Consider the following 115343-nt stretch of genomic DNA (forward strand, 5'->3'; position numbering starts at 1 on the left):
TTCAGCCAGCCGCGCGCGCGATCTGCCGAGGTGGCTCATGTGGTACAATCGCAATCGCCAACACGCCGCGCTCGCCGGCCTATCTCCCGAGACTGCGCTGAACAACCTCGCGAGAAATCACAGCTAGAGCGTCTCGTAGCCCCGGCTGCGCTTCGAGCGGGCGATGTCGTGCAGCGCGTCGAGCGCCTTGCCGACGCTCGGATAGAGGTCGCGGCGGATCCGGCCGCTGACCCCGATCCGCCCCCATTCGCGCACGAGCTCCCACTCGTCGAACAGCGTGCGCTGGATCGACATCGCATAGTAGCGGCGCTTGTTCGCCTCGATGTCGATACACCGCAGGTGCAGGTCCGTCGGGAAGAGGTCGAGTTGCATGGAGGGCTCCCGCGCGGCGCCACGAGGGCCGCCGCACGGATCACTCTAGTCTCTCGCGCACCCGGCGTTGAGGCGGCAAACGCCGCCCTCCACCGCAATTTCGCCATGGCACGCGCCGTGCCGGGGCCTCAGGCCGAGATGCGCGGCGTCTCGCCGGGGGCGGGCGTGTAGGGGAAGCTCCCCGCGTTCAGCACGGTCTCGACGCCGCCGAGTTCCGCGATCCGCGCCTCCTGGTCGGCGAAGGCGCGCGCGTTCACCGCTTCGGGATCGCAGATCGCCCGCAGCCGCCGCTCCCCTTCCGTGATCGCCGCCTCGTGGCCGCCCTCCAGCGCGAGATCGCGCGTCTCGTAGGGATCGGCCGCGAGGTCGAAGAGCTGGGGTCGGTGGCCGGCATAGTGGATGTATTTGTAGCGCCCGAAGCGGACCATGAAGATCCCGGTGATCGAGGCGACGGCGTGATACTCGCTGAGCACCGTCCGGTCCTCGTCGGCCCCCTCCATGATGGCGTGGAGCGAGCGGCCCGGCAGGTCGCTGTCGTCCGGATGCGGCGCGACGCCGACCGTCTCGAGGATCGTCGGATGCGCGTCGACGAGGGAGACGGGCGTCGCGATCCGCCGGCCCGCCGCGACGCCGGGGCCCGACAGGATCAGCGGGATCCCCGCCGACTCCTCGTACATGTTGGATTTGCCCCAGAAGGTGCGCGTGCCGAGATTGTCGCCGTGGTCGGAGGTGTAGACGACGAGCGTGTCCTCGGCGAGGCCGGTCTCCTTCAGCGTCTTCAGGATGCGGCCGATATTGTCGTCGAGGAAGGAGACCATCCCGTAATAGGCCGCGATCGCGGTGCGCACGTGGGCCTCGTCGCGGAAATGGTCCTCGTAGCTCTGGACCTCGCGCAGCTTCTTGAGGACCGGGTGGTCGGGAAAGTCGCCGGGGCCGCGCAGGCGCGGCATCGGCAGCGTATCGAGCGGGTAGAGGTCGAAGAATTCCTGCGGCGCGACCAGCGGGAAATGCGGGCAGACGAATGAGACGAAGAGCGTCCAGTCCTTCTCGTCCGGCGCGCGCGCGGCCTCGCGCAGCCAGTCGCAGGCGGCGTCGCGGATCTTGCGGTCGTAGCCGGTGTAGCTCGATTCCCCCGGCCCCGCGTCGGCGGCAAGCTGCGCCGTCGAGGTGCGCGGCGGCGGCGGGCGGCGCACCATCCCCTGGATATCCCCCTGCCCGTTGAGGACGTGGAGCGCCAGGATCTCGTCGTCGAAGCCGGCCGAATCCTCGACCGAGCGGTAGTGCAGCTTGCCGATGGAATCGCACCGGTGCCCGGCCTCCTGCAGGCGGTGCCCCCAGGACGGCGGCGTGCCGTCATAGGGGAAGGCGTTGTCCCAGTTGCCGATCTCGTGGACGTGGCGGCCCGTCGCGAACGAGGCGCGCGCCGGCACGCAGATCGGGCAGTTCGTGTAGGCGGCGTCGAAGACGGTGCCGGAGGCGGCGAGCGCGTCAAGATTCGGCGTCTTGATCACGTCGTTTCCGTGAAAGCCGGCGACGCGCTTGGAATGCTCGTCCGACATGATGAAGAGGACGTTCGTCACGAAGTGGTCTCCTTGGCGCGACGTTTGCGGGCGAGGGCCGTCTGGGCGAACGGCCAGATCAGCGTGAGGGCGGACACGGCGAGGAAGCCGAGCGCGATCGGCCGGTCGAGGATGCCCCAGAAGCCGGCGGCGGTGAGCTGCATGCCGGAGCGGAGTTCCTCCTCGAGGATGCCGGCGAGCACGAAGCCGATGACGAACGGTCCGAGCGGGACGCGGCACCGGGCCATGCCGAAGCCGATGAGGCCGAAGAAGAGCATGACCCACACGTCGAACATGCGGTTGTGGAGCGCGTAGCAGCCGACGACGCAGGCGACGAAGATCGCGGGCAGGAGCAGCGCGCGGTTGACGAGCATCAGCCGGGCGATCCACCGCACCGAGTAGGTCATGATGACGAACATCAGGACGTTCGCGACGAGATAGGCCGCGATCAGCGCCCACACGAAGTCGGCATTGTTCACGAAGAGGAGCGGGCCCGGCTGGATGTTGTGCAGGATCAGCGCACCGAGAAGGATGGCGTCGATCGGGCTGCCGGGAATGCCCATCGTGATGAGCGGGATCAGCGCACCACCGACATTGGCGTTGTTCGCCGCCTCCGAGGCGACGATCCCTTCCTCCGAGCCGGTGCCGAAGGCGTCCGGGTCCTTGGAGACGCTGCGCGCCGTCGCGTAGGCGACCATCGAGGAGATGGAGGCGCCGACGCCGGGGAGGATCCCGATCCAGGTGCCGATGACGGAGGAGCGCAGGAGGTTCACCCCGTGCCGGCGCCAGGTCGAGAGCGCCAGGAGCAGCGAGCCGCCCCCCACCTTGATCGGGCTCGCCTTCTTCTCGATCTCGAACGCGTCGGTGATGATCTGGCTCATCACGAAGACGCCGAGGAGGACCGGGAGCAGCGCGAAGCCGCCATCGAGCTCGTGCCAGCCGAAGGTGAGGCGGAGCTGTCCGTCGGAGGGGTTGAGGCCGGGGAGCGCGAAGGCGATGCCGAGCGCGCCGGCGAGGAGCCCCTTCACCATCGAGCCCTGGCTGATCGAGGCGATGAGGACGAGCGCCATCAGCACCATCGCGAAATATTCGAACGGGCCGAAGGTGGTCGCCCAGCGCGAGAGCGGCACGGAGAGGACCACGAGGAACACGCCGGCGATGAGGCCGCCGACGAGGGAGGCGCCGATCGAGAGGCTGAGCGCCCGCTCCGCCTCGCCGCGCGCGGCCATCGGGTAGCCGTCGAAGGTCGTCATGACCGAGGACGGGGTGCCCGGCATCCTCAGCAGCGTCGCGCTGATGAGGCCGCCCGAGACCGAGCCCACATACATCGCCACCATCAGGACGAGGGCGTGGGTCGAGTTCATCGTGAAAGTCAGCGGGATCGACAGGGCGATCAGCATCCCGCCCGTCAGGCCGGGCACCGCGCCGACGAAGATGCCGAGCGTCGTGCCGAGCAGAACCCAGAGGAACGGCACCGGGCTGAAGATGTAGCCGAAGGCGCCCAGAAGGTCAGCGAGCATCTCTCACCGCGGAAGGTCGATGTAGAAGAACTGGGTGAACAGGAGCGTCCCGCCGACGCCGAGGATGACCGCCAGGACGAGGCCGGTCACGATCGAGCGCAGGTGGAAGATCGACAGGAGCGCCGTGCCCGCGGCGAGGAAGAGGATCGTCGCGGTCTGGAAGCCGAGGACCCCGGCCGCCATCACCCCCACATAGGCGAGGGCGAGGACGTAGATGCCGACGGCGATGTCGGGCCGCGTCCTGTAGTCCCGCTCCCGCACGATGGCGGGCCAGGGCCGGGCGGCAATCGCGCGCAGGAGCACGACCGCGCCGAGCAGCGTGAGGACGAGGGCGACGCCGCGCGGCACGGCGGCCGAGCCGAGCGGGTCGAAGAAGGGTGGCGGGATCTTCGAGGCCTGCCACCACATGAGCCCCGCGAGAAGGGCGACGCCGGCGGCGAGGCCGACATCGCTGCGGGGCGTCCGGCTCGCCCCGAAGATCCGGGCGAGACGCGCGGTCGTGCTCACATCGTGCTCCGATGCCGGCCGCGCTTTACTGGACGGCCTTGCGCGCGGCCGGGACGAGCGGCAGCGTCTCGGCGAGCGCCTCTTCGAGCTGCGCGCGCACGACGTCGGGCTCGAGGAATTTCGGGTTGAGGCCGAAACCGCGCAGCTGGGCCGCCACCTCTTCCTGGTTCATCGCCTCGCGGAAGGCGTCGCGCAGGATCTTCAAGCGGTCCTCCGGCGTCCCCTTCGGGGCGAGCCAGATGCGCTGCGACGGGACCACGACGTCGAGGCCGAGCTCCTTCGCGGTCGGCACGTCCGGGAGTTCCGCGACGCGCTCGTCGGTCAGCATCAGCGCCGGCTTGAGGCCCGATTCCTGGAACTGCACGAGCTCCTGCGTCGAGAAGAGCGCGGTGTCGGTGTGGCCGCCGAGCAGCGACTGGTAGCGCTTGGCGCCGCCGCCGACCTGCACATAGCGCAGCTCGACCCCCGCCTCCGTCGCGACGCGCATCGGCACGAAATGGACCGGCAGGCCGATATTGGCCGCGACCGTCACCGTGTCGGGGTTCTCCTTGGCGAAGGCGAGCAGCTCCTCGAAGGTGCCGAAGCGGCCTTCCTTGGACAGGGCGAGGCCCATGTCGGCAAAGCCCGTCGCGCCGATGATCTCGAAATCGGACTGGTCGAAATCGACGACGCCCATCGCCTTCGACGTGACGATGCCGTCGTGCCAGAGGCCGATCGTGTGACCGTCGGGCTCGGCGTCCTTGATGGCGCGCGTGCCGATCGTGCCGCCCGCGCCCGCCATGTTGATGACGACGACGCTCTCGTTCAGCACGTTGCCGGTCTCGAACGCCTTCTGGAAGATGCGCGATAGACCGTCGATGGCGCCGCCCGGATCGGTCGGCACGATGATCTTGATCGGTTGATCGGGAAAGGCGAACGCCGAAGCGGGTACCGCCAAGGCGAGCGCGCACGCGAGCGCCACGCGGCGCGTGAACGAACGGGCCATGTAGTCCTCCCTAGGCCGAAGGCCTTTTTGTTTTTGTCCGGCCAGTTGACACCAGCCCCAAGGTCGGGACAAGCACAGTTTGTTAGACATGCAATAACCCCAGGTTATCAGTCAGACATGGAAGATCGGCTCGCGGACTATCTCGTCGCGATCGAGGAATGCGGGAGCTTCCGCGCGGCGGCGGACCGGCTCGGCATCAGCCAGCCGGCGTTGACGAAGGCGGTGCACCGCCTGGAGGACGAGGTCGGCGCGGCGCTGTTCGACCGGCGCTCGCGGGGGGTGACGTTCACCGTCTATGGCCGGGTGATCCTGCGCCACGCGCTCACCGTACGCGCCAGCGTGCGCGAGACGCTGGAGGAGATCGCAGCGCTGAAGCAGGGCCTTCTCGGCCGCGTGCGTGTGGGGGCCGGACCGTCCTGGCAGCGCTCGGTCCTGCCGTCCGCGATCGCGACCTTCCGGGAGGATTGGCCGCTCGTCCATCTGGAGCTCTTCGGGGGGATGGACGATCAGCTGAAGGCGCGCCTCAGGGCCGGCGAGCTCGACTTCGTGCTCGCCGCGATGGCGGCGCCGACGCCGATCGAGCCCGACCTCACCGGCCGCCCCCTCATCGACGACGAGTACCGGATCATCGCCCGCGCGAACCATCCGCTGACACGCCGCGCCGGGCCGATCGCACTCGCCGAGACGCTGGACTTTCCCTGGATCCTGCCGGGCCGCGCCTCGCACATGGTGCTGCGGCTGGAGGCGATCTTCCAGGCGCATGGCCTCCCCGCCCCGGACGCGATCATCGAGACCGACATCGCCGCGCTGAAGCTCACCCTGATGCAGCACGCGGACTATCTGAGCTTCCACGCGGTCGGACAGCTGCGCGAGACCGACCCCGGCCCGATCGTCGCCCTCGATGCCCCGGAGGCGCGCTGGCGCCGCACGGCCGGCATCATCATGCGCCGCGGCACCGCCCCCAACCCCGCGGCCGAGGCGCTGATCGCGGAGATCGAGCGGATCTGCCGGGGCGATCCGGCGCCGGAGGTCCGCGTCCCGGCCCTCAGCGCGGCGCGAGAACATTGATCGCGGGGTCGAACACCCACACGTGCTGGCTCGCCGGGCGGATCGTGCGCGCCCAGTCCGCGAGGATGTCCTTGTCGCGCCGCAGCGTCTGCATCCGGCGCGCGATGTCGCCCGGCTCCCAGCCTTCCAGGATGCGCGCCGTGAGACGGCGCAGCACCGCCGCGTGCGCCGGATCGCCGGCGAGATTGCGCGTCTCGTGCGGATCCTCGGCGAGGTCGAAGAGGAGCGGCGGTTCGCTGTCGAAGAGGCACAGCTTGTAGCGCCCCGCGCGGATCATGCGCTGCTGCACGGCGCGTCCGCCCGTCCAATAGGGCACGCTGTCGGTGCAATATTCGCAGAAGGTCTCGTCGCGCCAGGGCGTCCCGGCGGACTTCGCGAGCGGCCAGAAGCTGACCCCGTCCGCGTTCGGAAGCTGCGGCGCGCCGAGCGCCTCCAGCATCGTCTGCGACAGGTCCGTGAGGTTCACGATCTCGCCGCGCCGCTCGCCCGCCGGCAGCACCCCCGGCAGGCGCATCATCATGGGAACCGCGGCCGATTCCTCGAAGAAGGTGTGCTTCCAGTAGAGGCCGCGCTCGCCGATATGGTCGCCATGGTCGGAGGCGTAGACGATGAGCGTCTCGTCGAGGACGCCGAGTTCGTCGAGCGTGTCGAGGAGCCGGCCGATCATCTCGTCCATCCGGTGGACGAGCCCGTAATAGGCCGTGCGGGCGCGGCGCGCGTCGTCGGGGTCCGGGTCCGCGATGCCGCGATCGGTACGCCACCAGCGATAGAAGGCGTGCTCGTTCTCGGGCACCGGACGCACCGGGTCGGGCACGCGGCCCTCATAGCGCGCATAGGCCTCGGGGTCGGCGACATAGGGCGGGTGCGGCAGCATCAGCCCGACCGTCAGGCAGAAGGGCTCGCTCGCCCGGCGCCGCAGCCAGTCGACCGCCGCCTCCACCACCGCCTCGTCCTTCGCCTGGTAGGCGCTGAGGCCGGGGCCGCTGGCGCTCAGCGCACGCGGGTCGGGGTCGTTCGCGCCCGCGAGAGGGCCAAGCCCGTGGCGCGGCGGTCCGGGGAAATTCGGCGAGTGCTCGCCCACTTCGCGCTCGGCATAGCCGTGGAGCTGGTCCGGCCCCAGCGCGTGGAGGCGGCCGATGAGGGTCGGCCGGTGCCCCCCCGCCCCCATCGCGTGCAGCCATGTCGGGATCCCGGACGACAGGACGTCGTCGTTCGTCCAGCAATCCTGCCTGTGCGGCCAGCGCCCCGTCAGCATCGACATGCGGCTCGGCACGCAGATCGGGGACGGGCAGTAGGCGTTGTCGAAGGTGACGCCCTCGGCGGCGATGCGGTCGAGATTGGGCGTCTCGATCACGCCGTCCCCGTAGGCGCCCGTCACGTGGCGGGCGTGCTGATCGGAGAAGATGAACAACAGATTCGGAGCGTCAGCCACACTTCGCCTCCCCCTGCGCGCGACGGCTTCGGACATTGTGCTCGTGGACATGGTCGCCCGGCGCGATGGCGGCGGTCGCGAGCCCGATCACCGCGCCATATTTGCGGACCGGCTCCCCCACCGCGACGGCGCGCACCGCGATCTTGTGGCAGCGCGGGATCGCCGCGTTGGCCGTAAGGCGGCCCGCCCCCTCCCCCGCCCCGTCGAGGCCGACACTGTCGCCCTTGGCGAGCGCGACGAGCACGGTCGCGACATTGTCGGCCGCGTCGAGGACGATCGCGCGGGCCTCGCCCGGCGCGGCGCTCACAGCGCGGCCCCGTAGCGGCTGATCACCTCGTCCCCCTCGCCGAAGATCTCGGCGAAGGTGAGCGCGCCGCCCGACGTCTCGAGGGTGGCGCGGAACAGGCGGTCGGCAGCCGCCTCCATCGTCTCGTCCCCGTTGAAGGCGGGCGAGAGGTCGACGTCGATCTGCTCGGTGAGGCGGGCGGCGGAGTCCGGATTGCCCGTCACCTTCACGGTCGGGGCGATGAGCGAGCCATAGGAGTTGCCCACCCCCGTCGCGAAGAGGAGGAGGTTCGCCCCCGCCGCCACGAACCCGGTGAGGGATTCGGGCGCATAGGCCGGCGCGTCCATGACGTGGAGCCCGGCGCAGGGCGGCGCCTCGCCATAGTCGAGAAGGCCCGCGACGGGGCTCGTCCCGGACTTCGCGACCGCGCCGAGCGATTTCTCCTCGATGGTGGTGAGGCCGGCATCGATGTTCGTCCGGCTCGGATTGTTGCCGGTGAGGTCGATGCCCGCCGCCACCGCCGCCGCCTCGCGCCGCAGCACCGCGCCTTCGATGGCGCGGGCGAGCGCGGGATCGGCGGCGCGCGCGGCGAGCCGGTCCTCCGCGCCGAGCCACTCGATCGTCTCGCCGATGATCGCGACTCCGCCGGCGGCGACCACGCGGTCCGCGACGCGCCCGATCACCGGATTGGCGACAAGCCCGGAGGACGGGTCGGAGCGACCGCATTCGAGCCCGAGGACGAGTCCGGAAAGGGGGATCGCCTCGCGCCGCTCACGCGAAAGATGCTTCATGAGGCGCGCGCCGCGGCGGATGCCGCGATCGATGAGGGTATGGGCGTCGTGGTTGCAGTGGTCGAAGGTGAGCGCGACCGTCGGCTTGCCGGAGGCGGTGGCGGCCTCCGCGATCTCGTCGACGAGCAGCCCGTCCGCCCCCACCACGATGACGCCGCCGGCGTTCGGGTGGGTGGCGAGGCCGGCGAGCGCGCGCCGGTGGGTCGCCCGGTCCTCCCCCATCAGGCCGCTGCCATAGGGGGAGCCGGCATAGACGGCCTTCAGCGTCGCCGCGATGCGGCGGCTCGCCGGCCCCGTCAGCCCCGTCACCGAGAGGACGAGGAGGTGGTTGCGCGTGCCGAACCGGCCGTCCTTGCGGGCAAAGCCCAGAAATGCGTCCTCCCTCATGGCGCGTCGGCCCCGGCCGGAAGACGGCGCGAACGGCTCTCCATCCAGGCCCGGAAGAACGGCCAGACGAGGAGGATGATGGAGATGATGAGGAAGATCAGCGGCAGCGGGCGGGTGAAGATCGGCTCGATGGAGCCGGCCGTCATCATCAGCCCGGAGCGCAGCTTCTCCTCCATCAGCGGCGCGAGGACGAAGCCGATCACGAAGGGCCCGAGCGGGAAGCCGCCCTTCTCCATCGCGAAGCCGACGACGCCGAAGGCGAGCATCACCCACACGTCGAACATCGTGTTGTCGAGCGCGAAGGTGCCGATCACGCAGAAGACGAGGATCACCGGCAGGAGATAGTGGCGCGGCACGTACATGATCCGCGCGACGACCCGCACCGAGCCCATCATGACGACGTACATCAGGATGTTGGCGACGAGGCAGGCCGCGATCATCGCCCAGACGATGTCGCCGTTGGTGATGAAGAGGGTCGGCCCCGGCGTGATCGAGTGGATCATCAGCGCGCCGATGAGGATCGCGTCGATGACCGAGCCCGGAATGCCCATCGCGATCAGCGGGATCAGCGCGCCGCCGATGGTGGCGTTGTTCGCCGATTCGGAAGCGACGATCCCCTCCTCCGAGCCGCGCCCGAACTCCTCGGGATGGCGGGACATGTTGCGGGCGGTCGTGTAGGCCATGATCGAGCCGATCGAGGCGCCGATGCCCGGCAGGATGCCGACCCAGGTGCCGATGATCGACGAGCGGAACATGTTCCAGGCCTGGTCGCGCCAGTCCTTCAGCGACATGAGCATTCCCGAGACGCGCGTCTCGACCCGCTCCATGCGCTTGCCGATCGTCACGATGTCGCCGATCACCTGGCTGACGGCGAAGATGCCGATGAGCACGGGGAGAAGCTTCAGCCCGCCATTGAGGACGTACCAGTCCCAGGTGAGGCGCGGCTGGCCGGCCGACGGATCGACGCCCGGCATCGAGACGAGCATCCCGAGGAAGCCCGAGACGAGCCCCTTGATCATCGAGCCCTGGCTCACCGACGCGATGAGGACCATCGCCATCAGGATGAGGGTGAAATATTCGAACGGCCCGAAGCGCGTCGCCCAGATCGACAGGGGCTTGGCGAGGAAGAGGAGCACGACCCAGGAGACCATGCCGCCGACGAACGAGGCGGCGATGCCGAGCCCCAGCGCGCGGCCGGGCTTGCCGGCCATCGCCATCGGGTGGCCGTCGAAGGTCGTGACGACGTTGGACGGGGTGCCGGGCATGCGCAGGAGCGTCGCCGTGATCAGCCCGCCGGTGATCGACCCGACATACATGCCGATGAGCAGCACGATCGCGTTGACGGGCTGCATGTAGAATGTCAGCGGCAAGGTCAGCGCGATCAGCATCGCGCCGGACAGGCCGGGGATCGCGCCGACGACGATGCCCGCGACCGTTCCGATGAGGACGTAGAGGAACGGCAGCGGTGTCATCAGGTGCAACAGAGCGCCGGTGAGGCCCTCGATCATCACTATCTCCAGGAAATGGCTAGAGGCCGGGCAGGTCGACCACGAAGAGGCGCGTGAACACGAGCGCGGAGCCCCAGCCCATGACGGCCGAGATGAGCGCCGCCACGATCAGCGGGCGGGGACGGAAGCGCACGAGGAAGCCGATGGTGACGAAGAGGTAGATCGCCGTCAGCGGCGCGAAATTCACGACGCGCGCATCGAGGAGCGCGACGTAGAGGATGGTGAGGAGCCCGGTCGCGAACGCGTCGAGCGTGTGGGGCCGCTCGGCGGACGTCTCCCCGATCGCCATGTCCGCGCCCGAGCGCCAGGCCATGAAGGCGATGAAGAGGCTGAGGAGCATCACGATCAGCGCCGTCGCCTGCGGCACCGGGGCCGAGCCGAGCGGCTCGAAGGTGCCGGGCGGGATGTCCCGCGTCTCCCACAGGACCGCGAGACAGACGAGGACGAAGAACAGGCTGACGCCGAACGCCCAACGCGCCGCGCCCGCCATCATCGCCCCGTCCCGCTGGCGCGGGCGAATGAATCGCCCGGCCGGTCAAGGTTCGTCATGGTGGGTCCTATTTCTGCGCGGCCTGCTTGGCGACCGGCTCGATGCGCTGCCACGTCGCGTCGAGGGAGGCCTGCATCGCGTCGCCCTTCAGGAAGGTCGGGCTGAACATCTTCTCTTCGTAGAATTTCTGGATCCGCTCGGTCTTGGAGGCCTCCTCGAGCGCGTTCGCGAGCCCGTCGATCGCCTCCTGCGGCGTACCCTTCGGCGCGAACCACCAGCTCTCGACGCAGTAGTTCAGGTCGTAGCCGAGCTCCTTCATGGTCGGGATCTCCTTCAGCACCCCGACCCGCTCCGCGCCGGTGTAGGCGAGCGGCTTGATCTGGGTGTCGGCGATCTCGGTCCCGTCCGGGTTGCGCGTGAAGTTCGCGACCTCGGCCGCCGAGAGGACGGACACGTTGGTCTGCCCGCCGGTGAGCGCGGTGAAGTTCGCGGTGCCGCCGCCGATCTGCACGAAGCGGAATTTCGCCCCGTCGACGAGGTTCTGCAGGAGGATGCCGCCCATATGGTTGATCGCGCCGAGATTGGCGCCGAAGAGGAGCGTGTCGGGCTCGTCCGCCGCCTTCTGGAGAAGCTGCTCGACCGAATCGATGCCCGAATCCTTGCGCACCACCGGCAGGACGCAGAACTCGCCGGTCGTCGCCACGGGCTCATAGTCGCGATAGCCGAAGTCGAAGACGCCGCCGCCCTCGCCGCCCATCAGCGCGATGTGGAGGGTGAGGAAGGTGTAGCCGTCGGGCTCGGCCTCCATCACCTGGCGCGCGCCGATCGAGAAGTGGCCGCCGACATTCACGACGGTGAGCGGCTCGGGCAGGATCTCGTTTTCCTGGAGCGCCACCTGGTAGGCGCGGGTCACCTGATCGGAGGTGCCGCCCGCCTGGAACGGGACGATCACCTTGATCGGCTTCTCCGGCCATTCGGCCATCGCACCCGTCGCCATGCCGAGCGACAGGACGCTCGCCAAACCGGCCACCACACATGTCTTCATCATCGCAACTTTCCTCCTCTCAGGCGTGTTGTTCGTCATCGGTTGGGATCACCCAAGATCCCCCCAGCCATCATTGCCGTCAGAAGACCGACATCGTCGGACGACGAGTCCAGATCTTCATCGAGACGTCGGCGACCGGCATCGGCCGGCCGGCGGAATTCGTTGTCCGACTGCATTCCGAGCGGCGAAAGCTTCGAGAGACGCAGGAACATCAACCGCATATTTCGGACCATGGGTCACCTCACACGCTCGGCGATCCGACCGGCGAACGCCTTTGAGCGGTCCGATACTCCACCGGAAGAGGCTTGTATGTCAACTATTCCTACCTGATAGATAGGATATCAGGAAATTGGAGTGGCCAGCGTGTTGAAACCCGGACGTCCTCGGTGCGCCGACGCGGTCGTGCATCCCCGAAGCCCCTTGGAAATCGACAATTCAGGAAATCGTTTATCGGCCCGGCGCGGCGACCGCGCAGGCGACGAAACACATCGGGTGCCCTGTACAGGCGATGTCCTGCTGTCGTGTCGTGAGGCTTCGACTAGGTCAGCACAGCTCGCGCGGCGAACGCGATCGGTCTTCGCTCCGGCAATACTGCGGAATGCTTGGTCATGAGCGTCTCTTCCCAACACGTCTCTCCCGCAATGCGGTGGACGCGTTTGTTTTCGTTGGTTAGACCTTGCCACAATAAGTGCATTGCGCGGCGATGGACAAGCCCCGATCCAACGGGGCGGCGGGCCGACCGCAGCAGGGGGGAAATTGGATGAATACCAATTCGGCGCGGCCGAATGTGCTCCTCATCGCGGTCGATCAATGGCCCGGCCGGCTTTTCGGCCACCGTGGCCACCCCGTTGTCGAAACACCCACCATCGACCAGATGGCGCGCAACGGCATCAGCTTCCCCCGCGCCTACTCGGAGTGCCCGATTTGCATTCCGGCACGGCGGACGATGATGACGGGCACCACCCCGCGCACCCACGGGGACCGCGTCTTCCAGCCCGCACTCACCATGCCGGACCTGCCGACGCTCGCCGGCACCTTCACCGCCGCCGGCTACCAGAGCGCGGCCGTCGGCAAGCTCCACGTCTACCCGCAGCGCAACCGGATCGGGTTCGAGGAGGCGCTGATCGCCGAGGAGGGCCGGCCGCAGCTCGGCGCCGTCGACGACCACGACCTCTACCTCTCCGATCGCGGCTTTCCCGGCCGCCAGTTCTTCCACGGCATGTCGAACAACGACTATGGCTGGCGGACCTGGCATCTGCCGGAAGACTGCCACGTCACCAACTGGACGACCTTCGCGATGTGCCGCACGATCAAGCGGCGCGACCCGACGCGGCCGGGCTTCTGGCACCTCTCCTACACCCAGCCCCATCCCCCGCTCGTCCCCCTCGCGGCCTATTTCGAGCGCTATGCGCGGCGCGAGATGCCGGCGGCGCTGGAGGCGGACTGGGGGAAGGATGTCCCCTTCGCGCTCCAGGCGGTGCGCGGCTTCTGGGAACAGCTCGGGCCGGAGCGGCTTGCCGACGTGCGGCGCGCCTTCTACGCGCTCTGCACCCACATCGACGCCCAGCTCCGCATCGTGATCGGCACGCTGCGCGAGGAGAATATCCTCGACGACACGGCTATCCTCCTGTGCGGCGACCACGGCGACATGCTCGGCGATTTCGGCCTCTACGCGAAGCGGCTGATGTATGAGGGGTCGGCCAACATCCCGATGATCCTGATCCCGCCCGCCGGCCACCGCACCACCGCGCCCGGCAGCGTCGACGACCGCCTCGTCGGCCTCCAGGACATCATGCCGACGCTGCTCGACCTTGCCGGCATCCCCGTGCCCGACACCTGCGACGGCCTCTCGATGACGGGCGAGGCGCGGCGCGAGACGCTCTATTGCGAATCCCTCGAAGGGGCGAAGGCGACGCGCATGATCCATGACGGGCGCCACAAGCTCATCTGGTATCCGGCCGGCAATGTCGTGCAGCTCTTCGACATCGAGGCCGACCCCGACGAGTGCGCCGACCGCGCGGCCGACCCCGCCTTCGCCGAGATCCGCGCCCACCTGGAGGCGCGCCTCGCGGCCGAGCTCTATGGCGCCGACCTCGATTTCGTGGAGGACGGCCGCCTCGTCGGGAGCCCGGCGCTCACCTTCGCGCCCGGCGCCAATCGCGGCCTCTCCGGCCAGCGCGGGCTCCACTACCCGCCGCCGCCGCTCGACGATCCGACCAACGTGGTGGGAGCGGGCTGATGCTCTTCGGCGTGACGGTCCTGCCCGAATGGGCGCAGGCCGAAGGCATCGAGCGCGTGCTCGACAATCTGGAAGCGGCGGGCGCCACTGCGCTCGCGACGAGCCCCTATGTGATGGAGCCCGTCGCCGACGGCACCGGCTCGCGCGAGCCGCCGGCCGATGGCGGCGCCGGCAAGGTGCGCCTTCTCGACCGGCTCCTGTGGGGCCGGCGGGATCTGTGGGTGCGCACCGCGCCGAGCTTCGCGCCCGACCCCAGCCTCTATGAGGGGCTCGCCTACCAGCCGCCCGAGCCCGACGCCCTCACCGCCCGCGAAGGCGAGATCGTCGCCCGCTTCATCGGTGCCGCGAAGGCGCGCGGCCTCACCGTCCACATGCAGGTCCAGTCCGCGATCCCGCCCGGCTACCGCGTGCAGTTCGGCGGACCACGGCCGGAAGATGCGCCGCTCGGCCCGGACGACCGGCCGGTGGAGGGACGCGTCGACCTCAACGCGAGCCTCGCCGCGCCCGAAATCCTCGCCTACGCGAAGGCGCTCGCGACCGACCTTGCCCGCGCCTATCCCGACATCGACGCACTGCGGATCGATTGGCCGGAATATCCGCCCTACCATTTCGGCGCGCTCTTCTTCGACTTCTCCCCCCACGTGCTCGCCCGCGCGGAGGCGATGGGGATCGACACCGGCCGGATGCGCCGCGACACGCTCGCGCTGCGCGACTATCTCACCAAGGGGCTGACGGATGCCGGCCTCTCCGCCGCGATCGCCGCGCCATCCGCCGCCGAATGGCTCGACCGTCTCGCCTCCGACTATCCGGGAGTCGCGGACCTTCTCGCCCTGAAGCGCGCCCTCTCGGTCGGGCTGATCGCGGCGTGGCGGGAGGCGCTGCCGGCCTCGATCGCGCTCGTCCCGCAGGCCTTCCCGCCGCCCTTCCATCGCCTCTCAGGGTTCGACTTCGCCGCGGCCGGGGCGATCGCGGACGAGATCGGCGTCAAGCTCTACACGATGCACTGGCCGATGATCCTGCGGAACTGGGGGGATGCGATGGCGGGGAGCGGCGTCGCGCCCGATGCACTCGGCGCCGCCCTCGTCGCGCTCGCCGACACCGGAGGGCCGGCGGCGGCCCTCTCCGCCCTCCTCTATCCCGAACCCGACATGGCGCACCCGGCGGGGGACGCGGCGATGGCGGCGAAGATCCGGGACGCGCGCGAGGCGGTCGGCGGGGCCTGCCCCGTCTCCGCCTTCGGCCACGGCTACGGGCCGATCGAGGACGTGACGCGCCGCGCGCGCGTCGCCTTCGAGGCAGCGGACGGGCGGCTCTGGATGAACCGGTACGGCTATCTCTCGGATGAGAAGCTCGCCGCGCTCGCGACCATCGTGAGGGGATGATGGATCTTTCCGCAAACACCGCCGACATCACCCTTGCGCGGATCTCGACGCTCGCGCTGCGCATCCCGCTCGAGCGGCCGATGCCGACCGCCTTCGGGCTGATGGACGCGCGCGCGACCCTCCTCGTGCGGCTGGAGGACGATGAGGGCGCCGTCGGGTGGGGCGAGATCTGGTGCAACTTCCCGACCTTCGGGGCCGAGCACCGGGCGCTGCTCCTCGAACGCATCGTCGCGCCCATGATCCTCGGCCGTGCGATCCGCGCCGGTGCGACGCCCGTGGCGCTGGAAGCCAAGCTCGCCACCCTCGCGCTCCAGACCGGCGAGTTCGGCCCGCTCGCGCAGGTTCTCGGCGGGCTCGACATGGCGCTCTGGGACCTGGCCGCCCGGCGCGCGGGCGAGCCCCTCCACCGCCTCCTCGGGTCGACGGTCTCGGCGGTCCCGGCCTATGCGAGCGGCATCAACCCGACCGACCCCGGCGAGACGGTGCGGCGCGCGCAGGCGGCGGGCTTCCGCGCCTTCAAGCTGAAGCTCGGCTTCGGCCGGGATCGCGACCTCGCGAACGCCGCCGAAGTCGCCGATGCGCTGGGTGTGGGCGACATTTTCATGGTCGACGCCAACCAGGGGTGGGGGCGCGAGGAGGCCGTCGCGATGGCGGAGGCGCTCGCCCCGCTCGGCCCGAAATGGCTGGAGGAGCCGCTCCCGGCCGACGCCACCGAGGCGGACTGGAAGGCGGTCGCCGCCGTCGGCCTGCCGATCGCGGCGGGGGAGAACATGCGCGGCCTTCCCGCCTTCGAGGTCGCGCTCGCGGCAGGCTGGCTCGCCGTCGCCCAGCCGGACGCGGGCAAATGGGGCGGGCTCTCGGGCGGCCTCGCGGTCGCCCGGCGCGCGCTCGGGGCCGGCCGGCGCTTCTGCCCGCATCACCTGGCGGGTGCGGTCGGCCTCGTCGCGGCCGCCCACCTCCTCGCCGCGGCCGGCGGCGACGGCCTCCTCGAGACCGATGTCAACGACAACCCGCTCCGCACCCTCCTCGTCGGCGACCTGCCGCCGCTCGTCGACGGCGCGTGGACGCTACCGGAGGGGCCGGGCCTCGGCGTCGCGCCCGACCGCGCTTCGGTCTCCCGCTTGATCGCGCGCGAGGGCGAGGTCACGGCGTGAGCGGCGATGCGTTGCGCCTCGCGCGCCTTCGCGCCCACACCGTCCCGGTCTCGGCGAAGACGGCGTGGATCTTCGTAGAGGCGTGCCTCTCGGACGGGACGGTCGGCTTCGGCGAGGCGTCCCTCTTCGGGGAGGAGCACGCGGTCAACGCAGAGATCGCGGCGCTCGACGCCCGGCTCGGTGCGGAGGGGCTCGCCGTCACCGGCCCGGCGCTCGCCGCGCTCGACCAGATGCAGATGCCCGCGCCGCGCAAGATCCTGCGCACGGCCCTCGAAGGCGCGCTCCTCGACGCCCTCGCCCGCCGCGCGGACCTTCCCGTCGCGACGCTCCTCGGCGGCCCTTTCCGCGACCCGATCCCCTGCTACGCCAACATCAATCGCGGCATCGCCGACCGCTCGCCGGAGGGGTTCGCCGCCCGCGCCGCGGAGATCGTCGGCACAGGCTATCGCGCGATCAAGATCGCCCCTTTCGACGGGGTGCGCTGGTCGGCTATGGGGCCGCGCACCGCGAACGGCGCGCTCGACACCGGGCTCGCCCGCATCGCGGCGGTCCGGGCGCGGATCGGGCCGGCCGTGAAACTCCTCGTCGACTGCCACGGCCGCTTCAACCGCGCGCTCGCGACGACGGTCCTCGCCGAACTCGCCCCGGTCGGTCTCTACTGGATCGAGGACCCGCTCGACGAGCGCTTCGCCCACGCGGACGACCACCGCGCCGTGCGCGAGGCCGCACACCGGACGGGCGCGATGGTGGCGGGCGGCGAGGCGCTCACCAATCTCGCCGAGACGGTGCGGTTCCTGGCGCTCGCCGGGCACGACGTCATCCTGCCGGACCTGCGTGAAACCGGGATCCTCGAAGGGATGGCGATGCTGCGCCTCGGCGTGGAATCGGGCGTGCTTGCGAGCCTCCACAACCCCGCCGGCCCGGTGCTCGACGCGCTCTCGCGCGAGGTCGCGGCGGCGCTGCCGTCCTTCCTGATCCTGGAGCGGCAGGTGGGTGAGAGCGCGCTCTATGATGCGGTGCGCGGCCGACCCGCCGCCGCCCTCTGCGACGGCGCCGTCGCGCGCGATCCGGGGCCGGGGATCGGCTTCACGCCGGACCGTGCGGCGCTCGATGCCGCCGCCGCCACCCCGCTTGGCGTGGCGCGCAGCTTCGCCGGGATCGGCGGCGCCGGCCCCGACGCCTGAACCGCTATTTCGGCTTGTTGAAGCGCTCCATCAGCGCGTCGAACGTCTCGTAGGAGGTCGGGTTGTCCGGGCAGAGGCCCGAGCCGCACTCGGCGACGGTGGAGAGGCCGTTGCCGAAGGCGACGAGGAAGAAGAGCACCGTCGCGAGCGTGCCGAAGGCGGAGCGGAAGCGCGTCCCCCACCCCTCCGGCGGCTGGAAGACGAGCATCACGCCCGCCCCGAGGACCACCACCCCGAACACCACGAAGGCCCACGAATAGAAGTGGAGGCCGAAAAAGGGGTCGCCATAGCTCCCGGTGCCGGGCACGACGTGGAGCGCCACCTGGCGAAGCGCCACCGCCCCGCCCGCGAACGCGCCGAGGATCATCAGCCCATAGTGCCGCCCGGACGAGCCGAAGATGACGTTCAGCGCGAGGCCCAGCCCGACGATGCAGAAGCCGGCGCGCTGCAGAATGCAGAGCGGGCACGGCAATTCACCCTTGGCGAACTGGTCGTAGAAGGCGAACAGGAGGACGCCGGAGATGCCGAAGAGGGCGAGGATGTTGAGATTGTAGGCAAGACGCTCTGACATCGTGACCTCTCAGAGCGCGATGTTGATGGCGTCGGTCGCGTGGAAGCGGAAGAGCACCAGCAGCGCCACCACGGTGATCACCCCGGCCCCGATCGCCCCCATGCGCAGGCCGCACCAGGCCAGAATCAGCGCCAGCGCGCTGGTGAAAAACGGGACGCTCATCATCGGGCCGATCTCCCATCTGGTCTGCCGTCGTCCGGCGCGGTGGGAGGCCGGAGATCGGGGCGAACCTACGGACCGCGATCTTCTGCCGCAAGGCATCGACCGGCCTCTCTCCACCGCTGACGCGACGGGGCGAGGCGGGGTGCGCTCACACGGCCACGCTATGGCGCCCGGCCCCGCCCGCGCGATAGGCGTCGAAGGCCGCCGCGACCACGCGCGCCAGCGGACGGCCGGCCTCGGTGAGCGCGATTCGCCCGCCCTCGATGGTGACGAGCCCGTCGTCCGCCAAGGGGGCGAGGGCCGCGAGCGCATCGTCCGCCCATCCGGGAGCCGCGCCGAAGCGGGCGGTCGCGGCGTCGAGGTCGGCGGCGCCGAAGCACATCAGCGCCTCGATGATGTCGCCGCGCAGCCGGTCCTCGCCGGTGAGGGCGACGCCCTTTGCGACCGGAAGGCGCCTCTCGCCCACCGCTCGCGCCCACGCGCCCGTCTCCGCGATGTTCTGGACATAGCCGCCGGGCGTGCGCCCGATCGAGGTCGCGCCGACGCCGAGGAGCGTCGTCGCCCGGTCGCTCGTATAGCCCTGGAAATTGCGGCGCAGCGTCCCCTCGCGCGCGGCGCGCGCCAGCCCATCGTCCGGCGCCGCGAAATGGTCGATCCCGATCGGCACCATCCCGCCCGCCACGATCGCGCGCGCAGCCGCCTCCGCCTGCTCGAGCCGGGCCGCCGCGCCCGGCAGCGCCTCGGCCGGGATGAGGCGCTGCTTCTTCGCCATCCACGGAACGTGCGCGTAGCCGAAGAGGGCGATCCGCTTCGGCCCGATCGCGAGCGCACGGGCGACCGTGTCGACGAGCATCGCACTCGTCTGGTGCGGCAGGCCGTAGATGAGGTCGAAATTCACGTTGCTGATGCCCGCCTCGCCGAGCGCCGCGACGGCCGCCTCCACCATCTCGGGCGGCTGGATCCGGTTGATCGCCGCCTGGACCTTCGGGTCGAACTCCTGGACGCCGAAGCTCGCCCGGTTGAAGCCGAGCCGGCCGAGCCATGCCGCCTTCTCGCGGTCGAAGGTGCGCGGGTCGCACTCGATCGCGATCTCCGCGTCCGCCTCGACCGTGAAGCGCGCGCGCACGCGCTCCATCACCCGCGCAAGCTCGGCGCCGGCAAGGACCGTCGGCGTGCCGCCGCCCCAATGGATGTGGGCGACCCGCATCCGCGCTGGGAGCGCGGCGGCGAGGCTGTCGACCTCGGCGATGAGCGTGTCGACATAGTCCTCGACCGGGGCGCGGCGCGTCCCGACGAGCTTCATGTTGCAGCCGCAATACCAGCAGATCTCGCGGCAGAAGGGGACGTGGAGATAGAGCGAGACCGCATCCGCCGGGTCGAGCGCGCCGAGCCACCCGCGATAGGCCGCCTCGTCGATGCCGGGATGGAAGTGCGGCGCGGTCGGATAGCTCGTGTAGCGCGGCACGGTGGTCATCGAGTGGCGGGCGATCACATCGGTCATGGCGAAACCCCTCGTGGAACGGCGGCGATCGGTCGCCTCGCTTGTCATGCGGCGCGGAGCGGCACCTTGATCCGGATCAACCGCGCCGCGCGCGGGGGTCGGGGCGGCCCCTCGCGCTCGCATGGCGGCCGGCTGTCCACGATCCGCGATTTCTTGATCGCCCGATCGATTCCCATCGAGCGCAAAGCGCGCTAGGAGGCAGGGGGGAAGCGTGGTTGCCTGAATGCGGTCCCGCGCGGCGCAGAAGCCGCTGCACCGTCGCGCCACGCCGGAACATCAGAACGACGCGTGGGAGCGTGCGGCGCCGGCCCGCCCTCCCGAGCGCCGACACGACAAGGAGATCGCCATGCCATTCACCGCCATTGAAGCCGGTTCCGTCGCCGTGATCACCGGGGGCGCGCAGGGGATCGGCCTCGCCGCCGCGAAGCGCTTCGCCGAGCGCGGGCTGAAGGTCTGCATCGCCGACCTCGACGAAGCCGCGCTCGCCGCCGGCGCCGAAGCCCTAGCAGCGATCGCGCCGGACGGGGCCGACAGCGTCATGGCGGAGCGGGTCGATGTCAGCAAGGTCGAATCCGTGAGGGCGCTGGAGGCCGCCGTCAACGCGCGCTTCGGCGGGACGGACGTCCTCATGAACAATGCAGGCATCCAGCCCGGCAGCGGCATCTTCGGCCCGGCCGAGGCGTGGGAGCGCGTCCTCGCGGTGAATTTGTGGGGCATCATCCACGGCTCGCAGGTCTTCGTGCCGGGGATGATCACGCGCGGCCGGCCCGGCCTTGTCATCAACACCGGCTCCAAGCAGGGCATCACCACCCCGCCCGGCGACCCGGCCTACAATGTCGCGAAATCGGGCGTGAAGACCTTCACCGAGGCGCTGGAGCACGAGCTGCGCAACACGGCGAACGGCCGGGTGAGCGCGCATCTCCTGATCCCCGGCTTCGTCTATACCGGCCTCACCGCGCGCGGCCGTACCGAGAAGCCGGAAGGCGCGTGGACGGCCGACGAGACGGTCGACTTCATGCTGAAGAGCCTCGAAGCCGGCGACTTCTACATCCTGTGCCCGGACAATGACGTGCCGCGCCCGGTCGACGAGCGGCGCATCCTTTGGGCGGCGGGCGATATCGTGGAGAACCGCCCGCCTCTGTCGCGCTGGCATCCGGACTATCAGGACGCGTTCGCCGCCTTCCTGAAGGGGTGAGCGAAGGGCGGCGCGCCGCCCTCCCCCTCGACTATTGCGCGCCGGAGAAGACGCTCTTGTTGAGGACGCCGTGGACGCCCCAGTTGCCGTCCACGACCTGCGTCACGCCGAAATCCGTCGCGACCGACATCAGCGAGATCGCCTCGTCCTCGGTGAGCCCGTAGGTGCCCATCAGGAACTTGCGCATCTTGCGGAAGGCGTCGCGCATCGCGTTGTCGATCGAGGACTTCGAATAGATGTCGGCCTGCGCGCTGTCCCCGAGCTCGGCGAGATAGTTCGGATAGCTGAAGCCGTGGACGACCCACTCGTCCTGCGTTTCGAGAAGCGGGAAGTCGAGACCCTCGATCGGCGTGCCGGCGAGGGCGTCGGCCTTGTGGAGGACGACCTGGATCACGCCGGTGAGCGAGGTCTCGATCGCGGTGCCGGCGAGCTCCGAATCGCCCTGCGCGGCGTGCGGATCCCCGGCGGAGAGGAGAGCGCCCTCGACGGCAATCGGGTAGTACATCGTCCCGCCCTTGCCGATGCGCCAGTTGTCGATGTTGCCGCCGAAATAGGAGGGCGGGATGGAATCGACATAGTCCGCCTCACGCGGGGCGACGCCCATCGTGCCGAAATGCGGGCGGATCGGCACGCGCACGTCCGCGAGCACGCCCGACTTTTCCTCCACGGTCGAATGGTCGACCGGCACGCCCGGATAGTCGATCTGCTCGTGGACGACGCCGCTCGGGTCCGTCTGCGGCGTCCAGCGGAAGCTGTAGACGGCCTTCGCCCAGTTCTTCTTCCCCGACGGATCGATCTCGTAGATCGTGATGACTTCGCGCCCTTTCGGCTCCTCGAGCAGGTCGTTGAAGTGGAAGCCCCACCAGGCGGCCGCGTTGCTGCCGAAGGTCTTGCCTTCATAGTCCGGGTTGCCGGACGGACGCGGGGCGAGGTCGAGGATGCGGACCTCCAGCACGTCGCCGGGCTCGGCCCCGCAGACATAGATCGGGCCGGTGAGGATGTGGACGCCGAAGCCCTCGCCCGCGCCGCGCCCGTGGATCGAGGCGTCGACCGGACCCGCGCCGCGGCGGTCGACCCCCTTCTCGCCGGGCTCCCACTTGAACACGCTCTCCGCGCCCGGATCGCCGGTCACCATGCGCGCCGCGTCGTCGTTCGCGTGATGGGTGAGGGTCTCGATCGTGACGAAGTCGCCGGACTGGATCACCGCCTGCGGCTCCAGATCCTTCGAGAAATAGCCCCAGTGGACGCTGTCGGCGCTGGCCTTGATGGTGTGATGGGCCGCGCCTTCCGGGGCCGCCGCGCAATCCACCTGCGCCATCGCGGTGGACACGCCGCCCGCGGCGCACAGTGCAAGAATTCCGGCTGAGGCCGTTAGTTTCTCGATCAACGACATCGCTGCTTCTCCCTTGTCGACATCACGAACAACTCGTGCGTTGCCGGAAGCAGCAATTGTTGTGCCGTTTCTTCCCGTAAATTGTTTACTTGTGACGATTGGGGGCAAGGAATACGTGGCGCGAGGCCCGCGAGGACCGATCACCCGCCGCCGGGGCGGGTGATCGGCATCGGATCAGGGGACGAGCGCCGCGCCGCCCGCGATGAGCGCCTCGATTTCGGCGGCGGGATAGCCCGCCTCGGCGAGGACTTCGCGGGTGTGTTCGCCCAGAAGCGGCGCGTGGCGCGTCACGCTGCCCGGCGTCGCGCCGAACTTCACCGGAAGGCCGAGCGCCTTCGTCATGCCCGCGACCGGATGGTCGAGCTCCACGATCATCTCGCGCGCGTTCACGTGCGGATCCTCGTGCATCTCCATGATGGAGAGGACGGGGCCGGCCGGGACGCCGGCCTCCTCGAGCTTCTCCAGCCATTCCTCGGTCGAGCGGGTGACGAAGTGGGCGGTCAGCGCCTCGGTCAGCTCGTCGAGATGGTCCATCCGCCCGGCATTCTCGGCAAAGCGCGGGTCGGTGCCGAGCTCGGGCGCGCCGATGACGCCGAGGAGGCGCACCCAGTTGTTCTGGTTGGCCGCGCCGATATTGATCCAGCCGTCCTTCGTCTGGAACGCCTGGTAGGGCGCGTTGAGCGGATGGGCCGAGCCCATCGGCCCCGGCGACACGCCGGTCGCGAACGCGATCGCCGACTGCCAGTAGGTGTGGGTGATCGCCGCCTCGAGGAGCGAGGTGTCGACCATCTGCCCCTCCCCCGTCTGCAGCTTGTGGGCATAGGCGGCCGAGACGCCCATCGCGGCGAGGATGCCCGCCGTGATGTCGGAGACGGGCGCGCCGACCTTCACCGGCGGACGGCCCGGCCCCTCGCCGGTGATCGACATGAGGCCCGACATCCCCTGCGCGACGAGGTCGAAGCCGCCGCGCGAGGCGTAGGGGCCCGTGCGCCCGAAGCCGGAGACGGCGCAGTAGATGAGGCCCGGATTGTCGGCCTTCAGCGTCTCGTAGCCGAGGCCGAGCTTCTGCATCGTGTCCTGGCGGTAGTTCTCGATGACGACGTCGGCGTCGGCGAGAAGGCGGCGCAGAACGGCGCGCGCCTCCTCCTTCTTCAGGTCGAGCGCGACGCCCCGCTTGTTGCGGTTCATCATCATGAAGGCGGCGCTCACGCCGTTGACGTGCGGGGTGTTGCGCCGCGTGTCGTCGCCGGTCGGCTTCTCGACCTTCACGACGTCGGCCCCCATGTCGGCGAGCATCATGCCCGCCACGGGGCCAGCCATGATATGCGCGAGCTCGATGACGCGCATTCCGGCGAGGGGTCCCTTGCCGCTCACCGCCCCTTGAACTCCGGCTTGCGCTTCCCGAGGAAGGCTTCCATGCCCTCGCGGAAATCCTCGCTCATGTAGGTCATCAGGATGAGGTCGTCGTCGCGCGCCTCCGGCCCTTCGGTGCGCAGGCGCCGCAGCCCCTCCTTCGTCGCCCGCAGCGTCAGCGGCGCGAGCTTCGCGATGTTGGACGCGATCTCGTTGGCGCGCGCCATCAGGGTGTCGTGATCGGGCAGCACCTCGGAGACGAGGCCGAGGGCGAGCGCCTCTTCCGCGCCGACGAGGCGGGCGGTGAAGATCACGTCCTTCACCCGCGCCGGGCCGATGATGGCCGAGAGGCGCGACAGGTTCGCGATCGACAGGCAGTTGCCGAGCGTGCGCGCGATCGGGAAGCCGAACTTCAGGTTCGCGTTGGTGATGCGCAGGTCGCACGCCGCCGCGATGCCCGCCCCGCCCCCGGTGCAGGCGCCGGAGATGGCGGCGATGGTCGGCACCTTGCAGCGCTCCACCGCCGTGTAGACGGTCCCCATATTGTGCTCGTAATCGAGCGCATCCTGCTCGGTCTTGAAGCCGCGGAACTGGGTCATGTCCGTCCCGGCGGCGAACGCCTTCTCGCCCGCCCCGGTGATGATGATCGCCTTCACCGAGCCGTCGGTCGGCACGGTCTCGCAGATCGATTCGAGGCTCCGGTACATCGCGAAGGTGAGCGCGTTGCGCGCCTCCGGCCGGTTCAGCGTGACGGTGACGATGCCGTCACGCTCCTCGTGGATCAGTTCGTTGTCGCTCACACTCTCACCTGTAGAAGAGTTCAACCAGGAACATCGGGATGGCCGGCACGTAGGTGCAGATCAGGAGCACCGCGAGGAGCACCCCGACGAAGGGTAGGTTTACCTTCGACACCTCCCAGATGTTAGCCTTCGCGATCGAACACGCGGTGATGAGCACGCTTGCGACCGGCGGCGTCTGCTGGCCGATGGCAAGGTTGAGCGTCACGACGAGGCCGAAATGGACCGGATCGATGCCGGCCTGGCTGATCAGCGGCACGATGATGGGGATCACGAGGATGATCGCCGCCGCCGAGTGCAGGAAGAACCCGATGATCAGGAAGAAGACGTTGAGGATCAGGAGGATCAGGAACGTCTGCGTCGTGATGTCGAGGATCGCCGCGGCGAGCTGCTGCGGGATGCGGGCCGCGGTGAGGTAGCCGCCCATCAGCACCGAGGCGGCGACGAGGAGCATCACGACCGCCGTCTGGATGCCGCCCTCCAGCATCGCCTGCTTCAAGGCGCGCCAGTTGATCTCGCGGTACCAGAAGCCGACGAAGATCGCCGCGACCACGGCAAGGCCCGCGCCCTCGGTGGCGGTGACGAAGCCGCCGAAGATGCCGCCGAGGATGATGACGGGGAGCGAGAAGGCCGGCAGCGCCTCCACAAAGGTCTGGCGCAGGCGCTTCACCTCGAAACGGCCCTCGGTCGGCAGGTTGTAGCGCCGGGCGAGGAAGTAGGCGACGCCCATGAGGCCCGCCGCGCCGAGGAGGCCCGGCACGATGCCGGCGACGAAGAGCTCCTCGACGCTGGTGCCCGCGGACACGGCGTAGAGGATCATCGGGATCGAGGGCGGGATGATGATGGCGAGCGAGGCGGAGGACGACGTCACCGCCGCCGCGAACGGGCCGCCATAGCCGCGCTTCTTCATCTCCGGAATCAGCACCGAGCCGATCGCCGCGACGTCGGCGACGGCCGAGCCCGAGATCTCGGCGAAGAAGAGCGAGACGCCGATCGTCACCATCGAGAGGCCGCCGCGCACGAAGCCGATCATCGCCGAGACGAAGGCGATGAGGCGGCGCGTGATGCCGGTCGCGTTCATGATCGCGCCGGCGAGGACGAACATCGGAATGGCGATGAGCGAGAAGGATTTCGCGCCGCCATACATGTCGAGGCCGACGGTGACGAGCGCCTCCATGCCGTCGGTGACGGCGATGCCGACCACGGCGGCAAGCGCGAGCGCGATCGCGATGGGCACGTTGATGCACACCATCGCGACCAGCGCGATGAACATGAGCGCGATGGTCATCGTGCGCCCTCCGGACCCGGATTTGCGGGATCGTGCGAAGGCGTCTCGCCGTGGGCGAGGGGCGCGTGCTCGGTGGAATGGCCGCTCATGACGTCACGCCAATAATAGGGAAAGGACAGAAGCTCGGCGATGATGAAGAGGATCGCGCCGATCGGGATGACCGACTGCGTCACCGACACCGGGACGAAGGTCAGGCTGACGAGCGTCTCCCCCTCGAGGATCTCGAGGATGGTGAGGCCGGCCCAGGCGAGAAGCCCGAAGAAGAAGAGCACGAGGCACTCGGCAAGGATGACGGCGACCTTGCGCGCCCCGAGAGGCAGGGCGAGGAGCACGTCGTCGAAGCCGATATGGCTGCGCTTCAGCGCCGCGAGCGCTGCGCCATAATAGGTGATCCACGCAAGGAGCACCGAGGCGACTTCATCGTACCAGGACAACGAAGCGCCAGCCTTGCGATAGATGACGGCGACCACGACGACCGTGGTCAGCGCGACCATCAAGGTGATGACGATCCAGGTGAGGGTCTCACCAAGAATCCGGGCGAGCACACGCACGAACGCGTCTCCTTCCGAGCCGGAACTGAGGGGGACGTGATGGGATGCGGCAGCGCGGATGGCCCGCGCCGCCGCCCGAGCGGAACGCTACGAGGAGGCGCCGAGAGACTGGATCTTCTCGATCAGCTCCTTGCCGCCGTCCACTTCCTGCCCGAACTCCGCGTAGATCTCGGAGGAGGCGTCGATGAAGGCCTGCTTGTCGGCGTCGTTCACCTCGACCCCGGCCTTCTTGATCTCGTCGACGAGCGCGGCGTCGAGCTCGGCCGACTTGTCATAGGCGAAGTCGCTCGCCTTGAGGGCGCAGTCGGAGACGGCGGTCTTCACCGCGTCCGGCCACTTGTCCCAGTTGCGCGAGGAGGTCGCGAGGTAGGCCGGCGAGTAGACGTGGCCGGTCATCGACAGGTACTTCTGCACTTCCTGGAACTTGCCCGAGTAGATCTGGGCGAGCGGGTTTTCCTGGCCGTCGATCACGCCCGTCTTCAGCGCGGTGAACACTTCGGAAAAGGCCATCGGCGTCGGGTTCGCGCCATAGGCCTGGAACATCTTCACGCGCCACTGGCCCTTCGGGGTGCGCAGCTTGATGCCTTCGAGGTCGGCCGGCACGTTCACCGGGTGAACGTTGTTGGTGACGTTGCGGAAGCCGTTTTCCCAGAAGCCGACGATCTCGTAGCCCTTGGCGCGCGCGGCGTCGCGGAACATGTCGCCCGCCTCGTCGCGCACACGCTTCATGTGATCGCGATTCTTGATGATGTACGGCATCTCGAAGACGCCGAAGGTCGGGGACACCGAGCTCATGATCGATGACGGGATCGAGAAGGAGAGCTGGCCGAGCTTCAGCTTCTGCAGCATCTCCTCGTCGTTGCCGAGCTGCGACGACCCGAAGACCTGCACCTCGGCGGCGCCAGTGGCGGCGACGCATTCGGCGAAGGTTGCCGCGGTCGATTCATAGAGCGAGCCCGGATCCCCGACATGACCGAGCTTCAGCACCGGCCCTGCGGCCATCGTCGGAGCGGCCATCAGCGCGAGTGCGGCACCGGCCATCCATAGCGTCTTCATGCGTTTTCTCCCTGTTCATGTTTTTCGTTCTCGATCGTGCCGCCGTGTTGGCGGTTACGCGCCCTTGGCGGTCTTCGCCGCCTTCGTGAGCACGTCCATCGCAGCCTCGGTCCCGCCCTTGCGGTGCGGGACATTGGCAAGCTCCAACCCCATCTCCACGCCGGCCAGCGTTCCCATCAGCATCAGGTCGTTGAAGTCGCCGAGATGACCGATGCGGAACACCTTGCCGTTCAGCTTGGACAAGCCGTTGCCGAGCGACATGTTGAAGTTCTCCAACACCACCTTGCGGAAGTCATCCGCATTTTCGCCGTCCGGCATCATGACCGCGGTCAGAGAGCCGGAAAAATGGCGCGGATTCTGGCACAAAACCTCGACCCCGCCATTGCCGCCCCAATGGCCGACGGCTGCGCGGGTCGCGGCGGCGTGGCGCTGGTGGCGGGCGAACACGTTGTCGAGCCCCTCCTCGTTCAACATGTCGATCGCCTCGGCGAGGCCGTAGATGAGGTTCGTCGCCGGCGTGAACGGGAACACGCCCTTGCCGTTCGCCTCCAGCATCTCATCCCACGCCCAGTAGGAGCGCGGCAGGCCCGCGCCCTTCTGCGCCGCGATCGCCTTGTCGGACACCGCGTTGAAGGAGAGGCCGGGGGGCAGCATCAGCCCCTTCTGCGAGCCGCCGACGGTGACGTCGACGCCCCACTCGTCGTGCCGATAGTCGATCGACCCGAGCGAGGAGATCGTGTCGACGAGGAAGAGGGCGGGATGGCCGGCCGCGTCGATCGCGGCGCGCACCTCGTCGATCCGCGTGGTGCAGCCGGTCGAGGTCTCGTTGTGGACGACGCACACGGCCTTGATCTCGTGGCCGGTGTCGGCGCGCAGCCGCTCCTCGATCTTCGCCGGGTCGACGCCGGAGCGCCAGTCGCCCTCGATGAACTCGGGCTGGAGGCCGAGCCGGGTCGCGAGGCGCTTCCAGAGCGAGGCGAAGTGCCCCGTCTCGTACATCAGCACCTTGTCGCCGGCCGACAGCGTGTTGACGAGCGCGGCTTCCCACGCCCCCGTCCCCGAGCCGGGGAAGATGATCACCGGATTGGTGGTGCCGAAGATCCCGCGAATCCCCGCGAGGACGCGCTCGGCGAGCGCCTGAAATTGCGGGCCGCGATGGTCGATCGTCGGCATGTCCATGGCGCGCAGGATTCGATCCGGCACGTTCGTCGGCCCTGGGATTTGTAGAAAGTGCCGACCCGGCATGGTGTTCATCCGCACGCTCCCTCGGTGTCCCGTCATGTCGAACCGCGGTCTTGCTGGCGCCGCGATTTCAATCTTGCGGGTGCATCCACAACGGAGCAAAGTGGATTATGAATTCATAATTTCGTCAAGGGGCCCCGATGACGGAACTTCTGCGACCGGGATTGAAGCGCCGGCTGGAGAGCGAACTCCAGGGCACGGTGCATTTCGATTCCTTCACGCGGGGACGCTACGCGACCGACGCCTCGATCTACCAGGTGATGCCGACCGCCGTGGTCGTCCCGAAGAGCATGGACGATGTCGCCCTCGCGCTCGACGCGGCGCGCGAGGAAGGCGTGCCGCTGACCGCGCGCGGCGGCGGTTCCTCCCAGTGCGGGCAGACGGTGAATGCGGGACTGATCCTCGACTTCTCGCGCCACCTCAACGGCATCATCGAGCTCGACGTCGAAGGCCGCCGCGCGCTCGTGGAGCCCGGCATCGTGCTCGACGAGTTGAACCGGGCGCTGAAGCCGCATGGCCTGTGGTACCCGATCGACGTGTCGACCGCCTCGCGCGCCACGATCGGCGGCATGACGGCGAACAATTCGTGCGGCGCGCGCTCGCTGCGCTACGGCATCATGCGTGACAATGTCCTCGCCATCGACGCGCTGATGGCGGACGGAACGAAGGCCCATTTCGGCCCGCTCGACCCCGGCTCGAACGATGCGCTCGCCCGCGACATGCTCGCCCTCGGCCGGCGCGAGGCGGACGAGATCGCCGCCCGCTTCCCGCACGTGTCGCGCCGCGTCGGCGGCTACAATATCGACGCGCTCGTCCCGAATGGCGGGACGCCGATCAACCTTGCCCACCTCCTCGTCGGCTCGGAGGGCACGCTCGCCCTCTCCACCGCGATCGAGATCAAGCTCTGGCCGCTGCCGCCGAAATCGGCCGCGCTCGCGGCCTGCCATTTCCCCACCTTTCGCGCCGCGATGGAGGCCCCGCAGCACATCGTGCCGCTCGGCCCCACCTCGGTCGAGCTCGTCGACGCGACGATGATCGGCCTCGGCCGCGACATCCCGATCTACCGCCAGACGCTGGAGCGCTTCGTGCGCGGCAACCCGGCCGCCCTCCTCCTCGTGGAGTTCGCCGAGGAGGATCCGGCCGAGAACGCCCGCCGCATCGCGAGCCTCAGCGACGTGATGAGCGATCTCGGCCTCACCTTCGGCGCGGGCGGCGACCATGAGGGCGGCGTCGTCGAGATCGCCGATGCGGGCCTCAAGGCCGACATCGCCGAGTTCCGCCGCGCGGGCCTCAACATCATGATGAGCATGAAGGAGGCCGGAAAGCCGGTCTCGTTCGTGGAGGATTGCGCCGTCCCGCTGGAGCATCTCGCCGACTATACCGAGCGCCTCACCGGCGTCTTCGAGAAGCACGGCACGCGCGGCACCTGGTATGCGCACGCCTCGGTCGGCTGCCTCCACGTGCGCCCCGTCCTCAACATGAAGCTCGAGAAGGACGCCAAGACCATGCGCGCGATCGCCGAGGAGGCGTTCGCGATGGTGCGCGAGTACAAGGGCTCGCACTCGGGCGAGCACGGCGACGGGATCGTGCGCTCCGAGTTCCACACCGAGATGTTCGGGCCCGAGATCGTCGCCGCGTTCGAGAGCGTGAAGGACCGCTTCGACCCGGCCGGCGTCCTCAATCCGGGCCGCGTCGTGCGCCCGCCGAAGATGAACGACCGCACCCTCTTCCGCTACCCGCCCGGCTACCACGCCGAGCCGCGCGAGGTCGCGCTCGACTGGTCGGCATGGCCGGGCGCGCTCGGCGGTTTCCAGGGCGCGGTCGAGATGTGCAACAACAACGGCGAATGCCGGAAGCTCTCCGGCGGCGCGATGTGCCCGAGCTACCGCGTCACCCGCAACGAGCGGGACGTGACGCGCGGGCGGGCGAACACGCTGCGCCTCGCCCTCTCGGGCCAGCTCGGCAAGGGCGCCCTCACCTCCGACGAGATGATGGAGACGCTCTCCCTCTGCGTCTCGTGCAAGGCCTGCAAGCGCGAGTGCCCGACGGGCGTCGACATGGCGCGCATGAAGATCGAGGTCCTGGCCGCGCGGGTGAAGGAGAAGGGCCTCTCCGCCAAGGACAGGCTGATCGCCTACCTCCCCCACTACGCGCCGATGGCCGCGCGCGCAGGCGGCCTCCTGGCGCTGCGGGAGCGCATTCCGGGCCTTGCCGGCCTCTCCCAGTCCCTCCTCGGCTTCGCGAAGGAGCGCTCCCTCCCCCGCTTCCGGCGCGACGCCTTCCGCGATGCCGAGGCGGCGGCGGGCCCGGCGGGCGGGCCGGAGGTCGTCCTCCTCGCCGACACCTTCAACCGCTGGTTCGAGCCCGACAATCTGCGCGCCGCCGTGAAGGTGCTCGCCGCGTCCGGCGCGCGGGTGATGCCGCTGGAGGTGCCCGGCGAGCGGCCGCTCTGCTGCGGGCGCACCTTCCTGTCGGCAGGCCTCGTCGACGAGGCGCGCCGCGAGGCGCGGCGGATGGTGGAGGCGCTCGCCCCCCACATCGCGGCGGGGCGGACCATCGTCGGCCTCGAACCCTCGTGCCTTTTCACGCTGCGCGACGAATTCGGCGCTATGCTGCCCGGAGAGACCGACGAGATCGCCCGGAGCGCGAAGCTCTTCGAGGAGTTCCTCGTCGCCGGGATCAAGAACGGGAGCCTTTCGATGCCCTTCGAGGCGGTTCCGAAAAAGGCCTATCTCCACGGCCACTGCCACCAGAAGGCGTTCGGCGCCTTCTCCGTGTCCGAACAGGCGCTGCGGCTCGTGCCCGAGCTCGAGGTCTCGACCATCGAATCGAGCTGCTGCGGCATGGCCGGCGCGTTCGGCTACGACGCCAAGACCGCCGACATCTCCCGCGCGATGGGGGAAGCGGCGCTGCTGCCGGCCGTGCGCGCCGCCGAGCCCGATGCGATCATCGTGGCAGACGGCACCTCATGCCGCCACCAGATCGCCGACGGCGGCGGGCGCGAGGCCGTCCATGTCGCAGCGCTCCTGGCGCGCGCCCTGCAAGGGGGATCGCATGAACGTGCATGACGCCTCCCTCGCCCGCCCGCCTCTCTCGGTCGAACTCGCCGACAGGATCCGCGCGATGATCATCGCCGGGGAGCTCGGCGGCGACGAGAAGGTTCCGGAAAAGGCGCTGACCGAGCGCTTCGGCGTTTCCCGCACGCCGCTGCGCGAAGCGCTGAAGATGCTTTCGGCGGAAGGGTTCGTGCAGCTCGTGCCCAATCGCGGGGCGCGGGTCTGCCGCGTCACCGTCACCGAGGTGGAGGAGGCCTTCCCGGTCCTCGGCGCGCTGGAGGCACTCGCGGGCGAGGCCGCGGCGGCGCGCATCACCGACGACGCGGTGGCCGGGATTGCCGAAATGAACGCCGCTATGCGCGAGGCGTTCGAGGCGACCGACATGCCGCGTTATTTCGAGCTGAACCAGTCGATCCACCGGGCGATCCTCGCCGCGGCGGGCAACCCGACCCTCACCCAGCATCACCAGATGCTGTCCCAGCGGGTGCGGCGCGCGCGCTATGTGGCGAACATGACCCCCGACCGTTGGCGCCAGGCGATGGACGAGCACGACGAGATCCTCGCCGCCCTCACCGAGCGGGACGGCCCGCGCCTCGCCGCGCTCCTGAAGCGACACCTCGCCAACAAGATGAGGACGGTCGTCCGCGCCCTCACCGAATGAGGCGTGCGGCGCGCGGTGGAAAGATGCTAGGACGGGGCACCGCGGGAGACGATTGACCATCAGGCGATCTTGCCCGACGGTCGAGATCCTCCGCACCGCAACACGAGCGCCCGATGAAGCCCCACACGTTCCTCTGCGTCGACGCACACACGTGCGGCAATCCCGTGCGCGTCGTCGCGGGCGGCGGCCCGATCCTGCCGAACGTGTCGATGGCCGAGAAGCGCCAGATCTTCCTGCGCGAGCACGACTGGGTGCGCGAATCGCTGATGTTCGAGCCGCGCGGGCATGACGTCATGTCCGGCTCCATCCTCTACCCGCCCTCGCGCGAGGATTGCGATCTCGGCGTCCTCTTCATCGAGACGTCGGGCTGCCTGCCGATGTGTGGCCACGGCACCATCGGCACCGTCACCGTCGCGCTTGAGGAGGGGTTCGTCACCCCGAAGGAGGAGGGCCGCCTGGCGCTGGAGGTGCCGGCGGGACGTGTCAACGTCACCTACACAAGGCCCGACCGCTATGTGGACGAGGTCCGCCTCTACAACATCGCGAGCTATCTTCACGCCGCCGACGTCGCGGTCGACGTGCCCGGCCTCGGCGAGATCGTGGTCGACGTCTCCTATGGCGGCAATTTCTACGCGATCATCGAGCCGCAGAAGAATTTCGGCGGCCTCGACGCGATGAGCGTCGACGCCCTCATCCACTGGAGCCCGATCGTGCGCGAGGCGGTGGAGGCGGCGGTGCGGCCGGTCCACCCGGAGGACGACCGGATTTCCGGCGTCTCGCACGTGATGTGGGCCGACGACGCGCCGCGCAACGCGGAAGCGACCGCGCGCAATGCCGTCTTCTATGGCCGCAAGGCGATCGACCGCTCCCCGTGCGGCACCGGCTCCTCCTCGCGCATGGCCCAGCGCGTCGCCAAGGGGCGCCTCGCCGTCGGCGACCGCTTCGTCCACGAGAGCGTCATCGGCACGATGTTCGACTGCCGCGTCGAGGCGGCGGCCGAGGTCGCGGGACGACCCGCCATCATGCCCTCGATCGGCGGCTGGGCGCGCGTCTACGGCCACAACACCATCACCGTCGACCCGCGCGACCCGCTCTGGCGTGGCTTCCAGCTCGTCTGAGGCCGCCGTGTCGTCGGTCGAGGATGCGCCCCGCCCCGCGCGCGCGTTCCGCGGCGACGTGCGCTATCTCGTCTGCGCGATCCTCGTCGGCACCATCGCAGGGCTGATCGGCTCGGCCTTCCACCTGTCGATCGACGCGCTCGCCGCCTGGCCGCAATGGCTCGCGGACGTGCTCCATGGTCGCGACCTCATCCTCGCGGGCGGCGCGATCACCATGGCCGCGACGGTGCTGTGCGTGATGCTCGTGCGCCTCATCGCGCCGGAGGCGGGCGGCAGCGGCGTGCAGGAGATCGAGGGCGCGCTCGAAGGGATGCGCCCCGTCCGCTGGCTGCGCGTCCTGCCGCTGAAATTCGTGACCGGCATCCTCGCCATCTCCTCCGGTCTCGTCCTCGGGCGCGAGGGGCCGACGATCCATATCGGCGCCTCGGTCGCGCAGGGCGTCTCCGTCTTCGGCCACCTCACGGACCTCGAGCGGCGGGGGCTTCTCGCGGCGGGCGCGGCGGCGGGCCTTGCCTGCGCCTTCAACGCCCCGCTCGCCGCCGTCCTCTTCGTCATCGAGGAGACGCGCAAGCAATTCCCCTACACGCTGCGCACCTACATGGGCGTGATCATCGCCTCGGTGATCTCGGCCGCGCTGACCGAATATATTGCCGGCGTCGGGCCGGACTTCCGCATCCTCGTTCCCGAGGTCTCGCTCGGCCTCCTGCCGACCTTCCTGCCGCTCGGCATCGCGATCGGCATCCTCGGCGTGCTCCTCAACCGCGCGATCCTGCGCGCTCTCGACATCTGCGCCGCCTGGCACCGCCGGGTGCCCTACTCCTATCCCGCGCTCGTCGGGTTCCTGAGCGGCGCGGCGCTGATCGCGATGCCCGCGGCCGTCACCGGCGGGGAGCGCGTGATCATGATTCTTGCCGTCGAGAATTACAGTATCGCCGCCCTCCTCTTCCTCGCCGCGCTGCGCTTCTTCTCGATGGTGGGCGGCTACTCCACGGGAGTGCCGGGCGGCATCTTCGCGCCGATCCTGACGCTCGCCATCTGCGTCGGCCTCGCCTTCGGCACCGGGGTCGAGACGATCATGCCGGGCTTCGACGCCACCCCGACCGCGTTCGGCATCGCGGCAATGGGGGCGCTCTTCACCGCCTCGGTGCGCGCGCCGATCGTCGGCGTCGCGCTCGCGCTGGAGCTCACCGGCTCATACACGCTGGTGATGCCGCTCCTCATCACCTGCTTCGCCGCCAACATCGTCGCCGAATGGTGCGGCGGGCGGCCGATCTACGAGCAGCTTCTGGAGCGCACGATGCGCAATGCGGGGATCCGCCCGACCCCCGCGCGCGAGCCGACGGGCCTCGCATGAGGACGATCGCGCGCAAGCGGAAGGACATCCTTCGCTTGCCGATTCGCTTATTTTAGATTTTATTTAGTCACCGTTTTTCACGGAGCGCGCCACCGGGAAAAACCAGGACGCTCGAGACAACTCTACTTCGCTCTTCCCTGCCGACCACGCGACCCGCGTCGACCAAGACATCGCCGCCGATTGAGACCTATGGCTCTTGATTATCTAACACTATACATAATTATAGCGATAGATTTTCTGGCAGTCTCGATTCTCTGGGGCGCGATCGCGCTCGCCTATCGTACCCTGATCGCCGCGCGATACTGGTTCTTCGGCAGCATCACCCTCACGATTACCGGCGCCGTGCTGATGCTGCAGGGCGGCGGAAGCTGGCTCCCGGCCGATATCGGGGGGAATCTTCTGTCGATCGTCGCCTTCACGGCGACGCTGTGCGGCCTGCGCCGCTTCTTCGACATGCCTGCGCATCCGGCCGCCATCGTGCTCGTCGCCGCCGCGTCCATCGCAATCGCGGTCGTCATCCCGGCGGACGCGGTGGCACTGCGCGACCTCATCTTCTCGCTCGTGCGCGCCGGGCTGATGGCCTATTGCGTCGCCTTCCTCCTTGCCCGCAATCGCCACCGGGTGGGCCGTCAGATCGCGATCGGCGGCTTCGCGATCGGCCTCGTCGGCCATCTCGGCCTCGTCGGCAGCGACGGGCTGTCGATCACCGGCTCGGTCGACGTCATGCAATATTACCTGTTGTCGTCCTACGGCCTCCTCGCCGCGATCTTCGGGGCGGTGGTGTGGAGCCTCGGTTTCGCGGTGATGACGATCGAGCGCCTGCGCGACGATGTCGCCGAATATGCCGAGCGCGACGACCTCACGGGCCTGCCGACCCGCCGCCGCCTCGCGGCCCGGTTCGACCGCCTTGTGGCGGATGGCCGGCCGGTGAGCCTCCTCCTCTTCGACCTCGACCATTTCAAGGCGATCAACGACACGCACGGCCACTCAGCGGGGGACGCTGCGCTCTGCCATTTCGTGGAGCTCGCGCGGCTCGCGCTGCGGCGGGAGGATTTCCTCGCCCGCATCGGCGGGGACGAGTTCTGCGCCCTCCTTCCCGGCGCGACGCGGCGCGAGGCGGACTTGGCCGCCGATCGCCTGCGCACCGACCTCGCGACAAAGATCCTCGTGTGGAACACGCAGCCGATCGTGATCCGCGTCAGCGCCGGGAGCGCGGAGCGGAAGGCCGATGACAAGGGCGACCTCACCGCACTCCTCAACGCGGCCGACCGCGCCCTCTACGAGGCGAAGATCAGCCGCGACCGCAAGCCGGGCGAGACGAGCGCAGCGGAACGGCCCTTCCTGAAGGCGATCCAATAGGCGCGAGCGGCCGCGTCAGGCCTTGCTGCGGTGGCGGACCACCGCGAGCGCGATCGCGGCGATCACGAGCGCGACGAGCGTCAGAAGCAGCGCCGACTGGTCGATCCACGCGATCGCCGGGACGCTGAGCGCCATGATCACCCCGTTTGCCGCCATGCGCCAGGACGGGATGTGGACGCCGGCGACGAAGGTGCCGAGCGCGAGGAGCATCAGGAGGACGAGGCCCGTCCCATCGATGTCCACGTCGGCCTGGACGCTCGGCAGGAAGACGAGGTTCATCGCGAGGAGGAAGGCGGCCCAGTGGAGGATCTGAGTCCAGATGAGTCGCCGCTTGGACTTGCCGCCGTCCGCCCGCTTCCAGCCGACAAAGATGCAGACCGCGGCGATGAACACCGCCACGAAATCCCAATAATAAAGGAGCGGTCGGTCGGTCGTGCTGACATAGGCGACACCGCCGACGGTCAGGAGGAGGGTCGCCAGATGCGGGCTCTCCCGCAGCCAAAACCCCGCCCCAAGGTGTCCCTTGCCCTTATGAGCGGCGTTCACGTCGACGTCCTGCATGATCCATTCCTTCTTGGTGCGGACCTTGAGCCTGACGCGCCGTCCGCCGCCAAGCAATAAGACAATCCGTTTCGCGACGCACCCCGTCCGCCGCCGCCTTCTCCGATGCGCCCGGCGCAAAGCCGCCCCTCTGGCCAAATCGCCCGCGCTTCGTCATGAGTGGCGCTTCATCGCGACGGAGCCTCCCTATCGTGGCCCTTTCAGAGACCGCCGGATCCGGCCGATGGCGCGACGCCCTCGCCGTCTATGCGACCCGGCGCCAGCTCGTGATCTTCCTGATGGGATTTTCGAGCGGGCTCCCTCTCCTTCTCGGCTTCTCCACCCTCTCCTTCTGGCTGCGCGAGGCCGATGTCGGGCTCGCCGCGATCGGCGGGCTCCTCACCGTCTCCACACCCTACAGCCTGAAATTCCTGTGGGCGCCCCTCCTCGACCATGTCCGCCTGCCTGTGCTGACGCGGCGCTTCGGGCTGAGGCGCGGCTGGCTCCTCGCGATCCAGATCCTCCTCGCCGGGTCCATCGTCCTCGTCGGCCAGGCTGACCCGGCGCAGTCGCTGGGCGCGCTGGCGCTCGCCGCCTTCCTGATGGCCACCCTCTCGGCGACGCAGGACATCGTCATCGACGCCTACCGGATCGAGATCCTCGACGAGCGCGAGCAGGGCGCGGGCGCGGCGATGACGCAGGCCGGCTACCGCATCGGCATGCTCGTCTCGGGCGCGGGGGCGCTGGCGCTCGCCGACTTCATCTCATGGTCCACGGTCTACGCCATCATGGCGGCGTTCGTGGTGGTCGGGATCATCGCGACCCTCATCGCGGACGAACCGGTGGACCGCAGGCCGCCGCCGCCGAAGGAGGCGCGCGCCTGGCTCACCCACGCGGCGCTCGATCCACTGCGCGACCTTGCCGGGCGGAAGGGCTGGCTTCTCATCCTCGCCTTCGTGCTCCTCTATAAATATGGCGACGCGGTCGCGGGTGCGATGGCGAACCCGTTCTTCGTCGATCTCGGCTTCAGCGGGGTGGAGATCGCGAGCGTCACCAACGTGTTCGGCGTGCTGATGACGATGGCGGGCGTCTTCGCGGGCGGGCTCATCGTCGCGCGGATCGGCATCCTCCCGGCGCTCGCGGTCGGCGGCATCCTGCAAGCGGGGACGAACCTCACCTTCGCCTGGCTCGCGACGCGCGGCTACGATATCGGCGCACTCACCATCGCGGTGGGGACGGACAGCTTCGCCGGCGGGCTCGGCTCGGCCGCCTTCGTCGCCTACCTCTCCTCGCTCTGCAATCTCGCCTTCACCGCCACCCAGTACGCGCTCCTCACCTCGCTGATGGCGCTCGGGCGCACCGTGCTCGCCGCCTCCTCCGGCTGGATCGCGGAGCAACTCGGGTGGGCGGGCTTCTTCATCGCGACGACCCTCTTCGCGATCCCCGCCCTGGTGCTCCTGTGGTTCCTCGCCCGGCACTATCCCGAAGCCGGCCGCCCCGCCCCCGCCGACCGCGCCGAAGGCCACGCGCCACCCGACTAGACGCTGCTGTCCGGGCGCGGTTTGCCCGGCGCCGGCAATATTCGCGACGCATTCAGCCGCCTTCCGGCGATGAAATGCGCGCCATCACCGGATGCGGCACGAAGAGCGCGGCGGCTGCCGAGTGCTGGTGTCGCGTCTATTCTGAGCGAATTTTCATTCGACATCGCGGCGTGAAGGCGCACAATTTCCTGCCACGTTCACGCGACATCGAAATTCCATGACGACGCTCGCCCTATCGCTCAGCCCCACCCTCACGACGACGCTCAGCCAGCCGGGGGTCTGGGCCTATGCCGTCTATTTCGATGCGAGCGGCACGCCGCAATGGACGGAGCTCGTCATCGACGGCGCGCCGCAGGGGTCGAGCCCGTTCCAGATCGCGCTTCCGAACCCCTACAAGAGCGGCAAGATCTACATCCTGATCCAGAGCCAGGACACGGACACCTACGATCTCAAGACGCTCATCGACGGTGAGAACAAGATCAACTGGCCCAACGCGTCGGCCTGGAGCTTCCGCTACGACAGCATCGAGGTGAACCTCGAGAATTCCATCAACGACCAGGGCAACCTCACCTCGGTGAACGGGTTCGGCCTGCCGATGGACCTCTCGGTCACCTACGCCGACGGCTCGACCGAGACGCGGGGCTACGCTGTCTCCGGCAGCACCATCTTCGACGATGTGAAGGCCGCGAGCGGCGCGACGACCGTCTTCCCCTTCACCGACGGGCCGCTTGCGGGGACGAACCCCGTCACCGACCGCGCGGGCCTCTCCCCGTCCGAATCCGTCGCGATCGGGAGCGACGCCTTCGCCCCGTCCGACTGGAACGCGACGATCGACGCGCTGAAGACGAGCGGCGAGACGATCGCCTTCGCCGGCTTCTTCAACGGCGCGGCCGACGCCAACAATGTCTGGCACAATGCGGGCTTCTACGCCTACGCGCTCGAGTGGGACGCGGCGAAGGGCGTCTTCTGGCTGAGCCCGACCGAGAGCAGCCAGATCCAGGGTCATATCCAGATCACCCCGGCGGATCTTGCCAACAGCATCTACTCCCAGCTCGGCGATGTCGGCATCTACACGAACAAGACCGACGCCGAGCCCTACGCGATCTACAACCACGCCGCCTACGCCAACGGCAACTACTCGATGAATTCGGGCGAGAACAACCAGTGGGGCGAGGTTCTCACGCAGTTCTTCACCGGGTTCACCGCCGGCTTCTACGGAGCGACGGGGAAGTCTCCGAACACGCTGGTCAGCGAGAGGATCGACCTCGACACGAACTGGAACTGGGACCCGACCTACGCCTTCGGCGCGAACCTTGCGACCGGCGCCGACAATTTCTCCGACCCCTATTCGAAGATCTTCTTCAACAACTCGAACTCCTACGGTTCGCCCTACGCCGACAATCTGATGCGCCAGTTCGATGTGGGCGGGCCGCTCATCCCGCTGTCGAACGCGGACGGCACGAACGTCTCGACGATCAACCTCACGATCTACGGCGACGGCGACACGCCGAGCGGCTATGTCACGCCGTCCATCAACAACTACATCGCGTACGACGGCGCCGGCTACGAGGTGCCGAGCACGACCTCGGCGAACACCATCACGCTGAATTTCAAGAACAGCGAGATGATCCTGCGCGAGGACGCGGCGCTCTCGCTCGACATCTTCGCCGGGCTCGACCAGAGCGGGAAGCCGACCTGGACGACGATCGATCTCGCGCCGCCCGGCGGCGGTTCGCCCTGGCTCGTCTGGACGATCTCCGGCACGGCCGGCAACTTCACCGCAACGCCGGCCGGGGGGACGCCGCCCGACGCCGGCAACCTCATCCTCGCCAACATCCCGGTCGGTGATGCGGGGGTCCACTGGTACCGGATCAATGTCGGCACCGGCGACGATCTGAAGACCTTCAACGTCTACGCCGATCTGGAGGAGACGAACGGGCAGCTCCAGTTCGTCAACCCGGCCGTCGGCAATCCGCCGAAGAGCCTCGCGGTCGACGGGCTCGCGACGCTCGCCCCGCAGGCGAGCAGTGCGGCGACGATCGAGACCTTCACGATCAACTTCCTCTATCAGTCGACGATCGCGGTGGATCCCGACCTCGTGACGCGGAACACGGCGGTGTCGACGCACGGGCAGCCGGCCGCGCCCGTCGCGGGGACGCTGGCGTCCGGCACGGATTTCACCGCGATCGCCGGTCAGACGAACCTTGCGACCAACGCTGTGTCGGCGGGGCAGCCGGACGTCGCCTTCGGCTGGACGGGGCTGAATGACGGTTCGCCGAACACCCCGTCCTGGGTCTCGAACTACACGAACAAGATCGGCGCATTGAACTACGCCGAGATCACCTTCACCGGCGGTCCGTCGATCGCCCCGCTCGTGACCCAGGCCGACATCGACGGGGCGTGGCAGACGGCGGCGCGCAATCTCGGCACCGGCACCTACACGGTGACGATGCAGGAATATCTCACCGACACCGGCGGCAATCCGGCCGATCCGGTGGGCGGGGTGTCCTCGCCCCTCACCCTCACCGTCGCGGTCACCGAGGTCGGCCTCACGCGGGCCGGCGCGAACGCGCTCACGCTGGCCGACGCCGGGGAGAGCGAGGTTCCGGGCAACTGGGTGCAGTTCGACGTGGTGCGCTCAACGCTCCCGACGGGAACGACCCTCATCATCTATGCCGTGAACGAGGCGGGCGAGCGGGTGAGCGAGGACGGCACACGCGCCGGCCCCTCGGTCAGCCTGGAGGAGGCGACGCGCGCCTCGGTCGGCTCGGTCCACGCGGACGGTCGCGCGGTGCTCATCCACGGCGAGCAGGCGGTGTATCTCGAAACCGGCAACGCGCTGCGCTTCGCGCTCCTGTCGGGCGACGAGGTCATCGACATCGACCCCGACATCGACATCACCCCCCGGCGCGACGGGTCGGTGAGGATCGTGGTGGACGACGTGATCCTGCGCGCCGAGACGGACAATTCGCTCACCGCCGGGTCGAACCTTGCCGAGACGCAGCGCGAGACCAACGAGGCGCTCCTCTATGTCGAGCATGGCGACATCCTCGACCTCGAGATCGCGGGGAGCACCGCGCACACGAACACGGTCGCCTTCGTCGAGATCGACATCAACCCGACGACCGGGGCCTGGAGTGTCGCGGGCGTGCCCTATGGCGACACCGACGCCTTCCGCGAGGCGGTGCGCGCCCATCTCGACGGGGCGTTCGCGTTCGAGGGCGGCGGCGACTTCACCGGCAACGCGACCTGGACCGTCGCGGGCGATGACGGCTACTACGCGCCGGTCCTCCTCACCCAGACCGGCAACCTCTTCGTCGTCGGCGAGGCGAACCCGTTCGGCAACGAGCAGATCCGCATCTTCGGCGAGAACACATTCGGCTTCGAGGACCTCGCCGAGGACGAGAATTCCGACTTCGATTACAACGACATGGTTCTCCACATCGTACCACGCGAGATGGCGGGGGATTTCGACCTCGTGTAGCGGCGGCGGGGGTCTCCCGCCCCTCGCGGCGGACGACGTTCGACGCATCGCAATGGACCTGCGCGCCGCCCGCGCCTCTGCGGGACGGCCTTGCGACCGGCAGGCTATGCGCGGGTCGTTCCGCGAGCACCGCCCCGGCCCGCGGCCCACCTGGTCTCGCGGCCCAGCCCAATATCGCGGCCCGTCTCAGCCCCGCAGACAACCCCGGCGGCGCTCTCCGCCCGCCCTACTCCGCCGCCTCGCGCTGGGTCGGCTCCTCCTCGCAGACCGTGCCCATGAAGCTCAGGATGTCGATGTTGTCGGCCGGGTCTTCCAAGGCGAGGGCCTCGCGCGCTTCGACCACGAGGTCGAGGACGGCGTTGTAGACCGGGGGCGTGAGGGACGGCTCGTACGCGTCCGCGCAATAGTGGCCGACGCGGAAGGCGAAATCCTGCACCAGCGTCGGCTTCAGGAACATGTGGAAGTCCGGCGCCCAAAGGAACGGAAGGTAGGTCGCAAGGCTCCAGGTGGCGCCGCCCTCCTCCGTCAGGATCGCGGCGAGGGTCTCCAGCGTCGCGACGCCGGGGTCGACCGTGAACTGGGCCGCGGCGCGGACGAAGGCGTCGGCGCTCTCGCCCGTCAGCAGGAGGCCGACCGCCATCAGCTCCTCGCGCGAGAGGAGGTCCGTCGCCGTGAAGGCGGGAAGGACGGACGCGCCGATCCCCTGCCCCTCCACCGCCCGGCGGAGCGGGGCGACGGCCTCCAGCTTCGCCTTCGCCTTCAGCGTGACGTCGCGCGTGAGGCCGACATGGTAGGGGTCCCCGAAGCCGCCCGGCATCCGACGACGGAAGGTCGCCCGCGCCGCCTCCCAGCCGAACTCACCCGTGCTGTGGCGCGACGCCTCGTCGAGAAGGCGGCCCCACAACAGTTCGCGATCCGCATGATAGAGGCGCGAGACCTCCTGCCCGCCATGCAGGACGAGCCCCGTGAAGGACGACCCGTCGGTCAACAAGCGAAGCGAGCGGGTCTCGTCGAGATCCCGCTGACAGACGTTGCGCCACATTCCCAACCTCTGCGATCCATAGCTGGAATATCTATCTTAGGTATAAGATACACGCCTAGATTGATGGGCGCAACCGGGTTCGATCATGCGGCGGCGCGCATGGAGCGCACCGCCGGAAGCCCGGCGACAGGTAGAGGCAAGGCTCCGATCAGGCGGGAAGCGGCGCGTCCTCGCGGATGAGGCCTTCCTTGCGCAGCGCGTGCCAGAGCTCGGGCGGAACCTCGGTGTGGAGCTGGGCAAGGTTGTCCCGCGCCTCCTCCGGCGTTCGCGCGCCGGGGATCACGCACGCGACCGAGGGGTGGGCGAGCGGGAATTGCAGCGCCGCCGCGCGCAGCGGCACGCCATGATCGCGGCAGATCGCGTCCAGCCTGTCGCGCCGGGCAAGGAGCGCGTCGGGCGCGCGCGCATAGTTCCAGGTGTCGCCACCCGCCAGCAGACCCGAATTGTACGGCCCGCCGCAGATGATCGAGGTGCCGCGCGCCGCGCAGGTCGGCAGGAGCGCGTCGAGCGAGTCCTGCTCCAGGAGCGTGTAGCGCCCCGCGAGGAGGAAGCAGTCCCACTCCCCCGCGTCGAGCGCGTCCATCAGCACCTCCGTCTCGTTGACGCCGATGCCGTAGGCGCCGATCAGCCCCTCGGCCTTCATGTCCCGCAGCGCCCGCAGCCCGCCGCTCATCGCGTCCGAAAAATGGCGGCGGTGATCCTCGCCGTGGGTGAAGGCGCCGATATCGTGGAGAAGGAGGATGTCGACGCGTTCAAGGCCGAGGCGCTGGAGGCTGTCCTCGTGCGAGCGGCGCACCGCGTCGTAGCCATAATCGTAGACCGGGCGGAAGGGGAGCGGGGCGACCCACCCATTCTCGGCGCCGGGCGGGTTGGGGTCCGGCGCGAGGAGGCGGCCGACCTTCGTCGACAGCCTGTATTCATCGCGCGGGTGGACGCGCAGCGCGTCCCCGGTCGCCCGCTCCGAGCGGCCGAAGCCGTAGAAGGGGGCGGTGTCGACGAAGCGGACGCCGGCCTCCCAGGCCGCATCGAGCGCGCCGAGGGCGGCCTCGTCCGCGACATCGCTAAGGAGGCCGCCGAGCGGGGCGGTGCCGAGCCCGAGGACGGTGACATCGACCCCGGTTCGTCCGAGTTCGCGGGTGGGAAGGCTGGTCATCGCGCGTCCTTCATCATCGGTTGGAGGGGGCTGCGGCCCGGAAAGGCGGAGGCTGACGGCGCCTCGCACAGATCGTCGGAGACCGCGAATTCGGGCGGCTCGACATGGTCGGCGACGCCGGCCGGAAGCTCGGCCGAGAGGTCGCGCGCGGCGGCGGCGAGGACCTCGCGCGCGCGCTCGATGCTCGGCGCCTCGGGCAGATCGAGGCGGCGAATATAAGGGATCGCGAGGACGGCGACTGCGTCTCCGGTGCGTCCCAGGATCGGGAAGGCGAGGTCCTCGACGCCGAAGATCTGCCCACTTTTCTTGCGAGCATGGCCACGCTTGCGCGTCGCCGCGACGAGGCGATCCACCGCCTCGCCATCGGCCTCCTCGCCCATGAGGGCGGCGTGGGCGGCGAGCATCCGCTCCCGCCGCGCCGCGCTCTGGAAGGAGAGCATGACCTGGCCGGAGCCGGTGGTGAGGAGGTCGAGCGAGGCGCCGACGCGCAGGCCAAGCCCCATGCGGCCGGGGCTGTCGGTCTGCACGGCGACGACGAGATTGCCGTCGCGATAGAGGGTGAGGTGGCAGGACTGGAGCGTCTCTTCGGCGACCGCCGCGCTCACCTCGGCCGCGACCTGGAGGAGGCGGCGCATCGGAGGGTGATGGGTGGCGAGCGCGAAGAGCTTCACGCCGAGCATGAGGCGGTCGTCGCGCAAGGAGCGGCGCACGTAGCCGCGGCGCACGAGCGTGTCGAGCATCCGGTAGAGCTCGCTCGGCGAACGGCCGAGGGCCTTGGCGATGTCGGCCTGGGTCAGGCCGGCCGCGTGTTCGGCCAGAAGCTCAAGAATATCGAGCCCTTTGTCGAGCGCCGGGGCCCGGTAGCGGCCCGCCTCCTCGCCCATGCATTTCCCCAATCTGTCCCTTGACGGCACAAGTCTTCGTTGCTTTCATTAGTGGATAAGTCATTCAAAAATGAACCGTCAAGCATCGAACATTGGCGGTCAGAGGAAACGGGAAGGCAGACCATGACCATCGCGATGGGACTATGCCGCGCGGGCATTCTCGCGCTTCCGCTGGCGTTTGCGGGCGTCGCGCACGCGGGCGACACGCGCGCCGCCCTCGTTCCGGGCGGCCCCCACCCCTACTTCGCCGCCTGGGCGGACGCCGCCGCCGCGGCCTCGAAGGACTTCGGCGTCGAGGCCGAATACAAAGTCCCGCCCGCGTGGGAGATGAGCCAGCAAAACGAAATGATCGAAAGTCTTGTCGCCCAGGGCTTCAATGCTTTCCTCGTCTTCCCGGGTGACGCCTCGGGCACGAACGCCACGCTCGGCGAGCTTGCCGATTTCGACATCCCTTCCGCCGCGCTCGCCGGCTGCACGAAGGCGCCGACCCCGGCCCTCTTCTGCCTCGGCACCGACGTTTACAACTCGGCCTATCTCGGCACGAAGGAGCTCATCAAGGCGCTCGGCGGAAAGGGCAAGATCGCCCACTTCACCGGCTTCCTCGTCGACCCCAACACGCAGCTTCGCATTGACGCGGTGCAGAAGGCGGCGGACGAGGCCGACGGCGTGGAGGTGATCCAGGTCATCGCCGACATCGACGCCCCCGAGCCCGCGGACCAGAAGATCAACGCCTTCCTCGCCGCCCAGGGCGCGAGCGTCGACGGGATCGTGACCACCGCCTGGGTGCCCGCCGTCGTCGCCGCGACCTCGCTGCGCAATCTCGGCGACAAGCGGATCAAGATGGTCGGCATCGACCATGACGAGGTCGTCCTCCAGGCGATCAAGGACGGCTTCGTGCACGGCACGATGCTCCAGAACCCCTACGGCCAGGGCTATATCGGCGTATACGCGATGGACCTCGTGCGCTCGGGCTGCACGATGAAGGACGACGCGCCCTGGCAGACGACGGCGCAGACCGACCGCTTCATCGATTCCGGCACCGCCTTCGTCGACGCCAGCACCGTCGCCTCCTACCAGGACGAGATGGTCCGCGTGACCGACGGCATCATGAAGACCTTCAAGGATGCCTATCTGAACTGCCCGAACTGACGCCCCCTTCATGTCGACCGAGACCGTTCGGACCGAGGCTCGCCCACGGGTGAGCCTCGGCTGGCTCGCCTCCAACGAGGTGGGCCTCGTGCTCGTCACCGCCGCCTTCGTCGCGTTCTTCTGGAACGCGACGCCCGGCTTCAGCTCGCCCTTCAACATCTACGCCCTCACCCGCGTCCTCGCGATCGACGCGATGATCGGCTTCTCGATGATGGTCGTCCTCGTGACCGGCGGCCTCAACCTCGCGGCCGGCGCGATCGGCGTCTCGGCCGCGATGCTCGGCGGATGGGCGATGCAGGTGGCGGGGCTGCCGATCCCGATCGCGGCGGTGATCGCGATCCTCGCCGGCGCCCTCCTCGGCGGCGCCAACGGCGTCGCGACGGTGCTGATGCGCGTCCACTCCTTCGTCGTCACGCTCGCGACGATGAGCCTCTTCTTCGGCGCGATGATCGTGATGACCAAGGCCGACGCCTTCAACGCGCTGCCGGCATCGTTCGTCAGTCTTGCGAAGCTGCGCTCCTTCGGCTCGGTCTCCGGCCTCGTCTATTTCACCCTCTTCATCGGCGTGCTCCTGTGGTGGCTCTTCCACCACACGATCCTCGGCCGCCAGATCCTCACCGCCGGGGCGAACCCGCAAGCCGCGCGCCTCTCGGGCGTGCCGGTGGAGAGGACGATCATCGTCTGCCACGCCCTCTCCGGCGCGCTCGCCGCGCTCGCGGGGCTGATGCTGTCGGCCCGCAACGGCGCGGCGATCCCCTCGATGGCCGGCCAGCTCGGCATGGACTGGCTGCTGCCGGCCTTCCTCGCCCCCGTCCTCGGCGGCACGCTCCTCACCGGCGGGACCATCTCGGTCGCGGGCACCTTCCTCGGCGCGACGCTCGTGACGGTCCTCTCCAACGGCCTCCTGCAGCTTCGCGTCGGCGAGTTCTGGGTGCAGGCCTTCCTCGGGATCATCCTCCTCCTCGCCGTCGGGCTCGACCGGCTGCGGGCGCACCTCATCGAAAAGCGGCGCATCCGATGACGACGACCATGCGTCTCCTCAAGACCGACTGGTTCGGCCTCCTCGTCGCCTTCGTCTGCGGCGTCCTCGCCCTCGCGGCGACGCAGCCGACCTTCCTGTCGACCTTCAACATCTACGTGATGCTGACGGCCTTCTCCCTCTCGGTGCTCGTCGCGCTGTCGCAGATGGTCATCCTCGCGATCGGGCAGCTCAACCTCTCGGTCGGGGCGATCGGCGGGCTCGCGGCGATCACCTTCGCCGGCGTGATGGAGGTGTGGGGGCTGCCGGTGCCGCTCGCGATCCTCGTCGGCCTCCTCGTCGGGCTCGTGTGCGGGGCGATCAACGGGGCGGTGACCTTCTGGTCCGGCCTCAACGCCTTCGTCGTCACCCTCGCGACGCTCTCGATCTACAAGGGCATCAATATCGGCATCACCGAGGCGCAGCCCTTCTACGAGATTCCGGACATCGTGAAGTCGTTCGGCAATGCCCGCTTCGGCGCCTTCCCCTATCTCCTCATCGTCGCCGGGCTCGTCCTCATCGCGATGCTCGTCTTCATGCGGCGCGGCGTCCTCGGCCGCCAGCTCCTCGCTGTCGGCGGCAACCGCAACGCGGCCGAGCTCTCCGGCATCCATGTCGGGCGCGTCATCATCGCGGCCCATGTCATCTCCGGCCTCCTCGCGGCGGTCGCCGGGATGCTCGCCGTCGCGCGCCTCCAGCTCGGCCAGCCGACCATCGGCGACGACTGGCTGATCATCTCCTTCGCCGCGCCCGTCATCGGCGGCGCGGTGCTCGCGGGCGGGCATGTCTCGGTCGTCGGGACCGTCCTCGGCGTCGCGATCGTCACCCTCATCAACAACGCGCTCGTCCTCCTCAACGTGGACCCGTTCGCCGTGCAACTCCTCCTCGGCGCGCTGATCCTCGCGGCCGTCGCGCTCAGCCGCTTCAGGGATCCCGCATGACGACGCCCAAGCTCGAGATCAGCGGGGCGAGCAAGGCCTTCCCCGGCGTGAAGGCGCTCTCCGATGTCGGCCTCGTGGTGGAGGCGGGGTCGATCCACGCCCTTCTCGGCGAAAACGGGGCGGGCAAGTCGACGCTCATCAAGATCATCACCGGCGTCCATCGCCCCGATGCCGGGACGATGCGGATCGACGGGGAGGAGGTGCAATTCTTCTCCCCGCGCGACGCGATCGCGCGCGGCATCTCCGCCGTCCACCAGGAGCGCAACCTCATCCCGCGCTTCTCGGTCGCCGAGAACATCATGCTGGAGCGGCTGCCGGCGAAGAGCGGCCTCGTCGACTATCGCGCGGTCGAGGCGGAGGCGCGGCGCCACCTCGCCCCGCTCGGCCTCGACATCGACCCGCGCGCCCCGGTCCGCTCCCTCTCCGTCGCCCACATGCAGCTCGTCGAGATCGCGAAGGCGCTCTCCCTCGACGCGCGCCTCCTCCTCCTCGACGAGCCCACCGCCTCGCTGACCCCGCACGAGACCGAGACGCTCTTCAAGCTCCTGAAGGCGCTGCGCGACAAGGGCGTCGCGATCCTCTTCGTCAGCCACAAGCTCGAGGAGGTGTTCGAGATCTGCGACACCGTCACGGTGCTGCGCGACGGGCGCAACGCCTGCCCCTCCCAGCCGCTCGCCGGGCTCGACCGCAACGCCGTCGTGAAGCTGATGATCGGGCGCGAGGTCGCCGATGTCGCCCGCCGCACCGGCAAGGCCTCTGGCGCGCCGGCGCTGACGCTCGAAGGGGTCGCGACCGAGCTCGGCCATGAAGGGATCGACCTCGCGGTCCGCAAGGGCGAGATCGTCGGCCTCTATGGCCTCGTCGGCGCCGGGCGGACGGAGCTCGCGAAGGCGATCATCGGCGTCGCGCGAGTGACGGCGGGGACCGTGCGCGTCGGCGGCGAGGCCGCCCATATCGACAGCGTCGCGACCGCCCTCAACCGCTACCGGATCGGCTATGTGAGCGAGGACCGCAAGCACGAGGGGCTCGTCCTCATGCATTCGGTCCGCCGCAACGTCGCGGTGACCTTGTGGCGCCGGCTCGCAAAGGCGCTCGGCTGGCTGCCGTCTGCCTCCGAGCGCAAGGCGGTGCTCCCCTTCATCGAGCGCCTCAAGGTGCGCACGCCCTCGCTCGCCCAGCCCGTCGCCCTCCTCTCCGGCGGCAACCAGCAGAAGGTGAGCGTCGCGAAGTGGCTCGCCGCCGGGGTCGAGATCCTGATCATCGACGAGCCGACGGTCGGCATCGACATCCAGACCAAGGGCTACCTGCACGAGCTGATCCAGGAGCTCGCAGACCAGGGGACGGCCGTGATCCTCATCTCCTCCGACATGCCCGAGATGATCGCCCTCGCCGACCGCATCGTCGTCATGAACGACTTCCGCATCCTCGGCGAAATCCAGAACGACCACGACGCCGCGCGCATGGGCCACGCGATCATGGCGACGATCCACAGCGTCGACACGGAGGCCGCGTGATGGCGAAGATCCGCTCCATCGAGATCCGCTTCGTCGACCTGCAGCCGACGGTGAAGCGAACCGACGCGATCCAGTCCTTCGTGAGCCAGGAGACCCCGATCGTCACCATCATTGACGAGGACGGGGCGAGCGGCACCGGCTACACCTACACGATCGGCACCGGCGGCACGGCCGTGATGCGCCTCCTCGTCGACAATCTCGCCCCGGTCCTGATCGGGACGGATGCGGCGATGGTCGAGGCGCGCTGGCGCCAGCTCAAGATGTTCACCCATGCGACGACGCCGGGGGCGATCACCGCGCTGGCGCTCGCCGCGATCGACACGGCCCTGTGGGACCTCCGCTGCAGGAAGGCCGGCCTGCCGCTCCACGTGATGGCCGGCGGCGCGCAGGAGCGCGTCCCCGTCTACACCACCGAGGGCGGCTGGCTGCACATCGCGACCGAGGCCATGATCGAGGACACGCTCGCCGCGAAGGCGCGCGGCTTTCGCGGCGCGAAGGTGAAGATCGGCAAGCCGGACCCGAAGGAGGATGTCGCGCGCCTGGAAGCCGTGCGCGCCGCCGTCGGCGACGGGTTCGAGATCTTCACCGACGCCAACCAGGCCTTCCGCGTCGACGAGGCGATCCGGCGCGCGCGCCTTCTCGAGCCGCTCGATATCGGCTGGCTGGAGGAGCCGCTGGTGTCGGACGATATCGAGGGGCACGTGCGCCTCTCGAACGCGACGACGCTGCCCGTCGCGGTCGGCGAATCCATCTACAGCGCCGCCACCTTCCGCGAGTATCTGGCGCGCGGGGCCTGCTCGATCGTCCAGGTCGACGTTGCCCGGATCGGCGGCATCACGCCGTGGCTGAAGGTCGCCCACCTCGCCGAGACCTTCAACATCGCGGTCTGCCCCCACTTCCTGATGGAGCTCCACGTCTCGCTCTGCGCCGCGGTCCCGAACGCGCGCTGGGTGGAGTACATCCCCCAGCTCGACCCGATCACGCGCGAAGGGATGCGGATCGAGGCGGGGGCGGCGATCCCCTCCCCCGCGCCCGGCCTCGGCATCGACTGGGATTGGGACGCGATCGCCCGCGTCGCGGTCGCCGACCCGGTCACGATCCAATAGGTCACCATCCAATGGGAGAGACGATGCAGCGCATGGGAATGGTGATCGGCATCGCGCCGGACAAGATCGCCGAATACAAGGCCCTTCACGCGAACGCCTGGCCCGCGATCCTCGACGAGATCCACGCCTGCAACATCCGCAACTTCACGATCTTCCTGCGCGAGCCGGAAAACCTCCTCTTCGGCACCTGGGAGTATCACGGCACCGACTTCGAGGCGGACATGGCGCGGATGCGCGCGCACGAGCCGACGCAGCGCTGGTGGGAACTCTGCGGTCCCTGCCAGGTCCCGCTCGAAAGCCGCGCCCCCGGCGAGTGGTGGGCCATGATGGAAGAGGTCTTCCACCACGATTGAGCCGCCGAAGGGGCCGTGCCCCTCCCGCCGACGACAGAGGATCGCCCGGCAAGGTTCGAGCCTCAACCCACGCTTCGCTCTTCGGGGTTGACCCTCGAACCTTGCCGGGCGTGCGCGGAATCAGTCGGCTCCGAGGGAAGGTCGGTCTCGTCTCTCCAAGGGAAGGGGCGAAGGAAGAGGGTGCGTGCGGGGTCCGCCGGGATCAGGCCGGCGTTCCCGCGACGGCGAGGATCGCGGCGAGGCCGGCCGTGAGGCCGCGCACGCTCTCCGTCTCCTCCACGTCGATCCACTCCTCCACGGTGTGGGCGCGGCCGCCGCGGCCGCCGGTGCCGAGGCGGACGGCCTGGATGCCGAGGCTCATCGGGATGTTCGCATCGGTGGAGGAGGAGCCGGGGCGCACCTCGTAGCCGAAGGCGGTGAGCGCGGCCTTTGCCGCCACCACGATCGGGGCGTCCATCGGCGTGTTGCCGGCGGGCCGGTCGCCGATGAGGTGGGTGACGGCGCGGATCGTCCCGGTCTCGGTCGATCCGCGCGCATTCTCCGCCGCGACCGCGGTCTCGACGAGCTCCATCAGCGTCGCGTCGAGGCGGGCGAGCTCGTCGGGCGCGGTGGAGCGCAGGTCCACGTCGACCCACACCTCCTCGGGGATCGCGTTGATCGACGAGCCGCCGCCGAAGACGCTCGCGCAATAGGCCGTGCGCGGCTCCTTCGGGACCACGATCGCCGACATGCCGGCGACGACGGCGGCCATCGCATAGGCGGGATTCACGGTGCCGAAGGCCATCAGGCTGTGCCCGCCCGGCCCGTGAAAGACGATGTGGTAGCGCTTGGAGCCGACGGCGGTGACGACGAGCTCCTCCATGTCGGGGCTGTCCATCGTGAAGAAGGCCTTGATCCGCTCCCTGTAGGCGCCCTCGGCGAAGAGGTGGCGCACGCCGCGCAGATCCCCCTTCCCCTCCTCCCCGACATCGGCGACGAAGAGGAGGTCGTCGACGGTCTCGATGTCGGCGGCGTCGAGCGCGCGCACGAAGGCCAGCAGCGTCGCAAGGCCCCGCGTGTCGTCGCCGACGCCGGGGGCGAAGAGCTTCGTGCCCTCGCGCCGCACCGTGACGTCGGTGCCCTCGGGGAAGACGGTGTCGAGGTGGGCGGCGACGACGACGATGCCGCCATTGCCCCGTCCGCGCCGGAGGCCCGTGACGTTGCCGATCCCGTCGAGCCCGACCTCCTCGAGCCCCGCCTCTTCCATCATCGCCCGCACCGCCTCGGCCCGCCGCGCCTCCTTGAAGGGGGGCGCGGGGATTTCGGTGAGGCGGATGATGTCGGCGACGAAGCGGTCGTGATGGGCCGAGAGGTCCGCGGCGGCCGCCTGGAAGGGGGCGGAGGCGATCAGGGCGCTGATGTCCGCCATCGGCTCAGCCGTTCGCCGGGCGCGGCTGGATCGGCGGGTTCACCTCGGCCGGGATCGGGCAGACATAGGGCGTCTTCGTCACGCGCTTCTGGTGGTCGGCCTTCGCCTTGTCGAGGAGGGCGGGGTCGGCGAGGAGGTCGACCGCCGTGCCGGCCATCGTCTTCGCGGCCCAGACGAGGCCCTTGTGGGCGGGACCGGACTTGCCCTGCGCGGTGATCTGCCAGGAGTGGCCGGGCGTGCCGATCGCGTGGGTCGCGACGCGCGCCTGCACCGTCGGCACCGCCCAGGAGACGTCGCCGACATCGGTGGAGCCGATCATCGGCTCGCCGATCTGGTCGAGCGGGACGATGAAGTCGCAGAGCGCCTCGAAGGTCTCCGGCGAGAGGCCGACGCGGCGATAGTCGGACACGATGTCCTCGTCCGAGAGGGTCGCCTGGATCGCCTCGGCATAGGCGCGGTCGGTGGCGTCGAATTCCACCGGACCGAGCCGCTCCATGTTGGCGTGCATCGCCTCCTCGAGCGGGGTGTTGCCGAGGAGGTTCGAGACCGCCGAGAGGACGCGCACCGAGACCTCGGTCTCCGTCATCATCGCGGCGCCCTTGGCGATCTTGATGACGCGCTCGTTGAGGGCGCGCATCCCGTGAATGTCGAGCGCGCGCACGGCATAGCGCACCACGGCGCGGCCCTGGACGACATTCGGGGCGACGCCGCCGGCATCGATCATCGCGTAGTGGATGCGCGCCGAGGAGGGCATGTGCTCGCGCATATAGTTGACGCCGACATTCATCAGCTCGACCGCGTCGAGCGCGCTGCGGCCGAGATGGGGCGCGGCGGCGGCGTGGGAGGCGCGGCCGGTGAAGGTGAAGTCGAGGCGGGTGTTCGCGAGCGAGAGCGCCTCGTCGACGCGGGTGAGCGAGGCCGGGTGCCAGGTGATCGCGGCGTCGACATCGGCGAAGGCGCCGGCGCGCACCATGAAGGCCTTCGCCGCGCCCCCCTCCTCGGCCGGGCACCCATAATAGCGCACGCGGCCGGGCTGTCCGGTCTCGGCGAGGTAGTTCTTCAGCGCGGTCGCGGCGAGGAGGGCTGCCGAACCCAGCATGTTGTGGCCGCACCCGTGCCCGTAGCCGTTGCCCTCGAGCGGCTTCGGCTCGGCGATGCCGGCCTCCTGGGAGAGGCCCGGCAGCGCGTCATACTCGCCGAGGAAGGCGATGATCGGCCCGCCCTCCCCCGCCTCGCCCATTATCGCGGTGGGGATCCCCGCGACCTCCTCGGTGATCGCGAAGCCCTCGGCCTCCAGCATCGCCTTGTGCTCGGCGCTCGAGCGGAACTCGGTGTAGGCGATCTCGGGCATCCCCCAGATGCGGTCGCTCAGTTCCAGATAGGCCTCGCGCCGGGCATCGACGTGATCCCAGATGCGTTCTGAATTGCCCATGACAGCTCCTCGGGTGGGGGCGTTGGCCGCGCCTCAGGCGGTGGCGCGCGCGCCCGTCTCGTCGTTCAGGTGGCAGGCGGAGAACCGCCCCGGCGCGACCTCTTTCAGGAGGGGCCGCTCCTCCCGGCAGCGCGCGAAGGCGTGCGGGCAGCGCGGGTGGAAGTGGCAGCCGGGGGGCGGGTCGAGGGGCGAGGGAATCTCGCCCTTGATGGCGGAATAGATCTTCTTCGAGGTCTGAAGGGTCGGGATCTCGGCGACCAGCGCCTGCGTGTAGGGGTGGTTCGGCCGGGCGAGCACGTCCTCGCTCCCGCCGAGCTCTACGAGGCGGCCGAGATACATCACCGCGATCCGGTCGGAGATGTGCTCCACCACGCCGAGATCGTGGCTGATGAAGAGGTAGGTGAGGTCGAGATCCTCGCGCAGGCGCATGAAGAGGTTGAGGATCTGCGCCTGGATCGACACGTCGAGCGCGGCGACCGACTCGTCGCACACGAGGAAATCCGGCTCCACCGCGAGCGCCCGCGCGATCCCGATGCGCGCCCGCTGGCCACCGGAGAATTGGTGCGGATAGCGCTTGGCCATCACCGGATCGAGGCCGACGCGGCCGAGGAGGTCGTCCACATAGGCGCCGATCTCGCGCCGCGGGCGGACGCGATGGACGCGCGGCGCCTCGCCGATCAGTTCGCCGACGCGAAGGCGCGGATTGAGCGAGCTCATCGGGTCCTGGAAGACCATCTGCACCTTCAGCGCCGCATCGCGCGCCTCGGCCCCCTTCACCGTCGCGACATCGCGGCCGCGGAAGCGGATCGTGCCCTCGGACGGGGTGAGGAGGCCCGCGACCATGCGGCCGAGGGTCGACTTCCCGCAGCCCGATTCCCCGACGAGCCCCAGCACCTCCCCCTTGTGGATCGAAAGGCTCACATCGTCGACGGCGTGGACGCGCACCGGCTCCACATTCGAGCCGATCAGCTTCGCGGTGCGCTCGGCGATGTCGAGCTCCTTCACGAAGCGCTTGGAGACGGCGTCGATCTCGATGAGCGGGGTCACGATGCCATCGCCTCGTCGCGCGCCTCGAGGTGCGGGTGGAAGCAGCGCACGCCGCGGCCGGGCGCGGGCTCGGTGAGGGCGGGGTCGACGAGGCAGGCCGCGTCCGCGCGGCGGCAGCGCGGGCGGAAGCGGCAGCCTTCGGGAAGGTGCAGCAGCGAGGGCGCCATCCCGTTGATCTGGGTGAGCATCGTGCGGTGCGGCTTCCCTTGCGGCACGGATTCGATGAGGCCGCGCGTGTAGGGGTGGAAGGGATGGGCGATGATCTCGCTCGTCGGCCCCTCCTCCACGATGCGGCCCGCGTACATGACCGCGAGGCGGTCGGCGAGGCCGGAGACGACGGCGAGGTCGTGGGTGATCCAGATGAGCGCCGTGTTCGACTGGACGCAGAGGCGCTGCACCTCCGACAGGATCTGCGCCTGGATCGTCACGTCGAGCGCGGTGGTCGGCTCGTCGGCGATGATGAGGTCCGGCTTGTGGAGGAGCGCGATGGCGATCGCGACGCGCTGGCGCATCCCGCCGGAGAACTGGTGCGGATAGCTCTTCAGCCGCTCGTCTGGGGCGGAGATGCCCACCATTACGAGCGTCTCGCGCGCTCGCTCCAGCGCCTCGGCGCGGCTCACCTTCTCGTGCGCGAGAACGGTCTCCACCATCTGTGTGTCGATGCGCAGGACCGGGTTCAGAGTCATCATCGGGTCCTGGAAGATCATCGCGATGCGCTTGCCGCGCAGCGTGCGCACGGTCTTCTCCCCGGCGGCGACGAGGTCGGTCCCGTCGAAGCGGATTTCGCCGGAGACGACGCGGCCCGGCGGGTCGACGAGGCCGAGGATCGAAAATCCGGTGACGGACTTGCCCGAGCCCGACTCGCCGACGAGGCCGAGGATCTCCCCCCGCTCCAGCGAGAAGCTCACCCCGTCGACCGCCTTCGCGACCCCGTCGCGGGTGAAGAAATGCGTCTTGAGATCGCGAACCTCGAGCAGCGTCATTTCTGGAGCCGCGGGTTGAGAACGTCGCGCAGGCGATCGCCGACGAGGTTGATGGCGATGATCGTCAGGACGAGCGCGATGCCGGGAAAGAGGCTGATCCAGTAGCGGCCGGAGAGGAGATAGTCGTAGCCGTTGGCGATGAGGAGGCCGAGCGAGGGCTCGGTGATCGGCACGCCGACGCCGAGGAAGGAGAGCGTCGCCTCGAGCGCGATCGCCTGCGCGACCTGAACCGTCGCGACCACGATGAGCGGCGGCACGCAGTTCGGCAGGAGATGGCGGAACATGATGCGCCGATGCGAGAGGCCGAGGCAGCGCGCGGCGTCGATATAGTCCTTGCGCCGCTCCACGATGGCGGAGGAGCGCACGGTGCGCGCATAGTAGGCCCACTGCACGATGACGAGGGCGAGGATCACCTTGTCGACCCCGCGCCCGAGAAGGGCGAGGAGGATCAGCGCGATGAGGATCGCCGGGAAGGAGAGCTGCAGGTCGACGATGCGCATGATGAACGCGTCGACGCGGCCGCCAAAATAGGCGGCGGCGACGCCGAGCGTGACGCCGATGGTGATCGCGAAGCCGAGCGAGATGCCGGCGACGACGAGGCTGATCCGCAGACCGTAGGCGATCGCGGAGAGCATGTCGCGGCCCTGGAGGTCCGTGCCGAGCCAGAAGGTCATCCCGGTCCCGAAGCTCGTCTCGCCGGGCTGAAGGCCGCCGTCCATGATGTCGAGCTGGGCGAGGTCGTAGGGGTTCTGCGGGGTGATCCAGGGCGCGGCGATGGCGATCACCGCGACGCACAGGAAGAGGAAGAGCCCGACGATCGCGAGCTTGTCCTCCAGGAAGGCGATCGCGATGCGCTTCAGCGGGCTTTCGAGCCGCGGGACGCGGACCGTGTCGACCCGCTCGAGGCCAGAGGCGAAGGTGTCGTCGCTCATCCCTTCACCTCCGAGAGCCGCACGCGCGGATCGAGCACCGAATAGAGGACGTCGACGACGAGATTGATCATCACGATGATGAACACCGTGAGCATCAGGTAGGCGACGATCAGCGGGCGATCGAGCAGGTTGATGGAATCGATGAGGAGCTTGCCCATCCCCGGCCAGGCGAACACCGTCTCGGTGACGATCGCGAAAGCGACCATCGAGCCGAGCTCAAGCCCGATGATGGTGACGACCGGGATCATGATGTTCTTCAGGATGTGGACGAGGACGACCCGGCGCGGTGACAGGCCCTTGGCGCGCGCGAACTTCACATAGTCCTGCAAATTCGCCTCGCGCGTGTTCGCGCGGGTGAGGCGGATGATGAGGCTCATCTTGAAAAGCGCGAGGTTCACCGCCGGCAGGATGAGGTGGCGCAGCCCGTCGAGGGTCAGGAAGCTGAGCTCCACGCCGAGGACGTCGACCGTCTCCCCGCGCCCGCCCGCCGGCAGCCAGCCGAGGAGAACGGCGAAGATCAGGATGAGGAGCATCCCCTGCCAGAAATTCGGCAGCGAGAAGCCGAGGATCGAGCCCGCCATGATCGAGCGGCCGAAGATCGAGTCCGGCTTCAGCCCCGCGAGGACGCCGAGCGGCACGCCAATGCCGACCGAGAGGATGAGGGCGACGAAGGCGAGCTCCATCGTCGCCGGGAGGCGCTGGAGGATGATCTCCACCGCCGGGCGGCCATAGACGAAGGAGTTGCCGAGATCGCCGTGGAGCGCGTTCCAGACGAAGATGAAGAACTGCTCCCAGAGCGGCTTGTCGAGCCCGAGGCGGGCCGTCGTCGCCGCGATCTCGGCCTGGTTCGCCTCCGGGTTGATGAGGATGTCGACCGGATTGCCGATGGCGTAGACGCCGAGAAAGACGAGAACCGCCATCGCGCAGATCGCGAGGAGGCTCTGGCCGAAGCGGCGGACGAGGTAGACGATCATCCCTGTCTCCCAACCGATCGCGGAACGGTGGGCGCCGCCGGCTTTGGGCCGGCGGCGGTCGGCCTCAGTCGGCCTTCTTCACCTGGAAGCCGAGCGTGTACTGGTCGACGCGCGGCTCGTAGCTGAGCCCCGGCGCGAGCGCCCAGACCGTCTGCTCGTAGTGGATCGGGATGATGCCGTAATCGTCGAGCACCATCGTCTCGGCCTTCTGGAGGAGTTCCTCGCGCTTGGCGTCGTCGATGGTGGTCATCGCCTCTTCGAGGACGGCATCCATCTCGGGGTTGGAGTAACGGCCCGCATTGGTGACGCCCCGGCCACGCTCCTTGTCGTAGGTCGTGACCAGCGACTTCAGCGGCGAGGTCATCTCGCCCGAGGACGCGCCCCAGCCGGCCATGTAGATCGGGAAGTCGAGCGCGTTGCGGCGGGAGAAGAACTGGCTCGCCGTCGTCGCGTCGACATTGGTCTTGATGCCGATGCGGGTCAGCATCTGGGCGATCGCCTGGGCGACCTGCTCGTCGTTGATGTAGCGGTCGTTCGGCGTGCCGAGGGTGATCTCGAACCCGTTCGGGTAGCCGGCGTCGGCGAGAAGCGCCTTTGCCTTCTCCGGGTCGTAGGGGTCGACGTCACGGCCGGTCGTGCCGAACATCGGCGGCGGCAGCAATTCGCCCGCCGGCACCGCGTAGCCGCCCATGATGCGGTCCTTGATCGCCTCGCGGTTCAGCGCCAGCGAGATCGCCTCGCGCACCTTCGCGTCCTGCAGCGGGTTCTTGCCGTCGGTGCCGGAGATCGACGGGGCGTCCGCCGTGTCCTGGCGCATGGCGAGGTAGATGATGCGGTTGGAGAGCGCGTCGATGATCTTGAAGCCGGCGCCCTCGATGCGCGGCACGTCCTGGATCGGCGGCGACTCGATCATCATCACGTCACCGGCGAGGAGGGCCGCAACGCGCGGGCCGTTGCTCGTGATGGGGCGCATCACGACGGTGTCCCAAACGGGCTTGTCGCCCCAATAATCCTCGAACTTGTTGATGACGAGCTGGCTGCCGCGCGTGAACTCGCCGAGCTTGTACGGCCCGGTGCCGACCGCAACGTCCGGCGAGTTGAAGTCGCCCGATTGCGGCACGGTCCCCATGCCCTCGCACCCTTCGGCGCCGAAGGTGACGGTGTCTTCCGCGCCCGCGGCGCTGGCCGAGACGATCGGCAGACTCGACAGGTCCGTCGGCAGGAGCGGATGCGGGCCGACCGTCGTGATGACGACGGTGTGGTCGTCCTCCGCGACGACGTTGGCCATCGTGCCCGTGAAGATCGTGTAGGAGGACGGCGAATTCTCGACGAGCGGGACGCGGCAATAGGTGTAGATCACGTCGCGCGCGGTGAAATCGCCGCCATTGTGGAACTTCACGCCATCACGCAGCTTGAAACGCCAAGTCTTGTCGTCGACCGCTTCCCATTCGGTCGCGAGGCCGGGCTGGATGCGTTGGACCGCATCCTGCTTGGTGAGCCCTTCGAAGATATTCAGCAGGACCTGCGTGTTGGTGGCGAGATTGTGGAATTGCGGATCCATCGACGTCGCCTCGGACTTGAGGCCGATGGTCAGATCCTCCGCGAAGGCGGGTGCCGTCAGTGCACTGGCTGCGATCAGGCCGGCCATCAGGGTTGTCTTGCTGGTCATCGATGATGCCTCTCCCTTTGAGCGAAACACCCGCAGAACGAGCGCCGCCACGGTCCCCGAATGCGCGCCGCCCCCTCCCGGCCGGCGCAATCGTCAGTTGGCAGCAACGCTATTATGCGGTATTCGAATGTCAATCATGAAAATCTATGCAGATTGCTTATAGGCCATGCAGAAGGCTGCGCCGCCGTCCCTCCCCGCCCGCATGACGCGCTTCAACCTGCGCGAGCTCGAGGTTCTGCGCGCGCTGGTTGAGACTGGCAAAACCACAGCCGCCGCGCAACGGCTCGGACTCTCGCAGCCGGCCGTCAGCCGAAGCCTCGGCCAGCTGGAGGCCCAGCTCGGCCGCCAGCTCTTCCTGCGCGAGGGCGGACGCCTCGTCGCCAACGAGGAGGCGCTGTCGATCGCGGAGGAACTCGGCCCGGTCTTTGCCACCCTCGCGCGCATCGAGAACCGTTCGGAGCAGACGGAGCGTTCGCATTCGGGCAATCTGCGCGTCGCCGCCCCGCCCACGATCGGCCACCGTTTCATGCCGCGCCGCGTCGCCCGCTTCACGCGCGAGAACCCCGATCTCGAGGTGGTGTTCGACGTGATCGCGTCCGACATGCTCGTCACCTCGGTCGCCGAGGGCAATGTCGATGTCGGCATCACCGACACCGTCGCCGCGCACGAGGGCGTGCGGTCCGAGACGCTGCTCGCGACGCACGCGATCTGCATCATGCCGAGCGGGCATCCGCTGGCGGAGAAGAGCGTGATCGAGCCGCAGGACCTCGAAGGCGAGCCCTTCATCGCGCTGACGCGGCGCCATTCGGGCCGCGCGGCGATCGACCGGGCCTTGCAGCGGGCCGGCGCGCGGCCGAAGATCGTGATCGAGACCGCAACCACCGTCTCGGCGGCCGAGTTTGTGCGAGAGGGACTCGGCGTCGCGCTGATGAACCCCTTCCCGATCGTCCACCAGCTCGGCGGCTCGGTCGAAGCGCGCCCGTTCCGGCCGGAGATCCCCTATCGCACCTCGTTCATCACGCCGACCGGCCGGCCGCCGTCGGCCGCCGCGGCCGCCTTCATGGCGATGGTGCGCGAATCGCTCGACCCGACCCCCTACCCGTCCGCGGATCAACGATCCGTCACCGACTGAGCCAAGGAGAGAAGATGCAGGCCCCGAAGAGCACCGAGCTTCTCGAACGCCTCGTCGCCTTCGACACGACAAGCCGCCTGTCGAACCTGTCGCTGATCGCCTTCGTGGAGGACTATCTCGCCGGCCTCGGCGTCACGAGCCATCGGGTGATGGACGAGACCGGCGAGAAGGCGAACCTTTGGGCGACGATCGGCCCGTCCGAGAATGGCGGGATCATCCTGTCGGGCCACACCGACGTGGTGCCGGTCGACGGGCAGACATGGTCGAGCGACCCGTTCCAGCTCAGCCTGCGGGACGGCCGGCTCTACGGCCGCGGCTCGTGCGACATGAAGGGCTTCCTCGCCTCCGTCCTCGCCGCCGTGCCCGAGATGGTGGCGCGGCCGATGGCCCGCCCGATCCACATCGCCTTTTCCTATGACGAGGAGGTCGGCTGTCTCGGGGTAAAGCGGCTGATCTCGTGGCTGTCGGACGAGGGGATCGCCCCCGCCTACTGCATCGTCGGCGAGCCGACCCTGATGGAGGTGGTGATCGGCCACAAGGGCAAGCGCTCGATCCGCGTGACCGTGCGCGGGCGAAGCTGCCACTCCTCCCTCTCCCCCTTCGGCGTCAACGCGGTCGACTATGCCGCCCTCCTCGCGGTCAGGCTGCGCGAGATCGGCCAGCGCCTCGCGACCGAAGGCCCGTTCGACGCGGCCTATGACGTGCCGCACTCGACAGCGCACACCGGCATCCTCTCCGGCGGCACCGCGCTCAACATCGTGCCGGATCTGTGCCGGATGGATTGCGAGTTCCGCGTGCTGCCGGGCGAGGACGCGGACGCGCTTGTCGACGAGTTCGTCGCCTATGCGCGCGACGTTCTGGAGCCGGAAATGAAGGCGATCGCGCCGGAGGCGGGCATCGAGATCGACGTCTTCGCGGGCTTCCCTGGCCTCGACACCCCGACAGACGCGGAGGTGACGACGCTGGTGCGCCGCTTCGCCGGCTCCAACGGGGACGGCAAGGTCGCTTTCGGCACGGAGGCCGGGCGCTTCTCCAACACGCTGGGCGTGCCGACCATCGTGTGCGGGCCGGGCTCGATCGAGGAGGCGCACAAGCCGGACGAGTTCATCGCGCTCGACCAGCTCGCCCGATGCGACGCCTTCCTCGGCCGCGTCATCGACTGGGCGAGCGCGGGACGCTAGCGCGCCCGATCCAGGAAGCGAGCGCAGGTCGGGCGCTGAGCCGCGTCACTTGATCTGCCGCTTCTCCAGCTTGCGGGCGAGGGTGCGGCGGTGCATCCCGAGCCGCCGCGCGGCCTCGGAGATGTTGAAATTCGTCTCGGCGAGCGTCTCGTGGATCCGCTCCCATTCGAGCGTCTTGATCGAGGTGCTGCGCGCCGTCAGCGAGACGTTGGCATCCCCCTTCGCCCGGCCGAACGCCTCCTCGATATCGTCGGTGTTGGCCGGCTTGGCGAGATAGTGGCAGGCGCCGAGCTTGATCGCCTCCACCGCCGTCGCGATGCTCGCATAGCCGGTGAGGACGACGATCAGCATCGCCGGGTCGTGCGCGTGGAGGATCTCGACGCACGGCAGGCCCGACGCGTTGGCGAGCTTCAGATCCACCACCGCATAGTTCGGCGCATGGTCGGCGAGGATGGCCTCCAGCTCGGCCGGGCTCGCGGCGACCACCACGTCATAGCCCCGCCGCTCGAACGACCGCTTCAGCGTGCGGGCGAACGAGGCGTCGTCTTCCAGGATCAGCAAACGGCGCTCATTCATCGACGGCTCACTCCAGCGCGAGGGCGGCGAGCGGCAGGCGCAGCGTCACGCGCGCGCCGCCACCCGGACGGTTCCGCGCATCCACCTGACCGCCGAGCTTGCGCACGACATTCACGACGAGGAAGAGCCCGAGCCCGCCGCCTGCACGGCCTTTGGTGGAATTGTAGGGCCTGCCGAAATTTGCAAGCATCTCGGCCGCAAAACCCGGCCCGATATCGAGCACGCTGATGACGAGCGTGTCGTCCTCCCGCTCCACGCGCAGCTCCACCCATTCGGGCGAGGCGTCGAGCGCGTTGTCGAGCACGGTCTGGATCACCTGCTTCAGCGCCGGATCCGACACGATCGGCAGGTCGTCGCCGAAATGGTTGCGCACCAGGAGGACGCCCTGCCCGCGCCAGTCCGCCGCGACCTCGCGCACAAAGGCGGCGACGGTCGTGACCACCGGCGCCTCCCCCCGCGCCTCACCGGCGGAGACGAGAATGCCGGTGAGGATGGATTTGCATCGTTTCAACGCGACCTGCATCTCGTCGATCTCCTGCACGAGATCGGGGTCGCCCGCGATCGCGGGGACGCGCTGCCAGTCGTTGAGGATCACCGAAAGGGAGGAGAGCGGCGTGCCGAGCTCGTGCGCCGCGCCGGAGGCGAGGAGGCCCATGCGCACGATGTGGTCCTCCTCCACCGCGCGCTGGCGCAGCGCCGCGATGCGCTGGTCCCGCTCGCGCAGATTCTTGCCGATCCGCGTGATGAGGACGACGAGGAGCGCCGCGACGAGCGCGAAGCAGGTGAGAAGGCCGAGCGTGTGGAGGTGGAAGAGGTCCGCGTCCGAATGGCCGGGCACGGCGAGCGGCTCATATTCGAGCGTCAGCCCGATATAGCAGGCGCTCGTGATCGAGACGAGGATCCACGCTGCCCGCGCATCGAGGAGCACGGCGCCGAGCGTCACCTGCAGGAGGTAGAGCGCGGCGAACGGGTTCGACCCGCCCCCGCTCATGAAGAGCTGGGCGGTCAGCGCCGCGACGTCGAAGAGGAGCGCGACGAAGAGCGCGCTGCGTGGCACCTCCTCCCGGTGGGCGAGCCAGCGCAGGGTGAGGAGGTTCAGCGCGACGAGGCCGAGGAGGACGAGCCCCATCGCGACATAGGGGAGCGAGACGCCGAAGCCGAACCCCACGACGGCGATCGTGATCACCTGCCCCGCGACCGCGAGCCAGCGCAGGTCGATGAGGAGGAGCATGTTCTTGCGCACGCTGGGGTCCGCCCCCAGCGCGGTGCGCATCAGCGAGACGGTCTCGCCGCGCTCGCTCAACCTCGTGTCGAGGGAGATGTCGCCCATTCTTCCACTTTCCGCCGCGACCGCTCCCCGCCGGCGATCAGCCGGGATGGGGAATGCCGCGCACCGGCGCGCGCGGCACCGCGGCGGCCGCCGGATCGTCCCGCCGCCGCTCATGCCGCACCGCGATCACCGCGCCGCCCACGACCATAAGCGCGAGCCCGAACCATGTGAGGGCGTAGATGAGGTGGGAATTGCGGAAATTCACCACGGTGAGGCCAGGAACCGGGTATGCGCCAATGGCGGCCCCGCTCTCGGCATCCACGAAATAGGGCGCGACCGGGCCGAGGCCGAGCGTCTCGGCGATGACGGGGACGTCGCGCGAATAGAAGCGGCCGGCGGCCGGGTCGTTGGCGCGCAGGAAGCCGCCCTTCGGCTCGCTCATCCGCAGGAGGCCGGTGACGGTGACCGCGCCCTCCGGCGCGCGCCGGGCCGCCGCGTCACGCATCCCTTGCGGGACGAAGCCGCGATTGACGAGGAGCGTATCGCCCGCCTCCGAGACGAGCGGCGAGAGCACCCAGAAGCCCGGCCCCTCCTCCGTCACCGCCTGGACGAGCACGTCCTCGGGCCGGAAGTTGCCGGTGACCGTGACGCGGCGATACTGGTCGTCGGCGCGATTGATGGCGGCCCAGGCGTCGGGTCCGGGCGCTGCGACCGGCTCGGCGCCGAGGCGCGCATCGACCTGCGCGATGAGGTCGAGCTTCCACGCGCGCCGCTCCACCTGCCACACGCCGAGGCTCGCAAACAGCGACACCCCGAGCGCGGCGAGGAGGAGGATGGTGACGAGCCGCCCGCGACCGCCCACGGCCAGCCTCAGGTCGCCGGCGCCATCGGCTGCATCGGCGGCATCATGTTCGCGTTCAGATGGAACATGACCCAGAGCGAGCCGATCAGCGCGATCGCGACGATCACGATCGTGAAGATGAGCGCCATCATCGTCCAGCCATTGTCCGACTTGGCGTTCATGTGGAGGAAGTAGACCATGTGGACGACGATCTGCACCGCCGCGAAGGCCATGATGATGATGGCCGTCAGCGCCGCATCGTCGAGCGCGTTCGTCATCACGAGCCAGAACGGGATCGCCGTCAGGATCACCGACAGGACGAAGCCGGTCACATAGTCCTTGAGCGTGCCGCCCCGATGGTCGCCGTCGCCGTGGTGGGCGTCGTCGTGATGGGTGTCGGTTTCGGCGTGCGTGCTCATCGCAGCATCCCCAGGAGATAGACGAAGGTGAAGACGCCGATCCAGACGACGTCGAGGAAGTGCCAGAACATGCTGAGGCACATCAGCCGGCGCTTGTTCGCCGGGACGAGGCCGTAGCGGCGCACCTGCACCATCAGCGTGATGAGCCAGACGATGCCGAAGGTCACGTGCAGGCCGTGCGTGCCGACGAGCGTGAAGAAGGCCGACAGGAAGGCCGAGCGCATCGGCGTCGCGCCCTCGTGGATGAGGACGCTGAACTCGTAGAGCTCGATGCCGAGGAAGGCCGCGCCGAACACGCCGGTGATCGCGAGCCAGGTGAGGACCGGCTTCACACTCCCCTTCTCCATCGCGAGCATCGCGAACCCGTAGGTGATGGAGGAGAGGAGCAGCATCGTCGTGTTCACGGCGACGAGCGGCAGCTCGAACAATTCATGCGGCCCCGGCCCGCCCGCGAAGCTGCCGCCGAGGACGGCGAACACCGCGAAGAGCGAGGCGAAGATGAGGCAGTCGCTCATCAGGTAGAGCCAGAAGCCGAGCATGGTCGAGCCGCCGGGCTCGTGCTCGTGCTCCTCGGCGAGGTAGAAGACGGGGGCCTCGCCCTCGCCGATCGGTGCGCCGTGCGCGGAGGCGTCGATGCTGGTCATGTCAGGCTCCCGCGGCGAGCAGCGTCGTGCGCGCCCGTTCCGTCTCGGCGACCTCCTCGGCGGGGATGTAGAAGTCGCGCTTGTAGTCGAACGTGTTGCCGATCGCGACGACCAGCAGCCCGACGAAGCCGACGACCACGAGCCACCAGATGTGCCACACGAGGGCGAAGCCGGTGGCGAGGGCGAGACCCGCGAGGATGATGCCCGCGCCGGTGTTCTTCGGCATGTGGATCGGCCGGTAGCCTTCCAGCGGACGCGTGTAGCCGCGCTCCTTCATGTCCCACCAGGCGTCGCTGTCGTGGATCACCGGCGTGAAGGCGAAATTGTAGGCCGGCGGCGGCGACGAGGTGGACCATTCGAGCGTGCGCGCGTGCCAGGGGTCGCCCGTCGTGTCGCGCAGCTTCTCCCGGTCTTTGATCGAGACCGCGATCTGGATCAGGAAGGACAGGATGCCGAGCGCGATCAGCCCCGCGCCGAAGGCCGCGATGAGGAACCAGATGTGCAGCGAGGAATCCTCGAACACCCTGAGACGCCGCGTCACGCCCATCAGCCCCAGCACGTAGAGCGGCATGAAGGCGAAGTAGAAGCCGGTCACCCAGAACCAGAAGCTGCACTTGCCCCAGAAGACGTTGAGCTTGAAGCCGAACGCCTTCGGCCACCAGAAGGTGATGCCCGCGAACATGCCGAACAGCACGCCGCCGATGATCACGTTGTGGAAGTGCGCGACGAGGAAGAGCGAGTTGTGGAGCACGAAGTCCGCCGGCGGAACCGCGAGGAGCACGCCCGTCATGCCGCCGATGACGAAGGTCAGCATGAAGGCGAGCGTCCACATCATCGGCAATTCGAAGCGGATGCGGCCGTGATACATCGTGAAGAGCCAGTTGAACATCTTCGCCCCTGTCGGGATCGAGATGATCATGGTCGTGATCCCGAAGAACGAGTTCACACTCGCCCCCGAGCCCATCGTGAAGAAGTGGTGCAGCCACACGACGTAGGCGAGAACGGTGATGACGACGGTGGCGTAGACCATCGAGGCATAACCGAAGAGACGCTTGCCCGCGAAGGTCGACACGACTTCGGAGAACACGCCGAAGGCCGGAAGGATCAGGATGTAGACTTCCGGATGGCCCCAGATCCAGATGAGGTTGATGTACATCATGGCGTTGCCGCCGCCGTCCGTCGTGAAGAAGTGCGTCCCGACATAGCGGTCGAGCGACAGGAGGACGAGCACGGCCGTCAGCACCGGGAAGGCGGCGACGATGAGGATGTTCGTGCAGAGCGAGGTCCAGGTGAAGACGGGCATCTTCATCATGCCCATGCCGGGCGCGCGCATCTTCACGATCGTCGCGATCAGGTTGATGCCCGATAGCAGCGTTCCGACGCCCGCGATCTGCAGCGCCCATATGTAATAGTCGACCCCGACATCCGGACTGGCGACGACCCCCGAGAGCGGCGGATAGGCGAGCCAGCCCGTCTTCGCGAACTCGCCGACGAAGAGCGAGGTCATCACGAGCACCGCGCCCGACACCGTCATCCAGAAGGAGAAATTGTTCAGGAACGGGAAGGCGACGTCGCGCGCCCCGATCTGCAGCGGCACGACGAAATTCATGAGGCCCGTCACGAACGGCATCGCCACGAAGAAGATCATGATCACGCCGTGGGCGGTGAAGATCTGATCGTAGTGGTGGGCCGGGAGGTAGCCCTCGCTGCCGCCGAACGCGAGTGCCTGCTGGGCGCGCATCATGATGGCGTCGGCGAACCCGCGCAGCAGCATGATGAGGCCGAGCACCATGTACATGATGCCGATCCGCTTGTGATCGACGGTGGTGAACCACTCGCGCCACAGATACGGCCAGAGCCGAAAATAGGTGATCGCGCCGAGGACGGCGGCCGCGCCCAGCATGACCACGATGAAGGTGACGACCAGAATCGGCTCATGGAACGGGAGCGATTCGAACGACAGTCGGCCAAAGAGGAAGGCCCAGATTTGCGATAACATTGGCCGGTTCCGGTCAGAAATTAATGTGGTCTTCGGGCAAGGCGTCGCTCACCCGGACATCGGAGTTGGGTTGGGGAAGGCCCGCGCCGCGGATCTTCGGCCCGTTGGTCGGCGCGATGCCGCCATCGGCCATGCCGACGGGACGGCGGTCCTCGTGCACGTGAGCCGCGACGCTCGCGAAGGAGACGTTGGCGATGCCGGGCGCGACGCCGTCCGCGCCGGTGATGCCGCACATGATGTCGGTCGCGATCGAGCCGGCGGCGGCGTGCTCGCTGTGCGGGCCGTGGCCGGCGCCGGTCATGGCGTCGATCGCCATCATCTCGGACATGCAGGTCGTGCCGGGCGCGACGCACATGTTGAGGATGCGGGTGTAGAGCCCGTCCTCGACCGAGGCGAAGCGCATCACGGGGACGTTCTCGCTCGGCTTCACGAGCTCCAGATAGCGGTCGGTGTCGAGCGCGGTCGCATCGGCCTTCGCGGCCGCGATCCATTCGTCGAACCCGGCCCCGTCGGTGCCCTTGAAGGTGAAGCGCATGCCGGAGAAACCGGCGCCGCTATAGTTGGAGGAGAAGCCCTCGTAGTCGCCCTCGGCGTTGATGACGGCGTGGAGCTGCGTCTCCATCCCGGCCATCGAGTAGATCATGCCGGCGAGCGCGGGGATGTAGAAGGCGTTCATCACCTCGTTCGAGGTGATCTTGAAGTGGATCGGCCGGTCGACCGGGGCCGCGACCTCGTTCACCGTGGCGACGCCATATTGGGGGTAGAGGAAGAGCCACTTCCAATCGAGGGAAACGACCTGGATCTCCAGCGGTTCGTCTTCCGCGGTGACGGCGCGCGCCGCGTCGATGCGCGCCAGCGGCCGGTAAGGGTCGAGGAGATGCGTGCCGAGATAGGTGACCGCGCCGAGGCACACGATGATCGCCAGCGGCGCCGCCCAGATCACGAGCTCGAGGATCGTGGAATGGTGCCACTCGGGGTCGTAGCGCGCCGCGGAATTTGACTGGCGGTAGCGCCAGGCGAAGATGACCGTCAGCGCCATCACCGGCAGGATGATGAGGAGCATGAGGCCCGTCGCGAAGATGAGCAGATCCCGCTGCTCGAGCGCGATATGTCCCGACGGCTCGAGAACGACGAAATTACATCCTCCAAGGCCGACGAGCAGCGGGAGGAGCAGGAGATGAAAGCGACGCAAGGCGGGTCCTGTCGGCGGCCGATGGGGTCAGAAGGCTCCCGACCGCGGCGCCTCGCGCGGGTGGCGCGACACACCGGACGACCGGTCGGGCAGGCACGATCGTGGCGCCGCGACGGGCGGCAGCACCCGACCGCTCTAGCTGCACCGCAGCAAGGAGGGCATTGGACACTTTGTCCAACCCGGCCGGGTGGCGTGACGATCTGTCATTCGGATATTGCAATGCAGCGAGAAACGGCCTTGGACACTTTGTCCAATGCCGCACTTGCACAATCTGCGAGATGCCAGAATTGGCCGCCGACATCCCGGCCGGTCCTGACCCGCCCAGCCGAGGAAGCGAAGCGCCTGTGAGTTCGCCGACTGTCTCAACCATGCCCCCGCAAAGCACCTTCTCGCAGGATGCCGCGCGCATCCACGCGCACGACGGCCCGGTCCGTCCGGCGGAGATCGCGGTGGGTGTCATCATCGGCCGCACGTCGGAATTCTTCGACTTCTTCGTCTTCGCGATCGCCTCGGTCGTGGTCTTCCCGGCGCTCTTCTTCCCCTTCGTCGACCCGCTGACGGGGACGCTCTACTCCTTCACCCTCTTCGCCCTCGCCTTCATCGCCCGCCCGATCGGCTCGCTCATCTTCATGGCGATCGACCGCCGGCACGGACGTGGCGCGAAGCTCATCACCGCGCTCTTCATGCTGGGGACGTCGACCGTCGCGGTCGCCTTCCTGCCCGGCTATGAGAGCATCGGCATCTATTCGATCATCACGCTCGCCATCTGCCGCATCCTCCAGGGCCTCGCACTCGGCGGCACGTGGGACGGGCTCGCCTCGCTCCTGTCGATGAACGCCCCGCGCGAACGGCAGGGCTGGTACGCGATGATCCCGCAGCTCGGCGCGCCGCTCGGCCTCATCGTCGCGAGCGCGCTCTTCGCCTACTTCCTCCACAACCTGTCGGCTGAGGACTTCCTTTCCTGGGGCTGGCGCTATCCCTTCTTCGTGGCGTTCGCGATCAACGTCGTCGCCCTCTTCGCGCGGCTGCGCATCGTGGTGACGCCGGAATTCCAGCGCCTCTTCGAAAGCCGCGAGCTTCAGGCCGAGCCCGTCCTGCGCACGCTGCGCGCCGAGGGACGCTTCGTCGCGATGGGCGCCTTCGTCCCGCTCGCGAGCTTCGCCCTCTTCCACATGGTGACGGTGTTCCCGCTGTCGTGGATCTTCCTCTACACGCAGGAACAGCCCTCCCGCTTCCTCACCTACGAGCTGATCGGCGGTGTCTTCGGCGTCGCGGCGGTGGTCGCCTCCGGCATCCTCGCCGACCGCTATGGCCGGCGCCGGCTGCTCGCGGTCTGCGCGCTCGGCATCGCCATCTTCTCGGGCTTCGCGCCGCAGCTCCTGAATGGCGGGGCGATCGGCGAGGCGACCTTCATGGTCCTCGGCTTCACGCTCCTCGGCCTCTCCTTCGGCCAGTGCTCGGGCGCGCTCGCCTCGAACTTCTCGCGCACCTACCGCTACACGGGCGCAGCGATCACCTCGGACCTTGCCTGGCTCTTCGGGGCGGGCTTCGCGCCGCTCGCCGCCCTCCTCCTCGCCTCGGAGTTCGGCCTCATCTCGGCCGGCGCCTATCTCCTCTCGGGCGCGGTCTGCACGCTCTTCGTCCTCACGCTGAACCAGCGCGTCGAGATCCCGGACACCGAGGAATAGGGCTCAGCCGAGCGGGCGGGCGAACACGAAGAACGCGCCGAGCGCAATCAGCGCAAAGCCGACGGCGTGGTTCCAGGTGAGGTGCTCGCCGAGATAGAAGGTCGCGAAGGCCGAGAAGACGACGAGGGTGATCACCTCCTGCATCGTCTTCAGCTCGGCCGCGCTCCACACGCCATAGCCGATCCGGTTCGCCGGGACGGCAAGGCAATATTCGAAGAAGGCGATCCCCCAACTCACGAGGACCACCACCCAGAGCGAGGTGTGGTGGAACTTGAGATGACCGTACCAGGCGACGGTCATGAAGATGTTCGAGGCGCACAAGAGTAGGATCGGCGCGACCGCCGGCCAGAATGAACTTTGTAACACGCGCGCTTCCCGCCATTCGCTGCGCCGCGAGTTTCAGACCCGCCGCAGCATCTTTGAAAGTGGCGTTCCGAGACGATCCCCGACAATCATGCCGCACCGGCGGCGCGGCCGCCCGGCGGCGCGCTCAGGCGCGCACGGCCACCGTCTCCACCGGCACGACGTCCACCGCGTGGACCGTCGTGTGGGTGCCGGCCGTGCGCGTGACGCCGCGCACGGGCGACACGTCGGAGAAGTCGCGCCCGTGGCCGATCACGATATGGTCGGCGCCGACGAGGATGTCGTTGGTCGGGTCGTACTCGATCCAGCCGAGCTCGGAGCCGCACCAGGCGGCGACCCAGGCGTGCATCGCGTCCGCGCCCTCGAGCCGCGCCTCGCCCGGCGGCGGGGTGGTGCGCAGGCACCCGCTCACATAACCCGCCGGAATGCCGAGCCCGCGCAGGCACGCGATCATGATGTGCGAGAAATCCTGGCACACGCCCTGGCGCTTGCGGAACGCCTCGGCGAGCGGGGTCGTCACGGTCGTGGCGCCCGGCTTGTAGGCCATGTCCCGATGGATCGCCTTGCCGACGGCGAGGACCGCCGCGAACACGCTCGGCGTCCCCTCCGCCACCGCGCGCGCATAGCGCGTCGTCTCGGCCGGCAGCGGGATGCGGGGCGAGCGGCCGAGAAAATGGTGCGGCGCGCGGTCGGTGAGATGGCGCGTCGCCGCGATCTCGGCCGCGAGGTCGCCGAGGCGGGGGGAGATGTCGAGCCCGTACTCGATGGCGTGCCGCTCGACGCGGGCCTTCAGGGAGAAGGTCACGTTGCGGTGCGGCTCGTAGAAGGCGACGTCCACGGCGGCGTTGCCGAAGAAGTCGCGCCGGTTCGACCATTCCTCAGGGCGCGGGTCGATCGACAGCGTGGTGACGAGCACGCGCTGCGCCTCCACATTGTCGCGCGGGGTGAGCATGACGATGTCGCGGCTCGCCGACACGTAGGAATCGTAGCGATATTTCACGCGTATGGAGACGTCGTAGAGCATCAGATGAGATAGCTCTTGGCGAGGCATTCGGAGAGGGCGAGGATCTCTCGCTCCAGCGCGCTGAGGTGGCGCGTGTCGAGCGTCTCCGGCGTCTCCACCGCGAAGCCCGTGCGCACCTTGAGGACCGCCCGCTGGAGCGGGGTGAGCTGCCGGTGCTCCTCCGAGCCGGGCAGCATCTCCACGTGCTTCTCGATATCGTCGAGCTGGTAGATCACCGCGCGCGGGTTCAGCGGATCGAGCGCGAGGAGGTCGACCACCGTCGCGCGCGTGGTCGTCACCGCGTAGCGGCGGCGGTGCGACATCTCGCTGTCGGCGACCTCCACGGCGAAGTCGAGCGAGCCCTCGGGCGCGGCGGGGTCGGCGAAGGTCGCGAGCAGCGCCGTCAGCGAGGCGGCGCGCTCGATCGAGCGGCCGATGCTCATGAAGCGCCAACCGGTGAGGCGGTACATGTTCTCGTGCACGAGGCCGGAGAAGCCGGACATCTTGCGCAGGAGGAGGCCCATCGCGCGCGCCGTCTCGTCGCCCGGCTGCGTCCGCCCGGCGAGGCCCGCGATCGTGTGGGAGAGATCGTTCAGCGCGTTCCACCCGTCGACCGAGAAGCGGTCGCGGATGTTGGCGGCGGCGGCGGCGGCCGAATCGACGGCGCCGACGAGCACGGCCGGGATGCACTCCCCCTCCTCCACGCCGAGCGATTCCAGATAGTCGCCCGAATAGGCGACGACCGGCGTCGCGTCGGACGAGGCCTCGGCGATGCGGATATGGTGGGCGCGCAGGAGGCGGACCGTGTGCTCGGTCCGCTCCATGTAACGTCCCAGCCAGAAGAGATTGTCGGCCGACCGGCTCGGCAGCACCGTCGGCTGCGGGCGCACGAAGGGGGCCGACGCCGGGGCGAGCATCGTCTCGTCCGGCACCGCGTGATCGGCGACGACCCACACGTCCGCGACCCCGCCGCCGTGCTGGAGGGCGAGCGCGGCCGTCCCGCTTTCGCGCCCGATCCGCGCGAAGCCGCCGGGCATCACCTGCCACCCCTCGGCCGTGCGCACGAGGAAGACGCGCAGGCTCATCGGGCGCGGCACGAGGCGCGTGCCGTCGAAGGCCGGCGTCGTCGACAGCGTGACCACCTCCTGGCCGACGAGATTGCCGGCATTGGCGTCGATCCAGGACTCTATCGGGCTGTCCATCGGGCGGCTGAACTTGCCGGCGACGGCGTGGATGTCGTTCGCGTCGAAGAGGAGCCCCGTGGAGAAGGCATTGCCGATCGACATGCGCGAGAAATTCGCCTTCACCGCCGCCCGCGCCGCATCCTGCCCACACCACCAGGTGGCGATGTTCGGGATCGCGAGCGGCGCGCCTGTCAGCGCCTCGCAGATGCGGGGCATGAAGGCGAGGAGCGCGCGCATCTCCACGACGCCGGAGCCAAGCGCGTTCACCATCGTGACCGTCCCCGCCCGCAACGCGCCGACGAGGCCGGGCGTGCCGAGGGCGGAGGATTCGTCGAGCTCCAGCGGATCGGCCCAGGCCGAATCGAGACGGCGCCACAGGACGCTGATCGGGTTGAGGCCGGCGACGGTGCGCACCATGAGCTGGCCGTCGCGCACGGTCATGTCGTCGCCCTCGAGAAGGGTGAAGCCGAGATAGCGCGCGATATAGGCGTGCTCGAAATAGGTGTCGTTCATCGGGCCGGGCGTCAGCACCCCGACGCGGCTCTGCTCGGGACCGCGCAGGCGCGTCAGCGAATCGCGGAAGGTGCGGAAGAAGCCGGCGAGGCGATGGACGTTCGCGCGGGCGATGTGCTCGGGATAGACGCGCGTGATGGCGACGCGGTTCTCGAGCGCGAAGCCCGCGCCCGACGGCGCCTGCGCCCGGTCTCCCAGCACCCACCACTGCCCCTGCGGCCCGCGCCCGATATCGAAGGCGAGGAAGTGGAGATAATGCCCGCCGCGCGGCTTCACGCCGACGAGGGGACGCAGCCATTCCGGGTTCTCCGCGACGAGCGCGGCCGGCAGGTGCCCCTGCTCCACGAGCGTGTTCGGCCCGTAGAGATCGGCGACGACCTGTTCCAGCAGGTCGGCACGCTGGATGAGGCCCGTCCCGATCGCGTTCCACTCGTCCTCGTTGATGAGGACGGGCATGTGGCTGAGCGGCCAGTCCCGCTCCGCGGGCCCCTCCTCGCCATAGTGGCGATAGAAGACCCCGGCGTCGCTGAGATATTGGTCGCCCCGGACCCGGCGCAGCGCGAGATCTTCCGGCTTCATCGCCGCGAGCGCGGTGACAAAGTCGCGCCAGACCGGCCGGATCGCGCCGTCCGGCGTCAGCAGCTCGTCGGGAACGCCCTCGATGGTGCGATAGTCCGCGAGGAGACGCGCGAGACGGCGGTCCGTGCCGCGAATCGGGGGAGCGGCCATGTTGTCGATCACGCGCGCGCCTCCGCGCGGCCCGACGGACGCGGCGAGAGGGCGACGGCGCCCGGCGAGGCCGAGGGCGGGACGGCGCGCTGAAGGATCAGCGCGTCAGATGCCGGGACCACGTCTGAGGTCGAGCGTCATCGGGAACTCCGGGTGGGCCCTCTCCGGGGCCGGCATGTAAAGCCCGGGAGTGTGACCGTGCGGCTCGAAGCGCGCAAGCCGTCGCGCCTCCGCTTCGTTACTGTTCACCGGGAAGGTTTCATAGTTGCGCCCGCCGGGGTGGGCGACGTGGTAGACGCACCCGCCGATCGCACGGCCGGACCAGGTGTCGAAGATGTCGAGCACCAGGGGCGCGTTGACCGGCAGGACCGGGTGCAGCGCCATCGCGGGCTGCCACGCCTTGTAGCGCACGCCGCCGACCGCGACGCCGTTGGTGCGCGTCGGCGTCATCGGCACGACGCGCCGGTTGACGACGATGCGGTAGCGCTCCGGGTTGCCCGCGGTGACCTTCACCTGGAGCCGCTCGACCGAGGAATCGGTGTAGCGCACGGTGCCGCCGATCGCGCCGACCTCGCCGAGCACATGCCACGGCTCCAGCGCCTGGCGCAGCTCCAGATGGACGCCCTCCACCTCGATCTCGCCGCAGAAGGGGAAGCGGAACTCGGCCTGCGCCTCGTACCACTCGGAGCGGAAGTCGAAGCCGTGCGCGCCGAGATCGCCGAGCACCTCGAGGAAGTCCTGCCAGATCATCTCGGGCAGCATGAACTCGTCGTGGAGGCGCGTGCCCCAGCGGATGAGCTCGCCCGTCAGCGGCTGGTGCCACATGCGCGCGATGATCGCCCTCAGGAGCACCTGCTGGGCAAGGCTCATGCGCGGGTCGGGCGGCATCTCGAAGCCGCGGAACTCGATGAGGCCGAGCCGGCCCGTCGGCCCGTCCGGCGAATAGAGCTTGTCGATGCAGATCTCGGCGCGGTGCGTGTTGCCGGTGACGTCGACGAGGATGTTGCGCAGGAGGCGGTCCGTCAGCCACGGCAGCGGCGGCATCCCCTCCCCCGGCCGCGGGATCTGGGCGAGCGCGATCTCCAGCTCGTAGAGCGAATCGTGGCGCGCCTCGTCGATGCGCGGCGCCTGGCTCGTCGGCCCGATGAAGAGGCCGGCGAAGAGGTAGGAGAGGCTCGGATGGCGCTGCCAGTGCAGGATGAGGCTCTTCAGGACGTCCGGTCGGCGCAGGAACGGCGAATCCATCGTCGTCGCCCCGCCGACCACGACATGGTTGCCGCCGCCGGTGCCCGTGTGGCGCCCGTCGATCATGAACTTGTCCGCGCCGAGGCGGGACTGGCGGGCCGCCTCGTACACCTCCTCGGTGGTCGCGACGCACTCCTCCCAGCTCGCGGCCGGGTGAATGTTGACCTCGATGACGCCGGGATCGGGCGCAACGCGGATCACGTTGAGGCGCGGATCGGTCGGCGGCGCGTAGCCCTCGATATGGACAGGCAGGCCCGTCTCCGCCGCCGCCTTCTCGATCGCCGCGAGGAGCTCCAGATAGTCCTCCGCGCTCTCCACCGGCGGGACGAACACGCACAGCCGCCCGTCGCGCAGCTCGACCGACATCGCGGTCCGCACGACCCCTTCGATCTCGTTCGTCATGAACTGCTCGACGCGGTCCTGCGTCGCCGTCGCGGCGGTGAAGTGGGCGACCGGCTGCGGGCGGGCGCCGCCCTGCTCGGCCGCGATCGCGTCGCTCGCGCGGAAGTCGGCGAGCGGCGGCCTCTCCACCGTCGGGTCCGCCATGTTGATGTAGGGATATTGGGAGGGCGGGATGTAGGCGAGCGAGGCGAGCGGCAGGCGGTAGCCGACCGGGCTGTCGCCGGGGACGAGGAGGAGATGGCCCCGGCGCGTGCGCCAGCGCTCGGAGACCCAGCGCCGCCCCTGGCTCTTCGCCTGCCAGCGCTGCACCGGCAGCACATAGCCGGCCGGCTGCGACAGGCCGCGCTCGAACACCTTCGACATGCGCGCCCGCGCCTCGGCGTCCTCGAGCTTGGAATCGCCCGGCGTCACGTTGTCGGGGAGGTTCGCCTCGCGCAGGACCCATTCGGCCGGGTCCTCAAAGGCGGGCGCCACGAAGTCGGTCGGGATGCCGAGCTCGTCCGCGATCTCGCTCATCAGGCGCTCGGCGTCCTTGGGCTCGGCCGCGGTCGGCTCGCCCTCCTTCGCGATGAGGGCGGCATTCTCCCAGATCGGCTTCTCGTCCCGCCGCCAATAGAGGGAGAAGGTCCAGCGCGGCAGCGTCTCGCCCGGATACCACTTGCCCTGGCCGTAATGGAGGAAGCCGCCGGGGGCGAAGCGGTCGCGCAGCTGACGGATCAGCGTGTCGGCGCGCTCGCGCTTCGTGGGGCCGACGGCGTCGGTGTTCCACTCGGGCGACTCGAAATCGTCGATCGACACGAAGGTCGGCTCGCCGCCCATGGTGAGGCGCACGTCTCCCGCCGCGAGCGAGACGTCGACATCGCGGCCGAGCTTGTCGAGCGCGGACCACGCATCCTCCGAGAAGGGCTTGGTGATGCGCGGATGCTCGGCGACGCGGTCGACCCGCATCTCGAAATTGAAGTCCACCTTCGCCGCGCTCGCGAGGCCGTGGATGGGGGCGGCGTTGCGGAAATGGGGCGTCGCGGCGAGCGGGATGTGGCTCTCGCCGGTGAGGAGGCCGGAAGTGGGGTCGAGGCCGATCCAGCCCGCACCCGGAAGATAGACCTCCGCCCAGGCGTGAAGGTCGGTGAAATCGTGGTCAGTGCCGGCCGGCCCGTCGAGCGCGACGAGGTCCGGCTTCAGCTGGATCAGGTAGCCTGAGGTGAAGCGCGCCGCGAGCCCCAGATGCCGCAGGATCTGGACGAGGAGCCAGGAGGTGTCGCGGCAGGAGCCGGTCCCCGCGATGAAGGTCTCCTCCGGCGTCTGCACGCCGGGCTCCATGCGGATCACGTAGCCGATCTCGCGCGAGAGGCGGCTGTTCAGCTCCACGACCATGTCGACCGTGTTGCGCGGCGTGCGGTCGAGCGAATCGAGGAAGGCCTGGAGGTGCGGGCCGACCGGCTCCGTCACGCGGTATATCGCGAGATCGTCGGCGATCTCCTCGGCATAGTCGAAGGGCCACTGCTCGGCGGCGGCCTCCACGAAGAAGTCGAACGGGTTGTAGACCGTCATGTCGGCGACGAGGTCGACCTCGATCTTCAACTCGTGCACCGGCTCGGGGAAGACGAACCGGGAGAGCCAGTTGCCGTACGGGTCCTGCTGGTGGTTCACGAAGTGGTTCGCCGGACTCACCTTCAGCGAGTGCGAGATCACCCGCGTGCGGCTGTGCGGCGAGGGCCGCAGCCGGATGACCTGCGGCCCGAGCGTGACGGGGCGGTCATACTGATAGTGGGTGAGATGGTAGATGGCGGCTTTGATGGACATAGCTTCGCGGAACCGGCGTCAGAACGGCGACTAGAAGTTTCAGTTTGACCCATTGCACAAATCTGGCCAGTCCGCACGCCGCGAACCGGACGACCGCCCGGACGGGGCGGAACGGGCGGCCGAAATCGCCGGGCGGGCGTGCTGGCGCGGCATCGGGACAGGCCGGCAGGAAAGGTCAGTCGCGCGTGGCGACGACGGCGTCCGCCTCGATCTCGACCAGCCACTCCGGATTGACGAAGCGGTTGATGGCCATGATCGTGTCGACCGGCCGCGTATCGCGGCAGTAGAGCTTGCGCGCCTCGATCGCCGCCTTCCAGTTGTCGATGTCGGTGAGGATCACGCGCGTGCGCACGATGTCCTCGAGCCCCGACCCGGCCTCCTCGAGTGCGGCCTTGATGATTTCGAAGCACTGCCGCGTCTGGGCGTAGACATCGCCGATTCCGACCGTCTTGCCGTTGGCGTCGACCGGCGCGGTGCCGCCGACGCTGATATAGGGCCCGACCCGCACGGCGCGGCTGAATCCCACGACCGACTCCATCGGATTTCCGTTGGAGATGAGCTGGCGTCTGTAATCCACGTCTCGCCCTCCGTCTTCGCCGCGCGAAAAGCAGACGCGGCCCATTGATCTTCGCGGCCGGGAACCCTGATGTTCCAACCCCGAGTATCATTACCGACAATTGAGTTGGAATTAGTTCTATTTTTTTAGTAAAATCGACGGGCTGGGGGCAATTGAGCTGATGTTTAAGTGGGCCCCAAAGTTACCCTTCGGGGACTACAAGCATGAATAAGGAAAAGAAACCATGAGCCAGATTGGTGGCGGACAAGTCCTGTTCAGCGACGACTTCAATACAAACGGCCGGATCGATTCTAACAAGTGGCGGCCCAATGTCGGCGATGGCTCCTTCCTGGGCGCCACGCAGATGCGGCCGACCTTGCCGGTCGCCAAGGACGGCGTGCTGCGCCTCCAGCTCGACACGTACAACCCGAGCGGAAATCCTGCCAAGCCGACCTATTTCGGCTCCGAAGCGATCAGCCGGCAGGAGTTCAGTGTCGGCAACGGCATCGCGTTCGAGGGCGAGATGCGCCTCGCGCAGGACCAGCGCGGCCTGATCGCCGGCTTCTTCCCCTTCTGGGGCGATGCGAACCGACATGACGAGATTGACTGGGAACTCATCCCCAATCGCGGCCTGAACAACGTTCAGACCAATCTCTACGTCAACGACACCTACAGCGGCGGCAACTGGAAGATCCACCCGATCGACGAGCCGATGACGGAGTTTCACACCTTCCGCATTGAGTGGCTGCCGAACCAGGTGCGCTGGTATGTCGACGGTGAGCTCGTGCGCACCGAAAACCAGTCGCCGACCCGTGCGATGGCGCTCCACCTCAACATCTGGGGGCCGGGCCTCGACTGGGATACGGCCGACCCGAGCCTGCGGCCGACGGGCAACCCCGCGCTGAACCAGTCCTATTTCTTCGAGGTGGACTGGGTGAAGGTGGAGGAGCTCGCCGCCTTCTTCGGCGACGGTGCGGCGAACCGCTCGGTCGGCAGCGCCGCCAACGACCTGATGCGCGGTGCGGGCGGGTCCGACGCGCTCATCGGCGGCCTCGGCGATGACACCATCGTCGGCGGCGAGGGTGACGACGAGATCTACGGCCAGGGCGGCAACGACCGCCTGATCGGCGCCGAGCACGACGACGCCCTCTTCGGCAACGCCCACAACGACCTGATGAGCGGCGGCGACGGCAACGACACGCTCGACGGCGGCCGCGGGTCGGACACGATGGATGGCGGCGACGGAACGGACCTCTTCCGCTTCGATTCCGTCACCGATTCCCCGGACGGCCCGCTGCGCGACAAGATCACGGACCTGCGTCCGCAGGAGGGCGACAAGATCGACCTGTCCGGGATCGACGCGAACACCAATGTCGCGGGCGACCAGGAATTCTACTTCCTGCGCCAGGCCGCGTTCGGCTCGCGCGATGGCATCGGCGACGCGGGTGAACTGCGCTACGAGGTGGTCGGCAACTCGATCCTCCTCCAGGGCGACGTGGACGGCGACGGCGTCGCCGATTTCGAGGTGCTGCTCTCGAACCTCTCCCACATCTACGCCGACTCGTTCATCCTCTGAGGACGAAAAGCGGCGGGCGGCCGACTCCGCCCCCGCGCCTCCCCGCCGCTCGCGCGGCCCAAACCCCAATCGCGACGCAAAAAACGCCCCTTGTGGCGGCACGATGCTTTGCGCGCGCGCAGATTTCGATTATTTGTTGCGCATATCAAATATTAGTCGGCCGAAGACAGAATTAAGGCCTACATTCCCTAAGCCTACACCTCAAAATAAACAGTTTGCGCGTCCGTTTGCGGACCGTCAGCTTCCCTAGAACTATTCTTTGTCCGGACGGAAATTTCCGTTCTCGTTCTAGGGTCAAGAATGAAATTCGCGAATCCTGGCGGTATCAATGCGCGTGACTTGAGCACAGCGCTCAATCGTTTCGTCGAACGACTGTGCGTTGTTCTTCTCGCGCTGCTGGTGATGACGGTGTGGCTCGGGATCTGCGCCCGCTATATCGACTTCATTCAGATCACCTTCACGGAAGAACTCTCGCGCTACCTGATGATCTGGGTGGCGCTGCTCGCGATCTCCTCCGGCATCGCCCGGCGCGAGCACGTCGGACTGACCTTCATCTTCGAGAGCCTGCCGCCGCCCGTGCGCCGCTGGCTCGGCATCGCGTTCGACCTCATCTCGTTCGCCTTCTTCGCCTTCATGTGCGTCTACGGCGTGTCCTTTGTGGAGCGCGGCTTCAACTCCACCACGATGATCCTCGACATCCCGAAGGCCTACCCCTACGCGGTCGTGCCGGTCGCGGGCTTCCTCAGCTGCGCCCAGCTTGCCCTGCGCATCGCCGCCGACTTCACCATCCCCGGCGAGGCGATGGCCCCCCAGGCGAGCGAGGTGTCCCAATGACCCTCGTCGGCGTCCTCTTCTTCGGCTTCCTCGCCTTCGGCCTGCCGGTCGGCATCGTCCTCGGCGTGTCCGGCCTCGTCGGCCTTTACCTCATGGGCGGCGGGCGCGTGTTCCTGATGGTGCCCGAGCGCATGTTCGCCGGGCTCGACATCTTCCCCTTCATCGCGATGCCGCTCTTCATCCTCGCGGGCGAGTTGATGAACCGCACCGGCATCACCGACTCGCTGGTCCGCCTCGCGACCTCGCTCGTCGGCTGGTTCCGCGGCGGCCTCGCCCACTCCAACATGATCGCCTCGGTGCTGTTCGCCGGCATCACCGGCTCGGCGACCGCCGACGCCGCCGCCTTCGGCAACACCTTCGTGCCCGCGATGGTGAAGGCCGGCTACTCGCGCGCCTATGCCTGCGCGGTGACGGCGGCGGGCTCGATCATCGGCCCGACCATCCCGCCCTCCTCGATCGCGGTCGTCTACGGCTCGATCATGAGCGTGTCGATCGCCGGCCTCTTCGCCGCCGCGATCCTGCCCGGCCTCCTCATCTGCGCGGCCTGCATGGCGGTGATCGCGGTGATGGCCGACCGCGAGGGGCTGCCCGCCGGCACCGGCCGCCCGTCCTTGCGCGAGATCGGCCACGCCCTCTCCAAGAGCGTCGGGGCGATCCTGCTGCCGGTCTTCATCATCGGCTCGATCGTCACCGGCGTCGCGACGCCGACGGAGGCGGCGGCCCTCTCGGTCGCCTACGCCCTTCTCCTCGGCGCGGTGGTCTACCGCTCGATCAACCGGGACGTCCTCTATATCAGCCTCGTGCGGACGGCCCGGCTCACCGGCGTCATCTTCCTCATCATCGCCACCGCCTCGATCCTCTCCTGGTGGATGGCCTTCAACCAGATCCCGCAGATGGTCGCCTCCGCGATCTTCGCGATCTCCACCGATCCGTCCGTCGTCATCGCGCTCATCATCGTCCTCCTCCTCCTCGTCGGGATGGTGATGGACAACAGCGCGACGCTTCTCGTCCTCGTGCCGGTGCTCGTCCCGATCCTCGACCGGGTCGGGATGGACCCGGTCCACGCCGGCATCGTCATCATCCTCTCGCTGAACATCTCGCTGATGACGCCGCCGGTGGGGGCCTGCCTCTTCGTCCTCGCCTCGGTGACGGGCGAGAAGGTCGAGGCCATCGCCCGCAAGCTCTGGCCGTACATCCTCGCCGAAGTCGCCGTCCTCCTCCTCGTCGCCTACTGGCCGGCCGTGACGATGTCCCTGCCGCGCCTCTTCGACCTTTAGTTCACACCACCGGAGTCGATCCTATGAACGCTCTCTTCCGACTCGGGGCGACCGCCGCGCTCGCCCTCACCATCGCGGCCCCGGCCGTGGCCGCGGACGCCACGATCCGCCTCTCCTATGGCAGCCCGGCCGATCCCTTCCGCAGCAATGCCGGCGCGATGGCGGCGGTGTTCAAGTCGCTCGTGGAAGCGGCGACCGACGGCGATGTCGAGGTCGCGCTCTACCCGAACGGCCAGCTCGGCCGCGACACCGAGCAGATCGACCAGGTCCGCAGCGGCCTCGTCGATTCCACCATGGCCTCCGCCGGCGCGATCGCGCTCCACTACCCGCTCGTCGCCGTCTTCGACCTCCCCTTCGCCTTCCCGAACATCGCGGTGGCGAGCAAGGTGATGGATAAGGACAGCGAGTTCGGACAGAAATTCGTCGCCGACATGGAAGACAAGACCGGGCTGAAGACGCTCGGCATGATCGACTCCGGCGGCTTCTTCGCCTTCGCGAACTCCAAGCGCCCGATCGCGACCGTCGAGGACATGAAGGGCCTCGCGATCCGCACGATGACGCTGCCGAGCCACCAGGCGATGATCAGCGCGCTTGGCGCGAAGCCCGTGCCGCTCTCCTCGACCGAGGTCTACACCGCCCTCCAGACCGGCACCGTCGACGGCGCGATGAACCCGATCCCGGTCATGAGCTACGAGCGCTACAACGAGGTGCAGGAATATCTCTCCCTCTCGAACCACGTCATCACGCCGACGATCTGGGTGATGAACCGCGACTTCTATGAGGGCCTGACCGACGAGCAGCGCACGATCGTCGACTGGGCGGCCGAGGTCGCGAGCGACGCCGGGCGCGGCATCAACCGCGTCATCGAGGCCTCCGACACCGGCCTCCCGCTCCTCGCCAGCAAGATGAAGGTCAACGCGATCCCGCCGGAGGAGCTCGAGAAGTTCGCCGAAGCGACGCAGCCGGCCGTGCGCGCCCTCATCGAGGAGAAGTACGGCGCGGAGGGCACCGCGATGCTCGACGCCCTCATCGCGAACATCGACGCCGTCAAATAGTCCGGCCGCGAGGCGCCCCGCGGCGCCTCGCCCTCCCCGAGGGGACGTCCCGGCACCCGGACGCCGCCGTCAGGACAAACAAAAGCTGACCCTAGCTCGCACGTTAAACAGTTTGCGAGGATCTCCCCCAAGCCGCAAAGTCTCGATTGTGCCGCACTGCTCGTTTTCAGCAATACCGACGCAAGACTTCTCCCCTCTCAAGGAATACACGATGTCCCTCGTGATCGAAGATCTTATGCCAACCTTCGGCGCGGTCGTCCGGAACGCGAACGTGTCGGGCTCGATTGCCCAGGACGAGTTCGACCAGATCGTCGAAGTCTTCCACAAGAAGCACCTCCTCGTGCTGCCGACGAGCGGAGTCTCGCCGACCGACCAGGTCGCGTTCAGCCGCCTCTTCGGCCCGCTGGAGATCCACGCCGAGACGCGCTTCGTCGATCCGACCCACCCCGAGATCATCCGCATCGGCAACTATCGCGAGAATGGCGAGCCGAAGGCGGCCTTCTCCGTCGGCGTCGAGCAGTGGCACGCGGACAGCTCCTACCGCCCGCTCATGAGCGTCGGCTCCCTCTTCTATGGCGAGATCGTGCCGCCCGAGGGTGGCGACACCCTCTTCGCGGACGCCACCACCGCCTATGAGGAGCTGCCCGCCGGCACGAAGGAGCGGATCAAGGACCTCTTCGCGGTCCACGACTACGAATATTTCGACCGCTGGCTGAACCTCGTGAACGAGGGCCGTCGGCCCTACACGGACGAGATGCGCGCCAAGTTCCCGCCGCACCGCCAGCCGCTCGTGCGCACGCACCCGGTCACCGGCGAGCGCTCGCTGCTCCTCTGCCCCGCCGTGATCAGCCACCTCGAGGGGCTGCCCGCCGAGGAGAGCCGCCTCATCATCGACGCGCTCATCTCCTTCGCGACGCAGGACCGCTACGTCTACCGCCACAAATGGACCGAGGGCGATCTCGTGATCTGGGACAACCGCGCCGTCCTGCACACGGCGAGTTCGTTCGACGCGACGCGCTACACCCGCCTGATGCGGCGCACCACGATCACCTCCGAGCTCCACTGACCATGCGTCCCCGCCTCACGCCGTCGCCGAGCCTCGCCGAGGACATGGATTGGCACATGCCTTGCTCGGCGTGGGGCATGGACGAATTGATCAATGTCAAAAGGCGGAGACTGCCTCCGCTCAACGCATTGCGGGCGTTCGAAGCCGCCGCCCGGCACGAGAGCTTTGCGCTCGCGGCACGGGAGCTGGGGGTCACGCCGGCGGCGATCAGCCGCCACGTGAAGATGCTGGAGGCGACCACCGGGCACGCCCTCTTCGAGCGCCACCCCCAGTCGCTGAGCCTCACGAGCTATGGCCGGGAGTGGCTCCCGGCCCTCTCCGAGGCCTTCAACATCCTCGAGATGAGCACCGCGCGCCTGCAGCGCAAACCCGCCCAGTCGCTCCTGTCGATCAGCGTCCACATGGCCTTCGCGACCGGCTGGCTCCTGCCCCGCCTCGCCCACTTCCGCAACGAATTCCCGCACATCAACCTGACGCTCAACACCCACACGGTGGCGCCGGAACTCGGCCCTTCCGGCCCGTTCGACGGGGTGATCATCTCCGGCACCGGCGAGTGGGAAGGGCTTGAGCCTCACTTCCTCTTCTCGCGCCGCATGGTGGCGGTCGCGAGCCCGCTCTACCTCGCCGAGCGCCGCCGCCCGCTGGCGCCGGAGGCGCTCCTCGACGAGACGCTGATCGTCGCGGAGAACTCGGCGGGCGACTGGGTGAACTGGTTCGCCCATCTCGGGATGCGCAACATCAGCATCAACCGCCACCTCACCTTCCCGACCGGCTTCCTGCCGGTCCAGGCCGCGATCAACGGGCTCGGCATCGCGCTCGCCGACCGCACGCTGATCGAGCGCGACCTCGATGGCGGCCAGCTCGTCGTCGTGTTCGACGCGCCCGAATATATCAGCAACATCGCCTGGTATTTCCTCCACCCGCAGACCGGCAGCCCGCCGCCGCCGATGCAGGCCTTCATCCACTGGCTCCAGCGCCAGGTGGCGAGCGGCCCGCTCCCGCCCGACACCTCCCGCCGGGTGAGCGTCGACGGCGCGGCGCGACCGGCCGAGGCCGCGCTCTCGCGCTGACCGGCCGGCACACCGTGTCGCGTCCCCGACGCGGGTCCTTCCCCGCCGCGACGCCTTTGTCCAAGATGACCCGCCGCCACCGTCCCGCCATCTCGACAGCGCGCGCGGACGGTGGAAAGGTCCGTACGATTAAGGCGCCGCCCGGCCGCCTTGCATGATCCCTCCGCCGGGGCGTCCGCTCCGGCTTCCCAGGAACGAGGACACTCCGTGAAGGGCAAGACACTCGTCACCGGCGCATCGGGCCTTGTCGGCCAGCGCGTCATGAAGAAGCTGACCGAGGCGGGCCGCGACCCGGTGGGCATCGACCTTGCCCGCAAGCCCGGCCACCTTCCGGTCGAGATCGTCGATCTCGGCGACATCCACCGCCTTCACGCCGTCACCCTCGCGCACGGCATCACCGAGATCGTCCATTGCGGCGCCGTCTCCGGGCCGATGGTGATGGTGGACAACCCGCACGCCATCGTGGTCGCCAACGTCCTCGGCACCACCAACATTCTGGAGCTCGCCCGCATCCACAAGATGCGCCGCGTGGTGTTCTGCTCCTCCACCAGCGCCTACGGGCCGACGCCGAAGCCGACATCGGAAAGCGGCATGTGGAAGGAGGACGCGCCGCTCAATCCGGCGAACGTCTATGGCGCGACGAAGGTCGCCTGCGAGGCGCTGATCAACGGGTATCGCAAGCAGCACGGGGTGGACGGCGTCTCGATCCGCCTCTCCTGGGTCTACGGCCCCGGCCGCACCACCGACTGCATCATCCGCGACATGATCGAGGACGCGTTCGCCGGCCGCCAGACCCGCATTGCCTATGGCGAGGGCTTCCCGCGCCAGTTCATCCACCGCGACGACGCCGCCGCCGCCCTCATCGCCGCGCTCGACGCGCCGGAGTGCCCGCTGCCGGCCTACACCGCGACGGGGGGCGAGTTCATCCCGCTCGGCCGTGTCGCCGCCCTCGTGAAGGCGGAGCTGCCGGACGCCGACATCGTGCTCGAGCCCAATGACGACCCGCAGGACGAGTGGCAGTACCGCTTCGACATCAGCGCCATCGAGGCCGATCTCGGCTACCGCCCGACCCACCCCTTCGCCGACGGGGTGAAGGAGTACGTCGCGTACCTGCGCCCGCAATGACCGGCGCACGGCGGCGCGGCCGTCGCCCCTGATTGTTGACTTGATCGCGCCGAGGGTGGACTTGCGAGGGACGGGACCGGTCCGCCGGCCCTTCCCTCCCCGCGCCGGGGACGGCCCGCCATCGCTGGCGCCCGCCTCCCCGGCCCTCCCAGAAGGCAGTCGCCATGGCGGTCACGAACGGAACCCTCAACGGGATCAGCTACAGCCTCGAGGGCGTGGAGGGCGCGCCGGTCGTGACCCTCTCCAACTCGCTCTGCACAGACCGGCGCATGTGGGACGGCCAGATGGACTATCTCGCCGCGCGCTACCAGGTGCTGCGCTACGACGTGCGCGGCCACGGCCAGTCCGTCGTCTCCGAGCCGCCCTACACCTATGAGGGCCTCACCGACGATATCGCCGCGATCCTCGACCATCTCGGCATCAAGGAGACCCACTTCGCCGGCGTCTCGATGGGCGGGATGGCCGCGCAGATGCTGGCGATTCGCCGGCCGGACCTCGTGAAGAGCATCTGCCCGATCGCGACCGCCCCGAACGCGCCCTATGGCAGCAAGGAGGTCTGGACCAACCGGATCGCCGTCGCCCGGTCCGAAGGCGGGCTCGCGAACCTCGTCGCCCCTACGATGGACCGCTGGATCACGCTGCGCACGCGGCGCAACAGCCCGGCCGCCTTCAAGGCGCTCTCCGACATGGTCCTCGCCACGCCGCCGCTCGGCTATGAGGGCTGCTGCCTCGCGATCGTCGGCTTCGACGTGCGGGCCGATCTCGGCAAGATCGACTGCCCCACCCTCATCATCGCGGGCGAGGAAGACCCCGGCACCACCGTCGACGATGCGCGGGTGATCCACGAGGGCATTCGCGGCTCCCGCCTCGAGATCATCGAGCACGGCAAGCACATCCTGAACGTCGACCAGAAGGCGGCGTTCGAGGCGCTCTTCTACCCCTGGCTCGCCGAGCAGACCGGGATCGCCTGATCCCGGCCGGGGGCGGAGCGCCGAGAACGCGTCTCTGTCTGGCGCGATTGCTCTTCGCTCAGGTTGAGCCAACCTGAGCGGCAAGCGCGCTAGCCGGCGCTCTCGTGGGCCTTGCGCTCGCGGTAGGCCAGCACGCGCGAGCCGATCAGCGACAGCGCGATCCCGACCCAGAGCGCGATGCAGATCGGGCTCGCGAAGAAGATCCTGAGGTCCCAGTTCACGAGCTCGACGCTCTGGATGAAATAGCGCTCGGCGAGCGGCCCCAGCACCATGCCGAGCACCACCGCGCTCAACGGATAGCGCAGCTTCACGAGGATGTAGCCGAGAAGGCCCATCGCGAGCATCACGCCGATATCGAAGATCTCGCCGCGATTGGTGTAGGCGCCGAGCGTCGCCGTCGCGATCGTGCACGGCACCAGGATCTTCAGCGGCACGCGGGTGAGCTGGTAGAAATATTTGGCGGCGAAGGCCCCGAAGAGGCCGATCATCAGGCAGCCGAAAAGAAGGAAGATCACCAGCGTCTGGATGAGGGGCATCTGCTCCAGGAAGAGGCGCGGCCCCGGCCGCAGCCCCATGTACATCATGACGCCGAGGAGGATCGCGGTGGAGGCCGAGCCCGGAATGCCGAGCGCGAAGGTCGGGATCAGCGCACCGCCGACGGTGGAGCTGTTGCCCGCCTCGCTGGCGATCACCGCGTCGCGCTCGCCCTTGCCATAGGCGGCCGGGTTCGAGGAGGTGTTCTTCGCGAGCGTGTAGGAGAGGAACGCGGCGATCGTCGCCCCCGCCCCCGGCAGCGCCCCCACCACCGTGCCGACGAGCGAACTCTGCAGGATGATGCGCACGCGCAGCGTGCACGCGCCCATGCCGCGGATGATCCCGCGCATGGTCGGCGCCTGGCGGTCCTCCGGCTCGGCGAGGACGCGGTCGTCGATGAGGAGCATCATCTGCGAGACGCAGAAGAGGCCGAGGAGCGCGGGGATGAAGGGGATGCCCTCGTAAAGCTCGATCGCGCCGAAGGTCATGCGCGACTGCCCCCAATAGGGATCGGCCCCGACGAGGGCGAGGCAGATGCCGAACCCGCCCGCGAAGAGCGTCTTCGCCGTCCCCCGCGCGTCGATCGAGGCGAGCACGGTGAGGCCGAAGACGACGAGCATGAAGAACTCGGGCGGCCCGAATTTCAGCGCGAAGCGGGCAAGAATCGGGGCGAGGAAGATGAAGGCGAGGACGCTGATCGTCGCCCCCGCGCACGAGCCGACGGCCCCCGCCGCGAGCGCCTCCGAGGCCCGCCCCTGCCGTGTCATCGGAAAGCCGTCGATCGCGGTCGGCGCGCTCCCCGGTGAGCCCGGCACGCCGATGAGGCAGGCTGGCAGCGAGTCGCCGTAGTTCACCCCGCCATAGATGCTGATCAGGAAGACCATGGCGTTGAGAGGCGACAGGGTGATCGCGATGGGGAGCGAGATCGCCATCGCCGCGCCGCCGCCGAAGCCCGGCAGCGCGCCGAAGAAGATGCCGAGCGCGATGCCGATGATCGCGAAGCCAAAGGTGTCGACCGACATCGCGGCCCAGATTTCAGCCATCCGGCTGTTCCTTTCCGTCCGGACGCGTGCGCGTCACGAACCGATGCGGATGTCGAAGAGCACCGCGAAGACGAGATAGAGCACCCCGGTGAAGCCGAGGGCGAGCGCGATCGAGACGAACCTGTGCACGCCGAAGACGAAGAGGCTCACGAGGAGAAAGATGCCGGTCGCGATGAAGTAGCCGATCGCGATGATGAGGCCGTAATAGGCGACCGAGAGCGCGAAGATGAGGAGCGCGTTGCGCGTGACGCCGAGCGAGGCGAGGCCGGAGCCGGTCGCCGCCGGGCGCCCGCGCCGGTCGAGATATTCCTTGGTGAGAACGACCGCCGCGAGGACGGCCATCACCACCATCATGGAGTGGGGGAAGAACACCGCCTGGCGCGAGAAGCCCAGCGTGTTGAAATAGTAGATCACCGCCAGCACGAGGATGACGGCCGGAAACACGAGCTCGATCCAGAAGGGACGCTTCTGTTCCATCCTATCCTCCGGCGAGGGCACGGGCGGGGGTGCGCCGCGCGGGGCGCGCGACGCGGGTGGAGAAACCGGACAAGCCGGAACCGCTTGCCCGGCGCGCCGCTACTGCTTCTGCGCGGCCTCGACCAGCGGCTTGTACTTCGCCATCACCTCGGACATCTCGTCGACGAGGCCCTTGGCCTTTTCCGGGCCCATATAGGTCAGCTCGCGGCCGGCGCGCGTCAGCCCCGCGACATACTCCTCGGAGTGGACCGACTTGTCGATCGCGTCGACGAGCTTCTGGAAGCCATCCGGATCGTCCTTGGCGAATTCGGTCGTCGCCATCACGCCGACGGCGAAGCGCAGGTGCGCGATCTTGAACGGGTCGGTGAGCTGCTCGTCGAAGGTCGCGGTGTCGGGATAGAGCTCGGCGCGCGCGTCGGAGACGATGCCGAGGCCCTTGATGTCGTCCTTCACCGAGAGGATCGAGGCCGGGCGCGAGATGCCGACATCGAAGTGCTCGCCGACGACGCCGCTCATGACCTCGGACCCGCCGCCGACGTTGACCGTGCGGAACTTCACCCCGCCCTGATCCTCGATCTGGAGGAGGGTGATGTAGTGCTCGCCCGTGAAGGTGCCGATCGCGACCGTCACCTCGCCCGGCCGCTCGCGCGCCGCCTCGATGAGGTCGTTCATGGAGTTGTAGGGCGAGTTCTTCGAGGTGAACCAGATCGGCACGTCACCGCTGATGATCGCGGCGGGCGTGAAATCGTCGAGCGTGTAGGCCGGCGTCTGGTACTGCACCGTGCCGATGATGTGCGGCAGGAGGAGCGCGCCGATCGTGTACCCGTCCCCGCCGCGCGCCGCGACGAGCTGCGCGCCGATCTGCGAGCTGCCGCCCGGCCGGTATTCGAGGAGGACGTTGACGCCGAGCTCCTTCTCGAGGAGCGGCTTCAAGGGCAGCATAAGCTGGTCGACGGCGCCACCGGGAGAGGACGGCAGAACGAGCGTGATGTCCTTTTCAGGCCAGTCCGCCAGCGCCGGTCCGGACAGGGCGACCACCGCCGCCGCCGCGACCATCGACTGTCTGATCCAATGCCGCATGTCTCTCTCTCCTCAGATGACGGGATGCCGGCGCCGTCCGATCGACGGTCCCCGAGGGAAATGCCCCAACCCGACCGGGTGACAAGGAGGGGTTCGTCGGTCGCCCCGCCTTTTCGATGGGCACGACTGTTTTATAATCGTTGGTGAATTGCAAGAGCATGGTACGGACGTATGGCCGCCCGCCGCTGGCCCTCGCGAAAGGCCCGTGCCATCCTTTCGACCGCCCGTCACGGCGCGCCGGCCACCGCCGCGTCCCGCTAGTTCCGGCCCCGCGCCGCCCCGTCCGATGAAAGCGAGCCCGCGATGTCCGCCCCCTACCGCGCCCGATTGTTCGGCACCCGCCACATGGCGTCCGCAGGCCACTATCTCGCCGCTCAGGCCGCGCTCCAGATCCTGGAGAATGGCGGCAACGCCATCGATGCGGGCGTCGCGGGCGGCATCGCGCTCGGCGTTCTCCAGAGCGACTATGTGAGCTTCGGCGGCGTCGCGCCGATCATGATCCAGCTCGCCGAGACCGGCGAGGTCATCACCATCAGCGGCCTCGGCCCCTGGCCGCGCGCGGCGAGCGTCGACTATTTCCGTGACAATCACGATGGATTGATGCCGAAGGGGATCATGCGCACCGTCGTGCCCGCCGCGCCCGACGCGTGGATCACCGCGCTCACCCGCTACGGCACCATCTCCTTCGCCGAAGCCGCCGGCGCCGCGCTCCGCTTCGCCCGCGACGGCTTCCCGATCGCCCCCCTCACCGCGACGGTGATCGAGAAATATCGCGAGGACTACGCCGCCTACCCGTCGAGCGCCGCGATCTACCTCCCCGACGGCGCGCCCCCGAAGGCCGGCGACCTCTTCGTCCAGAGCGATCTCGGCCGCACGATCCAGTACATGATCGACGAGGAGACGAGCGCGGCCGGCGGCGGACGCGAGGCCGGGCTCGAAGCCGCCCGCGCCGCCTTCTATCGCGGCGACATCGCGCGCGAGATGGTGCGCTACCATGCCGAGAATGGCGGCTGGCTCGCGGCCGAAGACCTCGCCACCTTCCGCTCCGACGTCGACCCGGCGCTGCGCTTCACCTTCGGCGACACGGAGGTCTTCACCTGCGGGCCGTGGTGCCAGGGGCCCCTCCTCGGCCAGACCCTCCAGATGCTCGACGGCTTCGATTTCCGCTCCGCCGGCTACAACACGAGCGCCTACATCCACCACGTCGTGGAGGCGGCGAAGCTCGCCTATAGCGACCGCCACCATTTCTACGGCGACCCGAAATTCGTGGACGTGCCGATCGAGATCCTCGCGAGCCAGGAGTACGCGGCGGAGCGGCGCAAGGCGATCAACCCGCACGAGGCGTATCGGGGGATGCCCGCGCCCGGCAAGATCGGCCGGCCGGGCGCCGATGCCGCGCCGCGCCCCTTTGTGGACGACGGCGCCCAGCTCGACACGAGCTATATCTGCGTGGTGGATTCGGCCGGCAACGCCTTCTCGGCGACCCCGTCCGACTCCTCCGTCGGCGCGCCGGTCATCCCCGGCCTCGGCTTCGTGCCCTCCACGCGCGGCAGCCAGTCCTGGACCGACCCGCGCGTCCCGGCCGTGCTCGCCCCCGGCAAGCGCCCCCGCCTCACCCCCAACCCCGCCTTCGCCCGGCGCGGGCGGGAATGGATGATGCCCTTCGGCTCGCCCGGCAACGACATGCAGCCCCAGGCGATGATCCAGGTCTTCCTCAACATCGTGGTGTGGGGAATGAACCCGCAGAACGCGGTGGAGGCGCCGCGCTTCGGCTCCGTCAGCTACCCGCGCTCGTCCGAGCCGCACGCCTTCGACCCCGGCCTCCTCCAGCTCGAAGGGCGCATCTCCGATTCCACCGCCGACGCGCTCGCCGATCTCGGCCACGACGTGAAGCGCTGGCCGGACTGGGAGTGGGTCTCGGGCGCGGTGTGCGCGATCGTCGCCGAGCCTGGGCGCATGGAGGGGGCGGCCGACCCGCGCCGGCCCTCAGGCGTCGCGGGCTGGTAGGCCGCGCCCCTTGAAAAGACCGCCGGGCTGTGGTGGCTCCTCAGAGCCGCCCACCCGGCGTCGCGAAGACGCGGGGGCCGAGGCGGCGCAGCGTTTCCCGTGAGAGGCTTCCCGTGTCGCACGCCCCATCCCCCACGACCCCGATCCCCGTCACAATCCTCACGGGCTTCCTGGGTGCGGGGAAGACGACGCTCCTCAACCGCATCCTGTCCGACCCGGAGGGCGTGCGCTACGGCGTGCTCGTCAACGATTTCGGCGCGGTGAACATCGACGCGGCGCTTGTGGTGGAGCGGACCGAGAACAGCGTCTCTCTCGAAAATGGCTGCGTGTGCTGCTCGATCCGTGACGATCTCGCGGAGGCGATCCTCTCCATCCTCGACGTTGACAATCCGCCGGACCGGCTGATCATCGAGGCGAGCGGCGTCTCCCGCCCCCTCCCGATCGCCGACACGCTGGAGGTCGAGAGCCTCGCCGCGCGCACCGCGCTGGATGGCGTCTTCTGCCTCGTCGACGCGGGGGCCTTCGCGGGCCTCGACTTCGCCGACACCGAGCTCGCGATCGACCAGGCGGCGGGCTCCGACCTCGTCATCCTCAACAAGGTGGACCTTGCGACCGGCGCGGAACTCAGCGCCATCGAGGAGAGCCTCGGCGCGGCCCTGCCGCGCCTGCGCCTCGTCCACGCCGAGAAGGGCGACATCCCGCGCGCCCTGCTCCTCGGCGCCCATGTCCCCGGCGAGGACCGTGCGGACGCCGCAGCTGCGCATCACGGCCACAGCCACCATCACGACCATGATCATGGCCACGATCACGATCACGACCATGCCGACGCGTTCCAATCCTGGAGCTGGGTGCGGAGTGCAGCGATCGATCCGTTGAAGCTGCGCGCGGCCGTGCGCGGCCTGCCGACGACGCTCTTGCGGGCGAAGGGTGTGCTGCGCGCCGCGGACGGGACGCGCGTCGTCTTTCAGCTCGTCGGCAAGCGCTGGTCGATCACCCGCGAGGACGGGCCGGCTCCGGCCGAAAGCGCCCTCGTCGCGATCGGGCGGCGCGGGTCCTTCGACCCGGCCGCCCTCGAGGCGCTGTTCGAGGAGATCGTCGCCGACGCGGCGTGAGGCGCAGCCTCAGCCGCGGAAGCGCTGCCGCGTCGCGACGCCCGCCGCGATGGTGAGAAGCAGCGTCGTCCCCATCAGGAGGAACGCCACCGCCGCCGCGAACGGCCAGTTGTTGAGCTGGAACTGCCCGTAGACGAGCGGCGCCATCATCTTGAACTCGGGCCCGCCGAGGAGAACCGGCGTCGCATACGCGTTCATCGCGAGGATGAAGGTGAGGATCGTCCCCGCCGCGATGCCCGGCAGGGCGAGCGGCCACAGGACGCGGCGGAACATCGTCGCCGGCGCCGCGCCGAGGCTGAAGGCCGCCTCCTCGAGATTGCGGTTGATGCCTTCGAGCACGCTCTGCAGCGTCAGCACCATGTACGGCAGGTTCACCGCGATGATGCCGATGATCACCGCGAGCTCGGTGAACATGATCTCGGTTGGCTCGGTGGTGATGCCGAGGTCCATCAGCGTCACGCTCAGGAAGCCGCGGCTGCCGAAGAGCGTCATCCAGCCCGCCGCGCGCACCGCGTTGCCGACGAAGAGCGGGATCACCACGCCGATGATCAGGAGATTCTTGTAGCGCGTCTGCGTGCGCGCCAGGAGGTAGGCGAGCGGAAAGCCGAGCAACAGGCAGACCGCCGTGCACAGCAGCGCCACGCGCACCGTCGTGAAGAAGACGCCGAGATAGTACCGGTCGGTGAAGAAGTTGATGTAGTTCTGCGCCGTCACCGCCTCGACCATGAGGAGGCGCGGGTCGAAATCGTTGAGGCTGTAGCGGAAGAGGATCAGCAGCGGGCCGATCACGCCCAGCGCGACCACCACCGTCGCCGGGCCGATCAGCGTCGAGGCGCTGAAGACGAGCGCGCCGCCGCGCGGCCCCTCGTCCGAGATGGTCGCCGTGGCCAACTAGATCTCCTCCCGCACGGTCCCGCGCGCCATGAAGGCGCGCGGGTCGCGATGGGATCCGTGACGGATCAACCCTTGAACTCCTTGTCCCACCAGCCCTTCAGCTCGACATCGTTGTCGAGCCAGAAGCCGAAATCCATGTTCTGGAGGTTGGCGATCGCCTCGGGCGTGAAGCCGATCCGCTCGTTCAGCTCGGCCGGGATGTTGGCGTTGTCGACGGTCGGGTTGTAGCCCATGTCCTCGGCGAAGGCGAGCTGAGCGGCGGGCTCCAGCATCGCGTTGAGGTAGGCATAGGCCCCATCGAGGTGCGGCGCGTTCTTCGGGATCACGAAGCCGGAGACGTAGGCGAGCGCACCTTCGCTTGGCACGGCGGAGCTGACATTGATGCCGGCATTCTGCCACTGCACCGTGCGCGCCTTCCACATGATGCCGACGTCGATCTCTTCCGACTTGAGGCCCTGCGCGAACGCCTCGTTGGTCGGATAGATGCGCGCGCCGCCCTTGCGGGCCTTGAGGAGCATGTCCTTCGCGGCGTCCATGGCGGTCACCGAGCCGCCGGCCGCGAGCGCCGCCGCCGTCAGCGTGTACTGGTACTGGATGTCGATGAAGCCGAGCTTGTCGCCCCACTTCGGATCGAACACCTCGGCATAGCTCTTCGGCGCCTCGACCTTGTCGGGATTGTAGACCGGCACCATGCCCGAATAGATCTGCCCGATGCCGTACTCGTACTTCATCGAGGGCAGGAGGTTCTTCGAGAGCGGGATGCGATCATAGTCGATCGCCTGGGTGATCCCGAGCTCGTAGACCTGGTACATGTTGGGACCGTTGAGGCCCTGAATGTCGGTGGAGCCCTGCGGCAGGCGGCGCTCGGCGAGCATCTTCGCGCGGCGCTCCGGGTCACCGGCCTGGTCCTGGATGACCTCCCAGCCCTTCGAGATCAGGAACGGCTGCTCGATGTTCTTGTTGAGCAGGCGCGCATAGTCGCCGCCCCAGGTGCCGACAACGGCGGTGCCCGCCGATTGCGCCCGCACGATGGACGGCCGCGCCAGAACGGCGGCGCCGGCAGCGCCGGCCATGCCCTTCAGAACGCCGCGCCGGCCGATGAGGCCCTTCAAGTCCTTCGTCATGTTGCTTCTCCCGTCCTCTTTCGTGGCGGTGGCGATAGGTCTCGCCCCGCTCTCCCCCTCGTTCAGCCTTCCGAGGCGCTGTCCCCGGCCGGGAACACGGCCGAGGTCGGCGCCCAGCCGACATGGATCCTGTCGCCCACGGACGGCAGGATACTCCCATCATGGTTCGGCACCTGCGCGATCACGTGGTCGTGCTCGCTGAGGCGCACATGGATGTCGATGAGCCCGCCCATGTAGGACACGAACTCCACCTCGCCGGGGAATGAGTTGCCCAACCCCTCGACCGGCGTGGCGCCGACGAAGACGCGCTCGGGACGGAGCGCGATCTCCGCCTTGCCGACGATCTGGCGCTCGCAACGGATCGCGAGGCCGCCATCGGTCGTCAGCGTGTCGCCGTGCATCTCGCCGCGGATGAAGCTCGACCGGCCGACGAAGCCGGCGACGAAATGGTCCACCGGGCGCTCATAGAGGTCGCGCTGGGAGCCGACCTGGCGCACCCGCCCCTCGTTCATGACGACGAGCCGGTCGGCCATCGTCAGCGCCTCCTCCTGGTCGTGCGTCACCATCACGGTGGTGATGCCGAGGCGCTGCTGGAGGCTGCGGATCTCGACGCGCACCTCGTGGCGCAGCTTGGCGTCGAGGTTGGAGAGCGGCTCGTCGAGAAGGAGGACGTCCGGCCGGAAGACCAGCGCGCGGGCGAGCGCGACGCGCTGCTGCTGGCCGCCCGAAAGCTGGCGCGGCAGGCGCTCGCCGAGATGGTCGAGCCGCACGAGGCGCAGCGCGTCCTCCACCTTGGAGGCCGCCTCCGCCTTGCTGACCTTGCGCATCTCGAGGCCGAAGGCGACGTTCTGCGCGACCGTCAGGTGCGGAAAAAGCGCGTAATTCTGGAAGACGAGGCCGGTGTTGCGCTTCCAGGGCGGCAGGCGCGTCACGTCCTTGTTGCCGATGCGGATCGCGCCGGCGGACGGTTCCACGAAGCCGGCGATCATGCGCAGCGTCGTGGTCTTGCCGCAGCCCGAGGGCCCGAGGAGGACGAGGAACTCACCCTCCGCGACATCGAGAGAGACGTCCCGCGCGGCGTAGAATTCGCCGTAATGCTTGGACACCCCATCGATTTCAAGACGCGCCATTCTTCACACCACCCGAGAGATTTTCACGAACCGGTCCGTGATCAGCATGGCCACGGCGATGATCGCGATTTGCAAGACCGATACCGCCGCGATGGTCGGATCGATTTTCCATTGGAGATATTGGAGGATCGCGATCGGCAGCGTCGTCCGGCCCGGTCCGACGAGGAACAGGCTCATTTCGAGGTTGCCGAAGGACGACACGAAGCCGAAGAGCGCGCCCGCCACGATGCCCGGAAGGATCGCCGGCATCGTCACCCGGCGGAAAGTCGTGAAGCGGTTCGCGCCGAGATTCTGTGCCGCCTCCTCCAGCGTCCTGTCGAAGCCGACGAGGCTCGCCGTGATGAGGCGCACCGTCCAGGGAATGACGAGGAGGACGTGGCCGAAGATGAGGCCGCCGAAGGAGCCGAGGATCGGCCACTGGGTCGCGATCGCGATCTCGACCTGGAAGACGTAGAGCGCGAAGCCGAGGACGATCCCCGGCACGATCAGCGGCATCAGGAGAAGGTTGTTCACCGTGCCGCGCCCGCGGAAGCGCAGGCGCACGATGCCGAGCGAGGCCGGCAGCGCGACGGCGAGGCCGATCAGCGTCGCCGCGACGCCCACCTGCGCGCTGATCAGGAACGCGTTGATGAAGCGCTCGTTGCTGATCGCGAGCTTGTACCATTGCAGGGAGTAGCCTTCCGGCGGGTAGGACGGAATTTCCTGCGCGTAGAAGGAGAGCCACGTGATGAAGATCAGCGGCGTCAGGATGTAGAGGAAGGCGACGATCGCGACGCCCTTGAGGAGCCAGCGGCCGGGCCGCAGGCGGTCCATCAGGGACGGCCCGCTCCCGTTGGATGGGCTCGCGACGCTCAAACCGCGCCCCCGAGGCGGTTCTTGTAGAACGCCCCGCCCTTCATGATGACGGCGAGATGGGCGCCCTGCCCTTCGAGGAGGGTGATGTCCTTCAAGGGGTCGTCGTCGACGACGATGATGTCGGCCCACGCGTCGGGCGCGATCGTGCCGAGACGGCCCGGACGGCGCACCACTTCGGCGGCGATGGTGGTCGCGGCGCGGATCACCTCGATCGGCTGCTGCACCTCGCACCGGATCGAGAATTCGCGGCTCTGGTCCTCCGCGAGCGCACCGAGAAGGTCGGACCCGTAGGCGACCTTCACGCCCGCCGCCTTGCAGATCTCGAGCGAGCGGTAGCCCCCTTCGAGGACCATGTCGTTCTTTTCGAGCATCACCGGGGGCATCCCGTAGGAGGCCGCCCGCTCCTTCATCGCCACGTAGGCGACGAGGTTGGCGACGAGATAGGCCCCCTTCTCCGCCATCAGCTTGGCGGCCGCCTCGTCGATGAGGTTGCCGTGCTCGATCGTGCGCACGCCGTGGGCGACCGCGCGGGTGATTGCCTCGGCGGCGTAGGCGTGGGCGAGGACGTAGCGGCCGAACGCCTCCGCCTCCTCCACCGCCGCCTCGATCTCCTCGATGGAGAATTGCAGCGAATCCAGCGGATCGTTCGGCGAGGCGACGCCGCCCGAGACCATGATCTTCACGTGGTCGCAGCCCTGGCGCATCTGCTCGCGCACGACCTTGCGGACCTCGTCCTCACCGTCCGCGACGATGCGCAGATAGGCCTGCCCGTTGCAGCAGGCGCAGGCGAAACCGGTGTTGGTGCGCGCGCGCCCGTCGCTATGGCCGCCCGTCGGGCCGATGGAGCGCCCGGCGATGAAGAGGCGCGGGCCCGGAATGAGGCCCTTCTCCACGGCCGTCTTCATGCCCCAGTCGGTGCCGCCGGTGTCGCGTACCGTGGTGAAGCCGCGGTCCAGCATTTCCTTGAGGCGCCGCGCCGCGCGCGCCGCCGCGAGGGTGAGAGGCACGTCCTCCATCCGGCGCATATAGACTTCGGAGTGCATCGAATGGACATGGCAGTCGATGAGGCCGGGCATCAGCACGCGCCCGCCGCAATCGACCGCCTGCGCGGAGGCCGAGCGGATCGGCGTCTCTGACACCTCCTTGATCTTCTCGCCCTCGACGAGGACCTCGTATCCGCCCCGCGGCTCGTCGAAGGCCGGGTCGAGGAGGCGCAGATTCTTGAAGAGAATCGGTTCGTTCGTCATGTGCGAGCCCCTTGCCGAGCCGCGCGCTGGTATCGGACTGGCATCAGTGTAGCGTCTTCTTGTGGACCGCGCCGTCCTTCATGATCAGCGACATGTGCCGTCCCTGACCGCCGAAGAGCTCGAGGTTCTTCAAGGGATTGCCGTCGACCACGAGGAGATCGGCGAAGGCGCCGGGCGAAAGGCAGCCGAGCTTGCCCTCGTGGCGCAGGAGTTTCGCGGCGATCGTGGTCGCGGAGCGGATGATGTCGATCGCGGGGACGACGTCGCTGCGAAGCTGGAACTCGCGGCTCTGGTCGACGCGCAGCTGGCCGAGAAGGTCGCTGCCATAGGCGACCGGCACCCCGGCGCGCTTGCAGATCTCGAGCGAGCGAAGCCCGCCCTCGATGACGACGTCGTTCTTCTCCAGCATCTCGCCGGACATGCCGTACTCGGCCGCCCGCTCCTTCATCGCGTAATAGGCGACGAGGTTGGCGACGAGGAACATGTCCTTCTCGGCCATCAGCTTCGCGGCCGGCTCGTCGATGAGGTTGCCGTGCTCGATCGTGCGCACGCCGGCATGGGCGGCGCGGGTGATCGCCTCGGCCGAATAGGCGTGGGCGCAGACATAGCGGCCGAAGGCGTGCGCCTCCTCCACCGCCGCGCCGACCTCGCCGAGCGAGAATTGCAGGCTGTCGAGCGGGTCATAGGGCGAGGCGACGCCGCCCGACATCATGATCTTCACGTGGTCGCAGCCCTGGCGCATCTCCTCGCGCACGGCCTTGCGCACCTCGGCCTTGCCGTCGGCGAGGCCCATGGTGAAGGCGAGCGCGTTGCAGCACGCGCACATCGGGCCCGGATCGGTGCGGCGGCGGCTGTCGGAGTGGCCGCCGGTCGGGCCGATCGCGCGGCCGGCGATGAAGATGCGCGGGCCGGTGATGTAGCCCTGGTCGACAGCGGCCTTGATGCCCCAGTCCGCCCCGCCGGTGTCGCGCACGGTGGTGAAGCCGCGGTCCAGCATCTCGCGCATGGCGACCATCGCCTGCGCGGTCATCAGCGTCAGCGGCACATTCTCGAGCTGGCGGATATAGACCTCGCCGAGGACCACGTGGACGTGGCAGTCGATGAGGCCGGGCATCAGCGTGCCGCCGGCGCAGTCGATCACGGCCGCATCGGGCGCGCTGATCGGGCGATCCGAGACTTCGCGGATCAGATTGCCTTCGACGAGCAGTTCATGACCGCCGAGGATCTCGTCCTTGGTCGGGTCCAGCATGCCGAAATTCTTGAAGAGGAACTGCCCCAAGGAGGTCTCCACTTGTGCTTTGCCGGTCGGCGGCGAAGGGGCCCTGATGGGCGCAGGGCGGACGACCATTCAAAACGTACGGCTGCCAACGAGTTGAAGGCAAGCGTTATACCATTCGACGGCCGGAGCCCCGGCAAACGCCGCCGTTGGACGGGACGGCGAATGCTGCGCTCGACGCCAGTAGATTTCGCGAGCGCAACACCCTCTATCCATGAAGCGACATGGATTGACGCTATTGCGTCAATCCCCAACACGCGTGACGAGCGTGTCGGTCAGGCCTCAACGCCGAAGGGATCGTCGACCGAGTGGCAGGGCTCGGTGAACCAGCGCGGGCCGTCCGCCGTCATGTAGGCGCAATCCTCGAGGCGGATGCCGAACTCGCCATAGATGCAGATCGTCGGCTCGACCGAGAAGCAGAGGCCCGGCACCATCGGCTGGCGGTTGCCGCGGACCATGTAGGTCTCCTCGTGGACCTCGACGCCGATGCCGTGGCCGGTGCGGTGCGGCAGGCCCGGCAGGCCGTATTCCTTGGCAAAGCCCGCCGATTCGATCGTCCCGCGCGAGGCCTTGTCGACATTCTCGCACGGCTCGCCGAGGACGGCCGCGGCGAAGCCGGCGGCCTGCGCCTCCTTCTCGAGGCCCCAGATCTCGCGCTGGCGCTTGTTCGGCTCGCCGAAGACGTAGGAGCGGGTGATGTCGGAGCGATAGTCGGCGACGAAGCAGCCGAGATCGAGGAGGACCATGTCGCCCTCCTCCAGCGTCTGCGGATAGTCGACCCCGTGCGGATAGGCCGACGCCTCGCCGAAGAGGACGAGCCCGCCGCCGGGCGGATTGCCGCCGAGCTTGCGGTGCGCGGCGATGACGAAGGCCTGCACCTCCGTCGTCGTGATGCCGACGCGCATGATCCGCGCCGCCGCCTTGTGCACCTCCAGCGTGACCGCGTTCGCGACTGTCATGAGGGCGATCTCGGCCGGCGTCTTCACCATGCGGCAGGCGCCGGTGATGGACGCGCCGTTCGCGAAATCGTAGCGGTTGCCGGCGCGGCGGAGCCCGTCGAACGTGAAGAAGGGCGTCGCCGGGTCCACCGCCACCGTGCCCGAATGGTAGCCGAGGCTCTCGATGGAATCGATCACCAGCGCGGTCGGATCCTCGTGCTCCTCCCAGCAGCGGATGTCGTCGCCGAATTTCAGCATGGAGCGCGTCTTCGGCTCCTCGAAGGCGGGGCTGAGATACGTGACCGGCCCCTCCACAGGCAGGATCGCGCCGTGGAGGCGCTCGGTTGGCTTGAGGTTGAGGCCGGTGAAGTAGTTCAGGTTGACCGACGTATCGAGATAGAGGGCGGAGATCCCCTGCTCGCGCATCAGGGCCTGGGCGCGCGCCACGCGGTCGAACCGCTCCGCGTTGTCGATGGGGACGATCCCCTTCGTCATGTCGCTCATCTTCGCGAGTTCGGCCTCTGCCGTCGAACCGCCCACACCGATCGTCATGTCACGTCCCTTTATTCACCCGCACACCGCGGGCCGCCTTGTCGAAGTTCGCCCCGCGCCTATCCGGCCGCGCCCGCGAGCCCCGTGACCGCGAACGCGATCAGGAGGACGGCGACGCCGCGTTTCCAGATTTCCGGATGGATGAAGCGCAAGACATAGGTCCCGGCGAGGATTCCGAGGACCGTGATCGGGGCAAGAAAAAGCGCCCACGTCAACGTCCCTTCGGCGAGCGCGCCGAGGGCGAGGCGGATGACGAGGGCGAGCGAGCCGAAGAGGGCGAAGACGATCGTGAGGAGCGCGCGCGTCTGCTGCGGCGTGCGCCCGACCGCGATCAGCCAGGCGACGAGCAGCGTTCCGCCGAAGGCGAACGCGCCGATGAGCATCCCCGTCAGGAGGCCGACGAGGAGCGCGGCCGCCGGATGGTCGAGCCCGCGCCAGCGCACGCGGGCAAGCACCGCGATCGCCGACAGGAGCACGGCGGCGTTGAGCACGATCGCCGCCGGACGGGCCGGCAATTCGGTGATCGCGAACGCGCCGATCACCGCGCCGATGGTGCCGCTGATGCCGATCAGGATGAAGTCGCGCTGCACGAGATGGCGCATGACGCCGGAGCGCAGCAGCACCGCCGAGGCGACGAGGTCGAGCACGAGCGCGACGCCAGTTGCGAACAGCGGTGCCCAGAAGATGGTCAGAAGAGGCACGGAAACGAGCGCGAACCCGAATCCCGTCGCCCCTCGGACGAGCGCGCCGAAGAGCACGACCGCGCCGGCCGCCAGTATGTCCATTCGTTCCCCCGAGGGCGCGCCAGGACGGACGCCCCGCAAATGGCCGGGCCACCCGGTGGGCCGCTCGACACGCGCGGCAAGGTCGCCGCGCCTTCAGCCGCATGCATCATTCGAACCAGCCGAACGAGACAGCGCGGCCGCCATAGCGCTGCGCACAAGGGGGAGGCAAGGCGGCGGGGGCGGCCGCCTTGTGGATCGTGCGCCGAGGCACCCCCGGTCAGGAGGCGGCGGCGCTCTGGGGCGCGCGCGCCTCGTAGAGGTCGCGGCCGGCGACGAGGGCGCGGATCTTGGCGTCGGCGATGCTGCGCTTCAGCATCCAGAAGCCGCAGTCGGGGTGGATGTAGCGGATGCGGCCCTCGCCGAGGAGGCCGGCGGCGCGTTCGAGGCTCCGCGCGATCTGGTCGGCGCTCTCCACCTCGGTCCGCTTCACGTCGACCACGCCGAGCCCGAGGCCGATCTCAGGCCGCAGCCCGCGGAAGGCGGTGACCTCCTCCGCCGGGCGGTGCGCCATCTCCATCACGATGTGGTCCACCTTCAGCGCGTTGAGGAAGCCGATCAGCTTCTCCCAGGTGCCGCGCTGAACGGACTGGCCGCCATAATTGCCGAAGCACAGATGGATCGCGGGCGTCGTCTTCACCGCCGAGAGGACGATGTTGCACGCCTCCGCCGCCCACTCCCACTCGTCCGGATGGCCGGGGAGGTTCGCCTCGTCGATCTGCACCACGTCCGCGTCGCAGTGCGCGACCTGCTCGGCGAGCGCCTCGGCGATCGCCATCGCGAGGCGCGGGGTCGAGCCGTAGTGGCGGTCGGACAGCGTCTTGGCGAGCATGTGCGGGCCGGTCAGCGTGAACTTGAAGGTCCGGCTCGCGAGCGCCTTCGCCCGCGCGCACGCCGCCGGAAGGTCGAGCGTGCCGCCGTCGATCGGACCCTCGACGATGCCGGCCGGGCGCGTGCGGAAGGCCATGCCGGCCTGGTCGCGGAAGGCCTGGATCTCAGGGAAGGAGAGCGCCGTGCGCACCCCGCCCATCGGACGCACGAAATATTCGATCATCCCGTTGGTCTCGGGATGGTTCACGTCGAAGCGGTAGAGCTCGCCGTCGCACACGACGTCGATGCCGGCGCGCTCCTGTGTGGCAAGCACCACGCGCGTCGCGTCGATCAGCGCCTGCTCGCTCGGCGAGCCTGCAAGCCAGTCGGGGATCGGGTAAGATCCCACAACTGTGGTGAGAATACCGGGCGTCGTCATCTCGTTCGCTCCCCTGTCGTCCACTTGACCGGCGTGCCGCCGCGCGGAATTATCGATTTAGTTAATAGCTTTAATGGGACGCAGGCCATGTCGCAACACGCCCCCGCACCGATCGAGCAACGGCCGACGCCCGCGCCGGCCGACGCGCCGCGCACGGTGGCGGTCGAGAGGCGCGGCGGCGTGCTCGCCTGGGCCCGGCGGAACTGGATCCCGCTCGCGGCCCACCTCGCGGTGATCCTCGCCTGGCAACTCTGGGTCACCCTCGGCGAGGTGCCGGCCTACGTGATGCCGAGCCCGGCCGCGACCCTCGCCTCACTGTGGGAAAGCTATGACTGGGTGCACAACACGATGGTCACGGCGGGCGAGATTCTCGCCGGCTACGCGATCTCGGTCGTCTTCGGCGTCAGCGTCGCGCTGCTCTGCTCCTGGTCGCGCATCCTCGACCAGGCGGTGATGCCGCTGATGATCAGCCTCAACATGATCCCGAAGGTCGCGCTCGGCCCGCTCTTCATCGTGTGGTTCTCGTACGGCTTCACGCCGAACGTGCTCATCGTCTTCGCGATCTCGGTGCTGCCGATCCTGCTCACCACCGCGCGGGGGCTGCGCGAAGTGGAACCCGACCTTCTCGACCTCGTGCGCTCGCTGAAGGGCTCGCGCTGGCAGATCTTCACCAAGATCCAGCTTCCGGGCGCCCTCCCCTACATCTTCTCGGGCATGAAGGTCGCGACCGTGCTCGCGGTGGCGGGCGCGATCGTCGGCGAGTTCATCGCCTCCGATTCGGGCCTCGGCTACCTCATGCTCCAGGTCCAGGTCACGCTCGACACGGCGGCGATGTTCATGGCCGTCCTCCTCATCACCATGATCGGCGTCGCCCTCTACGGCCTCGTCCAGCTCCTCGAATATTTCACCGTCTCGCGGGACAGCCGTGTCGCTTACGCCTGAGCGCCGTCCGCAGACGCGCGACCCCGTCCGCACCCGCGGCCTCATCATCGAGGCCGCCCGCAACGCCTTCGCCCGCGAGGGATTCGGCGGCGCGCGCATCGATTCCATCGCCGCCGATTCCGGCGTCAACAAGCGGATGATCTACTACTACTATGTGGACAAGGAGGGCCTCTTCCGGGCCGTCCTCGACACGATCTATGCCGAGCTGTCGGACGCCAGCGAGACGGTCGATCTCTCGGGCCCACCGCTCGCCGCGATCGGCGCCTTCGTCGACTTCGTATGGCGCTACTATCTCGCCCACCCGGACGCGATCTCGATCCTCAACAACGAGAACCTGCACAGGGGAGAGCATCTCGCCCGCTCGAGCGAGATCGGGCGGATGAAGCGTCCGCTGGTGGAAAAGCTGGAGGCGCTCCTGGAACGCGGCGCGGCGGAAGGCGTCTTCAAGCCCGGCCTCGACGCGACGACGGTCCACATCACCGTGATCGCGCTCGTCTATCTCTTCATCGGCAACACGCCGACCCTCTCGATCTATTTCGGCCGCGACCTTTCCTCCGAGGCCGCGCGCACCGCCTGGCGCGCGCACATCGAGGCGACGATCCTCGCGATCGTGCGCGCCTGAGAGGCCGCCGCGCCGCGCTCGCTTGACCTCCCTTCCGCGATGTAACCATATGGTTGAAAAGCGCAGCCCCACCGCCGCGCAATGGACTTCGCGGGAGAAACGCCGATGAGCGCGATCGCCGAAACGACCCTTCTCGACGCAGCCGGCCTGCCCGACACGATCGCGGACGTCGCCGCCCTCGAGGAGCTGATGACGCGCCCGACGAAGGCGCTCGTCGACGATCTCGCGGCCGTTCCGGGCGACATCGCCGTCCTCGGCGTCGGCGGTAAGATGGGGCCGACGCTCGCGCGGCTTGCCAAGCGCGCCGCGCCGGACAAGCGCGTCTACGGCGTCGCCCGCTTCTCCTCCCCCGGCCTTGCCGAGGCGCTGGCCGCCGAGGGGGTGGAGTGCGTCACCTGCGACCTCCTCGACCGCGAGGCCGTCGCGCGGCTGCCGGAAGCGCAGAACATCCTCTTCCTCGCCGGCTTCAAGTTCGGCGCGGCGGGGAACGCCTCACGCACCTGGGCGATGAACGCGCTGGTCCCCGCCTTCGTCGCCGAGCGCTACGCCGCCTCGCGGATCGTCGCCCTCTCCACCGGGTGCGTCTACCCGTTCGTGCCCGTCGACAGCGGAGGCCCGACGGAGGAGACCCCGGTCGGCCCGCCCCCCGGCGAATATGCCTGGTCCTGCCTCGCCCGCGAGCGGATGTTCGAATACGGCTCGGACATCCACGGCACGCCCGGCCGCCTCATCCGCCTCAACTACTCGATCGACATGCGCTATGGCGTGCTCCACGACATCGCGCGGGCCGTGTTCGACGGCGCGCCGATCGACGTGACGATGGGCCATTCCAACGTGATCTGGCAGGGCGACGCCAACACGATGATCCTGCGCGCCCTGAAGACGGCGACGAGCCCGACGAGCCCGCTCAACGTCACCGGCCCCGGTACCTTGTCGACGCGCACCCTCGCCAACGCCTTCGCCGAGCGCTTCGGCGTCGCGGCGAAGATCGTCGGCACGGAGGCGGAGACGGCTTGGCTCAACAACGCCGCCGCCGCGCACGCGCTCTTCGGCCTTCCCCTCGTTCCGCTGGAGCGGATGATCGACTGGCAGGCCGACTGGATCCGCCGCGGCATGCCCTCGCTCGGCAAGCCGACGGGCTTTCAGGTCCGCGACGGGAAGTTCTAGTGATCACCCCGTGGGGTGATCACCAGCGCCCCTCACTTGGTGGGGACGGTGATCGACGGGTCGATATATTCGTTGGTCACGACGTCCATGATGTCGAAGGGCTGGTCGAGCTCGAAATAGGTCTCGGTCAGCTCGTAGTCGGCCTTCAGCCGGTCCTCGTCGAAATAGCCGAGGCCCTTCGTGGTGGACGTCTCGTCCGTCAGAAGCTCCACGACGAGCGCCCAGTTCTGCAATTCGTTGTCCTTCTGGAGGCCGGAATTGGCGGCGACCAGCGCATCGACGCAGGGTTCGGGCGATTCCACGCAGAACTTGAAGGCGCGCTGGGTGACGGCGACGAAATTCTTCACCGCCTCCGGGTGCTCCTTCAGGAACTCGCCGTTGACGATGATGGAGTTGCCGTACGGGTTGATGCCGTACTCCTTCCACGCGAAGAAGCCCATGTCGTCGCCCAGCTCACGCTGGAAGATGTGATGGATGTTGTAGAAGGACGAGGTGACGTCGAACGCCCCGGACTTCAGACCCGCGAGCTTGGCGTTCGGCTGGACGTTCACCCACTTCACCGAGTCCGGATCGATGCCGACGGCCTTGGCGAGCGCCGGCCACATCGCGCGCGCCGCGTCGGAGGGCGGGTTGCCGATGGAGTGGCCCGGAAAGTCCTTCACGTCCTTGATGCCGGAGGATTTCAGCCAATACATGCCGTAGGGCGAGTTGGCGTAGATGTTCATGACGGCGACGAAATCGGCGCCCTTGCCCTTCGCGATGAGCGCGGTGCCGAGATCGGCGAGGCCGAGCTGGGTCTGGCCGATGCCGGTCCGCTGGACGGCCATCTGCGAGCCCTTGCCCTGCTCGATATTGAGGTCGATGCCGGCCTCTTCGTACCAGCCCTGCTCCTTGGCGTAATAGTAGGGCGCGTGGTCGCCGCCCGCGATCCAGTTGAGGACGAAATCGATCTCGACCTCGTCCGCGGCCTGAGCGGTCGTCGCCGACAAAAGCACCGCAAAACTTGCCGCAATAACACCGCGCTTCATGCTTCCTCCTCCCGATCCGCCCGCTCCCCGCAATTGACGCCACGGGTGAGTTCGGACAATGTAACTGTCTGGTTACCCAGGGTGCGATTAGTGGCCTCAGCTGTCAATCACATGGGTCCGAACAACGTCCGCGACCCACGCGACGACCGCCACCAAGGCGCGGCATTCTCGTCTCCGTTGCCCGTGCACGAGGCTTGAGATGCCGGCTGAAGCGATGGTGACTCCGGTGCCGCAGCGCGCGCAGAAGCGCCCGTTCATCCGGCTCGACAAGGTGCGAAAGGTCTATCAGAGCGGCGGTGAGGCGTTCGTCGCCGTCTCCGACGTGACGATGGAGGTCGGCGAAGGCGAGCTCGTCTCGCTGGTCGGCCCCTCCGGCTGCGGGAAGACGACCGTCCTGAAGATCCTCGCCGACCTCCACGGCCACGATGGCGGCACCGTCGAGATCGGCGACGCGGAACATCCTTTCACGCCGGGGCGCGACGTCGGAATGGTGTTCCAGCAACCCCTCCTCCTCAAATGGCGCACGATCCTCGACAACGTGCTCCTGCCGGCCGAGATCCTCGGCCTGCCCTTGAAGGCGGCGCGCGAGCGGGCGCGCGGCCTCCTCGCCCTCGTCGGGCTCGAAGGGTTCGAGGCGAAGAAGCCCTACGAATTGTCGGGAGGGATGCAGCAGCGCGCCGCGATCGCGCGCGCCCTCGTCCACGACCCGAAGCTCGTCCTGATGGACGAGCCGTTCGGCGCGCTCGACGCCCTCACGCGCGAGCGGATGAATCTGGAGCTCCTGCGGATCTGGGAGGAGAGCGGGAAGACGATCCTCTTCGTCACCCACTCCATCCAGGAGGCGGTGCTGATGGGCTCGCACTGCGCGGTGCTGACGGCCGGCCCCGCGCGCATGGCCGACTATTTCCCCATCGACCTTGCCTATCCGCGGCGCCTCGACATGCGCCAGTCACCCGAGTTCGGCGCCTATGCGCGCCGCATCTACCACCAGCTTGGCATGGACTAGAGACCGTCAATTCGCGGGCCAGACCGACAACAAGAGCGGCCCGTTCACAGGGAGGAATGAGATGATGAAACGTCTAGCGTTCGCCGCGGCGGCCCTCGCCGTCGTCACGGCGCCGGCCCTCGCCCAGGACTACCCCTGGACGCCCGACAAGCCGATCACCATCATCGTGCCCTGGGGCGCGGGCGGGGCGACGGACCAGGTGACGCGCGTGACCGCGAGCATCCTGGAGGAGGAGCTCGGCCAGCGCGTCGTCATCGTCAACCAGCCGGGCGCGTCGGGCGCGATCGGCAAGAAGAACGCCTACGAGGCCGCGCACGACGGCTACACCTGGGCCGCCGGCGCGCCGAAGCAGCTCGGCACCTACAAGCTGCTCGGCCAGTGGGACACCTGGATCGACGACTGGCGCCTCTACAACACCGTCACGAACGTGCCGCTCGTCTCGGTGAACCCGGACGCGCCCTACAAGACGATGGACGATTTCGTCGCCGCCATGAAGGAAGGCAAGGTCACCATCGCGACCGCCGGTGCGGGCTCCTCCGGCCACGCCGCGGCCGAGGCGCTGAAGGGCGCGGTGGGCGGCGACTACAAGCACGTCACTTATGACGGCGGCAATCCGGCCATCGTCGCGACCGTCTCGGGCGAGGCGCAGGCGACGACCCAGCTTGCCTCCGAGCAGGCCGAGATGGTCCGCGCCGGGCGCCTGCGCCCGCTCGCCGTCCTCGCCGACCAGCCGCTCGAGATCGAGGGCTTCGGCACCGTCCCGCCGGTGACGGATTTCGTGGACGAGAAGCTCCCGATCCTGTCGACCGCCTTCGGCATCTTCATCCCCGTCGAGGGCACGCCCGACGACGTGATCGCCACCTTCGACAAGATCTGGGCCGAGGTGATCCCGAACGCCGAGCCGCTGCGCAAATATGCGCTGGAGAAGGGCGCGCTCTTCACCCCCGCCGCGGGCGACGCCGCGCGCGAGAAGGTTTGGCCCGAGATCCAGGCAGACGCCTGGTCCTTCGACGCCGCCGGCCGCACGAAGATGTCGCCGGACGAGTTGAACATTCCGAAGCCCTGACCCTCACGGGGCCGTGGCGACGCCGCGGCCCCCCACTTCCCCCGGTTTCATGTCCTCCACACCCCGCGCGGATCTCGTCTTCTCGCTCCTTCTGACCGTGTTCGGCGCGGCCGTGATCGTGGAATCCTGGCGCATGCCGCGCCTCCAGGAGCTCGGCGTCGATCCGATGAGCGCGCCGGGCCTCACGCCCGGCCTCCTCGGCATCATCCTCACCGGCCTCGGCGCGGCGCTTCTCCTGCGCAGCGTGCGCCACGCGGGCGCGGCCGGCGGACCCGCAGAGGGCGGATGGGGGCGCCTCGCCCTCGCGCTCGGCCTCTGCCTCGTCTACGCGGTCGGGCTCGTCGGGCACGTGCCGTTCATGGCGGCGACCGGGATCTTCGTCTTCCTCTTCGTCGCCGCCTTCTCCTGGGGCCGCCTCTCCCCGGCGCGGCTGTTCCTCACCGCCGCCCTCCTCGCCATCGCGACCGCGGTGCTCGTGACGCTCCTCTTCGAGAAGGTCTTCCTGGTGCGCCTGCCGTGACCGACTCGCTCCTCTCCCTCCTCGCCGCCATCGCGACGCTCGCGACGCCCGGCAGCCTCTTCAACGTCGCGTGGGCGACGCTCCTCGGCATGACGGTCGGGATGCTGCCCGGCCTCACCGCGACGCTCGGCATCGCGCTTCTGACGACGCTGACGTTCCGGATGGATCCGGCCGACGCGATCCTCATCCTCATCTCGATGTATGTCGGCGCGATCTATGGCGGCAGCCGCACGGCGATCCTCCTCAACATCCCCGGCACACCCGCGAACGCGGCCTCCGCGCTCGACGGCTTTCCGCTGGCGCGCGCGGGGCGGGCCGGCGAGGCGATGGGGCTGGCGACGACCGGCTCCTTCTTCGGCGGCTGCGTCGGGCTCGTCCTCCTCGCGCTCATCGCGCCGGAGCTCGCCGAGTTCGGCCTCCGCTTCCAGTCCTACGAGTTCTTCTGGCTCGCCGTCTTCGGCGTCGTGATCTCGGGGCGCCTCACCGCGATGGACGACCCGATCAAGGGCTGGATCGCGGGCTTTCTCGGCCTCTTCCTCGCACAGGTCGGCCAGGAGGGGATCCACGCCTACCAGCGCTTCTCCTACGGCTCGGTCGACCTTGCGGGCGGGTTCGGCCTCCTCCCGGCTCTCGTGGGCGCGTTCGGCTTCGCCGAGCTCCTCTCGGTCATGAAGCAGCCCGCCTATGAGACGGTGCGCGACTATGGCGGGCGCATCCTGCCGAAGATGCGCGAGCTCGCGGCGCGCTGGTGGCTCGTCATCCGCTCCGGCATCCTCGGCACATTGATGGGCATCATCCCGGGCGTCGGCGAGGACATGGGGGCCTGGGTCTCCTACGCCGCCGCGCGCCGCGCGAGCCGCAATCCGGAGAATTTCGGCAACGGCAGCACCGCAGGCCTCCTCGCCGCCGAGACCGGCAACAACGCCGCCGTCCCCGGCGCGATCATCCCGGTCCTCACCCTCGCCGTGCCGGGATCGGCGCCGGCGGCCGTCCTCCTCGCGGCGATGTTCATCCACGGCGTGCGGCCCGGCCCGCTCATCATGATCGAGAATCCGGGCTTCATTTTCGAGGTCGCGGCGATGGTCTTCTGGGCCTCGGTGGCGATCCTCATCCTCGGCCTCGCCCTCACGCGGCCGATGCTGTTCGTGCTGCGGGTGCCGCGCGAATATCTGATGCCGATCGTCTTCGTCCTGTGCGTCGTCGGTGCGTTCGCGATCGCGAGCCGCGTGTTCGACATCTGGGTCATGCTCGGCTTCGGCGTGCTCGGATTCGCGCTGCGGCAGATGAACTATCCGATGGCGCCCCTCGTCCTCGGCATCGTCCTCGGCGACATCCTCGACAAGAATTTCCGGCGCGGCATGGTGCTGTCCGACGGCTCGTTCGAGCCGTTCGTGACGCGCCCGATCTCCGGCGCCCTCGCCGCGCTCACCCTCATCACGATCCTTTGGGGCATCGGCCCGGTGCGCCGCGCGGTGGCGCGCGTGTTCCGTCGAGCCTGACACACGATTGCGGAGAATTGGATGACCGACCGTCCCACGCTGAGCCTCGAGGAGGTCCGCTTCTACGAGCGGGACGTCACGCTGCGCATGCCCTTCCGCTTCGGCATCGTGACGCTGACAAAGGCGCCGCAGACCTATGTGCGCGTGAAGATCCGCCTCGCGGACGGGACGGAGGCGCTCGGCCTCTCCTCAGAGCTCCTCGCCCCCAAATGGTTCGACAAGTCGCCCGACCTCACCAACGAGGAGAATTTCGACCAGCTCCGCCGGGCGCTCGCGATCGCGGCCGAGGCTTATCTCGCCGCCGGCCGCCTCACCGCCTTCGGCCTCCATGTCGCGGCGAACGCGGCCGTCGCGTCGAAAGCGGAGGCAGCGGGCCTCCCCCCGCTCGTCGCCTCCTTCGGCACCGCCCTCCTCGACCGGGCGATCCTCGACGCGCTCTGCAAGGCGAAGGGCGTCTCCGTTTTCGCCGCGACGCGCACCAACCTCTTCGACCTCTCCGCCGCGCTCACCCCGGACCTCGACGGGTTCGACCTCGACGCCTTCCTCGCCACCCTCTCGGCCGCGCCCGTCATTGCCGCGCGCCACACGGTGGGGCTCGTCGACCCGATCAGCGCCGCGGACCTTCCCGCCGACAAGCGCGTCGGGGACGGGATGCCGGAGACGCTCGACGAGGTGATCGAGACCTACGGCGTCACCTATTTCAAGCTGAAGGTCGGCGGCGACATCGAGGCGGACCTCGCGCGCCTGAAGGCGATTGCCGCCGTGCTCGACACGCTCCCCGCCTACCAGGCGACGCTCGACGGGAACGAGCAATATCGCGACGCGGAGGGCGTCCTCGCCCTCTGGCGCGCGATCGAGGCGACGCCGGAGCTCGACAGGATGCGCGGCGCGATCCTCTTCATCGAGCAGCCGATCGCCCGCACCCGCGCGCTCGAGGCCGACATTGCCGCACTCGCGGCGGTGAAGGATGTCGAGATCGACGAGTCGGACGCCACGCTCGACGCTTTCTTGGAGGCGAAGGCGCTCGGCTATCGGGGCGTGTCGTCGAAATCGTGCAAGGGCTTCTACCGCTCGCTGCTGAACCGGGCGCGCTGCGAGAAGTGGAACGGGGAGCCGGGCGGCGGGCGCTATTTCATGTCGGCGGAGGACCTCACCACCCAGGCCGGCACCGCGGTGGAGCAGGACCTCGCCCTCGCCTCCCTCATCGGCTGCACGCATGTGGAGCGGAACGGCCACCATTATGTAAACGGCATGGCCGTCGCACCGGTGGACGAGCAGGCCCGCTATCTCGCCGCCCATCCGGACCTCTATCACGAGACGCACGGCGCCGTTCGCGTGCGGATCGAGGGCGGGATGATCGCGATCGCCTCACTCGACCAGCCGGGCCTCGCGGGCGGCGCTGAGCCGGACTACGAGGCGCTGCGCAGCGTGACCTACGCCGCCTGAGCCCGCGCCCGTGACCGACCTCGCGATGCGGCGGCTGGATCTGCCGGACATCGATGCCTGTCTGGTGCTGAGCGACGCGGCGGGCTGGAACCAGACCGAGGCGGACTGGGCGCTGTTCCTCACCAGCGGCGAGGGCATGGGCCTCTTCGACGCCGGCCGCCTCGTCGCGACGGCGGCGACCCTGCCGTTCGGCGCGTTCGGGTGGATCTCGATGGTACTGGTCGCCGAGGACGCGCGGCGGCGGGGGCACGCGAGCCGGCTGATGGGCTGGGCGATCGAGGCCCACCGCGCCGCAAGCCGCGTCCCCGGCCTCGACGCGACGGTGGCGGGACGCGAGGTCTACCGCCGCCTCGGCTTCAAGGGCGTGTGCGCCATCACGCGGCTCCAGCGCCCGGCGGGCGGGTCACCGGCCCCGTCCCCCGACGCCGTCCGCCCAGCGACGGCGGCGGACCTTGCCGACATCATTGCCTACGACACGCCGCGCTTCGGTGCGGAAAGGGGCGCGCTGCTCACCGGCCTCCTCGCCCGCTCCGCCGCCTTCGCGGCCGTTGCGCGCGTGGACGGGCGGATCACCGGATTCCTCCTCGGCCGCGACGGGCGGCGCGCGCCGCAGATCGGCCCGGTCCTCGCCGAGACGCCTGCGGACGCGATCGCACTCCTCAGCCACGCGCTCGGGCGGGTCGAGGGCCCCGTCTTCATCGACCTGATGGACGGCCAGAGCGAGGTCGCCGTCTTCCTCGCGGGAAAGGGTTTCGTCCCCCAGCGCAGTTTCGAGCGGATGGTGCTGACCGACGGCCCCCCGCCGCAGCTCGACCATCCCGCGATCGTCGCGATCGGCGGGCCGGAGCTCGCCTGAAGGGTCAGCCGTCCGGAAGCTCCGACGGGCGGAAGACCACGCGGCAGCGCGTGCCCGCCCCCTCCTCGCGCACCAGCTCGCCGTTGAGCTGGGCAAGGAGCACGCCCACGATCCCGAGCCCCGCCCCCTTCGAGCGCACCACCGGGCCCAGCTGGCAGGGCTGCGGCTTCAGCGCGCCGACCCCGTCATCGGCGACGACGAGCTCCATGCGGTCCGCGTCGAGCGGATGGAGCGAGACGTGGACGAGCCCCGCCCGCCCCGCCGGAAAGGCGTGCTTCAGCGCGTTGGTGACGAGCTCGTTCGCGATCAGCGCGAGCGGGTTGGCGTCGGCGACGAAAAGCTCCGTCTCGGCGAGATCGTAGGAGACGGTCACGCCGGGCGGGGCGAGCGACTGGGCGACCGCCTCGCAGATGCGGGCGAGGAGCTGGTCCGCCCGCACGCACTCGGTCTGCTGCGTGCCGTCGAGCACGTCATGGACGGCGGCGACGGAGATGAGGCGGCGCTCGAACTCGGTCATCGCGTCCTCCGCGCCGACCTGGTCGAGCCGCCGCCGCGTGTCGCGCAGGAGCGAGACGAGGAGCGCCAGATTGTTCTTCGAGCGGTGGATCAGCTCGCGATTGAGGTTCGCCTGCCGGGCGAGGTTGGTCTTCAGCGTCTCTTCCGAGCGCGCGCCGGATTCGAGCTCGGCCGTGAGCTGGTTGACGAGCGCCCTGTCGCGCGCGGCGTCGGCGCTCTTCGCGTCCTCCTGCATGACGAGGATGTAGATCTCCGGCCGGCCGGTCTCGTCGACGACGCGGATCGCGCGCGCGTTGAGCTTCACGGCGCGCCCCGCCGAGAGGCCGGCGCGCGGCGTCACCGAGAAGGTGTGCCAGGAGGTGGTGTCGACGGCCTGCGCCAGCGCGTCCTCGATGGTCGCGGCCGGCTCCTCCCACACGGTGCGGAACTGGGCGAAGAGGTCCGTCGTCGCGTCCGAGCAGCCGAACTCGCGCCGGGCATTGTCGTTCGCGTAGGTGATCTCGCCCGACCGCTCCAGGATGAGCGCGCCGACATCGAGCCGCTTCAGCGCCTCGGCCGTCAGGTCGTTCTCGAAACGCGGTTCGGTCTCGCGCGTGACGGCGCACATCCATCGGGGTATGGCCGGCGCGGTAGTGCCCATCCGAGACGCCTCGCAGATCTGTCGCCCCACGGTCGCTGGCTCGGCCAAGGGGAAGAGTGTCGCCATGGCAGGCGGGACGAGCCCGCCCTCATTGCGCCGATCCTTGCAAACCACCATCGAACTCACACCCACTCACATACGGCCGCCAGGCGCCGTGCTACTTGTTGTGACGTTGTAAAGTTCCGGGCTGGGCCGAAGCTGGCGCCCGCCGCGCCCGTGCGGGAACCGCCGCGCGGTGGGCGCGACCGGCCGGGACCGGCGATCATCGTTGACGTGGACGGGCGG

100 protein-coding genes are annotated in these 115343 nt (G+C 68.7%); 41 read left to right on the forward strand and 59 right to left on the reverse strand.

Annotated elements, in window-relative coordinates:
- Positions 1-123: 123 nt before the first annotated feature.
- The 5 genes from DBV35_RS23380 to DBV35_RS23400 all read right to left on the reverse strand — a co-directional run bounded on the left by DBV35_RS23380 (position 124) and on the right by DBV35_RS23400 (position 4943).
- Positions 124-372: a WGR domain-containing protein gene (locus tag DBV35_RS23380; RefSeq protein ID WP_108662821.1), complete on the reverse strand. Its 249-nt coding sequence runs from the start codon at positions 370-372 to the stop codon at positions 124-126.
- Positions 373-500: 128 nt separating this feature from the next.
- A complete protein-coding gene (locus DBV35_RS23385) occupies positions 501-1952 on the reverse strand; it encodes a sulfatase family protein (protein WP_205648837.1) in 1452 nt (483 codons plus the stop codon).
- Positions 1949-3451, reverse strand: a complete 1503-nt coding sequence (locus DBV35_RS23390) for a tripartite tricarboxylate transporter permease (RefSeq protein ID WP_108662822.1) — start codon at positions 3449-3451, stop codon at positions 1949-1951. Before DBV35_RS23390 ends, DBV35_RS23385 begins: the two co-directional genes overlap by 4 nt.
- Before the next feature lie 3 nt (positions 3452-3454).
- Positions 3455-3958, reverse strand: coding sequence for a tripartite tricarboxylate transporter TctB family protein (locus tag DBV35_RS23395; RefSeq protein WP_108662823.1), 504 nt, complete (start codon positions 3956-3958; stop codon positions 3455-3457).
- Between the two features lie 25 nt (positions 3959-3983).
- The gene (locus tag DBV35_RS23400) at positions 3984-4943 is read right to left on the reverse strand and encodes a tripartite tricarboxylate transporter substrate binding protein (protein WP_157961930.1); all 960 of its coding nucleotides are present in this window, start codon (positions 4941-4943) and stop codon (positions 3984-3986) included.
- A 117-nt stretch (positions 4944-5060) separates the two neighbouring features.
- Between DBV35_RS23400 and DBV35_RS23405 the strand changes: the two genes are divergently transcribed.
- Positions 5061-6011: a LysR family transcriptional regulator gene (locus DBV35_RS23405; protein WP_108662825.1), complete on the forward strand. Its 951-nt coding sequence runs from the start codon at positions 5061-5063 to the stop codon at positions 6009-6011.
- Here the strand turns inward: DBV35_RS23405 and DBV35_RS23410 are convergent.
- The 7 genes from DBV35_RS23410 to DBV35_RS30340 form a co-directional block, all read right to left on the reverse strand.
- The gene (locus DBV35_RS23410; protein WP_205648838.1) at positions 5989-7443 is read right to left on the reverse strand and encodes a sulfatase-like hydrolase/transferase; all 1455 of its coding nucleotides are present in this window, start codon (positions 7441-7443) and stop codon (positions 5989-5991) included. The two genes, DBV35_RS23405 and DBV35_RS23410, sit on opposite strands and share 23 nt — an antisense overlap.
- Positions 7436-7750: a UxaA family hydrolase gene (locus DBV35_RS23415; protein ID WP_108662827.1), complete on the reverse strand. Its 315-nt coding sequence runs from the start codon at positions 7748-7750 to the stop codon at positions 7436-7438. Before DBV35_RS23415 ends, DBV35_RS23410 begins: the two co-directional genes overlap by 8 nt.
- Positions 7747-8907: a UxaA family hydrolase gene (locus DBV35_RS23420; RefSeq protein ID WP_108662828.1), complete on the reverse strand. Its 1161-nt coding sequence runs from the start codon at positions 8905-8907 to the stop codon at positions 7747-7749. The genes DBV35_RS23415 and DBV35_RS23420 overlap by 4 nt, the downstream gene beginning before the upstream one ends.
- On the reverse strand, positions 8904-10415 hold the full coding sequence (locus DBV35_RS23425) for a tripartite tricarboxylate transporter permease (RefSeq protein ID WP_108662829.1): 1512 nt from the start codon (positions 10413-10415) through the stop codon (positions 8904-8906). The genes DBV35_RS23420 and DBV35_RS23425 overlap by 4 nt, the downstream gene beginning before the upstream one ends.
- Before the next feature lie 19 nt (positions 10416-10434).
- Positions 10435-10908, reverse strand: a complete 474-nt coding sequence (locus DBV35_RS23430) for a tripartite tricarboxylate transporter TctB family protein (protein ID WP_108662830.1) — start codon at positions 10906-10908, stop codon at positions 10435-10437.
- A gap of 64 nt (positions 10909-10972) precedes the next feature.
- Positions 10973-11953, reverse strand: coding sequence for a Bug family tripartite tricarboxylate transporter substrate binding protein (locus DBV35_RS23435; protein WP_157961931.1), 981 nt, complete (start codon positions 11951-11953; stop codon positions 10973-10975).
- A 32-nt stretch (positions 11954-11985) separates the two neighbouring features.
- Entirely contained in the window at positions 11986-12162 is a 177-nt protein-coding gene (locus tag DBV35_RS30340; RefSeq protein ID WP_170135019.1) for a hypothetical protein, read from the reverse strand.
- Positions 12163-12710: 548 nt separating this feature from the next.
- Between DBV35_RS30340 and DBV35_RS23440 the strand changes: the two genes are divergently transcribed.
- From DBV35_RS23440 to DBV35_RS23455, 4 genes are read left to right on the forward strand one after another with little or no spacing between them, the layout of a single operon-like run.
- Positions 12711-14189 carry a sulfatase-like hydrolase/transferase gene (locus DBV35_RS23440; RefSeq protein ID WP_108662832.1) on the forward strand — a complete coding sequence of 493 codons (1479 nt, stop codon included), beginning with the start codon at positions 12711-12713 and terminating at the stop codon, positions 14187-14189.
- Positions 14189-15571 (forward strand): hypothetical protein, encoded by a 1383-nt coding sequence (locus DBV35_RS23445; protein ID WP_108662833.1) that lies wholly within the window; start codon positions 14189-14191, stop codon positions 15569-15571. Before DBV35_RS23440 ends, DBV35_RS23445 begins: the two co-directional genes overlap by 1 nt.
- The gene (locus DBV35_RS23450) at positions 15571-16725 is read left to right on the forward strand and encodes a mandelate racemase/muconate lactonizing enzyme family protein (RefSeq protein ID WP_205648839.1); all 1155 of its coding nucleotides are present in this window, start codon (positions 15571-15573) and stop codon (positions 16723-16725) included. The genes DBV35_RS23445 and DBV35_RS23450 overlap by 1 nt, the downstream gene beginning before the upstream one ends.
- A complete protein-coding gene (locus DBV35_RS23455) occupies positions 16722-17909 on the forward strand; it encodes a mandelate racemase/muconate lactonizing enzyme family protein (protein WP_170135020.1) in 1188 nt (395 codons plus the stop codon). The genes DBV35_RS23450 and DBV35_RS23455 overlap by 4 nt, the downstream gene beginning before the upstream one ends.
- A 4-nt stretch (positions 17910-17913) precedes the next feature.
- On the opposite strand, the gene DBV35_RS23460 is transcribed toward DBV35_RS23455, so the two are convergent.
- The 3 genes from DBV35_RS23460 to hemN form a co-directional block, all read right to left on the reverse strand.
- On the reverse strand, positions 17914-18480 hold the full coding sequence (locus DBV35_RS23460; RefSeq protein ID WP_108662836.1) for a disulfide bond formation protein B: 567 nt from the start codon (positions 18478-18480) through the stop codon (positions 17914-17916).
- Positions 18481-18489: 9 nt separating this feature from the next.
- Positions 18490-18642 (reverse strand): DUF5993 family protein, encoded by a 153-nt coding sequence (locus DBV35_RS30345; RefSeq protein WP_157961934.1) that lies wholly within the window; start codon positions 18640-18642, stop codon positions 18490-18492.
- 148 nt (positions 18643-18790) lie between these two features.
- Positions 18791-20143: an oxygen-independent coproporphyrinogen III oxidase gene (gene hemN, locus DBV35_RS23465; protein ID WP_108662837.1), complete on the reverse strand. Its 1353-nt coding sequence runs from the start codon at positions 20141-20143 to the stop codon at positions 18791-18793.
- Between the two features lie 346 nt (positions 20144-20489).
- On the opposite strand from hemN, the gene DBV35_RS23470 reads away from it, so the two are divergent.
- Positions 20490-21338 (forward strand): SDR family NAD(P)-dependent oxidoreductase, encoded by an 849-nt coding sequence (locus DBV35_RS23470; protein ID WP_108663435.1) that lies wholly within the window; start codon positions 20490-20492, stop codon positions 21336-21338.
- 31 nt (positions 21339-21369) lie between these two features.
- Here DBV35_RS23470 and DBV35_RS23475 read toward each other — a convergent pair whose 3' ends face one another.
- The 7 genes from DBV35_RS23475 to DBV35_RS23505 form a co-directional block, all read right to left on the reverse strand.
- Positions 21370-22731, reverse strand: a complete 1362-nt coding sequence (locus DBV35_RS23475) for an acetamidase/formamidase family protein (RefSeq protein WP_108662838.1) — start codon at positions 22729-22731, stop codon at positions 21370-21372.
- 174 nt (positions 22732-22905) lie between these two features.
- Positions 22906-24078 carry a CaiB/BaiF CoA transferase family protein gene (locus DBV35_RS23480; protein ID WP_205648885.1) on the reverse strand — a complete coding sequence of 391 codons (1173 nt, stop codon included), beginning with the start codon at positions 24076-24078 and terminating at the stop codon, positions 22906-22908.
- 23 nt (positions 24079-24101) lie between these two features.
- Positions 24102-24884 (reverse strand): enoyl-CoA hydratase/isomerase family protein, encoded by a 783-nt coding sequence (locus tag DBV35_RS23485; protein WP_108662840.1) that lies wholly within the window; start codon positions 24882-24884, stop codon positions 24102-24104.
- A gap of 4 nt (positions 24885-24888) precedes the next feature.
- Positions 24889-26169: a TRAP transporter large permease gene (locus tag DBV35_RS23490; RefSeq protein ID WP_108662841.1), complete on the reverse strand. Its 1281-nt coding sequence runs from the start codon at positions 26167-26169 to the stop codon at positions 24889-24891.
- Positions 26166-26720, reverse strand: coding sequence for a TRAP transporter small permease (locus tag DBV35_RS23495; protein WP_108662842.1), 555 nt, complete (start codon positions 26718-26720; stop codon positions 26166-26168). Before DBV35_RS23495 ends, DBV35_RS23490 begins: the two co-directional genes overlap by 4 nt.
- Positions 26721-26807: 87 nt before the next feature.
- On the reverse strand, positions 26808-27776 hold the full coding sequence (locus DBV35_RS23500; protein WP_108662843.1) for a TRAP transporter substrate-binding protein: 969 nt from the start codon (positions 27774-27776) through the stop codon (positions 26808-26810).
- A gap of 54 nt (positions 27777-27830) precedes the next feature.
- The gene (locus DBV35_RS23505) at positions 27831-29030 is read right to left on the reverse strand and encodes a pyridoxal-phosphate-dependent aminotransferase family protein (RefSeq protein ID WP_108662844.1); all 1200 of its coding nucleotides are present in this window, start codon (positions 29028-29030) and stop codon (positions 27831-27833) included.
- A gap of 128 nt (positions 29031-29158) precedes the next feature.
- On the opposite strand from DBV35_RS23505, the gene DBV35_RS23510 reads away from it, so the two are divergent.
- The 5 genes from DBV35_RS23510 (at position 29159) to DBV35_RS23530 (ending at position 36566) form a co-directional block, all read left to right on the forward strand.
- Positions 29159-32086: an FAD-binding and (Fe-S)-binding domain-containing protein gene (locus DBV35_RS23510; RefSeq protein WP_108662845.1), complete on the forward strand. Its 2928-nt coding sequence runs from the start codon at positions 29159-29161 to the stop codon at positions 32084-32086.
- Positions 32073-32735: a GntR family transcriptional regulator gene (locus tag DBV35_RS23515; RefSeq protein ID WP_108662846.1), complete on the forward strand. Its 663-nt coding sequence runs from the start codon at positions 32073-32075 to the stop codon at positions 32733-32735. Before DBV35_RS23510 ends, DBV35_RS23515 begins: the two co-directional genes overlap by 14 nt.
- A gap of 113 nt (positions 32736-32848) precedes the next feature.
- The gene (locus DBV35_RS23520) at positions 32849-33853 is read left to right on the forward strand and encodes a 4-hydroxyproline epimerase (RefSeq protein ID WP_108662847.1); all 1005 of its coding nucleotides are present in this window, start codon (positions 32849-32851) and stop codon (positions 33851-33853) included.
- Positions 33854-33860: 7 nt separating this feature from the next.
- Positions 33861-35207, forward strand: coding sequence for a H(+)/Cl(-) exchange transporter ClcA (gene clcA, locus DBV35_RS23525; RefSeq protein ID WP_108662848.1), 1347 nt, complete (start codon positions 33861-33863; stop codon positions 35205-35207).
- A gap of 189 nt (positions 35208-35396) precedes the next feature.
- Complete coding sequence (locus DBV35_RS23530; protein WP_157961935.1) at positions 35397-36566, forward strand: GGDEF domain-containing protein; 1170 nt, start codon at positions 35397-35399, stop codon at positions 36564-36566.
- A 15-nt stretch (positions 36567-36581) separates the two neighbouring features.
- Here the strand turns inward: DBV35_RS23530 and DBV35_RS23535 are convergent, their stop codons facing one another.
- The gene (locus tag DBV35_RS23535) at positions 36582-37127 is read right to left on the reverse strand and encodes a hypothetical protein (protein WP_108663436.1); all 546 of its coding nucleotides are present in this window, start codon (positions 37125-37127) and stop codon (positions 36582-36584) included.
- Between the two features lie 191 nt (positions 37128-37318).
- On the opposite strand from DBV35_RS23535, the gene DBV35_RS23540 reads away from it, so the two are divergent.
- Together DBV35_RS23540 and DBV35_RS23545 are read left to right on the forward strand one after the other, a co-directional pair.
- Positions 37319-38647: an AmpG family muropeptide MFS transporter gene (locus DBV35_RS23540; protein WP_205648840.1), complete on the forward strand. Its 1329-nt coding sequence runs from the start codon at positions 37319-37321 to the stop codon at positions 38645-38647.
- A 217-nt stretch (positions 38648-38864) separates the two neighbouring features.
- Positions 38865-42131, forward strand: coding sequence for a hypothetical protein (locus tag DBV35_RS23545; RefSeq protein WP_108662851.1), 3267 nt, complete (start codon positions 38865-38867; stop codon positions 42129-42131).
- A gap of 226 nt (positions 42132-42357) precedes the next feature.
- Here the strand turns inward: DBV35_RS23545 and DBV35_RS23550 are convergent, their stop codons facing one another.
- From DBV35_RS23550 to DBV35_RS23560, 3 genes are all read right to left on the reverse strand, one after another.
- The gene (locus tag DBV35_RS23550) at positions 42358-43173 is read right to left on the reverse strand and encodes a hypothetical protein (RefSeq protein WP_108662852.1); all 816 of its coding nucleotides are present in this window, start codon (positions 43171-43173) and stop codon (positions 42358-42360) included.
- A gap of 148 nt (positions 43174-43321) precedes the next feature.
- Entirely contained in the window at positions 43322-44326 is a 1005-nt protein-coding gene (locus DBV35_RS23555; protein ID WP_108662853.1) for an aldo/keto reductase, read from the reverse strand.
- Positions 44323-45210, reverse strand: a complete 888-nt coding sequence (locus tag DBV35_RS23560; RefSeq protein WP_108662854.1) for an IclR family transcriptional regulator — start codon at positions 45208-45210, stop codon at positions 44323-44325. Before DBV35_RS23560 ends, DBV35_RS23555 begins: the two co-directional genes overlap by 4 nt.
- A 123-nt stretch (positions 45211-45333) precedes the next feature.
- Here DBV35_RS23560 and DBV35_RS23565 point away from each other — a divergent pair, with 123 nt between their 5' ends.
- Genes DBV35_RS23565 through DBV35_RS23590 form a run of 6 tightly spaced genes read left to right on the forward strand, consistent with a single transcriptional unit; the run spans position 45334 to position 51291 of the window.
- Positions 45334-46359 carry a sugar ABC transporter substrate-binding protein gene (locus tag DBV35_RS23565; RefSeq protein WP_108662855.1) on the forward strand — a complete coding sequence of 342 codons (1026 nt, stop codon included), beginning with the start codon at positions 45334-45336 and terminating at the stop codon, positions 46357-46359.
- Between the two features lie 10 nt (positions 46360-46369).
- Positions 46370-47380, forward strand: coding sequence for an ABC transporter permease (locus tag DBV35_RS23570; protein ID WP_108662856.1), 1011 nt, complete (start codon positions 46370-46372; stop codon positions 47378-47380).
- Positions 47377-48318, forward strand: coding sequence for an ABC transporter permease (locus tag DBV35_RS23575; protein WP_108662857.1), 942 nt, complete (start codon positions 47377-47379; stop codon positions 48316-48318). The genes DBV35_RS23570 and DBV35_RS23575 overlap by 4 nt, the downstream gene beginning before the upstream one ends.
- Positions 48315-49832: a sugar ABC transporter ATP-binding protein gene (locus DBV35_RS23580; RefSeq protein WP_108662858.1), complete on the forward strand. Its 1518-nt coding sequence runs from the start codon at positions 48315-48317 to the stop codon at positions 49830-49832. The genes DBV35_RS23575 and DBV35_RS23580 overlap by 4 nt, the downstream gene beginning before the upstream one ends.
- Positions 49832-50938 (forward strand): mandelate racemase/muconate lactonizing enzyme family protein, encoded by a 1107-nt coding sequence (locus DBV35_RS23585; protein ID WP_108662859.1) that lies wholly within the window; start codon positions 49832-49834, stop codon positions 50936-50938. Before DBV35_RS23580 ends, DBV35_RS23585 begins: the two co-directional genes overlap by 1 nt.
- Before the next feature lie 23 nt (positions 50939-50961).
- Positions 50962-51291 carry an L-rhamnose mutarotase gene (locus DBV35_RS23590; RefSeq protein ID WP_108663437.1) on the forward strand — a complete coding sequence of 110 codons (330 nt, stop codon included), beginning with the start codon at positions 50962-50964 and terminating at the stop codon, positions 51289-51291.
- 202 nt (positions 51292-51493) lie between these two features.
- Here DBV35_RS23590 and DBV35_RS23595 read toward each other — a convergent pair whose 3' ends face one another.
- The 7 genes from DBV35_RS23595 to DBV35_RS23625 all read right to left on the reverse strand — a co-directional run bounded on the left by DBV35_RS23595 (position 51494) and on the right by DBV35_RS23625 (position 59736).
- Positions 51494-52699 (reverse strand): M20/M25/M40 family metallo-hydrolase, encoded by a 1206-nt coding sequence (locus DBV35_RS23595; RefSeq protein ID WP_108662860.1) that lies wholly within the window; start codon positions 52697-52699, stop codon positions 51494-51496.
- A gap of 4 nt (positions 52700-52703) precedes the next feature.
- Positions 52704-54131, reverse strand: a complete 1428-nt coding sequence (locus DBV35_RS23600) for a M20 family metallopeptidase (RefSeq protein WP_108662861.1) — start codon at positions 54129-54131, stop codon at positions 52704-52706.
- Between the two features lie 33 nt (positions 54132-54164).
- Positions 54165-55178: an ABC transporter ATP-binding protein gene (locus DBV35_RS23605; protein WP_205648841.1), complete on the reverse strand. Its 1014-nt coding sequence runs from the start codon at positions 55176-55178 to the stop codon at positions 54165-54167.
- Positions 55175-56161, reverse strand: coding sequence for an ABC transporter ATP-binding protein (locus tag DBV35_RS23610; RefSeq protein ID WP_108662863.1), 987 nt, complete (start codon positions 56159-56161; stop codon positions 55175-55177). Before DBV35_RS23610 ends, DBV35_RS23605 begins: the two co-directional genes overlap by 4 nt.
- Positions 56158-57093 (reverse strand): ABC transporter permease, encoded by a 936-nt coding sequence (locus DBV35_RS23615; protein WP_108662864.1) that lies wholly within the window; start codon positions 57091-57093, stop codon positions 56158-56160. The genes DBV35_RS23610 and DBV35_RS23615 overlap by 4 nt, the downstream gene beginning before the upstream one ends.
- Positions 57090-58067 (reverse strand): ABC transporter permease, encoded by a 978-nt coding sequence (locus DBV35_RS23620; RefSeq protein WP_108662865.1) that lies wholly within the window; start codon positions 58065-58067, stop codon positions 57090-57092. Before DBV35_RS23620 ends, DBV35_RS23615 begins: the two co-directional genes overlap by 4 nt.
- Positions 58068-58131: 64 nt before the next feature.
- Positions 58132-59736, reverse strand: coding sequence for an ABC transporter substrate-binding protein (locus DBV35_RS23625; RefSeq protein ID WP_108662866.1), 1605 nt, complete (start codon positions 59734-59736; stop codon positions 58132-58134).
- A 166-nt stretch (positions 59737-59902) separates the two neighbouring features.
- Between DBV35_RS23625 and DBV35_RS23630 the strand changes: the two genes are divergently transcribed.
- Positions 59903-60868 carry a LysR substrate-binding domain-containing protein gene (locus tag DBV35_RS23630; protein ID WP_108662867.1) on the forward strand — a complete coding sequence of 322 codons (966 nt, stop codon included), beginning with the start codon at positions 59903-59905 and terminating at the stop codon, positions 60866-60868.
- A gap of 14 nt (positions 60869-60882) precedes the next feature.
- Positions 60883-62049: an acetylornithine deacetylase gene (gene argE / locus DBV35_RS23635; protein WP_108662868.1), complete on the forward strand. Its 1167-nt coding sequence runs from the start codon at positions 60883-60885 to the stop codon at positions 62047-62049.
- A 45-nt stretch (positions 62050-62094) separates the two neighbouring features.
- On the opposite strand, the gene DBV35_RS23640 is transcribed toward argE, so the two are convergent.
- From DBV35_RS23640 to cyoA, 7 genes are read right to left on the reverse strand one after another with little or no spacing between them, the layout of a single operon-like run.
- Positions 62095-62625, reverse strand: coding sequence for a response regulator transcription factor (locus DBV35_RS23640; RefSeq protein WP_108662869.1), 531 nt, complete (start codon positions 62623-62625; stop codon positions 62095-62097).
- 7 nt (positions 62626-62632) lie between these two features.
- The gene (locus tag DBV35_RS23645) at positions 62633-63955 is read right to left on the reverse strand and encodes an ATP-binding protein (RefSeq protein WP_170135021.1); all 1323 of its coding nucleotides are present in this window, start codon (positions 63953-63955) and stop codon (positions 62633-62635) included.
- Between the two features lie 37 nt (positions 63956-63992).
- Entirely contained in the window at positions 63993-64757 is a 765-nt protein-coding gene (locus DBV35_RS23650; protein WP_205648842.1) for an SURF1 family protein, read from the reverse strand.
- 8 nt (positions 64758-64765) lie between these two features.
- Complete coding sequence (gene cyoD / locus DBV35_RS23655; protein WP_108662870.1) at positions 64766-65155, reverse strand: cytochrome o ubiquinol oxidase subunit IV; 390 nt, start codon at positions 65153-65155, stop codon at positions 64766-64768.
- Entirely contained in the window at positions 65152-65799 is a 648-nt protein-coding gene (gene cyoC / locus DBV35_RS23660) for a cytochrome o ubiquinol oxidase subunit III (protein WP_108662871.1), read from the reverse strand. Before cyoC ends, cyoD begins: the two co-directional genes overlap by 4 nt.
- 1 nt (position 65800) lies before the next feature.
- Positions 65801-67798, reverse strand: a complete 1998-nt coding sequence (gene cyoB / locus DBV35_RS23665) for a cytochrome o ubiquinol oxidase subunit I (RefSeq protein ID WP_108662872.1) — start codon at positions 67796-67798, stop codon at positions 65801-65803.
- Between the two features lie 13 nt (positions 67799-67811).
- Entirely contained in the window at positions 67812-68990 is a 1179-nt protein-coding gene (cyoA, locus tag DBV35_RS23670; protein WP_108662873.1) for a ubiquinol oxidase subunit II, read from the reverse strand.
- Between the two features lie 368 nt (positions 68991-69358).
- Here cyoA and DBV35_RS23675 point away from each other — a divergent pair, with 368 nt between their 5' ends.
- A complete protein-coding gene (locus tag DBV35_RS23675; protein WP_108662874.1) occupies positions 69359-70678 on the forward strand; it encodes an MFS transporter in 1320 nt (439 codons plus the stop codon).
- A 3-nt stretch (positions 70679-70681) separates the two neighbouring features.
- Here DBV35_RS23675 and DBV35_RS23680 read toward each other — a convergent pair whose 3' ends face one another.
- The 5 genes from DBV35_RS23680 to DBV35_RS23700 all read right to left on the reverse strand — a co-directional run bounded on the left by DBV35_RS23680 (position 70682) and on the right by DBV35_RS23700 (position 78497).
- Positions 70682-71044 (reverse strand): DMT family protein, encoded by a 363-nt coding sequence (locus DBV35_RS23680; protein WP_281262243.1) that lies wholly within the window; start codon positions 71042-71044, stop codon positions 70682-70684.
- A gap of 124 nt (positions 71045-71168) precedes the next feature.
- Entirely contained in the window at positions 71169-72065 is an 897-nt protein-coding gene (locus DBV35_RS23685) for a transglutaminase family protein (RefSeq protein WP_108662875.1), read from the reverse strand.
- Positions 72065-74470: a circularly permuted type 2 ATP-grasp protein gene (locus tag DBV35_RS23690; protein ID WP_108663441.1), complete on the reverse strand. Its 2406-nt coding sequence runs from the start codon at positions 74468-74470 to the stop codon at positions 72065-72067. The genes DBV35_RS23685 and DBV35_RS23690 overlap by 1 nt, the downstream gene beginning before the upstream one ends.
- Positions 74471-74575: 105 nt before the next feature.
- Positions 74576-77920, reverse strand: a complete 3345-nt coding sequence (locus tag DBV35_RS23695) for a transglutaminase family protein (RefSeq protein ID WP_108662876.1) — start codon at positions 77918-77920, stop codon at positions 74576-74578.
- A 175-nt stretch (positions 77921-78095) separates the two neighbouring features.
- Complete coding sequence (locus DBV35_RS23700) at positions 78096-78497, reverse strand: RidA family protein (protein ID WP_211100041.1); 402 nt, start codon at positions 78495-78497, stop codon at positions 78096-78098.
- Between the two features lie 223 nt (positions 78498-78720).
- Between DBV35_RS23700 and DBV35_RS23705 the strand changes: the two genes are divergently transcribed.
- From DBV35_RS23705 to DBV35_RS23740, 8 genes are all read left to right on the forward strand, one after another.
- A complete protein-coding gene (locus DBV35_RS23705; protein ID WP_108662878.1) occupies positions 78721-80052 on the forward strand; it encodes a family 16 glycosylhydrolase in 1332 nt (443 codons plus the stop codon).
- Positions 80053-80391: 339 nt separating this feature from the next.
- A complete protein-coding gene (locus tag DBV35_RS23710) occupies positions 80392-80886 on the forward strand; it encodes a TRAP transporter small permease (protein WP_205648843.1) in 495 nt (164 codons plus the stop codon).
- Positions 80883-82163, forward strand: coding sequence for a TRAP transporter large permease (locus DBV35_RS23715; protein ID WP_108662880.1), 1281 nt, complete (start codon positions 80883-80885; stop codon positions 82161-82163). Before DBV35_RS23710 ends, DBV35_RS23715 begins: the two co-directional genes overlap by 4 nt.
- A gap of 23 nt (positions 82164-82186) precedes the next feature.
- Entirely contained in the window at positions 82187-83218 is a 1032-nt protein-coding gene (locus DBV35_RS23720) for a TRAP transporter substrate-binding protein (RefSeq protein WP_108662881.1), read from the forward strand.
- A 211-nt stretch (positions 83219-83429) separates the two neighbouring features.
- Positions 83430-84284, forward strand: coding sequence for a TauD/TfdA dioxygenase family protein (locus DBV35_RS23725; protein WP_108662882.1), 855 nt, complete (start codon positions 83430-83432; stop codon positions 84282-84284).
- Between the two features lie 77 nt (positions 84285-84361).
- On the forward strand, positions 84362-85354 hold the full coding sequence (locus DBV35_RS23730) for a LysR substrate-binding domain-containing protein (protein WP_170135022.1): 993 nt from the start codon (positions 84362-84364) through the stop codon (positions 85352-85354).
- Positions 85355-85561: 207 nt separating this feature from the next.
- The gene (locus DBV35_RS23735) at positions 85562-86479 is read left to right on the forward strand and encodes an NAD-dependent epimerase/dehydratase family protein (protein ID WP_108662884.1); all 918 of its coding nucleotides are present in this window, start codon (positions 85562-85564) and stop codon (positions 86477-86479) included.
- A 164-nt stretch (positions 86480-86643) separates the two neighbouring features.
- A complete protein-coding gene (locus DBV35_RS23740; protein WP_108662885.1) occupies positions 86644-87450 on the forward strand; it encodes an alpha/beta fold hydrolase in 807 nt (268 codons plus the stop codon).
- A gap of 89 nt (positions 87451-87539) precedes the next feature.
- On the opposite strand, the gene DBV35_RS23745 is transcribed toward DBV35_RS23740, so the two are convergent.
- The 3 genes from DBV35_RS23745 to DBV35_RS23755 form a co-directional block, all read right to left on the reverse strand.
- A complete protein-coding gene (locus DBV35_RS23745; protein ID WP_108662886.1) occupies positions 87540-89027 on the reverse strand; it encodes a tripartite tricarboxylate transporter permease in 1488 nt (495 codons plus the stop codon).
- Between the two features lie 33 nt (positions 89028-89060).
- On the reverse strand, positions 89061-89504 hold the full coding sequence (locus DBV35_RS23750; RefSeq protein WP_108662887.1) for a tripartite tricarboxylate transporter TctB family protein: 444 nt from the start codon (positions 89502-89504) through the stop codon (positions 89061-89063).
- 99 nt (positions 89505-89603) lie between these two features.
- On the reverse strand, positions 89604-90584 hold the full coding sequence (locus DBV35_RS23755; RefSeq protein ID WP_108662888.1) for a tripartite tricarboxylate transporter substrate binding protein: 981 nt from the start codon (positions 90582-90584) through the stop codon (positions 89604-89606).
- Positions 90585-90887: 303 nt separating this feature from the next.
- On the opposite strand from DBV35_RS23755, the gene DBV35_RS23760 reads away from it, so the two are divergent.
- Positions 90888-92591, forward strand: coding sequence for a gamma-glutamyltransferase family protein (locus tag DBV35_RS23760; protein ID WP_108662889.1), 1704 nt, complete (start codon positions 90888-90890; stop codon positions 92589-92591).
- Positions 92592-92704: 113 nt separating this feature from the next.
- Positions 92705-93703, forward strand: coding sequence for a CobW family GTP-binding protein (locus DBV35_RS23765; protein WP_170135023.1), 999 nt, complete (start codon positions 92705-92707; stop codon positions 93701-93703).
- 9 nt (positions 93704-93712) lie between these two features.
- Here DBV35_RS23765 and DBV35_RS23770 read toward each other — a convergent pair whose 3' ends face one another.
- The 9 genes from DBV35_RS23770 to DBV35_RS23810 form a co-directional block, all read right to left on the reverse strand.
- Positions 93713-94594 (reverse strand): ABC transporter permease, encoded by an 882-nt coding sequence (locus DBV35_RS23770; protein ID WP_245944068.1) that lies wholly within the window; start codon positions 94592-94594, stop codon positions 93713-93715.
- A gap of 68 nt (positions 94595-94662) precedes the next feature.
- Positions 94663-95721, reverse strand: coding sequence for an ABC transporter substrate-binding protein (locus DBV35_RS23775; protein WP_108662891.1), 1059 nt, complete (start codon positions 95719-95721; stop codon positions 94663-94665).
- Between the two features lie 62 nt (positions 95722-95783).
- Entirely contained in the window at positions 95784-96851 is a 1068-nt protein-coding gene (locus tag DBV35_RS23780; protein WP_108662892.1) for an ABC transporter ATP-binding protein, read from the reverse strand.
- 3 nt (positions 96852-96854) lie between these two features.
- On the reverse strand, positions 96855-97664 hold the full coding sequence (locus DBV35_RS23785) for an ABC transporter permease (RefSeq protein ID WP_108662893.1): 810 nt from the start codon (positions 97662-97664) through the stop codon (positions 96855-96857).
- A 38-nt stretch (positions 97665-97702) separates the two neighbouring features.
- Positions 97703-98953 (reverse strand): metal-dependent hydrolase family protein, encoded by a 1251-nt coding sequence (locus tag DBV35_RS23790; protein ID WP_108662894.1) that lies wholly within the window; start codon positions 98951-98953, stop codon positions 97703-97705.
- 43 nt (positions 98954-98996) lie between these two features.
- A complete protein-coding gene (locus DBV35_RS23795; RefSeq protein ID WP_108662895.1) occupies positions 98997-100232 on the reverse strand; it encodes a metal-dependent hydrolase family protein in 1236 nt (411 codons plus the stop codon).
- Positions 100233-100504: 272 nt separating this feature from the next.
- Entirely contained in the window at positions 100505-101719 is a 1215-nt protein-coding gene (locus tag DBV35_RS23800) for a M24 family metallopeptidase (RefSeq protein ID WP_108662896.1), read from the reverse strand.
- Positions 101720-101778: 59 nt separating this feature from the next.
- Positions 101779-102504, reverse strand: coding sequence for a sulfite exporter TauE/SafE family protein (locus DBV35_RS23805; protein WP_108662897.1), 726 nt, complete (start codon positions 102502-102504; stop codon positions 101779-101781).
- Positions 102505-102721: 217 nt separating this feature from the next.
- Positions 102722-103750 (reverse strand): cobalamin-independent methionine synthase II family protein, encoded by a 1029-nt coding sequence (locus tag DBV35_RS23810; RefSeq protein ID WP_108662898.1) that lies wholly within the window; start codon positions 103748-103750, stop codon positions 102722-102724.
- A gap of 87 nt (positions 103751-103837) precedes the next feature.
- Here DBV35_RS23810 and DBV35_RS23815 point away from each other — a divergent pair, with 87 nt between their 5' ends.
- From DBV35_RS23815 to DBV35_RS23825, 3 genes are all read left to right on the forward strand, one after another.
- Complete coding sequence (locus tag DBV35_RS23815) at positions 103838-104692, forward strand: ABC transporter permease (protein WP_108662899.1); 855 nt, start codon at positions 103838-103840, stop codon at positions 104690-104692.
- Entirely contained in the window at positions 104676-105314 is a 639-nt protein-coding gene (locus DBV35_RS23820; RefSeq protein ID WP_157961936.1) for a TetR/AcrR family transcriptional regulator, read from the forward strand. Before DBV35_RS23815 ends, DBV35_RS23820 begins: the two co-directional genes overlap by 17 nt.
- Positions 105315-105419: 105 nt before the next feature.
- Positions 105420-106481 carry an NAD-dependent epimerase/dehydratase family protein gene (locus tag DBV35_RS23825; RefSeq protein WP_108663443.1) on the forward strand — a complete coding sequence of 354 codons (1062 nt, stop codon included), beginning with the start codon at positions 105420-105422 and terminating at the stop codon, positions 106479-106481.
- A 32-nt stretch (positions 106482-106513) separates the two neighbouring features.
- On the opposite strand, the gene DBV35_RS23830 is transcribed toward DBV35_RS23825, so the two are convergent.
- The gene (locus tag DBV35_RS23830) at positions 106514-107509 is read right to left on the reverse strand and encodes an ABC transporter substrate-binding protein (protein ID WP_108662901.1); all 996 of its coding nucleotides are present in this window, start codon (positions 107507-107509) and stop codon (positions 106514-106516) included.
- Between the two features lie 199 nt (positions 107510-107708).
- On the opposite strand from DBV35_RS23830, the gene DBV35_RS23835 reads away from it, so the two are divergent.
- The 6 genes from DBV35_RS23835 (at position 107709) to DBV35_RS23860 (ending at position 113902) form a co-directional block, all read left to right on the forward strand.
- Complete coding sequence (locus tag DBV35_RS23835) at positions 107709-108515, forward strand: ABC transporter ATP-binding protein (RefSeq protein WP_108662902.1); 807 nt, start codon at positions 107709-107711, stop codon at positions 108513-108515.
- A gap of 61 nt (positions 108516-108576) precedes the next feature.
- Positions 108577-109581 (forward strand): Bug family tripartite tricarboxylate transporter substrate binding protein, encoded by a 1005-nt coding sequence (locus DBV35_RS23840; RefSeq protein ID WP_205648844.1) that lies wholly within the window; start codon positions 108577-108579, stop codon positions 109579-109581.
- A gap of 49 nt (positions 109582-109630) precedes the next feature.
- Positions 109631-110101, forward strand: a complete 471-nt coding sequence (locus DBV35_RS23845) for a tripartite tricarboxylate transporter TctB family protein (RefSeq protein WP_108662903.1) — start codon at positions 109631-109633, stop codon at positions 110099-110101.
- Entirely contained in the window at positions 110098-111600 is a 1503-nt protein-coding gene (locus DBV35_RS23850) for a tripartite tricarboxylate transporter permease (protein ID WP_108662904.1), read from the forward strand. The genes DBV35_RS23845 and DBV35_RS23850 overlap by 4 nt, the downstream gene beginning before the upstream one ends.
- 21 nt (positions 111601-111621) lie before the next feature.
- Positions 111622-113046 carry an enolase C-terminal domain-like protein gene (locus DBV35_RS23855; RefSeq protein ID WP_108662905.1) on the forward strand — a complete coding sequence of 475 codons (1425 nt, stop codon included), beginning with the start codon at positions 111622-111624 and terminating at the stop codon, positions 113044-113046.
- A gap of 10 nt (positions 113047-113056) precedes the next feature.
- The gene (locus DBV35_RS23860) at positions 113057-113902 is read left to right on the forward strand and encodes a GNAT family N-acetyltransferase (RefSeq protein ID WP_108662906.1); all 846 of its coding nucleotides are present in this window, start codon (positions 113057-113059) and stop codon (positions 113900-113902) included.
- A gap of 4 nt (positions 113903-113906) precedes the next feature.
- Here DBV35_RS23860 and DBV35_RS23865 read toward each other — a convergent pair whose 3' ends face one another.
- The gene (locus tag DBV35_RS23865; RefSeq protein ID WP_170135025.1) at positions 113907-115025 is read right to left on the reverse strand and encodes a sensor histidine kinase; all 1119 of its coding nucleotides are present in this window, start codon (positions 115023-115025) and stop codon (positions 113907-113909) included.
- Positions 115026-115343: the final 318 nt, after the last annotated feature.

This window comes from Acuticoccus kandeliae, from assembly GCF_003073115.1.

What these genes read in the sequence shown, in the direction of transcription:
- DBV35_RS23380 (WP_108662821.1), bottom strand. Translation starts at nt 372, where the DNA reads ATGCAACTCGACCTCTTCCCGACGGACCTGCACCTGCGGTGTATCGAC.
- DBV35_RS23390 (WP_108662822.1), bottom strand. Translation starts at nt 3,451, where the DNA reads ATGCTCGCTGACCTTCTGGGCGCCTTCGGCTACATCTTCAGCCCGGTG.
- DBV35_RS23400 (WP_157961930.1), bottom strand. Translation starts at nt 4,943, where the DNA reads ATGGCCCGTTCGTTCACGCGCCGCGTGGCGCTCGCGTGCGCGCTCGCC.
- DBV35_RS23405 (WP_108662825.1), top strand. Translation starts at nt 5,061, where the DNA reads ATGGAAGATCGGCTCGCGGACTATCTCGTCGCGATCGAGGAATGCGGG.
- DBV35_RS23420 (WP_108662828.1), bottom strand. Translation starts at nt 8,907, where the DNA reads ATGAGGGAGGACGCATTTCTGGGCTTTGCCCGCAAGGACGGCCGGTTC.
- DBV35_RS23425 (WP_108662829.1), bottom strand. Translation starts at nt 10,415, where the DNA reads ATGATCGAGGGCCTCACCGGCGCTCTGTTGCACCTGATGACACCGCTG.
- DBV35_RS23430 (WP_108662830.1), bottom strand. Translation starts at nt 10,908, where the DNA reads ATGATGGCGGGCGCGGCGCGTTGGGCGTTCGGCGTCAGCCTGTTCTTC.
- DBV35_RS23435 (WP_157961931.1), bottom strand. Translation starts at nt 11,953, where the DNA reads ATGATGAAGACATGTGTGGTGGCCGGTTTGGCGAGCGTCCTGTCGCTC.
- DBV35_RS30340 (WP_170135019.1), bottom strand. Translation starts at nt 12,162, where the DNA reads ATGTTCCTGCGTCTCTCGAAGCTTTCGCCGCTCGGAATGCAGTCGGAC.
- DBV35_RS23440 (WP_108662832.1), top strand. Translation starts at nt 12,711, where the DNA reads ATGAATACCAATTCGGCGCGGCCGAATGTGCTCCTCATCGCGGTCGAT.
- DBV35_RS23445 (WP_108662833.1), top strand. Translation starts at nt 14,189, where the DNA reads ATGCTCTTCGGCGTGACGGTCCTGCCCGAATGGGCGCAGGCCGAAGGC.
- DBV35_RS23450 (WP_205648839.1), top strand. Translation starts at nt 15,571, where the DNA reads ATGGATCTTTCCGCAAACACCGCCGACATCACCCTTGCGCGGATCTCG.
- DBV35_RS23460 (WP_108662836.1), bottom strand. Translation starts at nt 18,480, where the DNA reads ATGTCAGAGCGTCTTGCCTACAATCTCAACATCCTCGCCCTCTTCGGC.
- DBV35_RS30345 (WP_157961934.1), bottom strand. Translation starts at nt 18,642, where the DNA reads ATGAGCGTCCCGTTTTTCACCAGCGCGCTGGCGCTGATTCTGGCCTGG.
- hemN (WP_108662837.1), bottom strand. Translation starts at nt 20,143, where the DNA reads ATGACCGATGTGATCGCCCGCCACTCGATGACCACCGTGCCGCGCTAC.
- DBV35_RS23470 (WP_108663435.1), top strand. Translation starts at nt 20,490, where the DNA reads ATGCCATTCACCGCCATTGAAGCCGGTTCCGTCGCCGTGATCACCGGG.
- DBV35_RS23475 (WP_108662838.1), bottom strand. Translation starts at nt 22,731, where the DNA reads ATGTCGTTGATCGAGAAACTAACGGCCTCAGCCGGAATTCTTGCACTG.
- DBV35_RS23480 (WP_205648885.1), bottom strand. Translation starts at nt 24,078, where the DNA reads ATGCGCGTCATCGAGCTCGCGCATATCATGGCTGGCCCCGTGGCGGGC.
- DBV35_RS23490 (WP_108662841.1), bottom strand. Translation starts at nt 26,169, where the DNA reads ATGACCATCGCGCTCATGTTCATCGCGCTGGTCGCGATGGTGTGCATC.
- DBV35_RS23500 (WP_108662843.1), bottom strand. Translation starts at nt 27,776, where the DNA reads ATGAAGACGCTATGGATGGCCGGTGCCGCACTCGCGCTGATGGCCGCT.
- DBV35_RS23505 (WP_108662844.1), bottom strand. Translation starts at nt 29,030, where the DNA reads ATGAACACCATGCCGGGTCGGCACTTTCTACAAATCCCAGGGCCGACG.
- DBV35_RS23510 (WP_108662845.1), top strand. Translation starts at nt 29,159, where the DNA reads ATGACGGAACTTCTGCGACCGGGATTGAAGCGCCGGCTGGAGAGCGAA.
- DBV35_RS23515 (WP_108662846.1), top strand. Translation starts at nt 32,073, where the DNA reads ATGAACGTGCATGACGCCTCCCTCGCCCGCCCGCCTCTCTCGGTCGAA.
- DBV35_RS23520 (WP_108662847.1), top strand. Translation starts at nt 32,849, where the DNA reads ATGAAGCCCCACACGTTCCTCTGCGTCGACGCACACACGTGCGGCAAT.
- DBV35_RS23530 (WP_157961935.1), top strand. Translation starts at nt 35,397, where the DNA reads ATGGCTCTTGATTATCTAACACTATACATAATTATAGCGATAGATTTT.
- DBV35_RS23535 (WP_108663436.1), bottom strand. Translation starts at nt 37,127, where the DNA reads ATGCAGGACGTCGACGTGAACGCCGCTCATAAGGGCAAGGGACACCTT.
- DBV35_RS23545 (WP_108662851.1), top strand. Translation starts at nt 38,865, where the DNA reads ATGACGACGCTCGCCCTATCGCTCAGCCCCACCCTCACGACGACGCTC.
- DBV35_RS23550 (WP_108662852.1), bottom strand. Translation starts at nt 43,173, where the DNA reads ATGTGGCGCAACGTCTGTCAGCGGGATCTCGACGAGACCCGCTCGCTT.
- DBV35_RS23555 (WP_108662853.1), bottom strand. Translation starts at nt 44,326, where the DNA reads ATGACCAGCCTTCCCACCCGCGAACTCGGACGAACCGGGGTCGATGTC.
- DBV35_RS23560 (WP_108662854.1), bottom strand. Translation starts at nt 45,210, where the DNA reads ATGGGCGAGGAGGCGGGCCGCTACCGGGCCCCGGCGCTCGACAAAGGG.
- DBV35_RS23565 (WP_108662855.1), top strand. Translation starts at nt 45,334, where the DNA reads ATGACCATCGCGATGGGACTATGCCGCGCGGGCATTCTCGCGCTTCCG.
- DBV35_RS23570 (WP_108662856.1), top strand. Translation starts at nt 46,370, where the DNA reads ATGTCGACCGAGACCGTTCGGACCGAGGCTCGCCCACGGGTGAGCCTC.
- DBV35_RS23575 (WP_108662857.1), top strand. Translation starts at nt 47,377, where the DNA reads ATGACGACGACCATGCGTCTCCTCAAGACCGACTGGTTCGGCCTCCTC.
- DBV35_RS23580 (WP_108662858.1), top strand. Translation starts at nt 48,315, where the DNA reads ATGACGACGCCCAAGCTCGAGATCAGCGGGGCGAGCAAGGCCTTCCCC.
- DBV35_RS23585 (WP_108662859.1), top strand. Translation starts at nt 49,832, where the DNA reads ATGGCGAAGATCCGCTCCATCGAGATCCGCTTCGTCGACCTGCAGCCG.
- DBV35_RS23590 (WP_108663437.1), top strand. Translation starts at nt 50,962, where the DNA reads ATGCAGCGCATGGGAATGGTGATCGGCATCGCGCCGGACAAGATCGCC.
- DBV35_RS23595 (WP_108662860.1), bottom strand. Translation starts at nt 52,699, where the DNA reads ATGGCGGACATCAGCGCCCTGATCGCCTCCGCCCCCTTCCAGGCGGCC.
- DBV35_RS23600 (WP_108662861.1), bottom strand. Translation starts at nt 54,131, where the DNA reads ATGGGCAATTCAGAACGCATCTGGGATCACGTCGATGCCCGGCGCGAG.
- DBV35_RS23610 (WP_108662863.1), bottom strand. Translation starts at nt 56,161, where the DNA reads ATGACGCTGCTCGAGGTTCGCGATCTCAAGACGCATTTCTTCACCCGC.
- DBV35_RS23615 (WP_108662864.1), bottom strand. Translation starts at nt 57,093, where the DNA reads ATGAGCGACGACACCTTCGCCTCTGGCCTCGAGCGGGTCGACACGGTC.
- DBV35_RS23620 (WP_108662865.1), bottom strand. Translation starts at nt 58,067, where the DNA reads ATGATCGTCTACCTCGTCCGCCGCTTCGGCCAGAGCCTCCTCGCGATC.
- DBV35_RS23625 (WP_108662866.1), bottom strand. Translation starts at nt 59,736, where the DNA reads ATGACCAGCAAGACAACCCTGATGGCCGGCCTGATCGCAGCCAGTGCA.
- DBV35_RS23630 (WP_108662867.1), top strand. Translation starts at nt 59,903, where the DNA reads ATGCAGAAGGCTGCGCCGCCGTCCCTCCCCGCCCGCATGACGCGCTTC.
- argE (WP_108662868.1), top strand. Translation starts at nt 60,883, where the DNA reads ATGCAGGCCCCGAAGAGCACCGAGCTTCTCGAACGCCTCGTCGCCTTC.
- DBV35_RS23640 (WP_108662869.1), bottom strand. Translation starts at nt 62,625, where the DNA reads ATGAATGAGCGCCGTTTGCTGATCCTGGAAGACGACGCCTCGTTCGCC.
- DBV35_RS23645 (WP_170135021.1), bottom strand. Translation starts at nt 63,955, where the DNA reads ATGGGCGACATCTCCCTCGACACGAGGTTGAGCGAGCGCGGCGAGACC.
- cyoD (WP_108662870.1), bottom strand. Translation starts at nt 65,155, where the DNA reads ATGAGCACGCACGCCGAAACCGACACCCATCACGACGACGCCCACCAC.
- cyoC (WP_108662871.1), bottom strand. Translation starts at nt 65,799, where the DNA reads ATGACCAGCATCGACGCCTCCGCGCACGGCGCACCGATCGGCGAGGGC.
- cyoB (WP_108662872.1), bottom strand. Translation starts at nt 67,798, where the DNA reads ATGTTATCGCAAATCTGGGCCTTCCTCTTTGGCCGACTGTCGTTCGAA.
- DBV35_RS23675 (WP_108662874.1), top strand. Translation starts at nt 69,359, where the DNA reads ATGCCCCCGCAAAGCACCTTCTCGCAGGATGCCGCGCGCATCCACGCG.
- DBV35_RS23685 (WP_108662875.1), bottom strand. Translation starts at nt 72,065, where the DNA reads ATGCTCTACGACGTCTCCATACGCGTGAAATATCGCTACGATTCCTAC.
- DBV35_RS23690 (WP_108663441.1), bottom strand. Translation starts at nt 74,470, where the DNA reads ATGGCCGCTCCCCCGATTCGCGGCACGGACCGCCGTCTCGCGCGTCTC.
- DBV35_RS23695 (WP_108662876.1), bottom strand. Translation starts at nt 77,920, where the DNA reads ATGTCCATCAAAGCCGCCATCTACCATCTCACCCACTATCAGTATGAC.
- DBV35_RS23705 (WP_108662878.1), top strand. Translation starts at nt 78,721, where the DNA reads ATGAGCCAGATTGGTGGCGGACAAGTCCTGTTCAGCGACGACTTCAAT.
- DBV35_RS23715 (WP_108662880.1), top strand. Translation starts at nt 80,883, where the DNA reads ATGACCCTCGTCGGCGTCCTCTTCTTCGGCTTCCTCGCCTTCGGCCTG.
- DBV35_RS23720 (WP_108662881.1), top strand. Translation starts at nt 82,187, where the DNA reads ATGAACGCTCTCTTCCGACTCGGGGCGACCGCCGCGCTCGCCCTCACC.
- DBV35_RS23725 (WP_108662882.1), top strand. Translation starts at nt 83,430, where the DNA reads ATGTCCCTCGTGATCGAAGATCTTATGCCAACCTTCGGCGCGGTCGTC.
- DBV35_RS23730 (WP_170135022.1), top strand. Translation starts at nt 84,362, where the DNA reads ATGGACGAATTGATCAATGTCAAAAGGCGGAGACTGCCTCCGCTCAAC.
- DBV35_RS23740 (WP_108662885.1), top strand. Translation starts at nt 86,644, where the DNA reads ATGGCGGTCACGAACGGAACCCTCAACGGGATCAGCTACAGCCTCGAG.
- DBV35_RS23745 (WP_108662886.1), bottom strand. Translation starts at nt 89,027, where the DNA reads ATGGCTGAAATCTGGGCCGCGATGTCGGTCGACACCTTTGGCTTCGCG.
- DBV35_RS23750 (WP_108662887.1), bottom strand. Translation starts at nt 89,504, where the DNA reads ATGGAACAGAAGCGTCCCTTCTGGATCGAGCTCGTGTTTCCGGCCGTC.
- DBV35_RS23755 (WP_108662888.1), bottom strand. Translation starts at nt 90,584, where the DNA reads ATGCGGCATTGGATCAGACAGTCGATGGTCGCGGCGGCGGCGGTGGTC.
- DBV35_RS23760 (WP_108662889.1), top strand. Translation starts at nt 90,888, where the DNA reads ATGTCCGCCCCCTACCGCGCCCGATTGTTCGGCACCCGCCACATGGCG.
- DBV35_RS23775 (WP_108662891.1), bottom strand. Translation starts at nt 95,721, where the DNA reads ATGACGAAGGACTTGAAGGGCCTCATCGGCCGGCGCGGCGTTCTGAAG.
- DBV35_RS23780 (WP_108662892.1), bottom strand. Translation starts at nt 96,851, where the DNA reads ATGGCGCGTCTTGAAATCGATGGGGTGTCCAAGCATTACGGCGAATTC.
- DBV35_RS23785 (WP_108662893.1), bottom strand. Translation starts at nt 97,664, where the DNA reads ATGGACCGCCTGCGGCCCGGCCGCTGGCTCCTCAAGGGCGTCGCGATC.
- DBV35_RS23790 (WP_108662894.1), bottom strand. Translation starts at nt 98,953, where the DNA reads ATGACGAACGAACCGATTCTCTTCAAGAATCTGCGCCTCCTCGACCCG.
- DBV35_RS23800 (WP_108662896.1), bottom strand. Translation starts at nt 101,719, where the DNA reads ATGACGATCGGTGTGGGCGGTTCGACGGCAGAGGCCGAACTCGCGAAG.
- DBV35_RS23805 (WP_108662897.1), bottom strand. Translation starts at nt 102,504, where the DNA reads ATGGACATACTGGCGGCCGGCGCGGTCGTGCTCTTCGGCGCGCTCGTC.
- DBV35_RS23810 (WP_108662898.1), bottom strand. Translation starts at nt 103,750, where the DNA reads ATGACGACGCCCGGTATTCTCACCACAGTTGTGGGATCTTACCCGATC.
- DBV35_RS23815 (WP_108662899.1), top strand. Translation starts at nt 103,838, where the DNA reads ATGTCGCAACACGCCCCCGCACCGATCGAGCAACGGCCGACGCCCGCG.
- DBV35_RS23825 (WP_108663443.1), top strand. Translation starts at nt 105,420, where the DNA reads ATGAGCGCGATCGCCGAAACGACCCTTCTCGACGCAGCCGGCCTGCCC.
- DBV35_RS23830 (WP_108662901.1), bottom strand. Translation starts at nt 107,509, where the DNA reads ATGAAGCGCGGTGTTATTGCGGCAAGTTTTGCGGTGCTTTTGTCGGCG.
- DBV35_RS23835 (WP_108662902.1), top strand. Translation starts at nt 107,709, where the DNA reads ATGCCGGCTGAAGCGATGGTGACTCCGGTGCCGCAGCGCGCGCAGAAG.
- DBV35_RS23840 (WP_205648844.1), top strand. Translation starts at nt 108,577, where the DNA reads ATGATGAAACGTCTAGCGTTCGCCGCGGCGGCCCTCGCCGTCGTCACG.
- DBV35_RS23845 (WP_108662903.1), top strand. Translation starts at nt 109,631, where the DNA reads ATGTCCTCCACACCCCGCGCGGATCTCGTCTTCTCGCTCCTTCTGACC.
- DBV35_RS23855 (WP_108662905.1), top strand. Translation starts at nt 111,622, where the DNA reads ATGACCGACCGTCCCACGCTGAGCCTCGAGGAGGTCCGCTTCTACGAG.
- DBV35_RS23865 (WP_170135025.1), bottom strand. Translation starts at nt 115,025, where the DNA reads ATGTGCGCCGTCACGCGCGAGACCGAACCGCGTTTCGAGAACGACCTG.